Source organism: Pedococcus sp. P1_H8, from assembly GCF_056405175.1.
Map to the genome: position 1 here is coordinate 57,672 of NZ_JBFUCP010000002.1, position 111,001 is coordinate 168,672.

Sequence of the window (111,001 nt, forward strand, 5' to 3'; positions counted from 1 at the left end):
TTCGTCCAGAACTACCGCCCCGGCACCGCCGACGCCATGGGTCTCGGAGCGGAGAGCCTGCGGGCCCGCAACCCGAAGCTGATCTACGTGAACATCAGCGGGTTCGGGACGCGGCCGCCGGGCGACGCCCTGCCAGGGTTCGATCAGACGGCCCAGGCCATGTCCGGCCTGATGAGCGTCACCGGCACCGAGGAGACGGGTGCGCTGCGCGTCGGCATCGCCGTCAGCGACTCCTCGACCGGGGTCTTCGCCGCCGTCGGGGTGCTGGCGGCACTGCACGAACGCAACCGATCGGGCCACGGTGCAATCGTGGAGGCCTCCCTGATGGAGTCGACCCTCACCCTGATGTCTTACCAGGCGCAGAAGTACCTCAGCCTCGGGATCGTTCCCGGGCGCGACGGCAACGACCACCCGATCATGTTCCCGCAGGGCACGTTCAAGACCGGCGACGGCTCGATCACCTTGGCCTCGGGGAACGAGAAGATGTGGCGCCGGCTGTGCTCGGCGCTCGGCAAGGACGAGCTCGCCGAGGACCCCCGGTATGTCGACAACGCGGCTCGGATGGTCAACCGCGGGGGGCTGCGGCACGCCATCGAGGAGGTGCTCGCCGCGAAGTCCGCGGAAGAGTGGATCCCGGAGATCAACAACGCTGGCGTTCCGTGTGGCCCGGTGCTCGACCTCGAGCAGGCACTCAACCACCCCATCACCCAGGCCCTCGACATGGTCGAGACCATCGAGCACCGCGAGCTCGGCCCGATGAAGGTGCTCGGTCAGGCAGTCAAGGTCGAGGGCAGCGAGAAGGGCTGGCTGCGCCGTGCCGCCCCGATGCTGGGCGAGCACTCGATCGAGGTCGCCCGCGAGTCGGGCCTCGGCGAGGGTGTGATCCAGCAACTCCTGCAGGCCCGGGTGATCGCCGACCTGCAGCACGTCCAGCACGACCCGGACTCGACAATCGATGCTGCACAATGAGCCGCACCGGGGATACAGGGAGGACACGATGATGGCGGTTGAGGCGTTCCGAACCGAGCAGGGCAAGGTCGAGATCCCGTCGATGGTCGAGGCGGTCGTCCAGCGGCTGCGGGCGCTGATCGTCTCGGGTGACGTCCGGCCGGGCGACCGTCTGGTCGAGGAGCGGCTGACCGAGATGTTCGGCGTGAGCAGGCCGCCGCTGCGCGAGGCGCTGCGCATCCTGCAGCGTGATGGGCTCGTGCAGAGCCTGCCCCGGCGCGGCTACATCGTCACCCCGATCACGGCCGTGGACGTCCGCGAGATCTACTCGCTGCGCTTCGCCCTGGAGCGGCTCGCGATCGAGCTCGGCGTCCCCGTCCAGGACCCCACCCGCCTCGAGCCCATCCGCGCGGCTCTCGCCGACATGAAGGCCGCTGCTGACAGCGGCGACGACAACGCGGTCCTGGCAGCGAACAGCAGGTTCCATGTGGGGCTGGTCGCGCTGGCCGGCCACGGTCGTCTCATCGCGGCATACGAGGGGCTGCGTCTCCAGCTGGAGCTGTGCATGGCCTACAACCTCAAGTTCCGCGAGCGCCTCTATGGCGATCGGGGCGACGTGCACCCGCGCCACGCGCGGCTGTTGGAGAGTATCGAGCGTGGGGACAAGGCAGCAGTCCTGCACGAGATCGCCAACCATGGCAATTCGTCGATCCTCGACAACCTCGACGAGCTGATCGGGCAGGCCACGTGAGCTCTGCCACCTCGATCGTCAGCGCTGCGGACGAGGTCCGCGCCGGGTCGGTGGAACCGACCCAGCTGGTGCGCGCCGCGGTGGCGCGGATCGCCCAGGAGAACCCCCGTCTCAACGCGGTCGTCGCCGACCGCGCGGAGGCGGCGCTAGAGGAGGCCGCCGCGCTGCCGTCAACGCGCTCGGGTGGCGTCCTCGCCGGAATTCCCTTCACTGCCAAGGACATGCTCGCCACCGTCGACCTGCCCACGACCTGCGGGTCTCGTGCCCTCGAGGGCAACCTGACCGGTGAGGATGCGACCGCGGTCGCACGGATGCGGGCCGCCGGAGCAGTGCTGGTGGGCAAGACCAACTGTCCGGAGTTCGCCCTCGGCGTCGACACGGACAACGACCTGTTCGGTCCGACGCGGAACCCGTTGGGGCCCTGGACTGCAGGCGGGTCGAGCGGTGGCGAGGCGGCTGCCGTCGCCGCGGGGATGTCCTTGGTCGGGCTGGGCAGCGACTACGGCGGGTCACTGCGCTGGCCGGCCCAGTGCACCGGGCTGATCGGCCTGCGACCCACCGTGGGCAGGGTCTCGCGCAGCGGGGAGCAGCCTGTCGGGCCCGTCGACGAGTCCGTCCGTTCCTTCCAGGACACGGTGCAGGTCGTCGGCCCCATCGGCCGCACGGTCCACGACGTGTTCACCGTCCTGCAGGTCATCTCCGGCCCCGACGGGCGGGACGCGCTCGTCGCGGACGAGCCGCTCCACGACTACCGCGACGTGCGCGTTGACGACCTCGAACTGGCCTGGGCCCCTACGGTGGGCGACGTCGAGGTCGACGCGGAGGTCGCCGACGCGGTGGCCTCGGCCGCCGAGAGCCTCGCCGGCTTGGGGGTGCGGGTGACCAGGGGAGTGCCGTCCCAGGTGGACCGCGGGCTGGCCGTCTACGACCGGCTCCGGTCGGCCGAGCCCATGATCGCCGTGCAGCACCTGTTTGACGCCGACCCCGACCTGATCGGTGATCCCATCAAGGGGATGCTGCGGGCGCGAGTGAGCCTCACGGACTCCGAGCTCGCGGACCTGTGGGACGAGCGCGACGCCCTCATCGAGGGACTGGGCCAGTGGCTGATCGGTGAGCGCGCCCTGCTGCTGCCGGTCAGCACCGAGGCGCCCCACGACCTGACGGGTCGGGTCGCCGACTTCCACCTCCTCGCGCCCAGCCGAGCCATCAGCCTGTTCGGCGTGCCTGCGGTCTCGGTGCCGGTCGCCAGGTCCCGCCTGGGGTCGCCGATCTCCGTGCAGGTCGTGGCTCCCGCGTTCCGCGAGGACATCGCGCTGGCGGTGTGCGAGCGCCTCGGTCAGCTGCTTCCCCGCGTGAGCCATGACTCAGGGCAGGTGCTCGATGCGCGTTGACGTGCACGTCTGCCAGATGCGAACCCCTGGTGACGTCTCGGAGCTCGCGCGCCTCTTCGACGAGGGCACGGTCTCGCCCGAGAGCGTCATCGCGCTGGTCGGGAAGTCCGAGGGCACCGGCCTCGGCAAGGACACCGGCCGCGAGGCCGCCGACCGGGCGATCAAGGAGCTGCTGGCCGCACGGCTCGGCACCACCGCCGCCGACGTCGCCGACAAGCTCTGCATCGTGCTGTCTGGTGGCAGTCCCGGCGTCATCACTCCCCACATCGCCGTCTTCGCGCGCACGGACGACCCGGCGGAGCCGTCCTTCGGTGAGCCGCGACTCGTGGCAGGGCTGGCGCACTCCGCCGAGATCCCCCCGGAGGAGATCGGCCGGATGGGCCAGATCACCAAGGTGCGGGCCGCCGTCGAGCAGGCGCTGGCCGACGCCGGGATCCAGGACCCGGCTGACGTCCATGCTGTCCTCGTCAAGGCACCGTCCCTCAGCCCCGAGAGCATCGCGGAGGCCAAGCAGCGCGGCCACGACACGGTGACCCACGATGTCTCGATCGGCCCCGAGGGTGCCATCTGCTACTCGAACGACGCCTCCGCGCTGGGCGTGGCCCTTGCCTTGGGCGAAGCCGACGACCCGGACGTCCACGACGACATGGTCCGTCGCGACTACTCGGTCTTCTCCGACGTCGCCCTCACGTCCTCCGGTGGCGAGAAGACTCACGCCGAGGTGCTCCTCCTCGGCAACACGACCACGTCGTCGAGCAGCCTGCGGATCGGTCACCAGTCGATGCTCAGCATCATCGACGGATCGGCCGTTGCCGGTGCGTTGGAGTCGGCCGGTGTCGAGGTCGAGGACGGTGACACCCGCAAGGCGTCCGAGAGCCTCGTGTACGCCCTGGCCAAGATGATCATGCCGGGCACCAGCGAGCTGAACGGGCGCCGCATCACGCTGCTCGAGGACCAGGTCGGCTACCACGTCGCCAAGGCGATGGGCGGCTTCCTGCTCGCGTCGATGACCGGCCGCACTGAGGTCTTCGTCAGCGGGGGAGAGCAGAACTCCCACCAGGGCCCGCCCGATGGCAACCCCCTGGCAGTCATCGTCAGGCCGACGTCGTGAAGATCGCGCTCTTCGTGACCTGTCTGGCAGACGGACTCTTCCCTGAGGTAGGCCGGGCGACGGTGACGGTGCTCGAGCGGCTCGGTCACGAGGTCGTCTTCCCGAAGGCCCAGACCTGCTGCGGCCAGATGCACACCAACACGGGCTATGGACGCAAGGCGGTGCCCCTCGTCCGCCACCACGTTGAGACGTTCGAGGAGTATGACGCGATCGTCGCCCCCTCGGGGTCGTGCGTGGGCGCCGTGCGCCACCAGCACGCCATGCTCGCTCGCAAGGCCGGCGACGAGGCACTGGCTGTCCGAGCGGAGCGAGTCGCGAGCCACACCTACGAGCTCACGGAGTTCCTCGTCGACGTCCTCGGCGTCGAGGACGTCGGTGCCCACTACCCGCACCGCGTCACGTACCACCCCACGTGTCACTCGCTGCGGATGCTGCGGGTCGACGACAAGCCGTTGCGGCTGCTGAGTGCCGTCAAGGGCCTCGACCTGGTGGAGCTCCCGGACGCTGACCAGTGCTGCGGGTTCGGCGGCACCTTCGCCGTCAAGAACTCGGACACGTCCACCGCGATGCTCGCCGACAAGATGAAGAACGTCATGGCGACGAGGGCCGAGAGCGTGACTGCCGGTGACTCGTCCTGCCTCATGCACATCGGTGGTGGCCTGTCGCGGCTGCGCGTCGGCACGCGCACGGTCCACCTCGCGGAGATCCTGGCGTCGACGGAGAGCTCCGCCGCGACCGGGTCCACGGCGGTGGCGCGGTGAGCACCTTCCTGGGCATGCCCGCCATACACGCCCCTCGCGGGGTGGGCGGTCTGCGCGGCGACGAGTCCTTTCCCAAGGCCGCCAAGGCCGCCCTGGGCGACACCCAGCTGCGAGCCAACATCGGACGGGCGACGCGCACCATCCGGGAGAAGCGTGCCGCGGTGGTCGACGAGGTGCCCGACTGGGAGGAGCTGCGACTCGCGGGCGAGCAGATCAAGGCGGCCACCATGGCCAACCTCGACGAGCACCTGCGCACCCTCGAGGAGGCAGTCACGAGCCGCGGCGGAGTGGTCCACTGGGCCCGGGATGCCAACGAGGCCAACGCGATCATCGCCGAGCTCGTCCTGGCGACAGGGGAGCGAGAGGTGGTCAAGGTCAAGTCCATGGTCACCCAGGAGATCGGCCTCAACGAGGCCCTCGAGGCTCAGGGCATCACCACCACGGAGACCGACCTCGCCGAGCTGATCGTCCAGCTCGGCAAGGACAAGCCTTCCCACATCCTCGTGCCCGCCATCCACCGCAACCGTGCCGAGGTGCGCGAGATCTTCCTGCGGGAGATGCCCGGCGCACCGGCAGACCTGACCGACGACCCGCGCCAGCTGGCCATGGCCGCGCGCGCCCACCTGAGGCAGAAGTTCCTCACTGCCAGGGTCGCCGTCAGCGGCGCAAACTTCGCCGTCGCCGACTCCGGCACCCTCCTCGTGGTCGAGTCCGAGGGGAACGGCCGGATGTGCCTGACCCTGCCGGAGACGCTGATCACCGTGATGGGGATCGAGAAGGTCGTGCCGACGTGGCAGGACCTCGAGGTCTTCCTCCAGCTGCTGCCCCGGTCGTCCACGGGGGAGCGAATGAACCCGTACACCTCGGCGTGGACCGGGGTCACTCCCGGTGACGGGCCGCAGGCGTTCCACCTCGTGCTGCTCGACAACGGACGAACCGCGACGCTTGGGGACCACGTGGGCCGCGAGGTGCTGCACTGCATCAAGTGCAGTGCGTGCATGAACGTGTGCCCCGTGTACGAGCGCACCGGCGGCCACGCCTACGGATCGGTCTACCCGGGCCCGATCGGTGCGGTGCTCACCCCGCAGCTCACCGGGATCGAGGACAACTCGTCCCTGCCGTTCGCGTCAACCCTGTGTGGCGCCTGCTTCGACGCCTGCCCGGTGCGGATCGACATCCCGTCCCTGCTCGTTCACCTGCGAGAGCGACACACGGAGGAGCAGGCCAAGGCGCACCGCCTGCCGACGCCCGAGGCGGCGGCACTCTCCCTGGTGGGCTGGGTGATGCAGAGCCCGCGTCGCTTCCGCATGGCCGAGACCGCATCCCGTATGGCGCGTCCGTTCGCCCGAAGTGGACGCTTCCGGTCCCTGCCGTTCCCGCTCTCGGCCTGGACCACCAGCAGGGACGCGCCCGCGCCCCCGCCGGAGACCTTCCGCGAGTGGTGGGAAAGGACGAGGGACCAGTGATGGGCGCCCGCGAAGACATCCTCCAGCGCATCAAGGAAGCCAACGCCGGCATCGAGGTCCGTCCCGTGGAGCGCGCCTATCGCCGGGGGCCGTTGTCTGCTTCCGACGCCTCGGGCAGCCTGGTCGCCCTCCTCGAGGAACGGCTCGTGGACTACCGCGCCACGGTCGTGAGGTGCCGACCGGACGGCCTGGCCTCTGCGGTGCAGGGGCTGTTGGGCGCGGCCTCGCCGGTGCTGCGCGCACCGGGAGTGCCGTCGGAGTGGTGCCCAGGTGCCGAGCGCGACCACGAAGGCCTGGGGGCCCAGGATCTCGACTCGTATGCCGCGGTGCTCACCGCGTCCACGGTGGCGTGCGCCGAGACGGGCACCATCGCCCTAGACGCGTCTCCCGACCAGGGCCGCCGCGCGATCACGCTGATCCCCGACCTGCACGTCTGCATCGTGCGGGCCGACCAGGTCGTGGCGTCGGTGCCCGAGATGCTCTCGCGGTTGGCGGGGGAGCGGCCGATCACGTTCATCAGCGGGCCCTCGGCCACGAGCGACATCGAGCTCGACCGGGTCGAGGGCGTGCACGGGCCGCGCACCTTGTGCGTCGTGCTCGTCGAATCCGACCATCAGCCATGACGACGGAGCGAAGCATGTTGATCCCTCTCCAGGACCGGACGCCACAGATCCACGAGACCGCCTGGATCGCCCCGAACGCCACCGTCATCGGCGCGGCCGTCATGGAGCAGGGCAGCAGCCTGTGGTTCTCCGCGGTGATCCGCGCCGACGGTGACACGATCACCATCGGCCGCGGCAGCAACGTGCAGGACGGCTGCGTCCTGCACGCGGACCGAGGAGTTCGGCTGCGACTCGGCACGGGCGTCACTGTCGGCCACAACGCGGTGCTGCACGGCTGCACGGTCGACGACGACGTGCTGATCGGCATGGGCGCGATCGTCCTCAACGGGGCGAGCATCGGCTCGGGCTCGATCATCGGCGCTGGAGCGATGATTCCGGAGGGAACTCAGATCCCGCCGAATTCCATGGTGTTGGGACTGCCCGGCAAGGTCCGCCGGCAGACCACCGAGGCAGAGCGTGAACAGATCCGCGCCAACGCCCGCCTGTACGTTGAACGAGTCGCCGAGTACACGGCTGCCATCTCCTAGTCAGAGCAATGCACCGCTGGCATGGGTCTCGTTGCCAACGGTGAACCGATCGGCGCATCGTGCGCGACAGTACTTGTATGGCAACGGCCGTACTCTCGGACGTCGACCTCGTCGCAGCGATGTGCGAGCGGGACGAGGGGGCGCTGCGACTGCTGTATGAGCGACACGCGGGTTGGATCTCCAGTCGGTTGCGGCGGCGGTGCGCCGACCGGGAGGTCGTGGCTGATGCCCTCCAGGACACGTTCGTGGCGGCTTGGGACGGGGCTGGGAAATTCCGCGCCGACGGCGAGGTGGCGGCCTGGCTGTGGGGGATTGCGATTCACCGCCTGATCAGTCAGGTACGGACCCGCAGTGCCCGCGGGCCACGGCTGGGGCCGGCCCTGCTGCCCCACGATGCGGTGGACGACTCCGCTGAGGAGCGGGTTCTGTTGGCCATCGAGCACTCGGATGTGGGCATCGCTCTGGCCCGGATCTCGCCCGAGCTGCAGGTGGTCCTACAAGCCACGGTCCTTGACGGGCTGACGACACGGGAAGCCGCGCAGCTGCTGGGGATTCCGCAGGGGACTGTGAAGACGCGCCTCGCGAGGGCGCGGGCCAGGATGAGGGAGGAGCTGGGATGACGACCGAACGTGGCGGCTGGCATGCCGATGCCGACGCCTTGCGGGCGCTGGTGGAGGGTCGCTTGGGCCCGGTGCTCGCGGCCTCGATCGAGGCGCATGTGATGGGCTGCGGCGGCTGCCGCACCGCCGTGAATGCCCTGGAGTTCAGCCGGGGCGACGAAGACCTTGAGCGGGTCTGGCTTGGCGTCCGCGACAGCATCGAACCCGCTGCGCCCGGGGTGGTCGAGAAGGCGCTCAGACTGCTGGGCTTCCGTTCTGAGGATGTGCGGTTGCTTTCGGCCGTCCCCTCCCTGCGCGGGAGCTGGCTGCTCGGTGTCAGCGTGGTGCTCCTGTTCGCTGGTGTGGCCGCCTTCTTCGCCGGTGATCGAGGACTCGGCCTCTTCCTGCTCGTGGCACCCCTGGCTCCGGTGGCGGGTGTGGCGATGGCCTTTGGCGGCGAGGCCGATCCCAGCCAGGAGATCGTCGTCACGACGCCCTTCTCTTCGATCCGCCTGCTGCTCCTGCGCACCATTGCGGTGGTTGCCACCTGTGTGCCGATCGCCTCGCTCGTGGGTCTGCTGATCCCGGGCCCGGGCTGGCTGTTCCTCGCTTGGCTCACCCCTGCAGCCGCCTGCGTTGCAGTCACGCTGGCGCTCGCGCCGTACGTCGGCCTCACCAGCTCGGCCACGCTGGTCGGCGTGCTCTGGTCCATGACCAGCGTGGCCGCGACGTATGGCCGCGGGGATCCGCTGGCGCTGGTCGGCCCGACGAGTCAGTGGGTCTGCACGGCGCTCGTTCTCGTCTCTGTCTGGGTTGTCGTCACGAACTTCCAGGTCATCGACCTGCCGAGGAGGCAGTCATGAATGCACACACACAGACCGTCGAACTCGAGGGCGTCGGCAAGCGGTTCGGACGCACCGTGGCCCTCGACGGCATCAGTCTGGGCTTCGAGCCCGGCATCACTGGGCTGCTCGGCCCCAACGGCGCCGGCAAGACCACCCTCCTGCGGATCCTCGCCACCGCTCTTGCCGCCGACCGTGGACGGGTGATGGTGCTGGGCAACGATCCCGGGGCCACCTCCGGTCGCGTGGCGATTCGCCGCCACCTCGGCTACCTCCCTCAGGAGGCGGGCTTTCCCCGTGGCTTCACCGCCTTCGGCTTCGTCGACTACTTCGCCATCCTGAAGGAGTGGACCGATCGGGCGACCCGCCACGCGGAGGTGCGGCGGGTGCTGGGCCAAGCGGGGCTGGAGGACGTGGCAACCAAGCGCGTCCACGCGCTGTCCGGGGGTCAGCGCCGGCGGTTGCTGCTTGCTCAGGCACTTCTCGGCAAGCCCGCCTTCCTGGTGCTCGACGAACCCACCACCGGTCTCGACCCTGAGCAGCGGGCCAGGCTGCGCGACATCCTGTCGACGGCGGGGGAGACGGCCACCGTTGTCCTCTCGACCCACCAGACCGAGGACGTCGCGGCCGTGTGCGGACGGGTCGTGGTCATCGACACCGGCCGGGTGTACTTCGACGGTGCCGTGGCTGACCTGGTGTCACAAGCTGAAGGACGGGTCTGGTTGGCGGCGGCACGTGATCCCGGTGCGTCGCATTCCTGGCGAACCGGCACAGGCCGGTGGCGCAACGTGGGTGAACCGCCGCAGGGAGCGCCACAGGCGGAGCCGACGCTCGAGGACGCCTATCTGCTGCTCGTTGGCGAGCGTGCCCTCGACCCCGCACTGGAGGTCGCGTCATGACCACCGCGACGGCATACCCGGTCCGCAAACAGGCAGAGTCGCTGCTCACGCTCGCAGGCGCCGATGCACGTCGTTTCGCGCGGCACCCGCTCTACCTTCTCGCTGCCGGCGTGCTCCTGTTCTCGTTGGTCCAGGGTGTCGTAGCCAAGAAGCCGACGAAGATCGGGATCGAGGAGACTCTGGCCCCTGCCTTCCTGCTGGGTGTCTTCGGCTTCGTGGTGGCTCACCGGTTGACCACGTCGCTGCGCCGGACGGGCGACCTCGCCGAGACCGCGCCAATCAACGGCCAGCGGCGGACGGCGGCGCTCTGCCTGGCCTGTCTGGTGCCGATGACCACTGGCGCGCTGGTCGTCCTCGTCCAGGTCGTCGCCGCCGCTGTCTGGCCGCCCACCCTGCCCGGGGGCCACGTGGCCTGGTTCGGTGATGAGCCGAACACAGCAGTCTGGGGCGTGCTGATCGGTGATGTCGTGCTGGCTGCGCTCGGCGGCCCGCTGCTCGGGGTGGCGGTCGCCCGTTGGGCTCCGTTCCGCGGGTCGGCCTTGCTGGGCATGGTCGTGCTGACGTCGGTGGCGATCCTCGCGCAGGTGGTGCCGAGCCCGTGGTACGCCTTCTCGCCCTGGGTGATCTTCAGCGACGCGCACGTGGTGGGCGGGGAGTACCAGACCTCATCGATCCTCGACGCCGTGGCCCCGCTGTGGTGGTGTGGTTACGCCGCCTGCCTGTGCGGGTTGGCCGGCGTCGCCGCGCTCCTGCGGGACCCCGGGCACCGCGGACGGCTCATCGCGAGCGGTGCAGCCTTCGCCGCAGTCGGCGTCGGCTTCATCCTCGTGGCCGTGTCGTGACCAGCGGGTCGGCCAGGTGGCTCCTGCCCCTGGCCATGCCAGCCGCCAGCGGCGGGACGGCACTGGTCCTGGCGCTCACAGCGACGCTGCTCCTACGGGGTGGCGAGGTGCCCCTGTTTCTGGCCCACCTCACGGTCGTCCTGCTGGCCGCAGGTACGGCATACCTCCTCGACGACCCGGCAGCGGAGGCGACGGGCGTGGTGCCGACGCCCCTGCTGACCCGCCGGCTACGAACCCTCCTCCCCGGGATAGTGGTCACCGCGCTGGCCGCGACGGCGGTTGCGGCGGTGCTGAGCTCAGGGTCGCCTTCGCTTCCACTGAACCTGCTCGCCTGGGAGACACTCGGACTGGTCGCGCTCGCGCTGGCGCTCTCCTCCGCCTTCTTCAGACACGGCGAGCCCGAGCCCGGCAACCTCGTCGCGGCCCTGCTGGCCCTGGCCGTGCTCGGCACGTTGATCGCCCAGCCCGCCTTGCCCGTTGATCTGCTCGCGACTGGGTCCGACCGAACCATCGGCACCGGCTGGTGGGCCGTAGCGACGGCCGCATCTGCCGCGGTGCTGGTGTGGAGCTCGCTCGCCCGCACGGCCATGTCCTCCGCCTGAAATGCCGATGCACACGAAAGGCAAGACCATGAGAGACCTCAACCGAGGCGCAGGCCTGAGGCGCTCCGCGACCGCCACCCGTCGGGCTGGCATCGCCGTCGCGTCTGTGTTCGCGGTCGCGTGCGCCACGGGCGCCGCCTGGGCCGGTCAGCCGCCGATGCTGCACACGGTCGAGGTGTCGCCGTTCGAGGCCAGCTTCGTCTGCGGCGACCTGGTGTTGACCGCGGTTGGAGGGACCGAGATCGAGAAGGTGCATGCAGTTCTCGTCGGCGATCGGATTCACTACAACCTGGTTCGCAGCTACCAGAGTCTCGTCTTTGCGGGTTCAGACGGGGGCTCATACCGGGGAGCGGGTTCGGTCCACCTCACGGCGTTGCTCGACGCCTCCGGCGAACCAATCTCCACGCGTGAGGTGGTGCACGTGTCGTTGGGCGCGCAAGGCTTCTTCCACGAGGTGATCATGGACGACCTCGAAGCCATCGAGACTGGCTCGTGCGGGATCGCGGCGACATGACGCTCAGGGGGAGCGAGTCGGCCGCAGCAGAGACGCGGCCACCAGCCGCGGCTGCTCGGCGGACGTTGGGGGGAGCGGCCCGTGGTCAGAAGGACGCCCACGGACGTCCCGGACCGTGCGAAAGTCGTTGACACGGAAGAGGTCACGTGGCTGTGTTGGACGCTGGAGGACTGCGCTCGCAGCAACGTCGAAGTGGGCTGGTGCGGGCAGAGCTCGGCGCGGGGTGGTGCCTGTGGACCGCAAGACGACGTCGGCGCCACTCGGCGCGCGTAGCCTTGGGATATGTCGGGGCTGGTTCGGCAGTTGTCTTGGCGGGACTGGGGGGTGCCCGGGGTCCTTTGGGTCGCTGCGCAGCTTGAGCTGTGGGGGACAGGGGCCTTGACCGACCTGATCCATGGACCCAAACCCCTATTTGCCTTGGCCTACTCGGTGGCAGCGGCGGCTCTGTGTTTCAGGCGCACCATGCCCACTACGACGCTGTTTGCGGTCGTGGCGGTTCTGCTTGCTACTGGCACCCCGGCTATGTACATCTTCCTCACGTCTGCCATCTACATGCTGGTTGTCGCAATCTTCGCCTGCGGCAGGTATGGCCAGTCCTGGACCCGCTACCTGGCCCTCGTCCTGCCCGAGATCCCGGTCCTTGCGGAAGTCTGGGTCAGTCCTGCCGACCGCCTTGCCGAGGCATGGACGTGGGGGTTCAACGCCTGGTGGATCTTTGCCCTCGGTGCCGGCTTTCGTCATGAGCGGTCTCTGCGCGATCGGCTTGCGGCTGCGACCACGGCCGAAGCCGAGGTCCGGGCGGCGAACCAGCGGTTGGGTCTGGCTCGCGAGGTTCACGACGTCGTCTCCCACAGCCTGTCCGTCGTCGTGGTGCAGGCCGAGCTGGCCCAAATGCTTCTGGAATCCGACACGGCCGGGGCTCGGGAGGCGTTGGAGAGCGTGCAGAGCACCGGGCGCCAGGCACTTACGGAAACGCGACGCCTCCTGGAGGAGCTGCGCGAGCCGGGCCTCCCAGAGGGGGTTGCCCCAGCCCCGAACTGGTTGGACCTACCCGACTTGGTTGGCCGCATGCGGCATTCCGGGCTGCCCGTTGTCATGGAGACCCTCCCCGCAACGCCGTCTCTGAGCCCTCAGGTGTCGGCCGCGGCATACCGCATCGTGCAGGAGGCATTGACGAACGTGATGCGGCACGCCGGCAAATCCCCGACGCGGGTCCGCATCAGTCAGGACGACTCCCACCTGATCATCGAGGTCCGCGACCGGGGCGGCCCATCCGAAGGGCACGGCGGCGCGGGCTTCGGCCTCGCCGGGATGCGCGAGAGGGTCGTCGCCTGCGGTGGCGACCTCATCGCAGGCCCGGCCGCCGAAGGGGGCTATCGCGTCCGAGCGGTTCTCCCGCTGGGGGAGGGTCGGTGATCACCATCGTCGTGGTCGACGACCAGTCCCTGATCCGGGACGGGGTCGCCGCGCTGTTGCACGCCGAGCCGGACTTCACCGTCGTCGGGACAGCGGCCGACGGCGCTGAGGCCGTGGGGGTCATCGGCATGCTCGTGCCGGATGTGGCCTTGATGGATATCCGGATGCCGGATATGGACGGCATCGAGGCCACCCGGCGAATCGTCGAAGCGGGTTCACCAACACGGATCCTGATCCTGACGACGTTCGGTGCGGATGACTTGGTCCTCGCTGCGCTCCGGGCCGGGGCCAGTGGCTACCTGCTCAAGGACACGCCGCGGGAGTCGCTTGCCGCCGCCGTCCGGTCGGTTGCCAGGGGTGAGGCAACCTTGGAGAAGGAGGTGCTGACTCGGCTGGTGGGCAATCTGACGTACCGACCGGACGTGAGCGCGTCGATGGGTTTCGAACGGCTCTCACCGCGCGAGTCGGAAGTGATTCGCCTAGTCGCTTGCGGCGCGTCGAACGCCGAAATCGCTCATGGCCTGTTCATCGGTGAGACAACGGTGAAGACGCACGTCTCACGTATCCAGACCAAGCTCGGCGCCCGCGACCGGGTGCAGCTCGTCGTCTTCGCCCACCGGGCCGGCCTTGTCTGACGCACCAGTCCGGCATGGGAATCATCGCACTGACATGCTCGTGAGCTGTGCGGTGCTCGTCCCCCAACCCCTCAATCCGTGACACAGCGCGCCGTTTGGCGGCCCAGTGCCGCGGGCTCAGCGGGGGAGCTCGACGCTTCACGCCCCAGGGCGCGTGAGTGACTAGACGAGTGACAGCGACCGCGGACTCGAGCGGAGTCCCCCGGACACTGGGGTAGTGGTTCGTGCGCACAAGGGACGCCGACAGACGGCTACGGACAGTGTGAAAGTCGTTGACACGGATGAGGTCATTGGTTCAAACCCGGGATCGCCCACCATCGATGAACAGCCCCTGAACTGCGGAGACGCGGCTCAGGGGCTGTTTCGTTGTCTGCTGCGGCAGGCGAAATCTGACCTCTTCCGTTGCCGCGAGTTCGCCAGGATGACTTCCACCACGGGGCCGGCCTCCTCACCCCGGTCGCGCCACGCCTGTGCCTCGTCGGCGAGGGCTCGCCGCCAGAGGTCGGAGGACCTCACGCAGGTTGCCCCGACCCTCTTCCACACAAGTCAGCTGCGCTCACCGTCGCTTAGGACACCCCGAGGAGCCGCGACACCTGCGGCCACAGCACCTCGGCCAGCCGGGCGTGACCGGCGATGGACTGATGGCCCAGGTCGTTGCCGAGGTCCTCACGCCGGTCGCCGGCGGAGGCAGCAGCGCCGTTATCGGTGTGGCACTGCGGGATGCCCTTGCAGACTGCGACGAACTCGGCCTCGTAGGCGGCTATCAGCGAGGTCACGTGGGCCACGGCAGTTCGGTTGACGACGCGGTTCTTGCTGAACATGTCGCAAGGGCCGGTGCCGACGAGGTCGACGGGGGTTTGGGGCAGCGCCGCGATCGTCGCGGCGTAACCAGCCGGGCGGCCCTGGCCACCGACCAGCAGCACGACAACCTTCGGCGACGCGGCGACCACTTGTTGGACGGCTGCACGGACCTGCGCCCGGAACTCGGGGAGGTGCGCGGGATCGGTGCCGTCGCAGCGGATGTCGTTGTCCATGATCTGCACCAGCGCCAGCCGCGGGGTGGGAACGACCTTCAGCGCGGCCGGCACCTGGAACTCCAGGCCGTCGGCCTTCTCACCGTTGCGCGAGACGTTGGCCACGTGGTCCCTGGTCTCGGGCAACGCAGCGACCATCCGTTGGTAGATGCTCTGGACGGTCGGGTTCGTGCCGGTCGCCCAGGAGTTGGCGGGTGCGTTCTCGCCGGGCGAGTCGGGGTCGGACTGGAAACCGGTCATCGCCGAGTGGCCGATGGCGATGACTCCAACTGGGTGGCTGGGGTCCGCCACGGCGCTGGTGGCGCTCGGCGTCGTGCTGGCCACGGACGTCTGGGCGCCCGATGAGCCGTCGGGCGAGGCCGTGCCCGAGCAACCCGTGAGGGCGGCAAGGAGGGCCAGCACCAGCGCGGTGCGCGGGAGTGGTGCGGGAGGGGTCACTCCTTGATCATGACCACCCGGCCGGGGTCAGGGCATCGGGATTTTCGCGTAGTGCCCGAGTCCGCAAACCCAGTGTTGCCCACCAACGAGACAGCCCCCTTGCACAGCGGAAACGCAGATGAGGGGCTGTTTCACATGGTCGAGGAAGTCGTCAGGATTGACTGCTTCGATGGCGCCTGCCGCTACTGGGATGTGGCGGCGTTGCGACGCTTGGGTTGGAAGCGCACGTACCCCAGGACCGGTGAGTCCTCGGCACCGTCCGCGGTGATGACGATTCGGTCGATGCTTGGCGCGACGAGGCGGATGTTCTGGAAGTGCCGGGGGATGGTGTCCACCGTTGCCTCGCCGGTCTGCTTCGTCCCGGCGTAGGCCGTGATGCTCACCGTGCCGCCGAAGTGGGCCAGCCCGAGGTCGACGACTGATGCCTTGGCCCCGAGCCGGATCTCTGTCTCGCCGGCGGTGCTGAGCCCCGTGACTCCGTGCACCTCGGTGATGCTCGAGAGGTCCCGGTCCTTCACCTCGATCTCGATCCTGCCGAAGGTCCGGGTCCGAGGCCCGTCGCCGGGGCAGTGGTCGGTGAGGTCGACCGTGGGGGCGAGCTCGTCGGCTGCCACCGCCAGCTCGCGCCGCCAGCGCGGTTCGTCGAGGGTGATGTCGAGGCGGCGAGGATCGATCTGGATGACGATCTCAGGCCTTCCGCGGCCGTTGGTCTTGAAGTAGGTCATCGAGGGCCCGGGTCGTCCGATGAAGCACATCGAGTCGAACCGGTATTTGCGGATGAAGTGCAGAGCCGCGATGGCGTTGCCCTGCCCCGGGCCGAAGTCCATGAGCCAGTGGGTTCCCTCGACGATCTTCCAGCGATCGCCCACCTGGAGGACCTGGAGGTGGTCCCGGTCGAAGGGGATGCAGTCCTCGCCGGGCATGCTGCCACTGGGGGCCCGGCCGGAGTCGTTGAGCCAGTACATCATCGGCTCGACGTCTCCGCAGCGTGGCCTGCCCACGAAGCACATGGACGCGAGCTTGTAGTGGTTGATGACCTCCACGGCCCGTTGTGCCTCCCAGGGGGAGGTGCCGGTGTCGAGCATCCAGTGGCTGTTGTTCTCGACCACCTTCCAGCGTCCTCCGACCTGCTGTGCGCTGACCCGGCTTCGGTCGAAGGGAATGCGGTCCTCCGGGATGTAGGGCGGGTCGATGGTGGTCACGGTGTTGCCCGAGAGTCTCAACCCGGTCCAGATGGTGTTGTCGCCGAAGCAGTCCTCGCCGACCTTGTGCTTGGCGTTCGTCGTCGATTGGAGCGTGTAGTCCCCGTCGGCGATGCCGTCGATCACGATGAACTGGCAGGGGAGTCCGGAGCTGTACACGTCCGCCCACCCGGCCGAGATGCCCTGATCACTGTTGCAGTCGTGGAACCGCCCGGACGGCGAGGCGGTGGCAGAGATCCTCTCGATGTCGATGGCGCAGAACGCCTGTTTGTATCCGACAGTGGCCAGGCTGCCGTTGCTGCGGAACAGCAGGAACTCGTTGAAGTCCTTGAGGTGGTAGTGACCGTGACCTGCCGACCAGACGAAGAGGTCCGGCCGCGCAGCAGGACTTCCGACGACCAGGTCGGCGTTCCCGGCGTTGTGCGAGAGGAAGTCAAAGCGGAGGAGGCGATGTTGGCCGGGAGTGACGCAGCCGTCCTGGACATCGTGGTCGGATGCCGTGAACGTGCGGTTCTGGATGTAGAAGTTGCGAACCCGAGTAACAAGATTGACGCCCACGACAAACCCCTGTCCGATTCAAGTGACCGCAAGATGCGATCAACTACCCCAAGTCAAGGATGATCGAGACAGTCGCCCTCCACGTCCCACAGATGGATGAGAACCGCACAGTTGGGAGGCTTGGACTCGTGTGCGACCTCCGGAGGGTGAACGGCTCCGACGCGACAGCGGAAGGTAAGCGATTTGGTCCGCTTGGCAGGGGTTCCAGCAGGCGATTCGGGCGTAATCTCAGGGGAGACGTTGCACACGCTTGTCCGCCGCGTTGAGCGACGGGCCCTTGTGAAGGGAGCGGCTACGTCGCCGCAGGGAACCGATCAGGTCGACACCCCAGTGGAGGGTGGGGCTACCGGGCGCGGCCCAGCCGGAGCGCGTCGGACCCACGACGGCTACAGACACGAGGCATTCTTCTGGTCAGGTGACGACCAGTTCCTTGCTGGGACGGTCCCGTTCGTCACGCAAGGGCTCAGCGCAGGCCAGCCGGTCATGGTCGCGGTGGTCCCCTCGCACATCGACCTGCTGCGCGACGCCCTGGGTGGACACGCCGACCAGGTGGAGTTCTTCGACATGGTTCAGCTCGGGGCGAACCCGGCGCGGATCATTCCGGCGTGGCAGCGGTTCACGGACGCGCACCCCGGGCGACCGGTGAGGGGTATCGGTGAGCCCATCTGGCACGGCAGACGGCTCGCCGAGCTCGCCGAATGCCAGATGCACGAGGCGCTGCTCAACATGGCCGTCGACACCGACACCCCCCTCTGGCTGATGTGCCCCTATGACGTGGGCTCGCTTCCGCAGGACGTGGTGGCGGAGGCGCATCGCTCACACCCTGTGGTCGTCGACATCGAGACGCATCGTGGGAGCACCACCTACGGCGGAGCCCACCACGTGGTGACGATGTTCGAGACCGACCTTCGAGCGGTCGAGGTTGCCGTGTCCCACCGAGTCTTCGGTAGCGGTGACCTGGCCACGGTTCGCGCTGACGTCGGGGCGTGTGCCTCGTCGGTGGGCCTGACGCCTGAGCGCAGCGACGACCTGGCCCTCGCCGTCCACGAAGTCGCCCTCAACAGTGCGGTTTATGGCCATGGCGCAAGCGAGTTGCGCATCTGGGAGGAGGACGACGCGCTGGTCTGCGAGGTGCGCGGACGCGGCCACATCGCCGACCCGATGATCGGACGACGCCAGCCGCCGTGGCAGGAGCAGCACGGACGCGGCCTGTGGATGGCCAACCAGCTGTGCGACCTCGTCCAGGTCCGCTCCAGCGAGGCCGGCACGACGGTCCGCATCCACATGTGGCTCTAGGTGCGTTCGTGAGCTAGGCGGGAGCGTCGGGAAAGGTCAGCGTGACCCCGGTCCCGGGGCCGTCAGAGCGCGGGCCGATGGTGGTCGTCCCCCCGTGTGCGGTAACGATGACGTCCACGATGGCCAAGCCCAGGCCGTGCCCTCGGCCGGGCCGCGAGGCTGCGTCCCTGCTGAACGGGTCAAAGGCACGCCCATGCAGGTCCTCGGAAATTCCGGGGCCACGATCGCTGACCGTGATGGCCACCCGGTGGGGCTGGCGTGAGGCATCGAGGCATACGTCCGCGCCGCCGTGCCTGAGCGCGTTGTCCACGAGGTTGCCCAGCGCCTGCTCGAGTCGGACAACGTCACCACGGATCGTCAACGACTCATCAGCACGCACCTCGATGCGCTGGCCCTCTGCGGCGGCCCGAGTCGAGAAGCGCTGCGCCACACCGTGAACCAGCTGGCCGATGTCCACGGCGGCGTTCTCGAGGGGCAGTGGCGAGCTGTCTGTCGCCGCCACGGTGAGGAGACCCTCGGACAGTGCGGTGAGTCGCGACACCTCTTCGTTCGCCGACGTCAGCGCTGCGACGAGTTGGTCGCGGGAGCGCGGCCGGGACAGCGCGAGGTCGAGCTCGACGCGCAGGAGCGAGAGTGGTGTGCGCAGTTCGTGGCTGGCCTCCGCGACGAAGCGGCGCTGCTGCTGCGCCGCGGAGTCGAGCCGGTCGAGCATGTCGTTGAGAGTCGAGCCGAGTCGGTGGATCTCGTCACGGGCAGCCGGCAGCGGCAGCCTCGAGCCCGTCGAGGTCGAGGAGATCTCGGCTGCCCTCCGTCGCATGCGCTCGACCGGACGCAGGGCCGAACCAGCCACGAGGTACCCCAGGGCCGACGCGAGGATGAGCGCCAACGGACCACCCACGAGGAACTGCGACACGATCCCGCCCAAGGCGTCTTCGGTCTGGGCTTGCGAGGTGCCGACCACGAGGACCTGGTCTGAGACCCGGCGGACGAGGAGCAGGCCGCCTTCGGGCTCGTTCTCGCCGACGAGGCGGACCGGGCGGTCGATGGCCTGGTTCACGCGGGTCGAGCGGCCCGCATCGGCGGTGCCCAGCACCGCGCCCGTCACCTGCGGCGAGGAGGCCACCAATTGACCTTCCGGCGTCGTGATCTGGGCGAAGAACTCTCCCGTCATGGACGTGGTGGCGTCGGCGCGCGCTGGCCACGGGACCCGAGCGAGCGCGTCCAGCTGGGTGGCCATGGCCGCACGGCTCTGCTGCGTCAGCGTGGTGTCCACGCGCACGTAGACGAACGTGCCAAGAGCAGCGAGGGCGAGGGCGGTCGCCACGGCGAAGGAAGCCGCGACCCGGAGGCGGATCGGGAGTCGGCTCGCGGCCCTCATCGTCCGGTGCTGTCGAGTCGGTATCCGACACCGCGGACCGTCTGCAGCGACCTGCGGCCGAAGGGCCGGTCGACCTTCTCGCGCAAGTAGCGGACGTAGACATCCACGACGTTCGAGTGGCCGTCCTGCGCGACGTCCCAGACCAGATCACGAAGCTGGTCCCGCGTGAGCACGCGGCCCGGTCGGCGCATGAAGGCCTCGAGGAGGGCGAACTCGCGGGCGGAGAGGACGACGGACTCGACGCCACGGCATACCTGACGCATCGCCGGGTCCAGCGTGAGGTCACCCACGACCAAGAGGGCGGGCCGCGGCACCGGCCCTCGACGCGCAAGGGCACGCAACCTGGCCAGCAGCTCCACCATCGCGAACGGCTTGGTCAGGTAGTCGTCGGCGCCCACGTCCAGGCCCTGGATGCGGTCCCGCACCGCGGTGCGCGCGGTCAGCATCAGGACCGGGGCCCAGTTGTCGCTGCGGCGCAGGCGCCGACACACCTCGAAGCCGTCGATGTCAGGCAGCATCACGTCGAGCAGTACGGCGTCGAACTCGCCGGTCGTCGCAGCGTCGAGCGCTGCTTCCCCTGTGCGTGCCACCTCCACGACGTGGCCGTTCTCGCCCAGCCCGCGCCGGAGCAGCTGGGCCATCTTCGGCTCGTCCTCCACGAGCAGCAGGTGCACTCCTCCATGGTAGGCAGCCAGGTGAGATCCGGATGAGAGCTCATGGTCACCTCATCTCGCCGACCTAGTCTCTGGGTGAACCGGAAGGAGAACCGACATGGACACTCGGATGACGAAAGGGCGGGCGATCGCCCTCGTCGGAGCCCTTGGCCTGGTGGGCGCTCTCGGGGCCGGCGCGGCAGTCGCAACCGGCGCAGACGACGACTCCGCGGACCGGCCCATCACGGGGCCTGCCCTGCGGCAGGCCACCGAGGCCGCACTCGCCGAGACCGGTGGTGGCCGCGTGACCGAGACGGAGGTGGGCGATGAGGAGAGCCTGTATGAGGTGGAGGTCACCTTGGGCGATGGCAGCCAGGTGGACGTCCAGCTCGACGAGCAGTTCCACGTCGTGGGTAGCAAGACAGACCGCGAGAACGGGTAGCCAGGGCGCGGGCCCGACCATGCGGGCGGAGTCCGTGGCGGCTGCAGTCGCAATCGTCGCTGCGGTGTCGCTCGCCGCGGCAGGATGCTCAGGATCCACAGGGTCCAACGGGTCCAGCGGCTCCACCGCGTCCAGCAGGTCCACGGGCTCGGCCGGGTCCACGCGGTCCACCGAGCCGGGGCCGGTCGGTCTGCCCCAGGGTGGTCAGAGCGTCTCGATGCAGCCGACCGACTTCACCACAGTGATCGACAACCCCTACTGGCCGATGGAGGCGGGCACCCGGTGGACCTACTCCGAGGTCGACGACGAGGGTCGCGCCCTCACGGTCTTCGTGACCGTCACGAGTGGCACGCGCGTGATGGCCAACGGTGTCACCGCGCGGGTGGTGCGCGACACGGTCACCGCCAAGGAGGGGATCGTGGAGGACACGTTCGACTACTACGCGCAGCACAGCGACGGCACCATCTGGTATCTCGGTGAGGACACCGCAGAGTTCGAGGACGGCAAGGTCTCCTCGAGGGAGGGCTCCTTCGAGGCAGGGGTCGACGGTGCCCTTGCGGGGGTGGTCATGCCCGGCAGGCCGGAGGTCGGAATGAAGTACCGCCAGGAGTTCTACAAGGGGCAGGCCGAGGACAACGGCCAGATCCTCAGTGTCAGCGAGTTCGCCGAGGTGCCGGCCGGCAAGTTCGGTGACGTGCTGCTGACCCGCGACACCATCACCATCCAACCCGACGTCCTCGAGTACAAGTTCTACGCGAAGGGCGTCGGGCCGGTCATGACGCTCGGCGTTTCCGGCGGGGGAGGCCGAGAGGCCCTCACGAAGAGGTCCACGGTGTCGGCGCAGGTGGCCAAGGCGGCGGGAACGGTACCGCTCGGACAGCGCTACGGCTGACGCGGGTGCCTGCCGCGGGCCCGTTCGGCCTCTTAGTCACATGCCAGGCATCTCCATGAACTTCTGCGTCGAGATCGTCCCGCCCGCTGCGGTGTGCGGGTGTCCGTCGAGCAACCCGTCCAGTTGCTCCTGGGAGTCGGCGTCGATGACCGAGTAACCAGACACCTGTACGTCGGCGTCGCCCTCGTTCACCAGCGGCGACCCCATGTCGACGAGTCGCTCCCCGACCCGATCGCCCCAGCCCATCCACTCCTGCATCCCGGCCGCCGCCTGCTCGGGCGGGATCTCCGCGATCTGGGCACGCATGGCGCCGGTGGTGTTGTAGAAGACCATGTACTTCGACACGACTACTCCTTCGAGATTTCAGGCCGGCACCGGACGGCTCCGTCCACCTCGATCCTCCACCGGGCGCGCGTCGTCCGCAGCAGATTTCGATGGGAAGTTTCAGGGTCTGCTCAGCGGACCCCTGAGACCGTTCCCCCATGACGACGCTTGCAACAGACCAACGCCGCGCCATGCTCAACAAGGTCCCCGAGGTCACGGTGTACTTCTGGATCATCAAGATCCTGTGCACCACGGTCGGGGAGAGCTTCGCGGACTACATCAACGAGACCCTCGGCTTCGGCTTGGGCAAGACAACCTTGGTCTTCTCAGTCGCGCTGATCGCCGTACTCGTTGCGCAGTTCCGGCTCCGCCAGTACGTGCCTTCGGTGTACTGGCTGGCAGTGGTGCTCATCAGCGTCGTGGGGACACTCCTGACGGACAACCTCACCGACGGGATCGGCGTCCCACTGTGGATCAGCACAACGGTGTTCGCCGTGGTCCTCGCCGCCGTCTTCGCCGTCTGGTACGCCCGGGAGCGCACCATGTCGATCCACTCCATCGCCACGACGCTGCGCGAGGCCTTCTACTGGCTCACCGTCCTCGTGACCTTCGCGCTGGGAACCGCCGCCGGCGACTGGACGCTCGAGCTGACCGGCTGGTCGGCGGGCCCCTCGGTCCTGCTGCCGCTGGGTCTGATCGCGGCCGTGTTCGCAGCGTGGAAGCTGGGAACGGGACCTGTCCTGTGCTTCTGGTTGGCCTACATCCTCACCCGTCCACTGGGCGCCAACATCGGTGACTTCCTGGCGTCGGGGCGGGATGAGGGCGGAGCCGGGCTGGGCACCCTCGGCACCAGCGTTCTCTTTCTGGGGACCATCCTCTCCGTCGTGGTCTACCTGAGCGTCACCCACAAGGACCGGATCGAGCGAATGGCGGTGCCTGCCGAGCCGGTGGCCGAACCGGTGGGCGCCCGGCAGGGGTGACCGAAGACAACCGGCTGCCCCAGTCGTTCGTCTTCGAGGTATGGAACGCGGGCGACCGACAAGAACTGCTGCGGTGCTCGGGGCGTTGACGATCGCCCTGACGACCACCATGACGACCATGCTGACGACCGGGTCCAGCCCGGGCTTCGCCGCGACACCGGCCAGCCTCGCGCAGGCCGTGTTCACGAGGATGACCGAGGCGCAGCGCATCGGCCAGCTGTTCATGGTCGGGACCCCTGCGACGGGGTTGTCCGCCGCCGCGGCCTCGGCGATCTCCGCCCACCACGTCGGCAATGTTGTCCTCACAGGCCGGACGTATGCCGGGGCGGCACCGGTGCGGTACCTTGCCGCCAGCGCGGACCGGCTGACCACCGCCGCCGCGACGGCGGGGGTTCCGCTCTATGTCTCCGCGGACCAGGAGGGCGGGCAGGTCCAGGTGCTCCAGGGCGCCGGCTTCAGTCGCATCCCGTCGGCCCTGACCCAGGGCACCTGGACCGATGCGACCCTGACGGCGAACGCCAGGTCCTGGGGACGGCAGCTGTCGCGAGCGGGCGTTGACCTGAACCTGGCCCCGGTCGTGGACACGGTTCCCGCGAGCCTCGGCACCAAGAACACTCCCATCGGTCACTACTACCGCGAATACGGTTACACACCAACGGTGGTCGGCGCCAAGGGCAGCGACATCGTCCGGGGCGAACGCAGTGTCGGCCTGGCGGTGACGGCCAAGCACTTCCCGGGCCTCGGCCACGTGACGGCGAACACCGACACGACCGCCGGAGTCACCGACAGGGTGACGACCCGCACCTCGGGGGACGTCGCTCCGTTTCGCTCGGCGATCACCGCTGGTGCCCGCATGGTCATGGTGTCGCTCGCCGTGTACTCCAGGATCGACGCGGCCCGACCGGCTGCCTTCTCGCCGACGGTCATCGCGGGAATGCTCCGTGCAGACCTCGGCTTCACGGGTGTCGTCGTGAGTGACGACCTGGGTAACGCCAAGCAGGTCGCGGCGTGGTCGCCCGGCACACGGGCCACCAGCTTCATCGCGGCGGGTGGCGACATCGTCCTCACCGTGAACCCCGCTGTACTGCCGGCGATGGTCACTGCCGTGAGCGCGAAGGCGGCGAGCGACCCGGCGTTCCGGGCCAAGGTCAACGCGGCGGCATACCGGGTCCTGCTCGCGAAGGCCACCGACGGACTGCTCGGGACACGGCTGGTCGTCGACGGTGTGTTCAGGCCGTCGACCAGCTCCGCACTGCAGCGTTGGCTGGGAGTGACGGTCACCGGAACCTTTGGCTCCACGAGCATTCGGGCTCTCCAGGCTCGGGTCGGGACCACGGTCGACGGCCAGTGGGGCCCCCTCTCGATGGCTGCGATGCAGTCCTACCTCGGGATCGCACGCGACGGGGCTACGACCTGGAACGCACGGACCGTGAACGCCCTGCAGGCCTACCTCGACACCCAGCTCTGAGGGTCAGTGGAGCACCGCCCGGTGCCCGGCGCGTTAGCGTTGGCCGGGCAACGCCACGCACCCGTGGCGCACCGTCGAACGGGGATGCGTGTGGCACGTCCGCTGATCGGGACCAAGCTGTACGTTCCCAGGCTGCGACAGGGTCTGGTGGGACGCACCCGGCTGCACGAGCTCCTCGATGCGGGAGGACTCACGAGGCTCACGCTGGTCTCCGCGCCGGCCGGGTTCGGCAAGACGACGCTGCTGTCGGAGTGGGCGCTCGGGGCAGGAGCTGCCGGCCGACCGGTCGCCTGGGTCTCCCTCGACACCGCAGACAACGAGGCAGCGTCGTTCTGGAGCTACGTCGTGACGGCGTTGCAGACGGCGGTGACCGGCATCGGCGCCGGTGCGCTGGAACGCATCGCGTCCGCACCGATGTCGATCGGGGGCGTGCTGACCCCGCTGTTGAACGAGCTGGCCACGGCACCGGGGGAGGTCTGGCTGGTCCTGGACGACTACCACGTGGTGGTCGACCAGGACGTGCGAGAGGGCATGACGTTCTTCTTGGAGCACCTTCCTGCGAACATCCACGTACTGCTGAGCACCCGCGCCGACCCGGACCTACCGCTGCCCCGGTGGCGGGTGCGGGGAGAACTGGTCGAGATCCGTGCCGCAGATCTCCGCTTCACGCCCGAGGAGGCCACGGCATACCTCAACGCCTCCGCGGGACTGAACCTCACCGCACTGGAGGTCGCGGCGCTCGAGGAGCGCACGGAGGGATGGATAGCCGCTCTGCAGCTGGCAGCCCTGTCGCTCCGCGGGCGTTCCGACGTCAGCGGCTTCATCGCCCGGTTCGCCGGAGACGACCGCTACCTCGTCGACTACCTGGTCGAGGAGGTGTTGGCGCACCAACCCGAGCAGGTCCGTGAGTTCCTCCTGCAGACGGCCGTCCTGGACCGACTCGCCGGTCCGCTGTGCGACGCGCTGACCGGCCGCGACGACGGCGACCGGACCCTGGAAGCCCTGGAGCGGGCGAACCTGTTCCTCGTTCCCTTGGACGACCGGCGGCACTGGTACCGCTACCACCACCTCTTCGCCGACGTGCTGAGGGCGCGCCTGCTTGCCGAGCGGCCCCACCTGGTCGCGATGCTGCACCAGCGGGCCAGCGGCTGGTTCGAGCGCCAGGACCTCGTCGAGGACGCGGTCAGGCACGCCCTGGAGGCCGGGGACTTCGACCACGCGGCCTACCTGATGGAGCTGGCGGTTCCGTCGATCCGACGCCATCGGCGCGAAGCCGTGCTGCTCGGTTGGCTCAGGGCGCTCCCCGACTCCGCGGTCCGGCGCAGTCCCGTGCTGAGTGTCTTCTATGCCTACATGCTCATGGTCTCCGGTGACCTGGGTGGGGTTGAAGAGCGGTTCGACGACGCCGAAAGTGCGCTCGCCGCAGGGCAGGAAGCGTCGGCGCCGCCGTGGGCTGACACCGACGAGCTGCGCACCTTGCCGGCGACGATCGCCGTGCACCGGGCCTCACTGGCGCAGGCCCTTGGTGACGTGACCGGCACCGTGGCCCATGCGCGCCGTGCGCTCGAGCTGGCCGGCCCCGACGACCACCTTGCCCGTGGCGGCGCAGCCGGGTTCCTCGGGCTTGCTGCCTGGGCGAACGGTGACGTGGTGGGGGCACTGGACACGTTCACCGAGGCGGTGGCCAGTCTGCACGCGGCAGGGAACCTCGTCGACGAGCTCAGCAGCGCGGTGGTGCTCGCAGACCTGTCCCTCGCCGCCGGCCGACCGGGCAAGGCGCGCCGGCTCTACGCGCGGGCAATGCAGGTCGCCCAGGCGCATGGTGAACCGGTCGCCCGGGCAGCCGCTGACCTGCACGTCGGCCTCAGCGAGATCGACTACGAGGCAGGCGATCTCGACGGCGCCATCCGACACCTGGAGGCGGCCGCAGCCCTGGGCGAGCGTGCGCCCATGAACGAGAGCCTCTTCCGGTGGTCCGTGGCCAGGAGTCGGGTCGCCGCCGCCCAGGGCGACCCGCGCGAGGCCGTCGCCCTGCTCGACCGCGCGGCAGATCTCTATCGGCCGGGGTTCTTTCCAGAGGTACGTCCCATCGCGGCGCTCAGGGCGCGGGTCTGGGTCAGTCAGCGCGCCCTGTCACGGGCCGCCGAGTGGGCAGCTGAACGAGGCGTCACCGTCGACGACGAGGCCCGGTACCTCAGCGAGTTCGACCACCTCAGCCTGGTGCGGCTGTTGATCGCGCAGCACCGGACGCGTCCGGACACGGAGGCGCTCGACGGGGCGTTGGGCCTTCTGGCGCGACTGCACGAGGCCGCCCAGACCTCTGGTCGCCACGGAAGCCTCCTCGAGGCAGGCATGCTGACCGCCCTGGCACAGGACGCCTTGGGCCAGCGCGAACAGGCGGTGCAGTCGCTGGCCCAGGCCTGGGCCAGAGCGCCCGAACCCGAGGGCTGGGTACGGCTCTTCCTCGACGAAGGCCCGCCGATGGCGGAGTTGCTGCGCGCTGCGGAGATGGACGGCGACGCCGGTCACCACGCGCGTCGCGTGCTCGGGCACGGGGGAGCCCGTAGGGGTGGACTGGCCGAGGACGTCCAGCGACCGATGGGCAGTTCGGCCGACCTCCTGAGCGACCGCGAGCTCCAGGTGCTGCGACTGCTCGAGAGCGAGCTGACGGGACCTGAGATCGCCCGCGAGCTGTTCGTGTCCCACAACACGCTGCGCACCCATACGAAGCACATCTTCACGAAGCTCGACGTCACCAGCCGCCGCGCTGCGGTCCGCTCCGCCCGCGAGCGCGGCCTGCTGTAGCGCCCGAAGATCGGTAGCGCCCGAAGATCGGTAGCGCCCGAAGATCGGTGGCGCACGCAAAGTCACCCTGTCGGTCACATCGTTGGGTGACGCCCGCCCACCCTCCGGCTGCCTACCTTCGAGTCACCCTCGCGGCGCCTCGCCGAGGACCTCGAACCAGGAGTCCGTCATGACCATCACCACCACCAAGCTCACCCGCGCGGCCGGCCTGTGCGCCGTGGTCGCCGGGCTGCTGTTCATCGCCGTCCAGATCAAGCACCCTCCCTTGGACCTCGCCTTCGTCACGACCACCGAGTGGAAGGTCCGCCAGGGCACGAAGGTGGTCATGGCCGTCCTCTCGCTGGCTGGCATCACCGGTATGTACCTGCGCCAGGTGAGGCAGACGAGAGTGCTGGGGCTGCTCGGGTACGTCCTGTTCGCGGTCGGGTACCTCATCATGCTGAGCATCGAAGTGGTCGGTCTGGTCGTCGTCCCGTCCATCGCCGTCACCTCACCGGGCTACGTCACGGACGTCCTCGCCGTCGCGACGGCTGGCCACGCGACCGGCGACATCGGCCTCATGCAGCCCCTCAACCTGGTGAACGCCCTCACGTATCTGGGTGGCGGCTTCCTGTTCGGCGTCGCTCTCTTCCGGGCCAACGTCCTCGCCCGATGGGCGGCAGTGGTGCTCGCAGCCGGAACGGTCGCCACGATCGCCATCCCCTTGGTGCCGGACGTCAACTTCAGGCTCTTCGCCCTCCCGATCGGCGTCGCCATGGTCGGACTCGGCTACTCACTGTGGAGCGAGGGACGCCCCCGCACCGCGCAGCTCGCGCCCGGCTCCGCCAACGCCCAGCGCGACCTGGCCGGCGCCAAGTGACCGTCCACGCGCCTGCGGCACCCACCCGGTCGGCCAGGTCGACCGGGTGGGTGCCGTTCGCACTCGTCGCGCTGGTCGTCATCCCCGCCATCGCGGGCTCGCTGCGCCTGCTCGAGCTCGCGGGCGGCCCACACGTCCTGCCCGCCAATCCGCGCCTGAGCGCCTCGCCGGTGCCTGTCGTCGTGCACATCACCTGTGCCCTCACGTATGCCGTGCTCGGCGCCTTCCAGTTCTCCGCCTCCTTGCGGCGCCGCAGGCCCGGCTGGCACCGCGGCGCTGGACGAGCCCTCGTGGGCTTGGGGTTGGCCGTGGCGGGCTCGGCGCTGTGGATGACGCAGTTCTATCCCCGCCAGCCCGGCACGGGCGAGCTGGCCTACGTGTTCCGGCTCGCCTTCGGGTCGGGGATGGCCGCCTGCATCGCCCTCGGCTTTGCGGCAGTCCGCCGCGGCGACATCCAGCGTCATCGGGCCTGGATGACCCGCGCCTATGCCCTGGCGCTCGGTGCGGGGACCCAGGTTTTCACCTTGGGAGTGGGGGAGGGGGTCTTCGGGACCAGCGTCCTCACCAAGGACCTGAGCCTCGGTGCCGGCTGGGTCATCAACCTCGCGGTGGCGGAGCATGTCATCCGACGCAGCAGGAGACGGAGCCCCGAGCGCCTGCCCGGCAGGCTGACCACCAGGGTCGGTGCGCGATGACCTGGTCCGGCAGTCGACCGGTCCCCACCACCTACTGCCTACGGGTGGACGGACAGCTCGGACAGCACTGGTCGGCCTGGCTTGCAGGCCTCACCCTGGCCCACGAGCCTGACGGCACCACGACGTTGACGGGCGAGATTGCTGATCAGGCTCAGCTGCACGGACTGCTGGCCAGGATCCGGGACCTCGGCGTCACGCTGCTCTCCGTGCAGGTCCTTGACCCCACCCCTCCCGGCGAGGCCGTTCAGAGGTAGAAGGCGCGGACTGCGGCCTGGACGTCGTCGTCGACCAGGTCCGTGTTGATGGCGATCGCCGCTGCGGACCCTTCGCCGGCAGCGGTGATGACCTGCGCTCGCGGATTGGCGACGTTGCCCGCCACCCACACACCACGAACGCTGGTGGACCCGTAGGCGCCCGTGACGACCCACCCCTGGTCGTCGAGGTCGGCGCCCAGATGGGTGAGCAGGTCGTGGTTGGGGACGAACCGCGGCGGGACGAACACCGCGTCGCGCGCAACGGTTCGACCGTCGGTCATCCGCACTGCGCTGAGGCGGTCGTCCTCGACCACGAGCTCTGCCACGTCCCCTTCTACGATGCCAATCGCTCGCGAGACGAGCTGCGGACGATGGGCCTGGGTGAGGGTGTCTGCCGGCACGAAGAGGACGACGTCGCGGGCCCACTGCCGCACGACCTGGGCGTACCGAGTCGTCTCCGGGCCGTTCCACAGGACTCCGAGCCGTTGGTCGCGCACCTCCCAGCCGTGGCAGTAGGGGCAGTGCAGCACGTCGCGCGCCCACCGCTCGGCCAAGCCGGGTATCTCGGGAAGCTCGTCCCGCAGCCCAGTGGTGACCAGCAACCGCCGAGCTGACACGCGCGTGCCGTCCCCGAGCAGCACCCAGAATCCCTTGGTGCCGTCAGGCACGACGTCGGTGACGACACCGGTGCGCAGCTCAGCGCCGTACCCCGTCACCTCCTCGCGCCCGACCTGCAAGAGCCGGCCGGGCGGCATACCGTCACGGGAGAGGAAGCCCTGCATGTGGGCGGCGGGAGCGTTGCGAGGCAACCCGGAGTCGACCACCAGGACCGTGCGCCGAGCCCGGGACAGAACAAGGGCGGCCGACAGCCCGGCGGCGCCGCCGCCGATCACCACCACGTCGTAATCGCTCATGGCGCAAGGGTGGACCACTGCACCGCACCGTGACGGGAATCGTTGCTGATTCCGGGACAGACAGCCGACTCCCGGGGCGATACCGCCTCTTCTGTCCAGGCTTCATCCCGGTCATCACGCAGCCACATCACACTCTCATTCCCTCGAAGACGTCTGCCCACACAGGGGTTCCCGGGGGTCGCGGCGGCCAGGCCACCACGTGGAACTCGCGCTTGGCGTAGCGCCGCCACTCGAGATCGTCACCCTGCGGGTCGAAGAGGGCCGTTCGTTGTGTGGAGTGCTCCTTGAGGCCGGCCACGACGGCATCGGCGACGGATCGGGTGTCGACGAGCACTCCGATGTCTTCGTCGGGAACAGCACGAAGGTGGTAGGTGACATCGGGGTCCCAAGGGGGCAGCCCGCGAGCCGCGCGCGCCACTTGGTGAAGGGCGAACGGGGTGGCGGCGATGGCGGTGTGCAGCAGCCGGTGCAGACCAAGTCCCCCGTCTCGGCGGACCCTGTGAAAGGCCTCGCCGGTCGCGCGCCCGATGGCGAGGTGGTCGTGGTGGCCGGTGACGCCGTCGGGTCCAAACGTGACCACGACGTCAGGGCGCACGTCGTCGAGGAAGGCGGACACCTCCTCGACGAGTCGGTCATGCCCCACAGCGCTCACGTTTCCGTCGTCGTGGCCGAGCCAGATATCCCGGTCCGGAACCCGACCGACCGCGCGCCACGCCTTCTCGGCCTCTCCTCGCCGGTGCTGTCCAAGGGACGAGGAATCCACCGACATGCCCGGAGCGACATCGCCCGCTCCTCCATCGGTGGCGTGCAGGACATTGAGCCGGAAATTCTCGTCGGAGGCATGCAATGCAACGGTTCCGTACGTCGAGTAGCTCTCGTCATCAGGATGGGCAAAGCACAGCCCGAGGGAACCCGAAGCCGCGTGGTTCGACATGGCGCTCCTGTCTGTCATCATCGGCCGGCAGTCCGGACAAGTGGCCCCTTGGAGCATTCACTCCAGAGCAGCACTCCGGCAACGGGTTCAGGTGGGCCCATCGGCCGGTCTGGGAGGGCCACGGAGCAGATGCACGCTGAGCGCGACGACCAGGACCAGGAAAGCGATGGGCGCAGCGACCTCGAGCAGAGTCCGTCCGAACACGATCTCCAGCGACCGCAGCGCGCACAGCCCAGTCACTCCCAACGAGGTCCAACGCAGCCATCCCGGTCCCCGCCAAAGACGCCAGCAGGTCGCGGCGAACCAGGCGATGGTCAGGAACAGCAGCACGTCGACCCAGTCGGAAAGCTGAGCGAGGTTGTGCACCAGGGCGGACGACGCAGTGGGGGCGACGACGCACAGCCACAGTGGAGGCACCACGGTCAGGACGGCAGCGGTCGCCATGCCACCGCCGGCCACCAGAACGGGTCTGCTGGCCTCGACGGCGGTCGATCGAGCAAACCCCACCACGAACACGACCAACGGCGCTGTCGCGTCAAGTTCGACGACCTGGGCGATGGCGACCACCCCAGCGTGCTGCTCGTAGTACGTCCTCACGGCGGCGGTGGCGTCGTGCCCTCCAGGGACGCTCGCCATGCCGGCGCCGATCAGCAGCAGGAGCACGAAGCCGAGCCCTGAGGCACCTGCCGTTCGGGCGCCGTTGTCACGACCTGGGGAGCTGTTTGTCGGTCCCATGTGACCATCGTCGCGGCGGCTGACCTGCAGTCCACTGACGAATGGGTGACATGAGGCAGTGGCGGTGTAGCGTGCGAGACGTCCCGGTTCGCCCGTTCCTGCGTTGCCCTACGAGGCTGGAGGATGCCGATGGCATCGATCGACGACGTGAATCGCGACGTGAACATGCTGTTGGATGCGCTCGTCCGCACGCCGCCCGACTGCATCACTGGTGGCATGGGACAGGTCGGATCGTTTCCCGGCGTGGCGCCCAAGACCTACCACGCGGCGCTGAAGGCACGTGACGCCGCGGCAGAGATCCTGACGGTCGTCACGGAGACCGGTGGACTCCTCAAGGCAGTCAACGCGGAGACCCTCGGGAGGATCGAGGTACTGGGCAGCGGAGGCCAGCAAACGCTTGGCCGGGTGGAGGCCGTGGTCAACGACGGTCGCCTGGCCAACGACCAGACACAGGGTCGCATCGAGTCGGATCTCAAGCAGGTCGTGTCGTTCCTGCCCACGGTCCGTGCGGACCTGACGGATCTGAGCGCGAAGCTCGACTCGATCCTCGTGGAGCTCCGACAGGGCATGACAGACCTCAACGGCAAGATCGTCGCGCTCCAGGCCGACGTCAGCGCCCTGCCTGACTGACATCCAAGGAGACCGTCAACAGGATCAGGCAGTCGGTGAGGGCAGTCACCGCGTGCCGCTCGGGCGGGATCTCGACCAGGCAACCGGCCCCGACGACCCACTCGGCGTCCTCGCCGGCGCGCAGCCTCGCCCGGCCCTGGAGGACGTGGAAGGTCGCGGCAACGGGGGAGTCGTGCTCGCCCAGCTCGCCACCCTCGCCGAGGGCCATGAGAACGGCGCGCTGCCGCGACCCGGTGACCACCAGCCGCGACACCCTTTGGTGCGCGGAGGCTCTGGCCTCCGCGAGGAGCTGGGCTCCCAGCACTCCCAGGTGCGTGATCTCTGCGTTCCCTGCCATCAGCGTTCCCATCCTCGTCCAGGTGCCCGGGTGCCCCGGGTGGCTTCGTCGCGACTGCGGTAGACGATGTACGGCCGGGTCAGGTAGCCCAGCGGCGCACTGAACACGTGCACGAGCCGGGTGAACGGCCACAGCCCGAACAGGGCGAACGCGATGAGTGCGTGCAGCTGGAAGCCCAGTGGGGCGTCGGCCATCAGCTCGGTGCGCGGACGGAACAGGAAGATCCCGCGGAACCACGGGGAGACGCCCTCCCGGTAGTCGTAGTGCCCGAAGATGCTGCTGGCCACCGTGTTCCACAGCCCCAGGACGATGACGCTGGCGAGCAGTAGGTACATCAGCTTGTCCATCCTCGTGGTGGCGCTGAAGACCGGCCCGACGGTCCGCCGACGGTAGATCAGGATGGCCAGCCCCACGACGGTGGCCAGCCCGGCGAGACCTCCCAGGCCCACGGCGAGGAAGTGGTACAGCCCTTCGCCCACCCCGGCCGACTCCGTCCAGCCCTTGGGGATCACCAGACCCACCACGTGGCCACCGATGACCCCGAGCATGCCGAAGTGGAACAGCGGGCTGCCCCAGCGCAGCAGGCGGTTCTCGTAGAGCTGCGAGGAGCGCGTGGTCCATCCGAACTTGTCGTAGGTCCAGCGCCAGTAGTGTCCGACGACGAAGACGGTCAGGCACAGGTAGGGGACGATGAGGAAGAGGAAGACGTCCATCAGGGGGCTCCTACGGGGATGGTCGTCCCCAGGTCGACGGTCTCGCTGTCGGCGTCGGGATGCGGGTTGAGCCGCGGGTCGATGGCGTACGGCTGAAGGTCGAGCCCGACCTCCTCCTTGGGTGGGCCCTTGGCGATGAGGGCGACCATCTTCTGCTCGTCCTCGCCGCGCAGCTCGGGCAGCGTGGCGACCAGGGCGAGCACCACGTCGTGCCAGGGTGAGGAGCGTTCGGCCAGCGCGATGCGCAGCATCTCGATCCCGGCGCGGTGGTCGTTCAGCAGCCGCCAGGCGACGTCCACTGCGCACGTGGCCCCGAACTCGAGCACGACGCAGAGGTGGTCGGGCAGCTCGGGTGCGTCGAACTCGGCGCCTGCCCTCCGGTACGCCTGCTTGAACTGCACGAGGGCCAGGCCGCGCTTGCGGGTGTCGCCGTGGGCGAAGTAGGTGAGGTAGAGGCAGCAGCGCCGGGTGACGTCGAACGTCTCGACGTAGTCCCGCTGCAGCTGGCCAAGGGGCACCTCGTCGACCACGGTGAGGAACCGGCATACCGGATCACGCACCGACGCGGGGAGGTCGGCCACCGCCGCACGGAGCATCCGGCGCCGCTCGATGAGCTCCTCGCGGGGGTAGTCCAGGAGCAGCGAGACGACCTGCCATGCGGTGGCCGTGTCGACGTCTGCGAGTCGGAGTCCCGATCGGCGTTGGCGCCCGAGCATCATGACCGATCCCCCTTGCCGTGCTTGGGGAACATGCCGCGAGGGGACCCCTTGCCGTCCCAGTTGAGGAGGTTCACCCGGCCGCGGGTCGGGCTCTCCCCAGCGAGGTCGTCGGAGGTCTGGCGCTCCTTGAGCATGTGGAAGTTCTCCACGGCGACAGGGGTGAGCTCTCCGGATCCCTCGCCGAAAGGTCCCGAGCCACCGCCCATCCCGGGGCCACCGTCGTAGTTGAGCGAGCAGTCGGTGGCGAGCTCCTCGAGGGCGTGGGCCTGCTCCGCGTGCGCGGTGGGGATGACGTAGCGCTCGTCGTACTTGGCGATGGCCAGGAGACGGAACATGTCGTACATCGACTCGCCGTCCATCCCGACCGATGCGGGGATGGAGTCGTCGGGGTCCTTGCCGAGGTTGATGTCACGCATGTACGCGCGCATCGCGGCCAGCTTCTTCAGGACCGCATCGACGGGCGCGGTGTCACCGGCCGTGAACAGGTTCGCGAGGTACTCCACGGGGATCCGCAGCGTGTCGATCGCGGCGAAGAGGTTGGGCTGGCTCTCGGCGTCGAAACCCGAGTCCTTGACGACGTCGACGACAGGGGACAACGGCGGGATGTACCAGACCATCGGCATCGTGCGGTACTCCGGGTGCAGGGGGAGCGCCACCTTGTAGCGGTTGATCAGGGCGTGGATGGGAGAGCGCTTGGCGGCGTCCACCCAGTCGGTCGGTATGCCGGCCAGCTCGGCTTCGCGTTGTACCGCAGGGTCGTTCGGATCAAGGAAGACCGAGCGCTGCGCTTCGTAGAGGTCGTGGTCGTCCTCGACCGACGCGGCCTCGAGGACGCGGTCGGCGTCGTAGAGGATGAGCCCGATGTAGCGCAGTCGTCCCACGCAGGTCTCGGAGCAGACCGTCGGGATCCCGACCTCGATGCGGGGGTAGCAGAAGGTGCACTTCTCGGCCTTGCCGGTCTTGTGGTTGAAGTAGATCTTCTTATAAGGGCACCCGGAGACGCACATGCGCCAGCCCCGGCACTTGTCCTGGTCGACGAGGACGATGCCGTCCTCGGAGCGCTTGTAGATCGCGCCGCTGGGGCAGGACGCCGCGCACGACGGGTTGAGGCAGTGCTCGCAGATCCGCGGCAGGTAGAACATGAAGGTCTGTTCGAACTCGAGCTTCACCTTGTCGGAGATGCCCTGGAGCATCAGGTCCCGCGAGGCGTGCTCCTGGCTGCCGCCCAGGTTGTCGTCCCAGTTGGCCGACCAGGCGACGTTCATCGGCTTGCCGCTGATGAGGGAGTAGGGACGGGCGACGGGGAAGTGCTCCTGGGCGGGGGCGTTGATGAGAGTCTCGTAGTCGTAGGTCCAAGGCTCGTAGTAGTCCTGGATCGACGGCAGCTTGGGGTTGGAGAAGATCGTGGCGAGCTTGGTGAACCGCCCGCCGGCCCTGAGCTTGAGCCGCCCGTGAGAGGTGCGGATCCAGCCGCCCTTCCACTCCTGCTGGTCCTCGTACGTGCGGGGGTAGCCCAGGCCCGGACGGGTCTCGACGTTGTTGAACCAGACGTACTCGGTGCCCGGCCGGTTGGTCCACGCCTGCTTGCAGGTCACCGAGCAGGTGTGGCAACCGATGCACTTGTCGAGGTTCATGACCATGGCCATCTGCGCCATCACCCTCATCAGTACTGCACCTCCTGCGAGCGACGACGGATCACGGTGACTTCGTCCCGCTGGTTGCCGGTCGGCCCGAGATAGTTGAACGCGAAGCAGAGCTGGGCATAGCCGCCGACGAGGTGGCTGGGTTTCATCAGGATCCGGGTCAGCGAGTTGTGGATGCCGCCACGACGCCCCGTCTTCTCGGTCCGCGGCACGTCGATGAGGCGGTCCTGCGCGTGGTGCATGTAGACGGTCCCCTCCGGCATCCGGTGGCTCACGATGGCCCTGGCGTTCACGACGCCGTTGCGGTTGACCGCCTCGACCCAGTCGTTGTCCTTGATCCCGACCTTGGCGGCGTCCTGGTCGGAGATCCAGATCGCCTGGCCACCGCGGGACAGCGAGAGCATGAACAGGTTGTCCTGGTACTCGCTGTGGATCGACCACTTGTTGTGCGGCGTGAGGTAGCGGACGGTGACCCCGAGCTCGCTCACGGTGCCGACCTTCGGTTCCCCGAAGATGTCGGTCATGTCCAGAGGTGGTCGATAGATGGGCAGCCCCTCGCCGAGCTCCTGCATCCAGTCGTGGTCGAGGTAGAAGTGCTGGCGACCGGTCAGGGTGTGCCAGGGCTTGAGCCGTTCGACGTTGATCGTGAACGGGCTGTAGCGGCGCCCGCCGGCCTCCGAGCCCGACCACTCGGGCGAGGTGATGACGGGCACGGGTGCGGCCTGGGTGTCGGCGAAGGTGATCATCTTGCCCTCGTGCTCCGCGGCCAGGTCGTTCATGAGCTGGCCGGTGCGCTTCTCGAGCGTCTTGAATCCCTGGGTGGCCAGGTGTCCGTTGGTGGTGCCCGACAGCGCCATGATCGTCTCGGCCACGTGGACGTCACGCTTGAGCGAGGGACGCCCGTCCGCGACGCCACCGCGGACCGTGCCGTTCTTGCGCGCGAGGTAGTCGACCTCGCGCTTGACGTCGTAGGCCACGCCCTTGGTGACCGTGCCCAGCTCCTCCATGAGCGGCCCGAGCGCACCCATCTTGTCGAAGATGGCCCCGTAGTCCCTTTCGACCACGAGGAGTCGGGGCATGGTCTTGCCGGGGACCGGCTCGCACTCGCCCTTCTTCCAGTCCAGGACCCTCCCGTGGGGCGTCGCCATGGCGTCCGGGGTGTCGTGCAGGAGGGGAGCCGCGACCAGGTCCTCGCGCACGCCGAGGTGCTTGGCCCCCATCGGGGCGAAGGCCTCGGCGATGGTCTGGAAGATGTCCCAGTCGGTCTTGGTCTGCCACGGCGGGCTGATCGCCGGGTTGAACGAGTGGATGAACGGGTGCATGTCCGTGGTGTTGATGTCGTGCTTCTCGTACCACGTGGCGGCCGGTAGCACGACGTCGCTGAAGATCGTCGAGCTGGTCATCCGGAAGTCCAGGACGCACAGCAGGTCGAGCTTGCCCTCGGGGGCCTCGTCCCGCCACACGAGGTCGCGTGGCCGGGACTGCTCCGGCGACTCGGTGGCGAACACGGCACTGTCGGTTCCGAGCAGGTGCTTGAGGAAGTACTCGTTGCCCTTGGCCGAGGACCCGAACAGGTTGGCCCGCCACATCATCAGTACGCGCGGCCAGTTCTCGGGTGCGTCGGGATCCTCGCAGGCGAACCGGAGCTCACCGGACTTGAGCTGGTCGACGACGTACTCGTCGACCGGCTTGCCCGACGTCCGGGCATCGTCGGCCAGGTCGAGGGGGTTGCGGTTGAACGTGGGATGCGAAGGCATCCAGCCGAGCCGGGTGGACAGTGCCAGCGCGTCGGCGGTGCTCATGCCCTCGAACGCCCCGGACCCCGTGCCACCCGCAAGCCGGTCCGCGGTGTAGTGGTCGTAGCGGTACTGATCAGTGTGCAGGTACCAGTACGCCGTCTGGATCATCTGTCGAGGCGGACGTACCCAGTCCAGGCCGAAGGCCATCTGCGCCCAACCGGTGATGGGGCGCGCCTTCTCCTGGCCCACGTAGTGCGCCCACCCGCCCCCGTTGCGGCCCTGGCACCCGGTGATGGTGGTGAGCAGGATCATGCAGCGGTAGATCGCGTCGGAGTGGAACCAGTGGTTCGTGCCCGCGCCCATGATGATCATCGACCGGCCCTTGGTGTCGGCCGCGTTCTGCGCGAACTCCCGGGCGATGCGGGCCACTGCCGCGGCCGGCACGGAGGTGATCGGCTCCTGCCAGGCCGGGGTGTACAGCCCGTCCACGTCGTCGTAGCCGGAGGGCCACTCACCGGGAAGCCTGTCCCGGGACACGCCGTACTGGGCGAGCAGAAGATCGAAGACGGTGGTGACGAGGTGACCGTTGACCCGTCTGGTCGGCACCCCTCGTCGGAGGACGTCGGTCGTCGGGTCAGCGGTGTCGAAACGAGGCAGGTCCACGAGCACCGCTTCGGTGCTCGTGGAGAGCAGGCTCAGGGCCGGTGTGACGTCGCCGAGGTCGAGGTTCCACTTCCCCATGCCGGCGTCGCCGAAGCGGTCGCCGAGGGAGCCGTTGGGGACCACAGGCTCACCGGTGCGGGAGTCCAGGAGCACGGTACGAAAGTGCGCGTTCTCGGTGGTCGCCTCCGCGCCGCCGAGGTCTGCCGCCGTGAGGAACTTCCCCGGTCGGTATGCCGTGTGAGGGCCGGCTTCGTCGGCCGGCGCGGCGCCACTGCCCGCGGCCTTCGCGGCGTACGGCTCGAGCTGGATCAGGAAGGGCAGGTCGGTGAAGCGGCGGGTGTAGTCCTCGAAGTACTCGATGGTCCGGTCGACGAAGAACTCCTTGAGGACGACGTGGCCCATTGCCATCGCCAGCGCGCCGTCGGTGCCGGGTGCGGCAGCGAGCCACTCGTCGGCGAACTTGACGTTGTCCGCGTAGTCCGGGGACACGACGACGACCTTCTGACCGTTGTAGCGGGCTTCGGTCATCCAGTGCGCGTCCGGTGTGCGGGTGACGGGGACGTTGGAACCCCACATCATGAGGTAGCCGGCATCCCACCAGTCGCCGGACTCCGGGACGTCGGTCTGGTCGCCCCAGATCTGCGGCGAAGCCACGGGGAGGTCGGCGTACCAGTCGTAGAACGACAGCATCGCGCCGCCGATCAGCGACGTGAACCTGGCTCCGGAGGCATGGCTGACCATGGACATGGCCGGGATGGGGGAGAAGCCTGCCACGCGGTCGGGGCCCCAGGCCTTGATGGTGTGCACGTTCGCCGCCGCGACGATCTCGGCGGCCTCACCCCAGGAGGCGCGGACAAGTCCACCCTTGCCTCGGGCCGACTTGTAGCGCTTGGCCTTCTCGGGGTCACCCACGATGTCGGCCCAGGCAAGGACCGGGTCGCCCAGTCGGGCCTTGGCCTCGCGGTACATCTCCAGCAGGACACCACGGACATAGGGGTAGCGAACCCTGGTGGGGGAGTAGGTGTACCAGGAGAACGCCGCACCCCGCGGACAGCCGCGCGGCTCGTACTCGGGTCGGTCGGGTCCCGTCGTGGGGTAGTCGGTTTGCTGGGACTCCCAGGTGATGATCCCGTCCTTGACGTAGACCTTCCAGGAGCAGGAGCCGGTGCAGTTCACGCCATGGGTCGAGCGGACCACCTTGTCGTGCGCCCACCGGTCGCGATAGAACGAGTCACCCTCGCGGCCGCCCTTGGCGTACATGGTGCGGCGGTCCTCCGAGACCTCTGCCCGGGTGAAGAACCGCCGGGTGCCGACCAGTGCCTCGGACAGGGGTCCGTCGAGGCCGCCCGGGTCGCGTGAGGTCTTCTGGTGCGTGCTCATTCGTCCTCCTCTGGCGCGAGGCTTCCGGCCCCGACCATGGTCGTCAGTCCCGTGCCGACCCGGGCCCGGGTCGCCTCGACGCTCTGCCAGCCCTCGGTGTCGATCACGCTGAGGGTCGCCGGGAAGAGGCCGTCCTGCTCCTTGAGGATGTGCTCGCGCAGCAGCTCCACGACGTCGAGCATCCGAGCCGGCCAGGTGGCGTCGGTCGGGGTCCGCACGGACGCCTCGGCGAGCACGTCCTCGATCAGTCGATGGTCACCACGTAGTGCCGTGACGTGGTCGGGAAAGTCCCCGGCCATCAGGGGGAAGAGCCCGTGCTCCTCCACCTGCGTGTGCGGCCCGAGGATCTCCGTGAGCCGTCGGGCGGTCTGTGCCACCGCGTCCAGGTCTGCCTCGCCGAGCTGTCGCCGCACCTTGGCCAGCTCCGCCACCACGGCGTCGTGCTCGCGCGTCAGCTCGGCAATGACGGTGATGCTCTGGCAGCCGCAGTACTCGCACATCAGGCGACGGCTGCGGCCACGCGACGTCGGGCCGTCGAGCGCACGATCGTCGAGGTGAGAAGCAGGGCAGCGACTGCGACCAGGCTCAGCAGCGCCAAGCCGACCCCGTAGGAGCCATAGCGGCCGTACACGGCCCCCATGACCAGGGGCGGGACGAACCCGCCGAGGCCACCGGCGGCTCCGACCAGGCCGGTGACGGCTCCGACCTGCGCCGGGGGCGCCGCGAGCGCGACGAGGGCGAAGGTCGCGCCGCTGCCGGCGCCGAGGGCTGCGGCCATGCTCAGGAACGCGACGGTCCCCACGGGAGCCAGACCCGGGGTGAACGCCTGCACCGCAGCCCCGGCTGCCACCACGGCGTACACGACGGCGAGGACCGGGATCGGCCCGATCCGGTCGGAGAGCCAGCCGCCGACGGGGCGCATCACCACCGCGAGCAGGACGAAACCCGCCATCCGGTTGGCCGCGTCGGCCTGGTCCAGGCCGTAGGCCGTCTTGAGGTAGGCCGGCAGGTAGACCGAGAAGGCCACGTAGCCACCGAAGGCCACCGCGTAGAGGAGGCAGGCCTGCCAGGCGATCGGCAGTCGGGCCGCCGAGGTAAGGCGCGCGGTCACCGACGTCGTCGGGACGGTGCGTCCGGGGGCGTCGCGGAGCAGGACCCAGGCCACCACGGCATACGCCGCGAGGGCGGCCGCTGTGATCAGGAAGGGCGCCGACGTGCCGATGCCCTTGACGAGCTTGACAGTGGTCAGCGCGCTGATCGCGGTGCCGCCCATCCCCGCGCCGAACACCCCAATGGCGAAACCGCGCCTCTCCGGGGGAAACCAGGCGCTCACGAACGGAACCCCGATGGCGAAGGTGGTCCCACCGATGCCCAGGAAGAGCCCGCCGATCAGCAGCATCGTCAGCGACGAGTGGCCCACCAAGCCGATGAAGAGCACCGGGACGATGGTCGCCAGCGACACGATGGGGAACATCACCCGGCCTCCGAAGCGGTCCGTCAGGGCACCCACCGGGATCCGGCCGAGGGATCCCACCAGCACGGGGACCGCGACCAGTAGCGCCTGCTGCGAGCCCGACAGGGAGAGCAGCTCCTTGAACCGTGGGCCCAACGGGCTGAGCAACGCCCACGCCCAGAAGTTCAGTGCGAAGCCCACCGTCGCGAGGACGAGCATCAGTACGGCCCGTCCCGGGACGGCGTTGTCGGACGGGGTCGTGCTCTTCATGGTGGCCTCCACCAGCGCGCGGACGCTGCCGCGCACGTGTTGACGATAGTCCTGCAGCAGATGGCTGCGCGGCGCACGAGGCCTGCTCATCCGCCGCTCCGGTCGCGCCAAGTGTCTTGGCCGGGTGGTCTGCCGAACAGGGACCAAAGGCCCTGAGCGTGAGTCGGCGCGGGACATATCGGCAACTCGGGTCGATATCGGTTGCGCGCATGTCGGTGGAGGCGTTCGCGGCGTACCGTGGGGTTTGAGGCTACCCCGGACCCGGTGGCGCACTGCGAAGTCCGGAATCCTCAGATGCCACCGTCAGGCCAGGTTGGCCGCCCAGATCTGCAGCTGGTCCATGCCGTCGCCCGTGGTGGCGTAGGTGCTGTGGCGACGTCAGCTGCGACGGCGACGGTGACCGGACTGCGGGACCCCGGCTATCGGGTGCGCATCCGCAGGCGATCGAACGCCCTGGCAGCGGTCCACTACGACGACGGCGCCGTGTGGGTCGTCGAGCTGTTCGGAGAAGCCGACATCAACACCCGGCACACCTTGGAGGGCGCCCTGAGCGCGGGGCTCTCCAAGGGCCGCATGACAGTGGTCCTGGACGTCTCCAACCTGTCCTTCTGCGACTCCGCCTGCGTCGAGGCGGTGCTCGAGGCCAACGCCGATGGCTGCCTGGTGCTTGCGGGCGCGAGCGGAACCGTGGCCCGAGTCTTCGAGATCCTCGACCCCTTCCACACCGTTGCTCGATACCGCACGCCCCGGCCGCCGTTTCCGAGGTGAGGTCCCGTGGGTGCGCCCGCATGAGGCGCAACTGCCCGTCTGCACTCGCCGATGGCTGGTCCAGTCACCGGGCCCTCGTGACCGTGTCTAGGCACTGGGTGTGGCCACCAGATGGGCGACCGGCCGGGCGATGACCGCGAAGCGCACCAGACGTCCAGTCAGGCACGCCACGACGAAGAGCGACAGCCGGAGCCTTGCGGTGCCAGCCATCACGCTGACCAGGGCCGGCGGAGGGACCCCCAGCACGGCGCTGAGCGCAACCACCGAGGTGCCCGGCACCGTCGCCCCAAGCAGGCCCAGGAGCCGGTCCAGGAGCCGGTCCGGCCCACCTGAGTCGCGTGAGCCCGTCGCGGGCGGTCAGGTCAGTAGCGGCGTCCACGGTCCACCTCCAGCGCCTGGGCGCCGATCAACGTCCGCAGCCGCAGGCACGACCAGATCTTGGCGACCAGGACGACACCGGCGAACACCGTCGCCCAGCCGACCTGACCTACCAGGCACGCCAGCACGATGCACGACGTGTTGAGCGCCTTGGCCGGCCGCGACCAGTTCCACCGCCAGAGGACGAGGTCGACCCCATGGAAGTCGTTGGGGCCAGGACATCGAACGCGAGGGCGATCGAGAGAACGGTCCGAACGAGCGTGATGGCTTGGGCGCCGTGAGGATTGGCTCGCTGGTGACCTCGCGTAGTGAGGGTGGCACGGCCGTGGGCGTCAGCACCTCAGCCCAGCGCACGAGCCCACTCCCTCGCCTGGGCGTCCGGCAGGGAGGGCGCGGCAAACCGCACCACGGTGCCGGTCGCGTCGACGAACGCCACGACTCCGGAGTCCCAGGGGGATTCGGCCCCCGTGTTTCCGGCGGCGTCGAGGAACCACACCGCGGACAGGGGCACGGCGGCATACCCGACGGGCACGGGCAGTGCTCCCGCCTCCTGCTCGATGGCGGACACGGGGCGCGGGTTGAGCTTGTCGCCGGTGGGGTCGGTCACCAGCCCGAGCAGAGTGGGGTGCGAGGGAGTGTTCGCGAGCAGCGGCTGCAGGTGCCGCACCGTCGCCGACACCTGTGCGACGGACCCGACGGCGATCACCACGGGCTTGCCGCGGTAGTCCGCCCACGCCAGCTCTCCGCCACCTAGGCGTTCGACGGTGAAGTCAGGGACGTGGGCGTTGTCGAGGGGGTTCTGCTCGGCCTCGAAGTCATGTGCGGCCTCCAGGCCGGGTGTACTGCCGCACACCTCGTCCATCCATGCAGCCGCGGCCGCATCCGGCGGGGGCAGGGTGCCCACCGGCTGTGTCGTCCCCACAGCCTGCAGCTGGGGGAGGAGGCGCAGGGCGGGCTGGACGTCGTCGTCACTGCCGTCGCGGTCACGGAAGTCCGACACCGTGACCAGCAGCCCACCGCTGACCAGGGTCAGCTCGCCCATCAGGATCCCAGCGGGCACGCCGAGCTGAGGGTCCAGGCGGCGACAGTGCGTGCCCTGGACGTCGGGACGCCGATCATTGGTCGAGACGACCACCGGGGCCGAGCACCCGCCGTCACCGCCGGTGCAGGTCCCGTAGTCAGCCTGGACCTGGAAGGCCGGCGCGTTCTCCTCGACCAGGTCCAAGGCGGTCAAGGGGAGGTCGCCAACCCTGGAGCCGAGGTAGTAGGCCGGCTTGCCCGCTGCCTTCACCTCGCCCACCGCCGCACGCAACTCGTTGGCGGGCAGGGGAGTTCCCTTCGAGAACGAAACGGCCCCACAGGCGGAGGCCGCCAGGACGAGCGCGGCGGCGCCGATCGCGGTCGGCACGAGCTGGGTCTGTCTCATCAGCATTTTCCTTTGTCGTGAGCCCGCGGGGCAGGGGGTATCCCTGCAGGGTGGCCTTGGCGACGACCCGACCGCGTCCTCGTCAAGGTCCGACCTCGTCGTCCTGCGCGCTGACGGCGATGTGGACCTGAGGACGACGTCCGCCCACCTCGACCCGCGTAGCCTTGGGCCATGTCGGGGCTGCTGCACCGTCTGACCTGGCGGGACTGGGCGGTTCCCGCGGCACTGTGGGCCGCGGGGCAGGTCGAGCTGTGGGTCACCGGTCCACAGACCGTTGCGGTGCACGGCGCGAGGTGGCCCTTCGCTGTGGCACTGACCGCCTCCGCGGTCGCCCTGTGCCTGCGGCGGACCCATCCGGTTGCCGCGCTGGTCGTGGTGGTCGGCTCGCTCGTCGTGACGACGACGGCGCAGCTGCACGCGTTCCTGCTTGCCGGCCTCTACCTGCTCGTGGTCGCCGTGTTCGCCTGCGGTCGCTACGGCACAGGTGTGGCGAAGTACGCCGCCCTCTTCCTGCCAGAGGTCCCGGTCCTGCTGTGGACCAGCGTCATCCCTCAGATCAACGTCGACAACGCCTGGGCGTGGGGTTTGAACTCGTGGTGGATCTTTGCGCTGGGGGCTGCGTTCCGCCACGAGCGCACCCTGCGCGAGCAGGTTGCCCAGGTGGTCGCCGCCCAAGCCCAGGCGGAGGTGGCGGACCAGCGGGTGAGCCTTGCCCGCGAGGTCCACGACGTGGTCTCACACAGTCTCAGCGTCATCGTCGTGCAGTCGGAGCTGGCGCGGCTGTTCATGACGTCGGACCCGGCTCGAGCGGATGAGGCGATGCTCCGGGTGCAGGACACGGGGCGCGATGCACTGGGCGAGACCCGACGCCTGCTGGAGGCGTTGCGGGACCCCACACAGGGCAACAGCGCCGCCCACCCGCCGACCTGGCCCGACGTCCCCGAGCTGGTCCGCCGGATGCGGGAGTCGGGGCTGCAGATCACCCTGGACGCGCCCGACGGCGAACCCACGCTCACCCCCGAAGCCTCGGCCACGGCATACCGGGTGGTGCAGGAAGCCCTGACGAACGCACTCCGGCACGCGCAAGCGTCGCCCACCTCGGTGGCCGTGCGACAGCAGGCCGACCTGCTCGTCATCGACGTGCAGAACGACAGCGAGGCGACGGGTGAGGTGACCGGTGAGGTGCACGGCAGTACCCCGGCACAGGGGTACGGACTGTCAGGAATGCATGAACGGGTGGCTGCCTGTGGCGGCATGCTGACGACCGGACCGCGACCGGGCGGTGGCTACCGCGTGCGCGCGGTCCTGCCCCTCGGGGACGCGCCGTGACCACGCTGGTCGTCGTCGACGACCAGTTCCTCATCCGTGACGGGGTCGCGGCCATCCTCGATGCCGAAGAGGACTTCACTGTCCTGGGCACGGCCGCCGACGGTGCGGAGGCGATCGGCCTGATCACGACGCTGGCACCTGATGTGGCCCTCATGGACATTCGCATGCCCGAGGTTGACGGCATCGAGGCCACCCGCAGGATCGTCGAATCTGGTTCTGCCACAAAGATTCTCATCCTGACGACCTTCGGTGCGGACGACTATGTGCTCGCCGCGCTGCGGGCGGGCGCCAGCGGCTATCTCCTCAAGGACGCGCCCCGGGAGTCGCTTGTCGCCGCGATTCGCGCAGTGGCCGCCGGTGACGTCGCCGTGGAGAAGCAGGTGCTCGCCCAGCTGGTCCGTGGGCAACCCAGGCGAGAGCACCCCGAGGCGGTGGCAGCCCTGGGGCGCCTGTCGCCGAGGGAGTCGGAGGTGCTGCACCTCGTGGCCCAGGGAGCCAGCAACCCCGAGATCGCGCGGAGCCTGTTCATCGGCGAGACCACGGTGAAGACGCACGTTTCGCGGATCCAGACCAAGCTGGACGCTCGAGACCGCGTGCATCTGGTTGTCATTGCGCACCGGGCCGGCCTCGCCTGAGGCGTGGCGAGAATGACTTCGCGAGGGTCATCGCTTCCCCGGCCCGGAACGCCATCGGGGATATCCTTGACGAAGGCCGAGCAGCCAGCCCCCGGACGCCGACGACAGCGCCCTGACCGGGTCAGAGTCGATGACGGGTGGGCACATGTGCAGCTGGACGGTTCGTGCCGCTGACTCACGTCGGGATCCCGGTGGCCCGGGCCTGACGTGCGCCGTGGGGCGGTCCCGGTGAGCGGGGCCCAGGGGCGGCTCGCCCAGGCCAACCAGCTCATCGACGACGAGCCACCCCTTCGGCACACACCTCCCGGGACGATCGGCCGGTTGGAGCGACTGTGCTTCGCGCTGACCCGCGCCCTTCCCGCCACGGGTGTGGGTGTCAGCCTCCTGACCGACGACAACCGCGGCGGGGGGACCATCGCCGCCTCGAGCCTGGCCAGTCGAGCGCTCGAGGAGCTGCAGTTCACCCTCGGCGAGGGTCCGTGCATCGATGCCTACACGTCGCGGCGCCCGGTCCTGGAGCCAGACCTGGCCAGCCACGGCATGCGACGCTGGCCCGGGTATGCGCCCGCGGCGCACGGGCACGGCATCCAGGCCGTCTTCGCCTTTCCCCTTCAGGTGGGGGCCGCTCGGGCCGGCGCGCTCGATGTCTACCGCAACGAGTGCGGGTCGCTGACCACCGATGGCCTCGCCCAAGCCCTCACCTTCGCCGAGGTGGCGATGGGGCTGCTGGTCGACGGACAGGAGGGCGCCCAGGACGGCAAGACCACCCCGGACCTCGATGAGGTCATGGCCTATCGGCTGGAGGTCTACCAGGCGCAGGGCATGGTGATGGTCGACCTCGGCGTGGGAATCGACGAGGCGATGGCGCGCCTGCGAGGCCACGCGTACGCCCAGGGTCGTTACATCAGCGATGTCGCCAGGGACATCGTCGCCGGTAAACTGACGCTGAGCCGAGACGCGAAAAGACCGGGCACACGACGGGCCCGCCCGTGAAGGACGCGCCGGGGAAGGGGAGCACACGATGATTGCCGCTGACGTGCTCGCCGAGGTCTTCGTCGAGGTGGCGGACACCCTCGTCGACGACTTCGACGTGATCGAGTTCCTCGAGGCGGTGACCAAGCACACCGCGGCAGTGAGCGCCTCCGCCTCCGCAGGACTGCTGCTCGCCGACCCCCATGGCCAGTTGCAGTACATGGCCGCCTCGGCCGAGTCGGTCAAGCTGCTCGAGCTCTTCCAGCTGCAGTACCAGGAAGGTCCCTGCCTGGACTGCTTCCGCACCGGCACGGCGGTCGTCAACACCAACCTGCACCAGGCCGCCCAGCGGTGGCCGCTTTTCGCGCCCCGGGCGGTCGATGCCGGGTTCCAGTCGGTCCACGCCTTCCCGCTGCGCCACCGCCGGCAGGTCATCGGGGCACTGAACATGTTCAGCACGCACGCCGGTCAGCTGGAGCCGGCCGACGTCCGCATCCTTCAGTCCCTGGCCGACATCGCGACCATCGGTCTGCTGCAGGAGCGCAGCATCCGCAGCGCGGAGATCCTCACCGAGCAGCTCCAGGGTGCGCTCAACAGCCGGATCGCCATCGAGCAGGCCAAGGGTGTGCTTGCCAGGACGCACGGCATCGATGTCAATGCCGCCTTCGAACGCATGCGCCAGTACGCTCGCCGCAACCACCATCGGCTCACTGACATCGCCCAGGCGATCGTGACCGACCCCACGAGCCACCCGAGCCTGACCACGGCCGGAACCAACCCCACCCACACCCCACCACCTGACCAGTGACTGGGGCGGCGCCCCCGAGAGGCACACCATGAGGAGTCGCCTCGCCAGCCTGGTGCTCCGTGCCAGTGGCTGGACAGCCGTCGGTGAGGTCCCCAGGACCGGGGTGCTCGTCGGCGCGCCGCACACGTCCAACTGGGACTTCGTGATGATGCTGCTCGTCATGTGGCGGGGCGGGGTGACGCCGCGGGTGCTCATCAAGAAGGAGCTGTTCCGCGGGCCGCTGGGCTGGCTCCTGCACCGGCTCGGCGGCCTGCCGTTGGACCGTGAGAATCCTGGCGCCGTAGTCCGAGAGCTCGTGCGCGAGGCCCGCAGCGGGGAGCCCTTCCTGCTCATCCTCGCGGCAGAGGGGACCCGGAAGAAGGGCGAGTACTGGAAGTCCGGCTTCTGGCGGCTGGCGCGGTCGGCCAAGCTGCCGATCGCCCTTGCCTTCATCGACGGCCCCACGCGCACAGCCGGCTTCGGTCCCACGATCTCGGCCACGCCCGACGTGGTCGCAGACATGGACAAGGTCCGGGAGTTCTACCGTGACAAGCGCGGCATACACCCGGAGCGACGCACCGAGCCCCGCCTTCGCGAGGAGCAGCGAGCCGCCGCACGCGAGGAGGGCTGATGGTGACAGCGCCGGGCGATTCGGGAGACGTGGGCGAGCGCAACGTCCTCGGAGGCGTGCTGGAGGTCTGCGGCACCGAGCCGATGACGGGGTTCTTCCGCGACGGTTGCTGCAGCACCGGCCCGCAGGACCTGGGCAGCCACACCATCTGCGCGGTGGTCACGGCCGAGTTCCTCGAGCACCAGCGCGGGATCGGCAACGACCTGTCGACGCCGATGCCGGAGTACCGCTTTCCCGGACTGGTACCGGGGGACCGCTGGTGCGTGACGGCCCTGAACTGGGCACGGGCGCACCGTGACGGGGCAGCCGCCCACGTGGTCCTGGCGTCCACCAACGCGGCAGTGCTCGAGGTCGTGCCGCTGGAGGTCCTGCGTGAGCATGCCGTCGACGTCCCGCCCGACCTCAGCTCGATGGGGAGCTAGCCGCGGCCGGACGCCAACCTCGAGCCCAGGCCGAGAGCAGCGCGGGCGTCAGGGCTTCTTCAGCCTGCGCCACCCACCGGCCCGGTTGTTGGCGACGATCTGGCGCAGGAAACCCAACAGGGCAGGCTCGTTGACCGGATCGCCCTCCCAGAACGCGATCGTGCGCGCGGTGGCGTTGTCATGGCCGGCGGTCACCAGGCCGTGCGGATCGTCCACGATCGCGCCGTCGTAGACGAACAGGTTGACGTGGTCCTTCGTGGCGAGCAGCGCGCAGACATTGCCGTCGAGCACGAAGTAGGGCTGGACCCGCCGCTTGATCGTCTCCTGCACCTCGGGGTCGGCGGCGTGCACGATCTCGCGCAGCCGTTGGCACAGCGCACGTTGCCATGCGGGCAGCGCCGCGATGTAGGCGTCCACCAGGGGATCGAGCTCGTAGGGCGGCGAGTCCGCCCCGGTGGGCGCTCCCGGATGCGTCCTGGCGGGCCTCTCGTCGTTGGTGTCCATGCCAGGTAGACCGCCCGCGAGCCGCCGACTCATCGGCGACTCGTCAGCGGGCCCTGCCGTTCGACCTGGAGACGGGGGCCAAGGGCAGCAGGACGGTGAAGGCCGACCCCTTGCCGACGCTCGACGTCACATGGATCGTGCCGTCGTGGCCGTCCACGATGGCACGCACGATGGACAGCCCGAGGCCGGTGCCCTGGACCGCCCGCTCGTTGGCGTCCGAGGAGCGGAAGAAACGGCGGAAGACCTGACCCTGGTCGCTCTCGGTGATGCCGTAGCCCGTGTCGGCCACGACCAGCCTCGCCCTGCCCGCACCGGAGCTGTCATGCGTGGTGTCGAGTCTGAGCACCACGCTGCCTCCGTCGGGGGTGAACTTGACGGCGTTGGACAGGAGGTTCGTGACGACCCGCTCGAGGGCGGCCGGGTCGCCGTGCAACGGGACCGGGCGGTCAGTGACGTCGCGGGACAGCTGGAGGTCTCGCCGTTGGGTGAGTGCACCCACGGACTCCCAGGCGTGGTCGACGACCTCCACCAGGTCACAACGCTGGCGGGCGAGGTGGAGCTGCCCTGACTCGATGCGCGAGTTGAGCAGCAGGTCCTCGATGAGGGCGAGCAGCCGTCGTCCGTTGCGGTCGATCCGCGAGATGAGGTCCAGCTGTTTCGGGGCAAGCGGCCCCACCGCGCCGTCCTCGAGCATCTCGGTGTAGCCGAGCACGCTGGCCAGCGGAGTCCGCAGCTCGTGGCTGACCGAGGAGAGGAAGTCCGTCTTGGCCCGGTCCAGGGCGGTGAGCTCCTCGACCGCGCGGCGCTCGCGCCGGAGCGCGGTCTGCACCGCGTCGGCCGACAGGCGTCGCTCGGTGACGTCTTCCGCGACACCGAGGTAGCCCGTGGCCGTTCCGGCCTGGTCGACGATCGCACTGGTGGTCAGGTCGACCACGATGCGCCGCCCACCCTGGGTGATCCAGGTCCAGTCGCGCGTCTCCGTGCGGTCGGCACCCTCGAGCAGGTGGACGAGGACGGCCGGACCAGGCGTCAGGCCGAGCTCGGCCGCACGCCTGCTCACTTCTGCCGGGTCGTGCAGATCCACCCAGTTGAGCGAACCGACGACGTCTTCCGGTCGGTAGCCGAGCAAGTTGGTCGCACCACGGTTGAACAACGTGATGGTGCCCGAGGTGTCGGTCCCGATGATGGCCGTCGCGACGGCGGAGTTGAGCACGGTCTGGGTGAACGTCGCCTCGCTGTGCAGGTCGACGAGGGCGTCCCGGCGCTGGGTCGACGCCACCGCCAGCGCGAGTCCGGTGATCGCCGCGGTGATCAGGAACGCCTGGGTCAGCGCGCCGACCGTCTCCGGATCGGCCACCCCCGAGCGCCCCGCGGCGGCGAACGGTCCGCCACCCACGCTGGTGAGGAAGACGACCATGACACCGACAGCAACCAGCTGAGCGGCGAGGCTCCGCAGGTGCAGCCTCGTCGCGCCCCAGACCAGCACGGGGAGGGGGAGGAAGGCCAGCGGGAGCCCGTCCCTGGAACCGAACACCCACAGGACAACAGCCAGGAGGGTGAGCGCCTGGACCAGGTCCTCCATACGGCGGGGCTGGGACCGGCTGGTGGAGACGGCCACCCCCAGCGGCGCCATGATGAGGACGGCAGCCGCGTGCGACGCCGCGACGGCGTACGCCGTGGGCAGGAAGGTGCCGTCAAGCGCGAACGTCACGGTGAGGCCGGCCAGGACGCCGAAGACGATGGCTCCTGTGAGCGTGGCGACCAGGAGTCGCCCAAGGTCATCGAGGGAGGCAAGGCGTGGTTGACGCCGGCCGCGGGTCATCACCCACCAGACCACCGCGGCCTCGGTGGCGTTGGCGGCGCCGAAGCACGCGGCCGCCAGCAGGGGTCGGCCGCCGTACAGGTTAGCCGCGCCGCTGAACACCACCATGCCGACGACGACGATGGCTGCGCGCCGCCAGTTCGGGCCGGTTGCGAGCAGGAAGGCCACAGCGAGTCCGGCGGCCGGCCACCACACGGCCACCGACGAGCCCGGCGGGGCGAACCGGACGGCGGTCGCGCCCAGCACGAAGACGCCGAGCAGTACCACTGTGGCGGCGACATCCCACCGGCGCAGGAACGAGGACGAGGTGATCACCCAGCCTCGCCGGGCTCGGGCGCGGCGAGGCAAGGACCCAGGATGTGCTCGTGGCGCCGGTCGTCCGGCCATGAGGGCATGGCCCATTCTTGCGCAGTCGGCGTGCTCAGGTGGGGAACCGCGCCCGGTCCCGGCTGGAAACACGTCGGCGCGCTCCACCCGGATCTCCCCGCGCGTCCGTCCTTGAGAGTGTGGACTGGCGTGACTAGCAGGGGCGACGACTGCAGAGGCGACGACTGCAGGGGCGGCGACTGCACGACCGAAGATGGTGGGGGAGGTGGACCACGTGGAGGCGCGTGAGGACTTCGAGGCGTTCGTGCGCGCTCGGTGGGTGCCTCTCCTGCGCACGGCGACGCTGCTCACCGGTGACACGCATGCTGCCGAGGACCTGGTGCAGGAGACGCTGGCCAGGGCGGCGCAGCGCTGGTCCGTCGTGTCGGCTGCCGGCTCGCCGGAGGCGTACGTCCGACGCATCCTGTACACGCGGTCGGTCGATGCCTGGCGGTGGCGTCGCCACCAACCCGACCCCGTGGAGGTCACCGACCGGCTTGCCTCGTGGCCGCCCGACGCGCTCGCCGGCGCCGATTCGCGGCTCACGCTCGCCGAGGCGCTGTCCCGGCTGACCCCGCGGCAGCGTGCCGTCCTGGTGCTGCGCTTCTACGAAGACCGCACCGAACGCGAGGCGGCCGAGGTGCTCGGCTGCTCGGTCAACACCGTGAAGTCCCAGACGCGCCACGCGCTGGAACGCCTCCGCATCCTCGCTCCCGAGCTCGCAATCACCTTTGGCAGGACGGAGGTTCGTCGATGAACACCCCACTCGGCACCGCGCTCGCGGACCTGGTTCGTGACGTCGAGTCGGCAGGAGGTCCTCCCGTCGACGAGCTCTGGACCCAGGGTGCCCGGCGCAGGGCGAGGCTGCGTGTCGCCGGCGCCGCGGCCGTGACCGTCCTGGTCGCCCTCCTGGCCTTCGTCGCCTGGCCCTCGCTGTCCACCCCTCCGGTACCGGCCTCGCCGCGGCCTGTGCAGACCAAGGCTCCGGACACGTACCCCTCGATCCTGGCCCACCCCTACTTCGCCCCGGACATCCTCACAGCCCATCGCCCGATGACCGCGGTCGTCTTCGACGGATCCACCGCCTTCGGCATCGACTCGCGGGGCGCGTCGTGGAAGGTGCCCGGCGCCGGGCCGAGCCGCATGTATGCCGCGTTGTCACCCAACGGTCGCTGGATGGTCGACGGGCACGCCGTCTACGACTTCGTGACCGGCTCGAGCCGCCCGGTGCCCCATCCCGGTGCCCCTGACGACGTCCAGGTGTGGGCGGCGTGGTCACCGGACTCGGGCCACTACGCGCGGGCCTACGACCCGTCGTCGACCATCGTCGTCGCCACCCCCGACGGTTCCCAGGTCTCGGTGCCCCCCTATACGCCCTTGGAGCAGGTCACGCTCGGCCTCCCCGTTGCCGGTGGCTGGCTGGATGACCGGACCCTCATGGTGACCTACAGCTCGCAGACCGAGCCGTCGCTCGACGTGTACACCTGGACCATCGGCGACTCCTCGTGGCGGGCCGTCGGTCGGCTGACCTACCCGTCCGACGCGACCCTCGAGCCGCAGGCGATGTCGGTGTCGCCGGACGGCCGGACGCTGGCTGTCGGCGCGTCGCTGATGAACGCCTCCTACGACTCCTCGGTGATCACCTGGGACCTGGCCGGAGTCCACGAGCCAGGGTTCGCCGCGAGTGGCACCCTCCTGCCGCTGCACTCCCGCTACTCGGTAGACGGGCTCACCTGGCGAGGCGGCGAGCTCCTCGTCACCTCGAGCGGTCGCACCGGTCCGGTTGGGGGACGGGCCGTCGTGGAGAGCACAGCCGGCTTCGCCGGGCTGACGTCCTGGCGGGTCGACGCCTTCGCCGGCTCGCCCTACGTGAACGAGGCGGCGGTCTGGCGGGCCCGGCTGGTCGTGTGGATCACGATCCCGCTGGCGTTCCTGGGGGTCTGGCTGCTGTGGCGCCTGAGCCTCTGGGCGGCTCGGCGACTCGGCATCATCGACGGGCCGCTGCCCCTTCGGTTCAACCCGACGTGGTGGCGCCGCTGAGGACTCGCCCAGCCACCGGCGGGGCCGCCCGGGCTGGGTTAGTCTCCGGACAAGGAAGGGAGACGCCAGTGCCAGTGCAGCCCCGCACCACCCCGCAGTTCCGCTTCACCCTCAACGGAGCACCGACCGAGGTCGAGGTGGACGCAGGAGTCAGTCTGCTGGATCTCCTCCGCGAACGACTCGATCTCCCGGGGACCAAGAAGGGCTGCAACCAGGGCGCCTGCGGTGTCTGCACCGTGCTCGTCGACGGCCGACGCGTGTTGAGCTGCCTCACCCTGGCGGTCCAGGTCGAGGGCCGAGAGGTCACCACCATCGAGGGCGTGGGGACGCCCGAGGACCCCCACGACCTGCAACGCGCGTTCGTCGGCGCGGACGGGTTCCAGTGCGGCTACTGCACTTCCGGGCAGATCTGTTCAGCCCTCGGCATGCTGCGCGAGCTCGACGAAGGTGTGCCGAGCGCGGTCTCCGATCACCTCGCCGCAGCACCCGAACGCTCGAACCTCGAAGTGCGGGAACGGATGAGCGGCAACCTGTGCCGCTGCGGCGCCTACAACGGCATCGCGGAGGCCATCGAGTCCTATGCCGACGCTGCAGGTGGTCACCGATGAAACCGGTGTCGTATGCCGTCCCGGCCAGCATCGACGAGGCGCTGGCGGCCATCGTGGACCTGCCGGGTGCGAAGTTTCTCGGCGGTGGCACCAACCTGGTCGACTTGATGCGTGAGGGCATCGAGACGCCGGCCGTGCTCGTCGACGTGACCCGGCTCCCCTTGGCCGAGATCACGCAGTCAGCGGACGGTGGTCTGCGGATCGGTGCCGGGGTCAGGAACACCGACCTTGCCGCCAACCTCGCTGTGCGCCAACGCTATCCGGTGCTCGCCCAGGCGATTCTCATGGGCGCCTCGGGTCAGATCCGCAACATGGCGACGGTCGGCGGCAACCTCCTGCAGCGCACGCGGTGCCTCTACTTCTACGACGACGCCGCCGCCTGCAACAAGCGCGAGCGTGGTGCCGGCTGCGATGCTGCCGGGGGGCACAACAGGATGGGAGCCGTCCTCGGGGCCAGCGAGCACTGCGTCGCGGTGCATCCCTCCGACCTCGCTGTGGCGCTCGTGCTGCTCGACGCGGAGGTCGAGGTCGCCAACCGCTCCGGTATCCGGACGATCCCGATCCAAGACCTCCACCGACTCCCCGGGGAGACGCCAGACGTGGACACCACCCTCGCGGCGGACGAGCTCATCACGGCGGTCACCCTCCCCGCCCAGGCACTGGCGGCCCGGTCCCGCTACCGCAAGGTCCGCGACCGTGCCTCGTACGCGTTCGCGCTGGTCTCCGTCGCCGCCGCCCTCGAGGTCACTGACAACACTGTCTCCCAGGTGCGGGTCGCGCTCGGGGGAGTGGCCCACAAGCCTTGGCGGGCAACGACTCTCGAAGAGCACCTGACCGGGCGGCCTGCCACGGACGAGGAGTTCGCCGCCGCGGCCAGGGCGGAGCTGTCACAGGCTGTGGGCACGCCCAGCACCGAGTTCAAGATCGAGCTCGCAGTTCGCACGATCACCGCAACCCTGAGGCGACTCCGCGACGAAGGAGGTGCGTCATGACGCTGGCGCCCGAGCGGACCACCCGGTCCACTGCGCCGACGGAGACCGACAGGCAGAGCGGTCCCGCCATCGGCAGGGCAGTCGACCGGGTGGACGGCCTCGCCAAAGCCACTGGCACCGCACGGTTCTCGGCGGAGTACCCCCTTCCTGGGATGACTCACGCCGTGCTCGTCCACGCGCCCATCGCCCGAGGCCGGATCACGTCCATGGATGTCGCCCAGGCCGAAGCCCATCCGGGAGTGGTGCTGGTCCTCACCCATCACAACGCCCCGCGCCTCACGCCGGCACCGAGCCGGATGAACCCGATGGACCTCTCGACGATGGCCGCTGGGAGCTCCATCGCCTTCCTCAACACGGACGAGGTGCACGTCGACGGGCAGCCCGTCGCCGCCGTCGTTGCGGAGACCCTCGAAGCCGCCCAGTACGCCGCCTCCCTCGTGCGCGTGGAATACCAAACCATCACTGCGACAGCCGACTTCGACGCCGAGATCCCCACCGCGACACGGGTCCGGTCGATGCCGGTCATGCCCGCGACGGGAGGCAAGCGCGGTGACGCCCACGCGGCATACAAGATCTCGCCGGTGAAGGTGGACCTGACCTTCACCACGCCGCAGCACAACCACAACGCCCTCGAACCGCACGCGACGACGGCCGTCTGGGACGGCAAGCGGCTCACCGTCTACGAGGGCTGCCAGAACATCGACTGGACCCAGAAGTTCCTGGCCAAGAGGTTCGACATGCCGGCCAGCGACGTCCACGTCGTCTCGAAGTTCGTCGGCGGGGGTTTCGGCGGCAAGTCGAAGGTGTGGGCCGCGACCTTGATCGCCTGCATGGCTGCCAAGGTCGCCGGGCGGCCGGTGCGGCTGGCCCTCACCCGTGAGGGCGTCTACCGGACGGTGGGTGGTCGGACCCCCACCCGGCAGCGCGTGGCGATCGGTGCGTCTCGAGCTGGTCAGATGGAGGCCCTCATCCACTCGGCCACATCGCGCAAGGGTCGTGTCGGGGGTGAGGCAGACCAGATCGTCGCGTGCAGCCTGGACCTCTATGACGCCTCGACGATCCTGGCCGAGCAGAAGGTCGTCGAGCTCGACCTGATGCCGAACACCGCGATGCGTGCTCCCGGCGAGGCGCAGGGCAGCTTTGCCGTGGAGTCAGCGGTGGACGAACTCGCCATCGAGCTCGGAATGGACCCGGTCGCGCTGCGCCTGCTCAACCAGCCCGGCGAGAAGAGCCCGGTCCACGGCACGCGCTACTCCCACCGCAGGCTCGCCCAGACCCTGGAACAGGGACGCGACCTGTTCGGTTGGGCCGATCGGCCGGCGCCGGGCACACGCGACGGCAAGGACCTCGTCGGTTGGGGGGTGGCGGCCGCGATCCACCCGTCCTGGGAGTTCGTCGCCAACGTGCAGCTCACCGTGGACGCCACCGGCAGCGCCACGCTCGCCAGCGCCTTCCACGAGATGGGCATGGGCACGGCCACCGTCGTGGGCCAGATGTTGGCCGACTGCCTGGGTGTGCCCCTCGATCGGGTGAACACGCTCTATGGCGACTCCGACCTGCCCATGGGGCCGGGGGCCGGTGGCTCGGGCCAGACCGCGAGCCTGGCCGGCTCGATCGAGAAGGCCTGCCACGCCATGCGCAAGCGGCTGGACACCTTGGCGTCCAAGGCAGGTATGCCGGACGGTTCCGACCCCGCCGAGGTCCTGACCCGCTCGGGGGAGCGTTCGCTCACCGTTGAGGTCGGCGCCGACACCGGACCGAGGGCCATGTGGGGCCAGGTGCGGTTCCTGTCCAAGCTCGTGATGGACAGCAGGCGATGGATGAAGGCGGCCACGGGTGCGCACTTCTGCGAGGTGCGGGTCGACGCCGACACCGGCGAGCTGCGAATCCGTCGGTGGGTCAGCGTCTTCGACGTGGGTCGGGTGGTCAACCCCAAGACGACCCACAGCCAGCTGCGCGGCGGCATCGTCATGGGTCTGGGCCTCGCGATGGGGGAGGAGACCCTGATCGACACTCGGAGCGCGCGGATCATGAACCCCAGCCTGGCCGAGTACCACGTGCCCGTGCATGCGGACGTCCCGCATCTGGAGGTGCACACCCTCGACGACCCGGACCCCCAGATGCCGCTGGGCATCCTCGGAGCGGGGGAGGTGGGCATCGTCGGGGTGGGCGCCGCTGTCGCCAACGCCGTCCGTCACGCCACGGGTCGACGCGTGACCGACCTGCCGTTGACTCTGGACCGCATCGTCGGCTGAAGGGGAGTCGCGAGGCGGTGTGGGCAGCGACCTTGCCGTCTGTCAGTCAGATGAGAGTGACGGCGGTCGGTACAGCTCTTCCACGGCCGCCTCGATGTCCTGGTCCGTGCGCTCCACGGGCTCCATGTACAGCCTGGCCCCGGCGATCAGGTCGTCACGCACGGTCACGATGATGACTCCGCGCATCGCAAAAGGGGAGCCGTCGGCGTGCTGACCCTGCCAGTCGAACTCACCCCACTCCGTGTCCCCGTCCACTGACGAGGCCAGCAGCTCGGCGCGGAAGTCGGGGACCCCCTCGAAGACGGAGGTCCAGTTGGCCAGCACCTGGGCGCTGCCGCTGAAGGCGCGGCCGGGATGGACGGGCTGGGAGCTGACGTAGTCCTCGGCGAAGTGAGAGGCCATGAGTTGGGCGTCGTGCGCGTTCTGTGCCTCGGCGAGGCGCTCCAGGATCCTCATGATGTCGAAGGTAGCCCCGTTGCTCCGGCATCGACAGGGTCGATGCCGAGGAACCACAGGCCGCCCGAGACGGCGAGGTGCTGCCACTGCGGGGCCGTGAGCGTGCCGTCGAAGAGCGGGGTCCTCGAGTAGTTGTAGTCGACCCACGGCTGCAGGTCGGCGAACCACTTCTGGTTCGCGGCCAGCAGGCCGAGCAGGGGAGGCAACACCAGCGTGTACACGAAGTAGGTGACGATCGCGCCGGCCGAGTTGCGAATCACCAGGCCCAACATGAAGCCGAACAACATGCCCAGGACGCTGCCCAGGACGATCAGCGAGAAGTGAGCGGCTGAGAGGTTCCAGACCGGATCCACGCCGGCGATGGCGCTGCCGACGAGGGTGCCGAGCACACCGACGACGAGGGCGATGAACATCGACACGACACCCACGGTGGTGGCCGCCAGGAACTTGGCGCCGAGCACCCGGCCACGGTGTGGCACGAGGGTGAAGGTGGTCAGTCCGCTGCGCTGGCTCCACTCGCTGGTCACTGCGAGGATCCCGATCATCGGCAGGATCACGGTCATCGGTGCCCCGATGGCAGCCGCGAAGTTGTCGAACGTGAGCTGGTCATCGGGAGCGAACACGATGATGGCGGCAGTGGCTAGCAGGTTCGTGATGACCAGGCTGGCCATCAGCCAGAAGCCCGAGCGGGTGTCGAACATCTTGCGCAGCTCCACCCCGATGATGCGAGTCAGCGGAATCCGCGCGGCTGCCTGATGAGTGCGGCCGACGGCCGTGGCCGACTCGGAGGTCGGGGTCCTGAGGACGGTGGTGGTCATGCTGCTGCTCCTTCGCGCTGGGTGTCTGCGGTGAGCTCGAGGAACATCTCCTCGAGCCCGGCTCCGTCTGCAGTGCGGAGCTCGGTGAGGACCACGTGGGCAGCGAGGGCGATCTCGCCGACCTGGTCGGGTGCTGCGTCGGTGTGCACGCTGCCGTCCGCGTGGGGCGTGATGGTCAGGCCGGCGTGCTTCATGGCCTGGGCAAGGGCCGCACCGTCGCGGGCACGAACCACGGTGCCCGCCGATGCGAGCAGGTCGGACTTGGGTCCCTGCGCCACGATGCGTCCGTTGCCGATGACCACGAGGTCGTCGGCGATGACCTCGATCTCGTGAAGGAGGTGGGACGAGAGCAGGACGGTCCCGCCCTGGTCGGCGAATCCGCGCAGCAGGTCGCGCATCCAGCGGATCCCAGCCGGATCCAGGCCGTTCGCCGGCTCGTCGAGGATGAGCACGCGGGGGTCCCCGAGGAGGGCAGTCCCGATCCCGAGGCGCTGGCGCATCCCCAGGGAGTAGTCACGGACTCGCCGATCGGCCTCGTCGGCGGTCAGGCTGACCAGGTCGAGCATCTCCTGGACCCGGGTGCGGGGCAGGCCCATCGTGCGCTGGGCGAGAGTGAGGATCTCGCGTCCGGTGCGTCCGGCGTGCTGGGCGGAGGCGTCCAGCAGGACGCCCACCTCGGTGCCCGGGTTGGGAAGGTCGGTGAACCGGTGCCCGTCGATGGTGGCGGTCCCGGAGGTGGCCGGGGTGAGTCCGACGATGATGCGCATCGTCGTCGACTTGCCGGCGCCGTTGGGGCCGAGGAAGCCGGTGACCCGACCGGTGGCCGCGGTGAACGAGACATCGTTGACGGCGGTCATCGCGCGTCCGTAGCTCTTCGTGAGTGATTCGACAGTGATCATGTCGAGCATCGTGGCTCGGGCAGCAGGTCCGCCACATCGGGGAGAGACCCGATCCTGACCCTGAGGTGACCCTGAAGCCACCTCGGGGTGGGGGTGGGTCCGTTAGCGTGCGGGGCGTGTCCGACCAGCAGGTGGTCAGCGGCTCTCGGCCCTGCGCAGGACGGACTGGAACTGCTTTCCGAGGGCGTGGGGCCCCGCGACGGGGATCAGGGCGGCCACGAGCCTTCCCTTGAGGGAGTTCGGTACCCGAGTGAGCGAGACGTGCAGGTCAGTGCCCTGGGCCGCCGGGACGATCTCGTAGCGCCAGCCGCTGCCCGGTCCCCACAGGTTCGACTCGAGCGTGTCGATCGTGACGGTGCCTGCGGCGGCATTCCACGAGTAGCGCTCCCGCTCCCAGCCCATGCCGGTGCCTTCAGTGACCTCGGCCCAGTCCGGACCCTGCGCGTGGACCGTGAAGTGGGCCTCGTCGACGTTCGGCCACCACCGGGACCGTTCCGGACCGAAGTCGGTGATCACGGCCAGGACCTCGCTCGGCGACAAGCTCGTGTGGACGGTGAACTTCGCGGTCGCCATGCGGGTGTCCTCTCTTTCCTTGCTGGAGTCTCGCCTGTCTGGGCACCATCATCCGCCATCGACACACACGCTCCCGGGTGGTCCCGACTTGTTGCCACCCGGTGGTCACGAACCCCCGATTTCGGGCTCTGGTGACGATCTGCGCGCAACAAGTCGCGGCGCGCGGGGTGCGGTCAGGGGCGGTCGATCTCGGCGAAGACGGGCCGTCCGAGCGTCGGGTCCTCGAGCAGCCGCCCGAAGTCGGTGGTGTTGCGTGAGATCGAGATCAGCAGCCGGCCGTCGGCCAGCGCGATCCCGGGGTGGGCGAGGGGTGCGTACTTGAGCTGTCCTGACGGGTCCTGGAAGTCCGCCCTCGTCCCGCGCTGCGCAGACCAGGGGCCGACCGGTGAGTCCGACGACCACGCGTAGACCGCGTTGCCGAGGTCGCCGTCCCGCTTGGAGACGATGACGAAGTGGCCGTCCACGGCGTCGACCGACAGGGTCTGGGAGACGCCACCCCGGGCAGCCAGGATCACCGCCGCGCTACCTTGCTCCGACACCCAGGCGGCGCCGTCCCAGAACTGCCACGTGGAGCGGTCTCTCGCTTCCGCCACCGGTGCGCGGGCGGCATACAGGGCTCGTCCGAAGGAGTCGCGAGTCGGCAACCTGGTGCCGTAGACGTAGAGCCAGTCACCGCTCACCGTCATCGCCGAGCCCCAGTTGACCTGGTCGGCCGCGGGGCTGTCTGGGGTGATGTCCAGCTGGTGGCGCAGCCGCGGAGCGCCACCAGGCGGCATCTCGAAAACCGTTGCGCTGCTGCCGAGGTACGTGAAGTCGAAGTTCCCCGCCACGCCCCGACGGATGCGTGCGGTGATCACGACGAGGAAGTCGCCGTCAGGCCTCGACACGGACGCCACCGACATGGGCCAGTGGACGACGCCGTCGGCTCGATCGGGGATCACCGGCCCTCGGGCCGACGTCTCGACCTGCGACGTGCACAGCCCGCTCGTGACCAGCATCGAGTTCGCCACGATGCGTGGCGAGATCCCCACACCCCGCACCGTGTCGCCGAAGACCCACACGATCCGCTCATCGGGGAGTCGAGCGCTGGCGCCGATGTCACCGGCCTGCCACAGGGGCAGGTCCAGGCCCGCGACGATCCGGTTGAGCTGGGCGACCGTCACCGTGGGCGGTCTGCCCGTGGACGAAGCCGTCGGGCAGGCCGGGGTGAGTCGGGGGTATGCCGGGGCGCTGGCGGGAGGGGTCGACGCATCGGTGCGTGGGGGTGCGGAGCACCCCACCAGGGCAAGGAGGACGAGCGCTGCGCCCGCGACGAAGGGGGTGGCGCGCCGCATGAACGCAATCCTAGGGACGCGACACGCGGACCCAACATGTGGTGCCGCACTTTGCACCCACCACCCGCATATGGTGTCTCTTGCTGGTCCGAAGGCCGCGCAATCGGTCTTCGGGGCAAGAGGGAACCCGGTGAGATTCCGGGACTGCCCCGCAGCGGTAAGCGGAAACGACCGCCGTCATCAAGCACTGCTCGCACACGCGGGTGGGAAGCGACGGCCAGTAGGAACCGAGTCGGCAACCGACCAGATCACGGTCGCCGGCACGACACGTCCGCGAGTCCGAAGACCTGCCAGCGACCGCGCACACCGTGCGTGGTGAGTCGTGGCCTCGAGGGTGGGTCACACGGCATGCGCAGCACCACATCGCACCGCCTTCGGGGATGCGTGGCTGCGTCGTCGTCTCCTCCTCGCGTCCGCGGCACCGATTCGCTCGCGAGGAGAGAGCAGTGACCGACACCAGCACCGAAGTCATCGACAGTGAAGTCGTCGAACCCAGTGAGGTCGTCCAGACCCCGACCGCAGCGCGGCGCACGTCCATGGCGGTGCGCAAGCGCAACGGGGACGCCGAACCCGTCGACGTGATGAAGATCGTCCGCGCCGTCGAGCGCTGGTGCGACGACCTCGCCGAGGTCGACCCCATGGCGATCGCCACGCGCACCATCAGCGGTCTCTACGACGGGGCCACGACCGCCGAGCTCGACCGGCTGTCCATCCAGACCGCGGCGGAGATGACCGCGGCGGAGCCCGAGTACTCCCGGCTCGCGGCCCGGTTGCTGTCGAACTACATCGACAAGGAGGTCCGCGGACAGCAGATCGCGTCGTTCAGCCAGGCCGTCCGTCTCGGGCACCTCGAAGGGCTGATCGGCGACGAGACGGCAGCCTTCGTCGAGGCGAATGCGCGCAAGCTCGACCACGCGGTCGACGTCGCCAACGACCGCCGGTTCGAGTACTTCGGCCTCCGGACGGTCTACGACCGCTACCTCCTGCGCCACCCGGACACCCGGATGGTCATCGAGACCCCGCAGTACTTCCTGCTCCGGGTTGCCTGCGGCCTGTCGCACACCCCGCAGGAGGCGATCGCCTTCTACCAGCTGATGGCCTCGCTGGCCTACCTGCCGAGCTCGCCCACCCTGTTCAACTCCGGCACCCGGCACACCCAGATGTCGTCGTGCTACCTCGTGGACTCGCCCCAGGACGAGCTGGAGTCGATCTACGACCGCTACACGCAGGTGGCCAAGCTGTCGAAGTTCGCTGGTGGCATTGGGATCTCGTGGTCGCGGGTGCGATCCCGCGGGGCGCTGATTCGCGGCACCAATGGTCACTCCAACGGCATCGTCCCGTGGCTGCGCACCCTCGACTCGTCCGTGTCGGCGGTCAACCAGGGTGGCCGTCGCAAGGGCGCCGCGTGCGTCTACCTCGAGCCGTGGCACCCCGACGTCGAGGAGTTCCTCGAGTTGCGCGACAACACGGGGGAGGACGCGCGTCGCGCGCACAACCTCAACCTGGCCAACTGGATCCCCGACGAGTTCATGCGTCGGGTCGAGGCCGACGAGCAGTGGAGCCTGATCGACCCGAACGAGGTGCCCGAGCTCCCCGACCTGTGGGGCCCCGCCTTCGAGGCCGCGTATGCCGCCGCGGAGCGCGATGGGCGCCACGTGCGCCAGGTCAGTGCGCGCGAGCTCTACGGCAAGATGATGCGGACCCTGGCGCAGACCGGAAATGGCTGGATGACGTTCAAGGACGCCAGCAACCGGACCTGCAACCAGACCAACGACGAGCAGGGGCCCGGTGCACCGGTCGTCCACCTGTCCAACCTCTGCACCGAGATCATCGAGGTCTCGAGCAACGACGAGACGGCCGTGTGCAATCTCGGCTCGGTCAACCTGGCGCAGCACCTGACCGCCGGTCGTGACGGCATGGACTGGCACAAGCTCCGGGCGACGGTGCGGACGGCCGTGACCTACCTCGACCGGGTCATCGACATCAACTACTACCCGTCCGCCGAGTCCGCGGCGTCCAACCCGAGGTGGCGGCCGGTGGGCCTGGGCGTGATGGGGCTGCAGGACGTGATGTTCGCGCTCCGGCTGCCGTTCGACTCGGCTGAGGCGCAGGAGCTGTCCACCCGCATCGCGGAGGAGGTCTACCTGTCAGCACTGGAGCAGTCCACGGAGCTGGCGGGAGAGCACGGTTCGCACCCGGCATACGAGCAGACGCGCGCAGCACGTGGTGACCTGCAACCCGACCTCTGGGCGGTCACGCCGACCCAGACGCAGCGCTGGGAGGCGGTGCGCAAAGCCATCAAGGAGAACGGACTTCGCAACTCGCTTCTCATTGCGATCGCCCCCACGGCGACGATCGCCTCGATCGCCGGCGCCTACGAGTGCATCGAGCCGCAGGTGTCCAACCTGTTCAAGCGCGAGACGCTCTCGGGGGAGTTCCTCCAGGTCAACACCGCCCTGGTGCGCGAGCTGAAGGCCCGTGGGCTGTGGACGCCCGAAGTCCGGGAGGCCATCAAGCGCAGTGACGGCTCGGTCCAGGGCATCACGTCGATTCCCGAGGAGGTGCGGCTGCTGTTCCGCACCGCGTGGGAGCTGCCGCAGAAGTCCCTCATCGACATCGCCGCTGCCCGCCAGCCCTACATCGACCAGAGCCAGTCCCTCAACCTGTTCCTCGCCTCGCCGACGATCGGGAAGCTCAGCTCGATGTACCTCTACGCGTGGAAGGCCGGCCTGAAGACGACGTACTACCTGCGGTCCCGTCCGGCCACCCGCATCCAGCAGGCGACCATCTCGATGGCCGCTCCCGTCCCGACCGTCACCGACGAGGAGGCCGTCGTGTGCTCCCTCGAGAACCCCGAGAGCTGCGAGGCCTGCCAGTGAGCATCGACCAGACCACCACCGACACCGAGACCACCACCGACACCGAGACCACCGTCGCGACCGACCACTCGGCACCACAGATGCTGCTCGACCCGGGCATGAACCTGACCCTGAGGCCGATGCGCTACCCGCACTTCTACGAGCGGTACCGCGACGCCATCAAGAACACCTGGACCGTCGAGGAGGTCGACCTGCACACCGACCTCAAGGACCTCCAGCGGCTCACCGAGGCCGAGCGACACCTCGTGGGCAGACTCGTGGCCTTCTTCGCCACCGGCGACACGATCGTGGCCAACAACCTCGTGCTCAACCTCTACCAGCACATCAACTCACCGGAGGGGCGGCTCTACCTCAGCCGTCAGCTGTTCGAGGAAGCCGTGCACGTGCAGTTCTACCTCACCCTGCTCGACACCTACGTCCCCGACGAGAAGGACCGGCACGAGGCCTTCGCGGCGGTCGACAACATCCCGTCGATCAAGACCAAGGCCGACTTCTGCTTCCGGTGGATCGACTCGGTGTTCGACCTCGACAAGCTGGAGACCAAGGCGCACCGAAGAGCGTTCCTGCTCAACGTGATCTGCTTCGCGGCCTGCATCGAGGGCCTGTTCTTCTACGGCGCGTTCGCCTACGTCTACTTCCTGCGATCGCGCGGTCTGCTCAACGGCCTGGCGAGTGGCACCAACTGGGTGTTCCGCGACGAGTCGATGCACATGGCCTTCGCGTTCGACGTCGTCGAGACGGTGCGACGCGAGGAGCCCGACCTCTTCGACGACGAGCTCGCCGACCAGGTGCGGGCGATGATGCGCGACGCGGTCGACGCCGAGGCGCAGTTCGCGGAAGACCTGTTGGGCGGGGGAGTGGCGGGGCTCTCGACGACCGACATGCGCACCTACCTCGAGTCGGTGGCGGACCGGCGGCTCGAACAGCTCGGGCTCGAGCCGGAGTACGGCTCGAAGAACCCGCTGGCGTTCATGGAGCTGCAGGACGTCCAGGAGCTGTCGAACTTCTTCGAGCGCCGCGTCTCGGCCTATCAGGTCGGGGTGTCCGGCTCGGTCGCCTTCAACGAGGAGTTCTAGGCACCACGCACGTATGCCGGGTGGTCACCATGGGGGGCGGCCACCCGGCATACCCCTTGGGCGTCAGCCCCCCAGTGGGGAGCCCAACTCACCACCAGCCCTGTCGGCGGGCCCATCGCAGCAGCCAGAGGCTGATCGAGGCCATCACGACGAGGACGGTGACCAGCTGCACCCAGTGGGTCTGGTCGTTGACGATGACGTTCATGCCGTAGATCGACGCGATGGCGGTGACGGGCAAGGTGATCGCGGCGATGACGGCGAGACGTTCCATCGCGACGGTCATCTTGGTGGTGACACGGGTCTGATAGAGCTCGATCACGCCGAACAGGAACTGGCTCTCGCCGTCGGCGAGGCTGCGGACCCGGTCGAACTGCTCGGACAGGTCACGGGCGTGCCGCCTCGACTCGTCGCTGGCGAAGCGCTCGAGCGAGGCGAGTCGTCCGTAGACCTCGTGCGCCTGCCCGGCCTGGGTCCGCGAGATGAGCAGCTCGTGGCGCAGCAGGAACAGCTCCTCGAGCAGCTCCTCGGGCTGGTGGAAGTCCGAGCCCATCACGCGCATCTCCAGCGCGGGCAGGCGGCCCGCGACCGACTTCACCGCGGCGCTCTGGCGTCGAGCCACCGCTGACCCGATGGCGTAGGAGAGCTCGCTCGGGCTCTTGGGGCGGAAGCGTCCGGCCTCGATGCGTTCGCGGACGGTCCTGGTCTCCTCGGTGGCGTCGAACAGCGAGACGGCCGGGTTGCGCGGGCCGTGCACCGTGACGAGGTAGCGGGTGCCGACGAGCTGGTCGAGCTCGAGCATGTGGACGTGGCCACCCTCGCCGGCCAGGGGCGTGTGCACGATGACGAAGGTGTGCTCCTCGTAGCCGTGCACGGAGGGGACGAAGTTCCGCTCGCGACAGGCCTTCACGACCATCGGGTGAGCGTGGAACCGCTCGCGCAGGACTGCCTCTGCGGCGTCGTCGAACTCGGGGACGTCCACCCAGACGAACCCGTTGTCGCGCTGCAGGAGGGCGTCGACCTGTGCGACGTCGTGCTCCTCGAGCCCGTCGTCCGACACCCACCAGGTGCCGATCATGGCTGTGTGTTCCGACCGCGGTTCTGGTCGAGCCTCCCGGCCTCAGCCGGTGAAGCTCGTCTCCAGCGTGATCGGGATCTTGAGGGCCTGGCTCACCGGGCAGTTGGCCTTCGCGTCCTGGGCCGCCTCCTCGAACTGCTCGGCGGTGATGCCCGGGACGGTGCCGACGACCGACAGCGCACTCCCGGTGATGCCGGTGCCCGGCTCGAAGGTGACCTTGGCGGTCGTGTCCAGCGACGTCGGGGGGTTGCCACCCTTGGCGAGCACGTTGGACAGGGCCATCGAGAAGCAGCTCGAGTGCGCTGCCGCGATGAGCTCCTCGGGGCTCGTCTTGCCGTTCGGCTCCTCGGCGCGCGCGGCCCACGACACGTCATACGTCCCGATCCCGGAGGACTGGAGGTCGACCTGGCCGGCGCCCTCGAACAGGGAGCCCTCCCAGTGGGTGACGGCGGTGCGGGTGGTGGCCATGTCTTCTCCTTCGAGGGGGACGTCGTCGACATGCCCAATCTAGGCGCTGCACCAACATCCGCAACGGGCAGGGACGAAGGACCCTGTGGTGACGAGGCTGGGGGAGCCACGCTGGAGGAACCAAGGGGATGCAGACAGTGATGCACCCTGTCGTCGATGGAAGGGAGCGAACGATGCTGGTCCGTGAGCTGGTGACACGTGAAGTGGTCTCGGTCAGGGACGTCTCGGCACTCGACGCGGCCGTGCGCGTCCTCGCCGAGCACCACGTCTCCGCCCTGCCCGTCGTCGACGCCGACGCACGGGTCGTCGGCATCCTCAGCGAGGCGGACGTCCTCCGGCTCCACGTCGCGGCAGACCCTCGAGCCCACCTGCGGCCGGTCGACGACGGCCCGGCACAACCGTGGCCCGCCACGGTCCGCGAGGTCATGAGTGCGGATCCCGTGGTTGCCCATGAGGCGGCCGACGTGGCGGACGTGGCGCGCATCCTCGCCGACACCGGGTGGAAGAGCCTCCCGGTGGTCGGTGAGCGCGGCGAACTCACCGGCATGGTCAGCCGAAGCGACGTCATCCGGGCCCTGTCCACGCGTGACGCCGACATCTGGTTGCGGGTGGTCCGCGACTTCGCGGAGCTGGACCGGCCGACCTGGCATGCAGCTGTGGCTCGTGGAGTGGTGACCGTCACCGGGGTGCTGAGCGGGAGGGACGCGCGGCTCGCGGCGGCCGTCGTGGCGACCGGCCAGGGGGTCCGGGACGTGGTCGTGGAGACCCAGGTGGACTCAGGAGATGCGATGGGCTGACGAACCCCGGTTGGCCTAGGGCCTGCCACCCTACGATGGGCGCGTGGCAGACCACGAGACACCGCGGGAGCAGGGGCCTGGCACCATCGCGCGGCTCTCCGGGCTCGACCTCGACGACCTCATCGAGGAACTGAGGTCCCGGGCGGGAAGCGCGCGAACGGCACAGACCCGGCTCGAGGCCCTGCTCGACGCCGTCGTGGCGGTGACCTCGGACCTGGAGCTCGCAGCGGTCCTGCGGCGGATCGTCGAGTCCGCCTGCCAGCTGGTCGACGCCACCTACGGCGCACTGGGGGTGCTCGGGCCCAACGGGGAAGAGCTCATCGAGTTCGTCACCCACGGCATCTCGGATGAGGACCGTGCCGCCATCGGTCCTCTGCCGCACGGCCGGGGTCTCCTAGGGATGATCATCACGAGCCCCCACCCCCAGCGGGTAGACCGCATCAGTGACCACCCGGACTCCTACGGCTTCCCCGCCAACCATCCTGAGATGACGAGCTTCCTCGGGGCGCCGGTGCGGATCCGCAACGAGGTCTTCGGCAACCTCTACCTCACCGACAAGCGCAACGCGGAGCGCTTCAGCGAGGACGACGAGACGATCCTGACCGCCCTCGCGGCAGCAGCCGGCGTGGCGATCGACAATGCACGGCTGTACCACCGCAGCGTCACGCAGCAACACTGGGGCGAGGCCACTCGTGACCTCGTGTCAGCGCTGCTGGCCGGGGGGTCGGAGGCCGATGTCCTCGCGGACGCCGTCGATCGCGTCCTCGTCCTCACCGGTGCCGAGGGCGCGCTGATCGCCCAGCCCACCGGTCGCGACCTGGTTGTCGTGGCCTCGGCTGGACCCAAGGCGGCCGGGGTGGGCACGATCCTGGATGACGCGGAGACCCGCGCCACCCTGAACGCGGCGCCCACCGAGCCCGACCCAGCTGCGGACCACGTCGTCGTGCCCCTCTCAGCGGGTGGACCACACGCCTTGGGGGTGATGGTCATCCACGGGTTGCCTGTCGAGCTCGGTGGCATCTCGGCACCCCTGCTCGACTTCGCCCAGCGACTGGCCGTGGGCCTCACAGCAGCCAGTGCGCAGCGCGAGAAGGCGCGCATCGACCTCCTCGAGGACCGCGACCGGATCGCCAGGGACATGCACGACCACGTCATCCAACGGCTGTTCGCCACAGGGATGTCGTTGCAGTCCGCGAGTCGCCTGACCAGCGAACCAACCGCGCGCGAACGCATCGAGACGGCAGTGGACGAGGTCGACGCCGTCATCAAGGACATCAGGCACACGATCTTCGCGCTCAACCGCGCCCCTGACGCCCGCAGCCTGGGGGCCGAGATCACCACGATCTGCGAAGGCGCGGTCGTAAGCCTGGGGTTCGCGCCGTCCCTCACCATGCGTGGGAGCGTCGCGGACGTTCCTGAGCACATTGCGGCCGACCTGTTGGCGGTCGTGAGGGAGGGGCTCAGCAACGTCGCGCGGCATGCCCGGGCCAGCCACGCCGAGGTCGTCATCGAGGTGTCTGACACGGTGCTGGCGAGGGTCCGGGATGACGGCGTCGGGCTGCCGTCCGACGCCACCCGGTCCGGGCTCGACAACCTCGCGCGCCGGGCGAACGGCCGCGGGGGCCGCTTCGAGCTCGCAGCAGTCGCGACCGGCGGCACGGTGCTCGACTGGGAGGTCCCGCTCCTGTCGGAGGGCTGAACGGACGCAGGGACCTTTGCCCCTGTTGGCGCTGGTGCGCCCGGCGCATTGTCGGTCCATGACGTCTCACCTCGACACCCCAGCCAGGCCCGGCCGCGCCCTTCCGTCGACCGGACTCGTCGGTGCCCCGGTCATCGTGGGGTTCGACGAGAGCGCCGCGTCCGTGGCGGCGGTCCAATGGGCTTCCGCGGAAGCCGCGCGACTCGGGTCCGAGCTCATCGTCCTCAGCGCCTCCGATCCACCAGTCCGGGCGCCGGTCGGCGCCGGTGTGATCCGCCCGGTCCCCGAGCTGTGGAGCGGCAGTCGGGCGGCGGCCGGTCGCGGCGCAGACCTGGCCCGAACGTGCAACCCCGACGGTGTCATCGCGGCGGTGGGGGTCGTCGGCGGTCCTGCCGGCGAGCTGGTCGCGCGCTCCAGCGAGACCGGACTCGTGGTGGTCGGTCGAAACCGGCGAAGCGCCCTGCAGGCAGCCGTTCTCGGGTCAGTCTCCTTCGCCGTGGCCTTGCACGCCCGGTGCCCAGTGGCCGTGGTGGGCGAGGGTGCGGAGAGACACCCTGGCCCATCCTGGCCGGTTGTCGTCGGGATCGACGGGTCCCGTTCCGCGCTGGCCGCGGTTGCCCTCGGCGTCGAGTTCGCCCGCAGGTGGCAGGCACCGCTGCACGTCGTGACCGCCTGCCGCGCGCAGTCGGTCACGATCTGGCCAGACGGACCGGACGACGAGTCAGTCACGTCATTGGCGCAGCCCTGGATGTCGGTGGCCCACGCAGCCGTCGACGAGGCCATCGCGCAGGTGCGCTCCGTCGACCCCGACCTGACGGTCACGGGGTCCGTCATCGAGGGGCGCGCCGACGACGTCCTCGTCGAGCAGTCCCGTCGCTCGGGCCTGGTGGTCATCGGGAGTCGCGGAAACGGCGGTTTCGCGGGCCTCATGGTGGGCTCGGTGAGCCACGGGGTGATGCGTCGGTCCGCCAGCCCGGTGGTTGTCGTGCGTCGGGGTGCCTTGTGATCCGGACCCACGGCCCGAGCGGTTCCCTGTGATCCGGGCCGATGGCCCGAGCGCCGCCACCCCGTGGGTGTGGTGGCCCCGTCGGTCGACTGCGGGCCTCGGTAGGCTCGCTGTCGAGAGGGAGTGATCAGTGGTGGGCATCACCGTGTTCCTGCTGGACGACCACGAAGTTGTGCGACGTGGCCTGCGTGAGCTGATCGAGGTGGAGGACGACCTGGAGATCGTGGGGGAGTCCGGGTCGGCGCACGAGGCAAGCCGCCGCATACCCGCCCTCCGACCCGATGTCATGGTTCTCGACGGACGACTCCCCGACGGGTCGGGGATCGACGTGTGCCGCGCCGTCAGGTCCGTCGACCCGAGCATCCGCGCGATCATCCTCACGTCCTACGACGACGAGCAGGCGCTCACCGCCGCGGTGGCGGCCGGAGCGGCCGGCTACGTGCTCAAGGACGTCCGGGGAGCCGACCTGGTCACGTCCATCCGGCGGGTCGCCGCGGGGGAGTCCCTCCTGGCCCCGGACGTCGTGGAGCGGCTCCGTCGGGCCTGGGGACACGAGCAGCCGACCGACCCGCGCCTCGCGGCACTGACGCCCCAGGAACGACGGATCCTCGACTGCATCGCACAAGGCATGACCAACCGGCAGATCGGTGACTCGTTGTCACTGGCCGAGAAGACCGTGAAGAACTACGTCACCTCGGTGCTTGCCAAGCTCGGGATGGAGCGCCGCACGCAGGCCGCGGTCTACATCGCCGGGCAGGGAGTCAGACCAGAGCGCGACCGGTGATGCTCTGGGTGCGGACACGCACCCAGGTGCTCGGTCCCGGGTGGGGTGGCACCCACGGCGCGCGTGCTTGCCGGTCGAGCCGGCGGACGTCCGGCTCCTCGTCGACGACCATGGCCGTCCCTTGGACGACGACACTCCAGCCCGTCCGAGTGGAGGCATCGAACTCGTCCACCTCGAAGGCGACCGGGTCGCGGTCCATGGCAGCCTGGATCTTGGAGTCACCGGTGGTCCGGAAGCAGACGTCGACCCCGTCGACGGTGTGCACGACGGGCAGGATCGTCAGCTCCCCGTCGAGGCGGAAGGCAATCCGGCCCACGGGCGATGCAACCAGCCGCGCGAGGCATTCGTCGAGGTCGAGGACCCGCAGGCCCGTGTGGTCGGTGGGGCTGGGGACGATGTCGGCCATCACAGGTCCCCGCCCGCCCTGACCACCAGCACGGGGCAGTGGGCGTGGTGAAGGACTCCCTGGCTGACGGACCCCAGGAGCAGGCCGGTGAAACCACCGCGGCCCCGGCTGCCGACCACCACCAGCTCGGCTCCGCGGGATTGGTCGACCAGGGCCTCGACAGGGTGCGCGCGCAGGTTGCGCTGCCGGACCGGGACGTCGGGATACTTCTCCGACCAACCGGCCACCGCCTCGGATGCGACCGCGTCTTCCTCCTGTGCCACGACCAGCCGCGCCTCGTCTGTCTCGAGCGCCGCCAGGCCAGTGCCTTCGGCGTCCAGGTACCACGCGTGGACTACGGTCAACGGGACACCGAGCCGGTCAGCGTGCGCGAACCCCGCAGCTATCGCAGCCTCGGAGAGCTCGGACCCGTCCGACCCGACGACCACTCCGGGACGGTCCGGGAGCTGCTGCGGGAGCTCGCGCACCACCACGACCGGGCAGGCGGCGTGCGCTGCGACGTCGAGCGAGGTCGATCCGAGCAGGACACTTCCCAGCGCACTCCTGCCTCGGGCGCCCACGATCAGGCAGGTCGCCCCACGTGACTCGTCGACCAGCAGGACAGCGGCGTTGCCGTACGCGCTCGCGGTGGTCACATGCGCGCCAGGCGCAAGGGCGCGGACCCGGTCGGTGGCGGCGCCGAGGATCTCGTGGGACTCGGTCGTGTGAACGGAGAAGCTCGTCTCGACCGTCGGGCCACGCAGGGGCATCATCCGCGCATGGACGAGGTGCAGCGGCGCCCGAACGCGCTGCGCCTCCGCGATCGCCCAGTCAAGGGCTCGGTCAGCCTGCGGTTGACCGTCTACCCCGACCACGACAGGTCTGGTGGTGGTGGTCGTCATGGCTCCTCCTTGACTCCTGCCGGGCCGGTGCGGCCGGGCCTGTCATCAGGGTCGGCCGCCCATCCGGGACAGGACAGGGACCTTCGACCCTGAACCGCGGCCGCGCCGCAGGGTGATCGTGGAACCATGGAATCGCAGACAGAGCTCACCGTCGCCCAGTGTTGGCAGGCCCTCAGGGAAGGCGTGGTCGGTCGCATCGCTGTCGTGCACGACCGGCGGCCGGACATCTTCCCGGTCAACTACGCCGTCGACCACGGGACATTGGTCTTCCGCACCGGGACGGGCGCCCTGTTCCAGTCCGCCGACGGGACCTTCGTCGCGTTCGAGGTCGACGGGTACGACGTCGAGCGGGCCGAGGCCTGGAGTGTCGTGGCCCGTGGGGTGGCGCACGAGGTGTACGAGCTCGACGACGCGCTGGCCGCGATGCACCTGCCGCTGTACCCCTGGCACGACGCCCCCAAACCACGCATCGTCCGCATCCACCCGGACTCGGTGTCCGGTCGCCGGTTCGTCGTCCGGGGCGGGCACCGGGTCGGCGCCTCGGTCCCCGAAGCACGGGACTGAACGTCGCGGCCGGGAACACAGGACCTATGGCCCTGAACGCACAGCCCGCGAAGCACGAAAGTTGAAGTGTCAGAACGCAACACGATACGGGTGCCAAGCGCCCGAAGGAGGAACCACCATCATGCGACGACGCACCCTGGATGCCCTGCTCACGACCGGTGGCCTCATCGTCGCCGCAGTCCTCCTCGTTGTCGGGGGACTGATGACCTGGGCGAGCAGCTTCGTGGACAACGAGGTCCACTCCCAGCTGTCGGCCCAGCACATCACCTTCCCCGCCAAGGGCAGCGACCAGCTCAACGACCCGCTGGTCAAGCCCTACCTCGAGCAGTACGCCGGCCAGCAGCTCACGACGGGCGCGCAGGCCAAGGCCTGGGCCGACCACTACATCAAGGTGCACCTCGACGAGGCGACCGGTGGGAAGACCTACTCGGAACTGAGCGCCGCGGCCCGCGCCAACCCTGACGACCCGAAGGCCAAGGCCATGGTGGACCTCGCCTTCAAGGGCGAGACCCTGCGGGGCCTGCTGCTCAACGCCTACGCGTTCGGCACGATGGGCAAGATCGCGATGTATGCCGCGTGGGCCGCCTTCATCGGCGCGGCGGCGATGATCGTCCTGGCCCTGCTCGGCTTCAGGCACCTGCGCCGGGTGCCGGTCGAGGAAGAGGTCGGCATCGGCTCCCGCCACACCGCGGTGAAGCCGGCCATCGCCTGACCCAGCCCGACCCCTGGACCAGAGCCCTCGCCCCCGCGGCGGGGGCTCTGCCACGTCTTGCCTCAGAACGCGGTGTAGCCGCCGTCGGCCACGAGCACCGAGCCGGTGACGAACGAGGACGCGTCGCTGGCCAGGAAGATGACCGCTGGGGCGAGTTCCTCGACGGTGCCATAGCGCTGCATGGGCGCGTCGTCGATCCAGTGCTGGCGGAAGCTCGGGTCGTCGACGGGGGACATGTCCGTCTTGATGTAGCCGGGGGCCAGCGCGTTGACGCGCACCCCGTGCGGGGCCCACTCGGCGGCCAGGCTGCGGGTCAGGTGGTGCACGGCCGCCTTGGACGCGTTGTACGCCGGTTGCCACTGGGGCCGGTTGACGATGAAGCCGGACATCGAGCCGATGTTGACGATCGACCCGGCGCCCTGGTCGACGAAGTGCCGACCGAAGGTCTGCGAGCAGGTCCACACCGCGTCGAGGTTGACGGCCATGACTGCGCGCCAGTCGTCCGGGGTCACGTCGAGGGCCGGCGCGTGGACGCAGGCACCGGCGTTGTTGACCAGCACGTCGACCCGACCGTGGAGGGAGAGTGCCGTGTCGAGCACCCGTTGCACGTCCTCGGCGACCGTGACGTCGGCAGCCACGAAGTCGGCCCGGATGTCGTTGTCGCGCAACGATCCCAGCACACCTTGCGCCGCCTCCGCATCGCGCCCCACAAGGACGACCGACGCCCCTGCATCACCGAGGGCGCGGGCGAAACCGGCGCCCAGCCCCCGTGTCCCGCCGGTGACGACGGCGACGCGGCCAGCCAGGGAGAAGCGGTCCAGTGCGTTCATCCGACCAATCTAGGGCTCGAGAAGCCCGCACGACACTGGTGACGGCGCGGCATACCCTGCTGCGCATGGCAGGGCGACCGGAAGGTTTCGAGTTCGAGGAGCAGGGGGGCGAGGTCGTGGTGTTCCACCACGGGCGGCGCGCCACCGTGCTGCGTGGGGCGCGGGCTCAGGGGTTCCTCGAGGACGTCGACCGCGGTGACCCCCAGGAGCTGATGGCCCGGGTGACCGGCAACTACCGGCGCGGCAACGAGCGCCAGGCCCGCCAGCACCCCCGCAACCGCAACCGCTGACTCCTGACCGCTGACCGCGGGAGGGGCTGACCAGCTCGCGCTGTCAGGGCGCGAGGAACTGCACCCGGGTGCTGTCGGAGAACCGCACGACGAGCGTGGCGCTCCCCTGGTGGTATGGACACGGGGTGACCCGTTCGGTGCAGGGCACGAGGAACATCCTGTCGCCGTTCTGCACCAGCAGCCGCAGGCCGCGGTATCGGTACCTGAACGTCTGTCCCTCTTCGGTCTGCAGGACCCCCTCGGAGACGTCGGCATTGCGCAGATACAGCCGCTCACGGGTGTCGAGGACGACGCGCGGCAGCTCGTTGAGCCGACCGGCCTGCTCCTGGCCCAGCCCAGTGCCTGACCACTGGGCCAGCGTCGCATTGGTCCAGAAGACCGCCGCAGCGACGGTGAGCCACAACGCGACGCGCAGGCGGATCGGGCCGTGCCGTTGCCCCATGGCGTATGCCGTGATGCCGGCTCCCAGCGCGAGGAGGACGGGCGCGACGAGGGGGAAGTAGGTCCACCGCCCGGTGGCAGGGTAGGAGAACAGCACCACCAGACCGGCGCCGAGGATGGTCGTGCCCACCACGAGCGTCGCCCCGGTGTGTGCCGTCAGCCGGGGCCCGAGCCACCGGTTGACCGCGATGCCGCCCGCGACGAGGAGGAACAGGACGAGCACCGGCACGAGCAGCGGCTGCGGGCTTCGCATGACGAAGGCCTGCGTGGACAGGCCGATGGTGTCGACGTCGAGCCCGAAGTAGAGGTACTGCGCCCGCGTCGAGACGTAGCCGAAGTAGAAGAGCAAGGTGCTGAGCGCGGTCGCCGGGGCAACGATGTTGCCGGCGAAGCTGTAGACCCGGTCCCACGACAGCTTGCTCGGGCTGTCGGAGGGGTCGGGGTCCTTGGCCTCCGGGTGGCTCGGGTCCGGGGTCATCCGTCAGGTCGTCCCGGGCTCTGGGGCTGGCGGCACGGTGAGCTGGACGGAGATCTGCTGCTGGTCGCCGAGCGCCGCCACGAACTGCCGGCACGCAGCGGAGTCGTTGCGCGGGCAGTAGACGAGTCCCGAGAAACCCACGGACGGACTGGTTTCCTCAGGGATCGTCCCGACCAGCCGGACGAGCAGGTCGCAGCGCTGTGCGGTGGACCGGAAGATGTACCCGACGCAGTTGGGCTGGGAGGAGCCGCACCCTCCCCGCACGACCTCGAAGACCTTCGGGGTGAACCGGACGCCAGTGATCTCGACCGCGGTGCCACGGGGGATCTCGCCGTTGTTGTCGACGATCCAGGACACCTCGGCGCACTGCAGCGCGGGGTCGTCCTCGCTCAGTTCGGAACCACCGCCGACCGGCAGTCGGGCGACGGAGATCGCCGGGTTGCCGTTGCTGCTGCTCGATGAAGCAGGCGTGGTGGGATCGGGGTCCTCGGGGGTGGGTTCCGGCTCGGGGCCGGGCTCGGACGTCGACTGGTCCGACGACGAACCGTCGGACGTCGACCCCCCACCGCCGCCGGACGCAGCGCAGGCGACCAGAGTGAACGCCAGCACCAGGGCGAGCAGTGCCGTCAGTGGTCGACGCCAGGCGGATTCCATGTCGCTCACCTCCGGGTTCAGGAGCTGCCGAGGACTGCGGTGGTTCGCAGCCCCCTGCGTTCAGGACAGGGCGTCGGCGATCGGACCGGCGACGTCGGGGTCGGACAGGTAGTCCTGGATCGAGTGGGGGTCGGACGGGTTCTGGGTCCGTTCGTCGCGCATCGCGTCGCTGCCCGTCGCGAACAGCGGGGTCAGGGGGTGGACCAGCGCGACGACGTCGTGTTCGTCGTAGACGTTGAGCCAGCGCAGGGAGCCGCTCACCGGGTTGACGACCGACGGTATGCCGCGTTCGGACGCCCCTTCAGGGCCGCCCCACAGGTTGCGCTTCACCACGGCGTAGCCGTCGGGGGAACCTGCGGTCACCAGGAGCCGGACGCGCGCGGAACCGGTGTAGCGCTGCAGGGCGTCGTAGGCGACGCAGCTGCCCAGGCTGTGCCCGACGACGACGACGTCGCTGTGACCGTCAGCCGTGATCCTGGCCAGTGACTCGGTGACGACCGCCTGCACGTCGTCGCGCATGACGTCGTCCTCGAGGTAGTAGGCCACGTCGCTGAGGAACTGGGTGATGATGAGCTGCGGCGCACCCGTCTTGTCGCTGAGGAACCGGAGCGCCTCGCGGACCACCTTGGGCTTGAGCAGGTCACCCCAGGACGCCTCCTCACCGGCAGCGCGGGACTTCTCCACGTCTCGGGCGGCATCGGAGAGCTCTGGTTCGCTCTGCTCCAGCCGCCGCGAGGCGACGAAACCGAGCTCTGCGGCGGCGTCGAGCACCATGTCGTCCGACGTGGTCTCAGCCTGCGACGCGATCGTCGTCTCCTCGAGCTCGGGCGTCCGACCGCCGGCCTTGATGTGCTTGGCGATCGCGTCGGCGAGCACGTTGCCGTAGTAGGGAAAGTAGACCGCGTCGGGGGTGACGCCCGGGCGGCCGGCCAGGGTCATCCCCTTGGCGAGACCGGCCAGCCACTCCCGCTTCTTGGCGGCGACGAAGTCCCCGACGGACGACTCGGTGCGTACCGCCCCGGCAGGCATCTGTTGGCTTCGCCCGTGGACCAGCAGCAGTGCGGTGCTCATATGTTTCCTCCCAGTCCGAGCAAGTGGCTGACCAGTTCCGCTGCGTCAGTGCCGTTGCTCGTGTCGATGGTTCGTGCGGACAGGTCCTTGACGATCGCGGAGATGCGGATTCCACGGTTGGCGACCCAGACCCGTTTGCTCTCAGGGGTGTTGGCGTCGGCGAGGTTGCCGTCGAGGTCGACGAACTGACCTTCGGTGTTGCGCTGCTGCTCGCTTGCGTGGTGGAGGCCGATCAGCTCCCAGCTGTCACTGAGCAGGGGAGCCCCGGACGACCCGGGTTCGGTGTCCGCGTCGTAGAGCAGGTACTTGGGGTTCTCCGCCCCCTGTGCGTCGACGAGGGGGCCGCTGAAGGTGTTGTTGCGGAGGGTGACCTCGCGGTGCCGCCCCTGGGGGTGCTGGATGACGTTGACCGGCTGGCCCTTCACGATCTTGCCCACCCCGCCGTGCATGGCGATGTACCCGAACGTCTCGCCCGGGGGCTTGTCCGCGACCGGGGCCACTGCGACCAGGGTGAAGTCCAGGTCGTCCGCCGGGCTCGTCACAAAGCACCGCTCGGGCTGGAGGGCCACCTTGGTGGGCTGGCTCGCGCCGTCCTCGTCCTCGACGTACCGGAACCAGGCGATGGTGTCCGCGGCCGTCTCCGCCGAGTCGAGGACGTGGTGGTTCGTCATCAGCACCCACGGTGAGATGAGGAAGCCGGTGCCCATCTCCACCGCGGTCGTCAGCTTCGCCACCGCGTCGGCCCGCTTCGCCCCGGCGCCGAGCCACCACCCGGGCAGGAAGTCGGCGTTCTTGAAGATCCGCTCCAGCGTCTCGTCGACGACGGCCGGCGACGCGTTGCCGGGCACCGGTGCGCCCTGGCGCCTGGCATAGGCGACCTTGCGGGCCAACGGCTCGGTCCGCCACGCATCCTGTTTCGCCAACCGCACCGCCTCGATCTGCTCGACCGCTGCCGGACCTGGCGTGAACGTGGGTTCAGGCAAGGCGGCCGGGGGGTTTGCCCCCGGTCGGGGATCGGGAAGTGCACTCATGATCGCCATTGCGGCACGCCTCCGTGGTCGTCCTTGCTGCTGGTCGGAGGGGCTTTCCTGCAGATGCCTCAGTATGGGCGCGATGTCGCCCGGTGGGCATCGGCAAGATGACGTAGAGGCGATGCGGTGGGCGCTTGAGCGCGCGGATCGTGCGGACAGGTCGGGTCAGTCCGCAGGGACGGCGCGCAGATGGGTTCGTGGCGGCAGGTCGCGGTCGGGTGGGATCTCGATGTCGGCCCAGCGGGCGCGCTCGCCGGTCGGTGGTTGGTAGGCCGGCTGAGCGACCGGGTGCCCCCGTCTTGTGCCCGGTGGGTCCCCACCGCGGGGTGGGGCGAGCTCCGCTGGGGTGGGTGGCCGCATGGGTAGTCCGTACCGGTTGGTCACGACGAGGCCGTCGGGTCGGGTGGGGTCGCCGCTGATCGCGTAGTCGCCGCGGTCGATGGCGTCGTGGTGGAACGGGCAGAGGCTGACCTGGTTAGCCTCATCGGTCCCGCCGCCGCGTGCCCACTCCTCGAGGTGGTGGATCTCGACGAACCGGGTGGTGGCCGTGCAGCCCGGGAAGCGGCAGCCGCGGTCGCGGTCCTCGATCAGCCGACGGGACCGACCCGGCAGGATCCGCATGGCGCGGCCCACGCTGACCGGTCGGCCGTCGGTCTCCCAGACCGGCTGGAGCAACCCGTCGGAGAGGAAGCGCCCGAGAAGTCGTCGCGGGATTGCTCCACCGCTGTTGATCCAAGCGCCGTCGGTCGACAGGTGCAGATAGACCCGGTAGTGGCTGGACCGGCTGGTCGACGTCATGCTCGACAGCGCCCGGTGGGCGATCTCCTCGAGGGCATCGGCGTAGGTGGCACGGTCACCGGTCGCGCGGAGGTCCGGCGCGCCGCTCACCGCACCTGCGGAGACGACAGGCTCTTCGGAGGCGACAACCTCTGGGGAGATGGTTGCCTGTGGGGAGGCGGCTTCCTTTGGGGAGGTGGGGTCTGCACCGGACTGGGCGAGGAAGAGGGAGTCCTTGGCTTCCTTGAGCGCCTGCTCGACCAGCGCGCCGACCGTGGCGGGTGCGCTGTAACGCAGTTGGAACCGGCCGTCGCGGTCGTAGTGCATGGACAGCTCGGGACGCGCGCAGGCTCGACGCTCCGCGTGGTCCTGGGAGTCGGCGGTGTCTGTCGGCGACCTCACCACGCCGGGTTCCGCAGGGTCACTGTCGTCACGCGGGACGCTGAACGCGTGTCGCGAGACTGCTCGCCGCAGCTGCGGCACCGTCATGTGCACAGCCAGTTCGCCGACCGAACGCTGGTGCGAAGCCGGCACGTGGTGGGCAACGACCGCGGCCTGGTCGAGCGACAGTGCACCGGCCGCGACGGACTCGGCCACTGTCGACAGCTCGCCTCGCCGGCGCGCCACTGCGACGACGTCTCGGGCGTGTGCGGGCGACAGCCCTGCCCGCACGACGAAGTAGTGCTCGGGCGAGCGGAACCCGCCGTCGCCCCAGTGGTCGCCCTCGATGAGCTCGGCCGCGATGTCGACCAGCTCCGCGTGGGCGCGGTTCAACCGGCCAGCGACGGTCGCGGTGCGCACCCAGAGGTCGCGCTGGACCTCGTCACGCTCCTGGGCAACCGGGCTGATCGACATGCGGCAATCGTACACCTGTTCGAATCAATTGCCAAGGAAGTCAGCGGGGAAATGGGTTGCAGCGCAACGGAATTCATTGCAACTGCACTGTCAGTGCCACGTGATAGGGGACGTTGGCGCAGTAGGACGAGAGCCTGCGGGCACCGACGGTGCGAGTTCCCAGCCGCACGCCTAGGAGCGCTCGTCCGCGGGCGAGGAGCTCCTCGAAGGGCACCGGGTCGGCGAACTCGTCGACCCGGGCAGCCCTCGACGTCGCGGACCGATGCGCCGCGCTTCCGGTGACGAGGTCGGCGAGCTCGGTTGCCGCAACGGTGATCCGGCTCGACAGCCCTGCGTCCACGGTGACGCCCGTGCCGCCCGTGCCCCAGTCCTCAGCGGCCGCGAAGACGCCGGTCGGCACCGTCACGGCCTTCAGGTAGGCGAACATCGGGCGCATCGCGTGCTCGAGGACCAGTGAGTGGCGCGCCGTGCCGGCCGTGGCCGCCATGAGCACCGGGGTGCCGCGCAGGGCCGAGTCGTCGAGGACGTCCATGAAGGTCTTGAACAGTCCGCTGTAGGACGCCTGGAACACCGGCGTCACGGCGATGACCGCATCGGCGTCGCGGACGGCGTCCAGGGCCAGCCGCAGCTCGCCGGTGGCGAAGCCGGTCAGCAGGGTGTTGGCGAGATCGTGGGCGTGCTCGCGCAGGTCCACGAAGGTCACCTCCGACTCGTCGCCGCGTTCGAGCAGGGCGTCCTGGGTAGCGGTGGCCAGCCGCTCGGCGAGCAGCCTCGTGGTGCTGGGCTGGCCCAGGCCGGCCTGCACGACGACGATGCGGCCTGTACTCGACGGGCGGGGTGCCGTGGGGAGGGTGCTCATCGGGTGACCTCGAGGTCCTTGGTGGCGTGGGCCGAGGCGCCGTTGGTGGCGTGGGCGGAAGCCGCGGCCAGCCGGCTGGCGTGGGTGGGGGCGTCCGGCACGTGGGCCGGCTTGCGGGCAGCGGCGATCTTCCGCAGCTCGGGCACGACCTGCGTGCCCAGGATCTCGACCTGCTCCATCACGACCTGGTGGGGGAGTCCTGCGTGGTCGAGCAGGAACAGCTGGCGCTGGTAGTCGCCGACGGAGTCGGCCATCGCGGCATACCGCTCGATGACCTGCTCGGGTGAACCCACGGTGAGGGGCGTCTCGCGGCTGAACTCCTCCAGCGACGGGCCGTGGCCGTAGACGGGCGCGTTGTCGAAGTAGGGGCGGAACTCGCGCACCGCGTCCTGGCTGTTGGCTCGCATGAACACCTGCCCGCCGAGTCCGACGATGGCCTGGTCGGCGGAGCCGTGACCGTAGTGCTCGAACCGGCGCCGGTAGAGCGCCACCATCTGCCGGGTGTGGCTCGTCGGCCAGAAGATGTTGTTGTGGAAGAAGCCGTCGCCGTAGTAGGCGGCCTGCTCGGCGATCTCCGTGCTGCGGATCGAGCCGTGCCAGACGAACGGGGGGATGCCGTCCAGCGGGCGTGGCGTGGCCGTGAAGGACTGCAGGGGAGTGCGGTACTTGCCCTCCCAGGTCACGACGTCCTCGGTCCACAGGCGTCGCAGCAACGCGTAGTTCTCGATGGCGAGAGGGATCCCGTCGCGGATGTCCTTGCCGAACCACGGATAGACGGGACCGGTGTTGCCGCGTCCCATCATCAGGTCGACGCGGCCGTCCGCGAGGTGCTGCAGGGTCGCGTAGTCCTCGGCGATCTTCACCGGGTCGTTGGTCGTGATGAGCGTGGTCGAGGTCGACAGCAGGAGCTTGTCGGTCTGCGCGGCGATGAAGCCGAGCGTGGTGGTGGGGGAGCTGGGCACGAACGGAGGGTTGTGGTGTTCGCCGGTGGCAAAGACATCCAGCCCCACCTGCTCGACCTGGCGCGCCAGCTCGACGGTGTTCTTGATCCGCTGGTGCTCGCTGACGGTCGTGCCGGTGGTCGGGTCCATGGTCACGTCACCGACGGTGAAGATTCCGAACTGCATCGGGCTCGCGCTCCTCGTGAGGTAGGTCGTGCAAAGTAGTTGCGAATTCAACTACAGGAACCGCGAAAGCCCGGTTTTCATTCCGGGCCCCAGCCCGCGGGTCACTCTGGCGTGGCGTCCAGACCGGCACACGCGCTGGCCTGTTGCCAGAGACCGAGCAACCGCGCGCTGTTCGGAGCGTCGGGCTTGCGCGGGATGCCGTCCGCGCCGATCAGCATGGGCGTCCAGACCGCTGTGCGGACCGCGCTCGTCGCGGCCCGCTTGGTGCCGCGGGCGGCGTCGACGTCGATCGACAGCGTCAGGACCCCCGAGCGGGAGTCCGGCTCGCGGCTGCGCCACCAGACGAAGTTCCCGAACCCGTAGTCGACGTAGGCACGTCCCAGCCAGCCCGCGCCGTTGACGCGGTGCGAGTGTCCGCCCACGACGATGTCTGCCCCAGCACCCTCGAGGGCCTCTGCGGTCTGCACGGACAGGCGGTCCGGACACGCCTGGTAGTCCAGGCCCCAGTGCAGGAAGACGACGACGAGGTCGTACTTCGCAGCCGCGGCGGCCACGGCCGACCGGATCCGGCCGACGGGGCTGGCGCTGGCGATGCCGCCCTTGTCCGGACCGGCTGAGTACCGCGCGAGCGTCATCTCGAAGACCTCGGACGCACCGAACACCGCGACCCTCAGTCCCTTCGCCTGCAGGATCGCGGGTGCGAAGGCCTCGTCCTCGTCCTTGCCGATCCCCACGATCGGGATGGGGCTCGCCCTCTTGGCGGCGAGGGTGTCCACCAGGCCCACGGGCCCGTAGTCGACGCCGTGGTTGTTGGCCATGCTCACTGCGTCGATCCCGGCGCTCTTGATCGTGTCGAGGACGGATGCAGGCGCGCGGAAGTGGAACTCCTTGCCGATCTTGGTGCCACGCTCCGTGATCGCCGTCTCGAGGTTGACCATGGCCAGGTCGGCCGCGCCGAGGGAGGACTGCAGCTCGTCCAGTCCGTGCGGGTCGCGGGCGAGCGGTGCCAGGTAGTCCTCGAAGTGGACGTCCCCGGCGAAGGCCATCGTCAGGGTGGCCGGGTCCGACGCGGGAGTGGTCGTCGTGGTCGTGGACCCGGCCGTTGTCGTCGCGGGCACTCTCACGCCAGTCGTCGACGCACCCAGGGGTGGCTGTGTGCTCACAGGATTAGGTGGTGGAGCACTCTGGCAGGCGGCCACGGCCAGGGCCACGGCCAGGGCCACGGCCAGGGCCGCGACAGGGGCGGCCGCGGCTGTGGCGAGAGGGCGCATGATCCGTGAGTCTAGGTCGGCCTAGGATCGCCATCGTGGAGGCGGCGACGGGGCACGCACGGTTCGGCGGCCTGTACGCCACGCGCCCGGTCGAGGTGCGTCACGACGTGGCGTCCCTGGAGTCGGGGTTCTGGGCCGTCGTTGCCGAGTTCGAGGGCGAGGTCACGGCTGTCCGCTTCGCCGACGTCATCCGGTATGCCGCGCCCCCACCGCCCACCCCGTGGTCACCACTGGCAGGTGAGTGGGGGAGCAGCCTGGACCGCGCGGCATACCTCGCCGGGGTGGCAGAGATCCGCGAACGGATCGCCGCGGGCACGGTCTACCAGGTGAACCTCTGCCGGGTGCTGTCGCACGAGCTCCCCGAAGGGGCCGACCTCGACGGACTGGCGCAACTCCTGGAACGGGGCAACCCCGCTCCGCACGCGGGTCGGATCACGGTGCCGTCCGCCGGGCTCGACGTCGTCTGCGCGAGTCCGGAAGCCTTCCTGCTGCGCGACGGCGACCGGCTCGAGTCCCGTCCGATCAAGGGGACGGCGACGAGCATCGAGGAGATGCTGCCCAAGGACTACGCCGAGAACGTCATGATCGTCGACCTCGTGCGCAACGACCTGTCGCACGTCTGCCGAGAGGGGACGGTGCGGGTCGACCACCTCTGTCGCCCCGAGGAGCACCCCGGCCTGGTCCACCTCGTGTCCGCGGTGTCGGGCGAGCTGCGCCCTGGGGTGGGGTGGCCCGAGGTGATGGCGGCGACGTTCCCCCCGGGGTCGGTGTCGGGGGCGCCAAAACACACCGCCCTGCAGGCCATCTCGGACCTGGAGACGGTGGCCCGGGGGCCCTACTGCGGCGCCATCGGCTGGATCGACGTCGACCGGGGCGCCGCGGAACTCGCTGTGGGCATCCGCTCGTTCTGGGCAGAGCGGGACGAGGACGGACGGCGCTGGCTGCGGTTCGGCACCGGGGCGGGCATCACGTGGGGCTCGGACCCCGTCGGCGAGTGGGAGGAGACACGGGTGAAAGCCGCGCGACTCATCGGGTTGGCATCTGGGAGGGTGGAGGCGTGAGCGAGTCATGAGCGACGTCAGGGTGTGGGTCAACGGTCGACTGACCGGAGTGGACGAGCCGTCCATCTCCGCTCTCGACCACGGAGTGACGGTCGGCGACGGGGCCTTCGAGACGGCCAAGGTCGACCGCGGCCGGGTGTTCGCCGCGACCCGGCACGCCCGGCGGCTTGACCGGACGCTCGCCGGCCTGGGACTTCCCGCCGCCGACCACGACTACATCGCCCAGGGAGCCAAGGCCGTCCTGGAGGCCGGCGACGAGATCGAGTTCGGCCGGTTGCGCTACTCGGTGACGGGCGGTGCCGGGCCGCTCGGTTCGGACCGGGACGACAGCCCGCTCACCTACATCGTGACTGCCGGCGCACAGCCGCGACCGCCCGTCAGTGCCTCGGTGGCCGTCGTGCCCTGGACCCGCAACGAACGCTCCGCCGTGGCCGGCCTCAAGACCACGTCGTATGCCGAGAACGTCGTCGCGCTCGCCTATGCCAAGGAGCGGGGTGGGATCGAGGCGGTGTTCGCCAACACGCGGGGCGAGCTGTGCGAGTGCACGGGTTCGAACATCTTCGTCGTGGTGGACGGGGCCATCCTGACCCCGCCACTGGACTCGGGCTGCCTCGCGGGAATCACGCGCGAGGTCACCATCGAGTGGTGCCGGGAGGACGGCATGGAGGTGCGGGAGCAGGCCCTGCCACTGGACGTGCTGGGCGAGGCCGACGAGGTGTTCATCACCAGCAGCACCAAGGACGTGCTGGCGGTCCACGGCGTCGACGACCGGGCGCTCCAGCCCGGTCCGGTGACGGCCAGGGCGGCCGCCGTGTTCGCCCGCCTTTGTGCCGAGCGGATGGACCCGTGACCGACGGCTCCGACCCGGTGACGGCGGGGGAGGTCGTCGTCGAGGAGGAGCAGTCGGACTGGGAGTGGCGGCGCAAGATCCGGTCCAACCAGCACACTCACCGGATCTACAAGTGGGTCGTCGGGATCCTCGGCCTGTTGATCGTGGTGGGTGGCATCGTCCTGCTCCCGCTGCCAGGTCCGGGTTGGGTGATCATCTTCGTCGGGCTGGCCGTCTGGGCATCGGAGTTCGACTGGGCGCAACGCCTGCTGAAGTTCGCCCGAGCCAAGGTGCGGGCGTGGGCCGACTGGCTCGAGCCGAAGGCGATCTGGGTCAAGGCCCTCGTTGCCCTCGGGACAGCGGTGCTGGTCGGTCTGGTCTTCTACGCCATGTTCCTGGTGTCCGGGGTCCCCGGTCTCCTCCCCGACTTCGCGGAGGACTGGATCAAGGGCCTTCCGGGGCTCTGACCAGGCGGCACGGCGGCCGGTGACAGCCCGGCATACCCCGGATTTCACCTGATCCGCCCGATCCGGCTATTCTTCGGCAGGCCCGATCGTCACTGTGGTGACCAGGGCGCTGGACGTGTAGCTCAGTTGGTTAGAGCGTTCGCTTCACACGCGAGAGGCCATGGGTTCGAGTCCCTTCACGTCCACCAGCACGTCCCTCACGACAGACAGCAGTCACGACGCCGCCGCATCCGGGATCCGGGTGCGGCTTCGTCGTCCGGGCATAGCATCGCGAGGTGAGCGACTCCCTCAACGCAACGACCGTTTCCCTGACCGGTGCCGACGGGGCGCTGGTCGAGGCCTACCTCGCCCGGCCGGACGGTCAGCACACGCGTGGCGGCGTGGTGGTCATCCACCACATGCCGGGCTACGACAGGGCCACCAAGGAGATGGTGCGCCGCTTCGCCGAGCTCGGCTACGACGCGGTCTGCCCCAACCTGTACTCCCGTGAGGCGCCGGGAGCCGACCCCGCCGACGCGGCAGCCACGGCCAGGGCGCAGGGCGGCGTGCCTGACGCGCGGCTCGTCGGCGACGTCGGTGCGGCGGCGGCATACCTGCGCGCACTGTCGACGAGCGACGGCAAGGTGGGCGTCATCGGGCACTGTTCCGGTGGCCGCCAGGCGGTGCTCGCGGCCTGCCACCTCGACCTGGATGCCGCGGTCGACTGCTACGGCGCCTTCGTCACGGGGGAGCCGCCGGCGGGCTACCCCCTGAAGGTCACCAACCTCGTCGACCTGCTCCCGTCGTTGCGGGCGCCCCTGCTGGGGCTGTTCGGCGTCGAGGACAAGGCACCGAGCCCGGCACAGGTCGCTGAGCTCGACCGTCGCCTCACCGACCTGGACAAACCGCACGACTTCCACTCCTACGAGGGCGCCGGGCACGCGTTCTTCGCCGTGGACCGACCCAGCTACCGCGTCGAAGCCGCCAACGACGGCTGGGAGCGGATCACCGGCTTCTTCGAGACCCACCTGAGCCCTCAGGAAGGCTGACATGTGCACCTACGCCACGGTTTCCGAGCAGGTCGACGGCAGCGCCAAGGGACCTGGCGGCCAGTGGTTCCACGTCACCGATGCCACGGTCTACTACGACCACCCGGTGCATGCGATGGCCGAGCACACCCTCAACATCGACCTGGCCGACCCGTCACGCGGCCCCGGAGCGCGCGTCGCCGTCGAGCTGACGCGTGACTCTGCCGTCCAGCTGGTCCGCGCGATCGAGACTGCCCTGGCCTCCGCACCCGAAGGAGTCTGACGAATGTCCGCGCAGGTCAACGAGATCCACATCTTCCCGGTGCACGGCGAGCCCGGCCTGGACCTGCCCGGCTCGGTCGTGGAGCCCGAGGGACTGACCGGTGACCGGCGCAAGAAGGCCGCGGTCCAGGTGGTCGCCGCCGAAGACGTCCGGTCCGACACCCGCGCCAACCTCGTCGTGTCCCTGGGCTCGGCCGAGCTGGCCGCGAGCATCGGCAAGGTGCTGCGCGTGGGCTCGGTCGAGCTCGACGTCACGGGCACGGCACGCAACTGCCCGGGCGTGTATGCCGCGGTGCGGCGACCCGGTGAGCTACGGGTCGGCGACGCGGTGGAGGTTGTCGCCTGAGCAACACGGATGTCCGTGGGGTGGTAGGTGCGTGACGTCGGTCGGTGTCACGGCATAAGGTCGAATCGTGCTGGGGCAGCTCGAAACGGGGACGCACGACCGCGCCGTGCAACGGCTCGCGGCCAGCTATCGCGCCATCCCCACGGACGCGCCGGTCAGGTTGGCCAAGAAGACCTCCAACCTGTTCCGGGCGAGGGACGCCTCGCAGGCTCCCGGCCTGGACGTGTCGGGACTCGGGGGCGTGATCGCGGTCGACGTGCAGGCGCGCACGGCGGACGTGCAGGGCATGTGCACCTACGAGCACCTGGTCGACGCGACCTTGGCGCACGGTCTGGCGCCACTGGTCGTGCCGCAGCTCAAGACGATCACGCTGGGCGGCGCCGTCACCGGACTGGGCATCGAGTCCACGTCCTTCCGCAGCGGCTTGCCCCATGAGTCGGTGCTGGAGATAGACATCCTCACCGGCTCCGGCGAGATCGTCACCGCGCGGCCCGAGGGGGAGCACGCCGACCTCTTCCACGGGTTCCCGAACTCCTACGGCACCCTCGGCTACGCCACCCGGCTGCGGATCGCCCTCGAACCCGTCGAGCCGTTCGTGGCCCTGCGGCACCTGCGTTTCCACGACGTCGAGTCCCTCGTCAGCGCACTGGGCACGATCAGCGACGCGGCTGAGCACCAAGGGGTGCGGGTGGACTACCTCGACGGCGTCGTCTTCTCCGCCACGGAGTCCTACCTCACGCTGGGGACCAAGACGGCCCAGCCGGGGCCGGTCAGCGACTACACCGGTCAGCAGATCTACTACCGCTCGATCCAGCACGACTCTCTCCAGCCCAAGGTCGACCGGCTGACCATCCACGACTACCTCTGGCGCTGGGACACCGACTGGTTCTGGTGCAGCCGGGCGTTCGGGGCCCAGAACCCACGATTGCGCCGGGTCTGGCCGCGCCGCTACCGACGCAGCTCGTTCTACTGGAAGCTCATCGCGCTCGACCACCGGTACGACATCGCCGACCGGCTCGAGGCGCGCAAGGGACAACCGCCCCGCGAGCGGGTGGTCCAGGACATCGAGGTGCCACTGGGGCGCACGGCTGAGTTCGTCCACTGGTTCCTGCGCGAGATCCCGATCGAGCCGATCTGGCTGTGTCCGGTGCGCAGCAAGGGATCCTGGCCCCTCTACCCCCTTCGGCCGGGCGAGACGTATGTCAATGTCGGCTTCTGGTCCAGCGTCCCGCGCGACCCCGACGGGGCGGAGGGTGCCGCCAACCGCCTCATCGAGGAGGAGGTCACTGCGCTCGACGGCCACAAGTCCCTGTATTCCGACGCCTACTACGAGGAGACTCGGTTCTGGAGGCTCTACGGCGGCGAGACGTACGCCGCTCTCAAGCGACGCTACGACCCTGACGCACGACTGCTCGATCTCTACTCCAAGGCGGTGCAACGCAAGTGACGATCCTCAGGACGAACCGGTCGGACTCCCACCACGGTTCGCAGCCTCCCCCACGACTGTCGATGGCCCAGATCCTCGACGCGTTGTCCGCCGACGGGGTGCCGTTGCGCTTCACGGCGTTCGACGGGTCGGCCACGGGCCCGGCCGACGCGGCATACGGGCTCGACCTCAAGACCCCGCGGGGGGCGAGCTACCTCGCGACGGCTCCGGGCGACCTGGGCATGGCCCGGGCCTACGTCGCGGGAGACCTCGACCTGGTGGGCGTCCACCCGGGCGACCCCTATGAGCTGCTCAACGCGATGGGGGACCTGCACTTCAGGATGCCTCCGCCCAAGACCGCTGCGGCCATTGCCCGCTCGCTCGGTGTCGAGCTGCTCAAGCCACCGCCGCCCCCGCCGCAGGAGGCGCTGCCGCGGTGGCGTCGCGTGGCCGAGGGACTGCGGCACAGCAAGGTTCGCGATGCCGAGGCCATCCACCACCACTACGACGTGTCCAACACGTTCTACGAGCACGTCCTCGGCCCGTCGATGACCTACACGTGCGCGTGCTACCCGCATGACGGGGCCACCCTCGAGGAGGCTCAGGAGAACAAGTACCGCCTCGTCTTCGACAAGCTGCGGCTCACCGAGGGTGACCGACTCCTCGACATCGGTTGCGGTTGGGGAGGCATGGTCCGGTATGCCGCGCGGCGGGGAGTGCGTGTCATCGGGGCGACCTTGTCGGCGGAACAGGCGTCCTGGGCGCAGGAGGCGATCCGTCGTGAGGGTCTGCAGGACCTCGCCGAGGTGCGTCACAGCGACTACCGCGACGTGGCCGAGACCGGGTTCGACGCCGTGTCGTCCATCGGGCTGACCGAGCACATCGGGGTGCGCAACTACCCGGCCTACTTCGACTTCATCAAGGGTCGGCTGCGCACCGGCGGACTGCTGCTCAACCACTCCATCACGCGTCCCGACAACCGGCGTACCTCGACCGGTCACTTCATCGACCGCTATGTCTTCCCCGATGGGGAGCTCATCGGTTCGGGGACGATCATCGCGGCGGCGCAGGACGCCGGTCTGGAAGTGCGCCACGAGGAGAACCTCCGCGAGCACTACGCGCGCACTCTGGCCGGCTGGTGCGCCAACCTCCGCGACAACTGGGACGCCTGCGTCGACGAGGTCGGGGAGTCCACGGCGCGGGTCTGGGGCCTCTACATGGCTGGGTCGCGGGTGGGCTTCGAGCGCAACATCGTCCAGCTCCACCAGGTCCTCGCCGTCAAGCTCGACGACCGTGGCGGAGCGGGACTGCCGCTGCGACCCTGGTGGAACGCCTAGTGGAGCAAAGGGTCTCGCTCGTCACGCTCGGGGTCGAGGACCTCGAGAGGGCCGAACGCTTCTACACCGACCTCGGGTGGGAGCGGGGCAACGACGACACCGAGGTGGTCTTCTTCCAGTGCGGCAGTCTGGTGGTGGCCCTCTGGGACCGCGGCGCACTCGCCGAGGACTCCGCCGTCGAGGACAGCGGTGGATGGGGCGGGGTGACGCTCGCCCTCAACGTCCGCAGCGCCGACGAGGTCGACGAGGTGCTCGGTGAGGCCGCCGCGGCAGGGGCCGTCATCGGGCGCCCCGGCGCCGAGACGTTCTGGGGCGGCTACTCCGGGATCTTCGTGGACCCCGACGGACACCCGTGGGAGGTCGCGCACAACCCGTTCTGGACGGTCACCGACGACGGTCGCACCCTGCTGCGCGGGTGAGCCCACCTGCGTCCGGAGACGGCGCACCAGCCGTGTGGGCGTCGCCCGCGGGCTCTACGGTAGGAGCATGTACCTCGAGAACCTCGTCTTCGACGCCCTCGATCCGCACCGTCTGGGGCGGTTCTGGGAGGCGGTCGTCGGCGGCGAGCAGCTGACCGACGAGCCGGAGGGGTACGAGACGCGACTAACCATCGACGGCGGCCCGGTGCTCGACCTGTGCTTCCAACGCGTTCCCGAGCAGCCCTCCGAACCGCTCAGGCTCCACCTGGACCTCTTGGGTGGGCCCCGCCAGACCCAGGAGGTGGAGCGGTTGCTGGGGCTGGGTGCACGACACCTCGACATCGGTCAGCACGACGTGCCCTGGGTCGTGCTCGCCGACCCGGAGGGCAATCCCTGCTGCGTCATGGAGGATCGCGCCGCGTACGCCGACACGGGACCCATCGCGGCACTCCCGCTCGACTCTGCCGACCCGGATCGCGATGCGCAGTTCTGGTCCTGGCTGACCGGCTGGGTCGACGCGGTCGGGGTCGCACCCCGGTCCCTGCGCCACCCGTCGCTTCGTGGCCCGCTCCTCGAGCTGTGCCCTGAGGCAGCCCCGAAGAGCAAGGCCAAGAACCGGGTGCACCTCGACGTCCGGCTCGAGTCCGGTGAGGACCCGGACGACGTCGCCGCAGCGATCGCCGAGCGCGGGGGCGCTCCGCTCGACACGGACTGGGGTGACCTGCCGTGGCGTTCCTACACCGACCCGTCCGGCAACGAGTTCTGCGTGCTTCCAGCGCGGTCGTGAGGAACGGTCAGCGGTAGTGGCCTAGGCGGGGGCGTGGCTGCGAGAGCAGTCGTCGGGGTCGGCTGCACGTCCTCGACCAGCGGCGACAACAGCTCGGTGCCGAGCCACGCTCGCGGGATGCCGAACGCGTCGACGAGCTCCTGCGCGTGCGGTCGCAGGCCTGCGCAGAGGTCGTTGACCGCTGCGGTCACCTGCTTGCTGCGCGCCGGTGTGATGCGACCATGCTCGAGGAACCAGCCCTTGTCTGCCTCGATGGTGCTGAGGGCATAGAGGTCGCACACCCGGTCCAGCGTCTGCGCAGCCGCGGCGTCGTCACAGGCGTCGATCGCCGCGACGAACGACTCGAGGATGGTCCGCTCGACATGGGCACGAGCCGCCTCGATGACGTGGTCCTGGGCCTGGTTGAAGACGTCGAAGAGGTCTGCCCCAGGCTTCCCGGCCGCGCGCAGCCGCAGGGCCAGCGTCTCGAGCAGGTGCTTCTCCCGGTCCTCGAACAGGTCGAGCTGCCACCCGCGGTCGGTCGGCCCCTTCTCGCTGTCGCGGCCGGGTGCGGTGGCGATGAGGCGTTGGATGAGCCCTCGGGCCGACGTCCGCTCGATCACCGCCCCGGCGAACTGCCGGGCGCCGAACTTGACCATGCCGAACGTGTCGAGGTCGCCGAACGCGTCGCGGTAGTCGGTGAGCAGGCCCTTGGCGACCAGCTGCAGCAGCACCGTGTTGTCACCCTCGAACGTCGTGAACACGTCGGTGTCGGCCTTGAGGGCCGGGAGCCGGTTGACCGCGAGGTAGCCAGCGCCTCCGCACGCCTCTCGGCAGGTCTGGATCGTCGCGGTGGCGTGGGCCGTGGCGACGGCCTTGATGCCGGCCGCCCGGGCCTCGAGCTCGCGTTGCTGGTGCTCCTCGGGGGTCTCACCGGAAGTCAGCACGTCGTGCATGAGCGACACCAGCTCGTTCTGGGCGATCTGCAGGGCGTAGGACTTGGCCAACGCTGGGAGCAGCTTGCGCTGGTGTACCCGGTAGTCGAGCAGGATCACCTCGCCGTCCCCGCCGGGAGGCGCGAACTGGCGCCGGTGACCGGCATACGTGATGGCCAGGGTGAGCGCACTGCGCGTGGCCGCGCCCGCACCGCCCGCCACGCTGATCCGGCCGCGGACGAGGGTGCCGAGCATGGTGAAGAACCGGCGGGTCTGGTTCTCGATGGGGGAGGTGTAGGTGCCGTGCTCGTCGATGTCGCCGTAGCGATTGAGGAGGTTGGTGCGTGGGACCCGGACCTGGTCGAAGGTGAGCCGGCCGTTGTCCACGCCGGGCAGGCCAGCCTTGGCGCCGCAGTCACCGATGGTCACGCCGGGCATCGGCGCCCCGGAGTCGTTCCTGATGGGCACCAGCACGCAGTGGACGCCGTGGCTCTCGCCACCGGTGACCAGCTGGGCGAAGACCGCGGCCATCCGTCCGTCGCGGGCGGCGCCGCCGATGTAGTCCTTGCGGGACCGCAGGTCCGGCGTGTGGACCACGAGCTCGTCGGTGTCCGGGTCGTAGGTCGCCGTGGTGCCGAGCGACTGCACGTCGGAGCCGTGTCCCGTCTCCGTCATCGCGAAGCACCCAGGGAGCGTCGCGTCGATGATCGACGGCAGGTATGCCGCGTGGTGCCGCTGGGTGCCGAGGCTCGCCACCGCGCCGCCGAACAGGCCCCAGTGCACGCCCGCCTTGACCATGAGGGACAGGTCGGCGTGGCCCAGCAGCTCGAACGCCGTGACCGAGCCGCCGAGGTCGCCGTTGCCGCCCATCGAGATCGGGAAGCCGCGCTTGGCGTGCCCGGTGGCGGCCAGGGCCTGCACCTGGTCGGCGATCCTGGCGCGGTAGGACTCCAGGTCCAGGGGCTCGGTCGGTGGGGCGAACCGCTCGGGGTCTAGGTCGGTGCGGGCCTCCTCGCGGATCGCCGCCCAGCGACCGTCGAGGCTCTTCTGCAGTGCCGTGGCGAGAGTGGTCATGAGTCCTCCTGCGGGTCGGGCGCGAGGTCGGCCGGCCACGCGGCGGACAAACCGCCCCAGGCCAGGTCGGTGAGGTGTTCGGTGAGCTCCTGGCGGTTCATCGCCGAGTCGGTGAGCCACCGGTCGGCGGCGGCACGGACCATGCCGACCAACCCAGCGCCCCAGACGGGAGCGGGCGCCGTGCTGCGCCCGGCCCGGGCGAGGGCCTCGGCGATGACTTCGGTCATCTGCGCGGCGATGTGGTCGGTCACCATCGCAGCCGGGTCGCCCGACGTCTGGTCCAGCAGGGGGGCGGTGACGACGAACCGGTAGACCTCGGGATCCTTCTCGACGAGGGTGAGGTAGGCGTCGACCGCTCCGGCGACCAGGGCTCGGGGGGAGAGCTCCACGGTGGTCAGGTCTCCACCGGCGACGCCGCCCTCGCCGTCGCGGGCCAGGGCGAGGTTGCGCAGGATCAGCGCGTCGACGCTCTCGCACACGGCGGCATACAGGCCCTGGCGGTCGCTGAAGTGGCGGTAGATCACGGTCTTGGAGGTGCCGGCGACGGCGGCGATGTCGTCCATCCCGACCCCGGCGCCGTGCTGGCGGATCGCGCGCAGGGTCGCGTCGACGAGCTCACGCCGACGGATGGCCCGGTGCTGGTCCCAGCGGGTGCTGCGGCCGTCGGGGCTCGGCGTCGATGCTTCCGTGGTCGTGGTCACAGGTCAGGACGGTAGCAGGTACTCGGTGTACCTGCTACTGTCCGTATCAGTTACCTGCCCCACAGTCGGACCCACCCCAGGAGTACTCGTGGCCCCCTCGTCCAAGCCCGCCCGCTCGGCCGGCCAGCCCCGCCGCGCTGCCGTCATCGGTGGCAACCGCATCCCCTTCGCGCGGCAGAACGCCGCCTACGCCAAGGCCACCAACCAGGACATGCTGACCGCAGCCATCGAGGGTCTGGTGGCCAGGCACGGCCTGGCGGGGGAGCAGGTGGGCGAGGTCGCTGCTGGAGCCGTGCTCAAGCATTCGCGCGACTTCAACCTGACCCGCGAGTCGGTCCTCGGGTCCAGCCTCTCGGCCCGGACGCCCGCCTACGACGTGCAACAGGCCTGTGGCACCGGACTGGAGGCGGCGATCCTGGTGGCCAACAAGATCGCCCTCGGCCAGATCGACTCGGGCATCGCCGGCGGCACCGACACCGCGTCCGATGCCCCCATCGCCGTCAACGAAGGACTGCGCGAGACGCTGCTCACGCTCAACCGGGCCAAGACGCCCGCCCAGCGGGCCAAGGCCCTCACGGGCCTGCGCCCCGGCCAGCTGGTCCCCGAGATCCCGCGCAACGTCGAGCCGCGCACCGGCCTGTCGATGGGCGAGCACATGGCGCAGACGGCCAGGCAGTGGGGGATCACCCGCGAGTCACAGGACGAGATTGCCGCGGCGTCGCACCAGAACCTCGCCGCCGCCTACGAGCGTGGCTTCTTCGACGACCTCGTGACGCCGTTCCTCGGGCAGACCCGTGACCAGAACCTGCGCGCCGACTCGACCGTCGAGAAGCTCGCCAAGCTCCCGCCGGTGTTCGGCAGGGGCGAGGGCGCCACCATGACGGCGGGCAACTCCACGCCGCTCACGGACGGAGCGTCCGCGGTGCTGCTCGGCTCCGACGAGTGGGCCGCCGAGCACGGGCTCCCGGTCCTCGCGCACCTGGTGGACGCACAGACCGCAGCCGTCGACTACGTCACGGGCAACGAGGGGCTCCTGATGGCCCCGGCCTACGCCCTGCCGCACCTGCTCGAGCGCCAGGGGATGAAGCTGCAGGACTTCGACCTGGTCGAGATCCACGAGGCCTTCGCCGCGACGGTGCTCACTACCCTGGCCGCCTGGGAGAGCGAGCAGTTCTGCCGCGACCGGCTCGGTCTGGACGCGCCGATCGGCGCGCTGGACCGCACCAAGCTCAACGTCAACGGTTCGTCCCTCGCGGCCGGACACCCCTTCGCGGCGACCGGTGGGCGCATCGTCGCCTCGCTCGCCAAGATGTTGCACGAGAAGGGATCTGGCGCGCGCGGCCTCATCTCGATCTGCGCCGCGGGTGGCCAGGGCGTCATGGCGATCCTCGAGGCCGCCTGATGACCGGCACCTATGCCGGCATCGTCAACAGCCGCGTCGGCGCCAGGCTTGCTGCCCAGCTCGGCCTGCCCCGCCCCGCCAGGTTGCGCAGGTATGCCGTGGGCGCGCCACTCATCGACGGTCCCGTCCTCGTCGGCGGTCTCGGAGCGGCGCCCGTCGCGGCGCGAGTCCGCGACCTGCTGAAGCTCGAGGGTGTCGACGCCGTGGACGAGTGCGCGCCCGGCGACCGGGTTGCGGCGGTCGTCGCCGACCTCACGGAGGCGCAGGAACCGGCAGACCTCGAGGTGCTGCGGGCGCTCGTTGCCCCTGCCCTCAAGGATCTGCTGCCCAGCGGCCGGGTCATCGTCGTGGGTCGGAATCCCCGCGGCGCCAGCAGTTTTGCGCAAGCGGCGACGCGACGTGCCCTGGAAGGCATCTCCCGGTCGATCGGCAAGGAGCTGCGGGCCGGCGCCACCGCCAACCTGGTCCTCGTCGACGACGGCGCCGACGCCAACGCCGACGCGGCGGTGCGCTTCCTGCTGTCCGGCCGCGCGGCATACGTCGACGGTCAGGTCGTTCGGGTCGGCGGCGGGACGCCGACGGAACCTGAGGACTGGGCGAAGCCGCTGGCGGGCAAGGTGGCCGTGGTCACCGGTGCAGCCCGGGGGATCGGTGCGTCGATCGCCGACGTTCTCGCGCGGGACGGCGCCACCGTGGTGTGCGTCGACGTGCCGGGTGCGGGGGACTCGCTGGCCAGGACTGCCAACCGGATCGGGGGCACCGCCCTCCAGCTCGACGTGACCGCCACTGACGCGGGACAGCGGATCCTCGACCATGCCACGAACCGTCACGGTGGTCTCGACATCGTGGTCCACAACGCGGGCATCACCCGGGACAAGCTGCTCGCCAACATGGACCAAGCGCTCTGGGCCTCGGTCCTGGACGTCAACCTCGACTCGATCCTGCGGATGAACGACGTCCTGCTCGGTGACGGAGGTGTGCGCGAGGGCGGCCACGTCGTGCTCGTCTCCTCGATCGCGGGCATCGCCGGCAATCGCGGACAGACCAACTACGGGGCCTCCAAGGCGGGGGTCATCGGACTCGTCGACGCGTTGTCGGCGGACGATGCCCTGCGGGCGCGAGGCATCACCGTCAACGCGGTGGCGCCCGGCTTCATCGAGACGGAGATGACGGCCAAGGTGCCGTTCGCGACGCGCGAGGTCGGGCGCTTGCTCAACTCGCTGAGCCAGGGTGGGCTGCCGGTGGACGTCGCCGAGACGATCGCGTGGTTCAGCCAGGACGCCAACGCCGGGGTCACTGGCAACGTCGTCCGGGTCTGTGGCCAGAGCCTGCTGGGTGCCTGACATGACGATCCGGACGGTGACCGAATCCCCTTCACTGGCAACACTGTTCGCCAAGGCGGCGCTCACGCAGCGAGGCCGGGGCGGTGAGCTGTCAGACACCGTCTGGCGCCGGGAGGGAGTGGTCGTGGACCGCGACCATCTCCTTGCCTACGACAGGGTGTGCGGGTTCACGGGGGGCGACGTCCTGCCGCACACCTATCCGCATGTCCTCGGCTTTCCCCTCCAGGTGGCGCTGATGGCAGACCGGTCCTTCCCCCTGCCGTTGCCGGGCCTGGTGCACCTCGAGAACCAGATCACTGCCCACCGTCGCCTCACGGCCGACAGCCGCCTCACCATCTCGGTGCACGCGGAGGGCCTGCGACCGCACGCCAAGGGTCAGCTCGTGGACCTGGTGACGGAGGTGGACGTCGACGGCGCGCGAGCCTGGGATGGCCGCAGCACCTACCTGCGCCGCGGCCGTGGGGACGCCGACGCGCGCCGCAGCCAGCAAGCGCCGAGCCTGCCGGAGGGCGGGCCCGCCGGCATCATCCGCGTCCCCGAGGGACAGGGTCGCGCGTATGCCGCGGTGTCCGGCGACGTGAACCCGATCCACCTGCACGCCTTGAGCGCCAAGGCGATGGGCTTTCCCCGCGCCATCGCGCACGGCATGTGGACGGCGGCCCGCACCCTGGCCGTCCTCGGCCAGCGGTCGGCCGAGCCCTCGACGACCCACGTCTGGTTCGCCAAGCCGGTGCTGCTGCCGAGCACCGTCGAGGTGGTGGTCGATGATGCCGGCTCCTCCGTCGTCGCCGGGCTTCGGTCGACCAGCGACCCGTCGAAGACGCACCTGACGATGACCTACCGGTCCGGCGACAGGGCGGACTGAGGTCCGCTCAGGCTCAGGCCGGGCAGCGCGTGCCGTCAGCCGGCAGGGTCAGTGAGAGCAGGTACTCGTCGACCAGCGCATCCACGCACGGGCTGCGCGTGAAGGCGGTGTGACCCGAGCCCTCCCAGGTCACCAGGGACGAGCCGTTGCCCAGGACCTTTGCCATGCTCACGGCGCCGGCATAGGGAGTGGCGGGGTCGTGCACCGTCCCGACCACGACGAGGGGCGGCGCGCTGGGGGTCAGCGGGGGAGTCAGGGTGTGCCGCGGCGCCGTCCAGAAGGAGCAGCCGAAGAGCTGCCACGACCCCCACACGCCGAGCGTCGGGAACTGCCCCCGGAACCGGGCGGCGGCGGTGCGGATCTCGGCCTCCGTGGGACCGGGCGCGCTGTCGCTGCAGTTGATGACGAACCGGGCGTCGTTCTCGTCGCTGGCTTCTGGTGTGCCCCCCGAGGCCTCCACGAGGCTCCAGAGGGTGCCCGAGTCCCCCTCGTCCGCCTCGACGAGGCCGTCGGCAAGGTCTGGCCACCGCACGGCGTCGTACATCGCCGAGACCACCGCGTCCAGGACCTGGCTGCCTCGTAGCGGCTCGTCCCCGCCCGGCCGCCCACTGGGGATGGGTGCCCGATCGGCCTTGGCCACGAGCGCGGCCACGAACCCGCGCAGGTCCTCGAGTCCCGGGCACCGTCGCTGGCTGGTGCACCAGGCGTGGAACTCTTCGATGGAGTCCTCGAAGCCCTGCACCTGGTGGTCGGCGGTGGTCACATATGAGGTCTGCGGGTCGGTGGGGGCGTCGAGGACGCCGGCTCGGATGTTTCCGGGGTAGCGCCTGGCGTACTCAGCGCCGAGCTTGGCGCCGTAGGAGCCGCCGACGTAGGTCAGCTTCGCCTCACCCAACGCGGCGCGGATGGCGTCGATGTCTGCGGCTGCAGCGGTGGTGCTGAAGAGCGAGGCCCGAGCCCCCAGCGAGCGCAGGCACTCCTCCGTTCCGGTGCGGGCCTCGGTGGCGGACCGCGCATATCCCGCGTCGGTTGCCAGGTCGGGGAGCGTCGGGGGAGTCTTCACGTGCTCGCAGTGGATGGGGCTCGAGTGCCGCGTTCCGCGCGGGTCGAACCCCACGACGTCAAAGGTCTCCAGGAGCCGGTTCGACATCCCGCCGACGAGGAAGGCGTGGTTGTCGACCCCCGACTGTCCCGGTCCGCCGGGGACCAGCAGCACCGTCTGACGGTGCTTCGCCCCCCGTTCGGTCGTGGCCCTGATCAGCTGGATGGTCAGCTGGCCCGCCTGGGCATCGGCCTCGTCGGCGGCGACGCGGACCGTGCCACACGTGAAGGTGAGCCGAGCCAGCCGCTCGGCGGGAACCGGCGGGTTCGAGAGGTCGGTCACCCCCTGGCAGCTGCCCCACCTGATCCTCGTCGCGGCGGACTCGCCCGGCCCCGCGCACGAGGTCAGGCTCAGGGCAACCACCGCCACCGCGGCCCAGGCGCATCGCCGCACCGGCCCAGTACAGCAGTGCGCGGCAGGCCTCCGCGATGGCCTGCCCGGGCCATTTCTGGGCGGGCAGGTCAGGCGGGGGAGAGCGGCGTTGACGACGCCCCTAGGGTCGGTGAGATGGAGACCTCTGCAGACCGGCGGCCGCCAGCGTCGTGGCTGCACTCGGTCCGCGAGGACGCAGCCGGGTGGGTCCGAGCGGCTCACGAGGCCGTGCGGCACGCAGGCCCCGAGCGCGACGCGGCCCTGCTGATGGGCAAGGCCGCTCTGGCGACGGTGCTCGCGTGGCAGTTCGCGGTGCGAGTGCTCCACAGCCCGGCGCCGTTCTACGCGCCCATGGCTGCGCTGCTCGTCGTCGACCGCACCATGGTGCGGTCGCTGTGGGCAAGTGGTCAGCGAGTCCTGGCGGTCGTCGTGGGGATGAGCACCGCCTGGCTCGTGGGATCGCTGGTCGGGGTGCACTGGTGGACGATGTTGCCGGTCCTCTACCTGGGCCTGCTCATCGCGCGATGGCGTCGTCTCGGGGACCACGGCATCCAGGTCCCGACCATGGTGCTGTTGTCCCTGCTGACCGTCGGCGGCACGGATGCAGAGTTCACCTACCTCACCATCGTCGAGACGCTGGCGGGTGGCGTCATCGGCGTGCTCACCAACGCGATCGTCCTGGCTCCCTTGCACATCCAGCAACCGCGGGACCAGATCCGTGCCCTCACTGGACGAGTGTGCCAGCTGCTCAACGACATCGCCGCAGGGATGCGCGACGGTTGGGACAGCGATGCGGCCCATCGGTGGTACGACACGAGCACGGACATCATCCAGCTCGCCCCCACCATCCAGACCGAGATCGAGACCGGGCGGGAGAGCACCAGGTTCAACCCCCGGGACAACCTGCGCCGGGTCGAGGTCGACTGGGCGGGCTACTCCCACACCGTCGAGGCGATCCGGCGCAGTCAGTGGCAGGTGTCCGGGATCGCCCGCACGTTGGTCGACGCCGCCGACGAGGAGGAGAGCCAGCCGGCACCCACGCAGAGGTTCCTCGAGAGCTACGCCGAGGCCCTCGACGAGATCGCCGGCGCGATCGGCCACTTCGGACTTCCCGACGACGCCGAGCAGGAGGCCGTCGCCACCTACCTGCGCTCGGCGGAGGAGATCCTCGCCCGACTGGGCCACGAGGTCCGGACGACCGACCTCGAGAATCCCCACGCGTGGCCGGCGTACGGCGCCATGCTGCTCGACGCGCAGCGGCTGATCCGCGAGCTCGAGGTGCGAAGTCACCAGGCCGTGATGCCGACCGACAGCGGTCCGATCCGCAAGCCTGCGCGCCGCATCGTCGGGATCTGACTCAGGCGCTGACTCAGGCGCCCGAGTCCAGTCGCTTGGCGAAGTATCGGGCCAGGTCGGAGTCGGCGTAGTGCCCGAACCGCACGGTCGGCCGGTAACCGCTGGCCTCGTAGAGCGCGATGGCGCCGGGCTGCATGGTGCCGGTCTCGAGGACGAGCACGCCTGCCCCCGCCCGGCGGGCGGTGTCCTCGAGGAAGGCGAGCACCTGGCGAGCGAAGCCTCGACGACGACCCGACGGGGCGACATACATCCGCTTGATCTCCGCCACGTCCGCACCGTCGAACACCGTGGACAGGTCGGGCCGCCGTCGCCAGCCACCCATCGCGACGCTGCTTCCCTCCAGCGTGCCGAGAGCGAACAGCCCGCTCGGGGGTTCGAACTCGGTGGGGTCCACCGGGGAGTCGTCAGGCCCGCCGTAGATGACGACGTAGTGGGCCTGCACCTCGTCGACGAGTCGCTGGACACGCGGGTCCGCGAACGGCACGGGGCCGACCAGCAGCGCCTCGGAACCTGCCGGTGGCTGAGGCGCTGCTGGCACGGTCAAGTCCTCAGCGGACGTCGAACCGGTCGAGGTCCATGACCTTGGCCCAGGCCGCCACGAAGTCCCGCACGAAGCGGTCCTTGGCGTCGTCGCTGGCGTAGACCTCGGCGAGGGCGCGCAGCTCGGAGTTGGAACCGAACACGAGGTCGGCCCTGGTCCCGGTCCAGCGGACCTGACCCGAGGCGTCGCGGGCCTCGAAGGTCGAGGCATCCTCGGACGTCGAGGTCCACTGCGTCCCGAGGTCCAGCAGGTTGACGAAGAAGTCGTTCGTCAGAGTGCCGGGGACGTCGGTCAGGACGCCGTGCCGCGAGCCGTCGTAGTTCGCTCCGAGGACCCGCAGTCCACCGACGAGGACGGTCATCTCCGGGGCGCTCAGGGTGAGCAGGTTGGCGCGGTCGACGAGCTGGTACTCGGCACCGAGTCGGGTGCCTTTGCCCGCGTAGTTGCGGAAGCCGTCGGCCCGCGGCTCGAGGTAGGCGAACGACTCGACGTCGGTCTGCTCCTGGGTCGCATCGACGCGGCCCGGCGTGAAGGGCACCTCGACCGGGTGGCCGGCCGCCCGGGCAGCGTGCTCGACGCCGACGCCGCCCGCGAGGACGATGAGGTCGGCGAGCGAGACCTGGCGCCCGTTACGCGAGTTGAACGACTCCTGGATGCCTTCGAGGGTGCGCAGGACGGTTGCGAGCTCGGCGGGGTTGTTGACCTCCCAGCCGTTCTGCGGGGCGAGCCGGATCCGCGCGCCGTTGGCGCCACCGCGCTTGTCACTGCCACGGAAGGACGACGCAGCGGCCCACGCCGTGGACACCAGCTGGGTCACCGTGAGGCCGGCGCCGGCGACGAGTCCCTTCAGCTCGGTGACGTCGTCAGCCGTGACGACGTCCCCGGTGGGGGCCGGGAGCGGGTCCTGCCACAGCAGCTCCTCGGTGGGCACCTCGGGGCCGAGGTAGCGCGCGAGCGGTCCCATGTCGCGGTGTGTCAGCTTGAACCACGCACGCGCGAACGCGTCGGCGAACTCCTGCGGGTTCTCGAGGAAGCGGCGCGAGATCTTCTCGTAGACAGGGTCGAGGCGCAGCGCGAGGTCGGTGGTGAGCATGTTGGGCGCGATGCGCCTGGACGCGTCGTGGGCATGGGGCGTCGTGCCCTCGCCGGCGCCGTCCTTGGGCTTCCACTGGTTGGCGCCCGCGGGACTCTTGGTCAGCTCCCACTCGAAACCGAACAGGTTCTCGAAGAAGTTGTTGTCCCACTGCGTCGGGGTCATCGTCCAGGTGACCTCGATGCCACTGGTGATCGCGTCGGGGCCTGCGCCGGTGCCAAAGCTGTTCTTCCAGCCCAGGCCCATCTGCTCGAGTCCGGCACCCTCCGGCTCGTCGGACACGTGCGCGTCAGGGTCGGCCGCACCGTGGGTCTTGCCGAACGTGTGGCCACCGGCGATGAGGGCGACGGTCTCCTCGTCGTTCATCGCCATCCGCTTGAACGTCTCGCGGATGTCCCGGGCGGAGGCGAGCGGGTCGGGGTCTGCGTTGGGGCCCTCGGGGTTGACGTAGATCAGCCCCATCTGGACGGCGGCGAGGGGGCTCTCCAGCTCGCGGTCACCGGTGTAGCGCTCGTCGCCGAGCCACTCGGTCTCCGGACCCCAGTAGACGTCCTCGTCGGGCTCCCAGACGTCGGGCCGACCACCGGCGTAGCCGAACGTGGTGAAGCCCATCGACTCCAGGCTGACGTTGCCGGCGAGCACCATGAGGTCGGCCCACGAGAGGTTGCGGCCGTACTTCTTCTTGACCGGCCACAGCAGTCGGCGGGCCTTGTCGAGGTTGGCATTGTCCGGCCAGCTGTTGAGCGGGGCGAACCGCTGCTGACCCGCACCGGCTCCGCCACGGCCGTCCTGCACACGGTAGGTGCCCGCGCTGTGCCAGGCCATCCGGATCATGAGGGGGCCGTAGTGGCCGAAGTCGGCCGGCCACCATTCCTGGGACGTGGTGAGGAGCTCGGCGATGTCACGCTTGACCTCGGCGAGGTCGAGGGAGCCGAACGCCTCGGCGTAGTCGAAGTCGTCGCCGTAGGGGTTCGCGACGGCGGGGTTCTTGGCCAGGATCTTGAGGTTGAGGCGCTCTGGCCACCAGCCGCGGGTGCCGCCGCCCTGGACGGGCTCAGGGGCCCGTCCGTGCGCGACGGGACACTGCTGCTCGCTCTCGTTCATCTCGGCGAGCTGGGTCTCGTGGTCCCCGGTGTGGGTTTCGCCGTGGGTTTCGTTGTCGGACATGACTTCCTTCCGGACGTGGTGTCGAGGGTTCGGGCGGTTTGGTGGTCAGATGTCTCGGGTGCTCGGGCTGGAACACGCGGCGCACAGGCCGCGGTAGACGACCTCGGCCTCGTCGATGGTGAAGCCGTGGTCGTCCGAGGGGGCAAGGCACGGGGCGGCGCCGACGGCGCAGTCGACGTCGGCGATGGCGCCGCAGGACCGGCACACGACGTGGTGGTGGTTGTCGCCCACGCGGGACTCGTACCTCGCCACCGAGCCCGGCGGCTGGATGCGGCGCACGAGGCCGGAGCGGGTCAGGGCGTGCAGGCAGTCGTAGACCGCCTGGTGGGAGACGTCCGGCACGTCTCGTCGCGCGGCGGCGATGAGCGAGTCGGTGTCCGAGTGGGGGTGCGCATGGACAGCGCCGAGGACCGCGATCCGGGGCCGCGTGACCCGCAGGCCCACGTCCCGCAGCATCTGCGGGAGGTCGCCTGCGTGGACGACGGACGGGAAGGTCACGTCCCGCAGTCTGGTCCCTCTTCTGGAACGAGTCAAGAATTCAGGACGGGTGTCCCGGCCCCCGAGAACAACTCCCGCGCGGGTGCCCGCGCCCGGCCGATAGCATCGGTATGCCGCGTGCGGACGTCCGCACGCGGCATACCCAGTCATCCACCCCAGGAGTGAGCACCGTGTCTGCCGAGATCACCGTCACCGTCGCCGGAAGCGAGCGATCGGTGCCGGAGCAGACGACGGCCGCCGAGCTCTTCGAGGGTGACCGCGCGGTCCTCGTGGCCCGCGTCAACGGTGAGCTGCGCGACCTCGCCCACGTCCTCGCCGACGGCGACGCCGTCGAGCCCGTGACCGCGCAGGAGCAGGACGGGCTGGACGTGCTGCGGCACAGCGCCGCCCACGTCCTGGCCCAGGCCGTCCAGGAGGTCAACCCCAAGGCCAGGCTCGGCATCGGGCCACCGGTGCGTGACGGGTTCTACTACGACTTCGACGTGGCCGAGCCGTTCCAGCCCGACGACCTCAAGGCCCTCGAGAAGGTCATGCAGCGCATCGTCAACGAGGGCCAGACCTTCGTGCGCCGCGAGATCAGCGACGCCGACGCCGCCGTCGAGCTGGCCGACGAGCCCTACAAGGTCGAGCTGATCGGTCTCAAGGGTGGCGCGGCCGGCGAGCAGGCCGAGGGCGCGGACGTCGAGGTGGGCGGCGCCCAGCTGACCATCTACGACAACGTCAAGCGTGACGGTTCACGTGCGTGGGGCGACCTGTGTCGCGGGCCGCACGTGCCCTCGACCAAGGTGCTCGGCAACGCCTTCAAGCTGATGCGCAGCGGTGGCGCGTACTGGCGCGGGAGCGAGAAGAACCCCCAGCTGCAGCGCGTCTACGGCACCGCATGGCCCACCAAGGACGAGCTCAAGGCCTACCTCGACCGGCTCGCCGAGGCCGAGCGTCGGGACCACCGCAAGATCGGGGCCGAGCAGGACCTGTTCAGCTTCCCCGACGAGCTCGGGTCGGGCCTGGCCGTCTTCCACCCCAAGGGCGGGGTGATCAAGCGGGAGATGGAGGACTACGTCCGCCGCCGGCACATCGAGGAGGGTTTCCAGTACGTCGGCACCCCCCACATCAGCAAGGACGGGCTGTTCCACACCTCGGGGCACCTGCCCTACTACGCGGACACCATGTTCCCGCCGATGGAGTTCGAGGGCACCGAGTACCGCCTCAAGGCGATGAACTGCCCGATGCACAACCTCATCTTCCGCTCGCGGGGTCGCTCCTACCGCGAGCTGCCGTTGCGGCTGTTCGAGTTCGGGTCGGTCTACCGGTTCGAGAAGTCCGGCGTGGTGCACGGCCTGACTCGTGTGCGTGGCATGACCCAGGACGACTCGCACTCCTACGTCACCGCCGAGCAGGCGCCGGGCGAGATCAAGCACCTGCTGAACTTCGTGCTGTCGCTGCTGCGCGACTTCGGCATGGACGACTACTACCTCGAGCTGTCCACCCGCGAGACCGAGGGCGACAAGGCCGCCAAGTTCATCGGCTCCGACGACCAGTGGGAGCACGCGACCGACGTGCTGCGTGACGTCGCCACCGAGTCCGGCCTCGAGCTCGTCCTCGACCCGGGTGGCGCGGCCTACTACGGTCCGAAGATCTCCGTGCAGGCCCGCGACGCGATCGGCCGCACCTGGCAGATGTCCACCATCCAGTACGACTTCAACCAGCCGGAGCGGTTCGGGCTGGAGTACCAGGCGGCCGACGGCTCGCGACAGCAACCGGTGATGATCCACTCGGCGAAGTTCGGTTCCATCGAGCGGTTCCTCGGGGTGCTCGTCGAGCACTACGCCGGTGCGTTCCCGCCCTGGCTCTCGCCCGTGCAGGTGCTCGGGGTGCCGGTGGCCGAGGAGTTCTCCGCCTACCTACACGACGTGGCGGACCAGCTGCGGCGCAAGGGGATCCGCGTCGAGATCGACGACACCGACGACCGGTTCCCCAAGAAGATCCGCAACGCGTCGAAGTCCAAGGTCCCGTTCGTCCTGATCGCTGGCGACGAGGACCGCAGTGCCGGGGCCGTGTCGTTCCGCTACCGCAACGGCGACCAGAAGAACGGCGTGCCCATCGAGGACGCGATCGCCGAGATCGTCGCCGCGGTCGAGGCACGCGTCCAGGTCTGACCGACGATGACCGACGACCTCGAGCCGGACACCGACTTCGCCGCAGTGCAGGACGGCTTCCAGCGACTCTGGACGCCGCACCGCCTCGCCTACGTCACGGGGGAGCGGCCGAGCGAGGACGCGGGTGACGGCTGCCCGTTCTGTGCCGCCCCGGCCAAGGACGACCAGGCGGGGCTCATCGTGCACCGGGGTCAGACCTGCTACGTCGTCATGAACCTGTTCCCCTACAACCCCGGTCACGTGCTCGTGTGTCCCTACCGCCACGCCTCGCTCTACGTCGACCTGACGGACGAGGAGACCAGCGAATTCGCGCTGCTGACCAAGCAGGTCATCGCAGCGATCGACACGGCCTCAGGCCCGCACGGCTACAACATCGGCATGAACCAGGGCGCGGTCGCGGGAGCGGGCGTCCAGGCCCACCTGCACCAGCACATCGTGCCGAGGTGGGGCGGCGACTCGAACTTCCTGCCCGTCATCGGACAGACGAAGGCTCTTCCGATGCTGCTCGAGGACGTGCGCTCACGACTCGTCGCAGCGTGGCCGGGTGCGGCAGGCGCTCCAGCGGCAGGAAGCTGAGCAGGCACACCACGAGCGGCAGGAAGTGGATCTTCAGCATCACGTAGGTGCTGAGGTGGAACCCCGCCCAGAAGAGCAGCGCGGCATAGAGCGCTCTGCCCCGCAGCCACAACAGGATCGGTGAGCTGAACTCGGCCACGAGCACGATCCACTGCAGCGCGTGGGTGAGCGCCGGGTGCGACCCGACCCAGGGCCCGATGCCGTTCGGGCGCCGGGTCAGGGCCCAGATCAGGGTGGCGCCGTTGGCCCAGCCCCAGCCGCCGAAACGCATCTTCGCGCTGGCCGACAGGAAGTAGATCGACACGGCCCCGATCTGCACCATGCGGATCGCCCACCCGGCTGACTGGGACCTGACGTCGACGTCGCGCAGGCGTGCCCGCCCGACTGAGGGCAGCACGAACAGCGCAACGACGAGGGCGAAGTGGTCGTGGTCGACCTTGGAGTAGGCAAAGGCGTTGCTCACCCAGTCGAGCATCCCGACCGCGCAGACCCATCCCGCCAGCCGTGGCAACCGACCCGTGAACGCGACCGCGGAGCTCACCAGGATCATCGCCAGGAGCACCCTGACGTACGCGTGCGACGGCGCGGGCAGGTGCAGCAGTGACCGCACCTCCAGGCCGCGGTAGAGGCTCGACGGGACGTCGCCGTGGGGGATGGGGTCGGTCACGATCCACAGCACGTCGAGCCACACGAAGGCGTAGACCGCGAGCCGCAGCCAGGCGACCCGCGCGAGCGAGATCTCCGGCGCGAGAAAGCGTTCAATGACAGAGGTTTCGATGACAGAGGGTTCGGCGACAGAGGGTTCGACGACAGAGTGGTCACGGCGGCTCACGGCGCACCACCGGGTAGGCCGCTCGGCCGGGGGCGCAGCGGGTCGCGGACCTGCCACGTGGCCAGGGTGCGGATGGTGGCCGAGCCCGTGCCGATCTGGGTGCTCGTGTTGCGCAGGTAGAGGACCGCGTAGGCAGCCTCGCGCGGAAGCCTGCGCGCATGCAGCACGGCGATGTCCTGGAGGAGCTCGGGGCGCGCGATGATGCGGGGAGCCTGTCCTTCGATCTCGGCGCGCTCGATGCCGATCTTCTCCTTGGACAGCGGCACGCGCACGACCTCGCCGTCCACGGTGAGCGCGTCCAGCGTCAACGAGTTGATGACCCCGTCGTTCCGCACCGAGAACGCGTACTGGGACATGGGCGCGAAGGGCCACCAGCTGTCGTTGCCCACCCAGGTGCCCAGGCAGACCGTCGTCACGACGGCGGCGGTCACGGCCAACCGCCACAACACGGCATACGGGCCCAACCGCGGGGTCGGCCCCCTCATGCTCCCCTCACGCGGTCATGCTCCCATGCGGGTGACAGACTGGAGACATGGACATGGTGACAGGGAGCGAGCGTGGCCTGCTCATCTTCGACGGCGACTGCGGGTTCTGCACGACCAGCGCCCGGTTCGCCACGCGCTGGGTGGACCGCCGCGACCGCTACGACGTCCAGCCGTGGCAGCAGGTGGACCTCGGTCTCATCGGGCTCACCGAGCAGGCCTGCATCGAGGCGGCCCAGTTCGTGCGTCCGGACGGGACCGTCCTGGCCGCCCACCTCGCCATCGCCGAGGGCCTCAAGCAAGGAGCCCCGCTGTGGCGGCCGCTCGGCCACCTGCTCACGCTGCCGGGGATCAGCTGGCTGGCCGGTCGGGTCTACACGTGGGTGGCCGACCACCGCTACGCCCTCCCGGGCGGCACTCCCGCCTGCGCACCCACGCACGTGTCCGACAGCGGTGTTGCGGGGACGGCGGCCAGGTCTCAGTAGGCTGACCCCACCATGCTCAACAAGTACGCACGCGCCCTCTTCACGAAGATCTTCACCCCGGTCGCCCGGCTGTTCCTCAAGCTGGGCATCAGCCCGGACGTCGTGACGATCGTCGGCACGCTCGGCGTGTGTGTCGGCGCGCTGGCGTTCTATCCCCGGCACGAGTTCTTCTGGGGCACCATCGTCATCACGCTCTTCGTCTTCTCCGACACCGTCGACGGCGTGATGGCGCGGATGTCCGGGCGCTCTGGCAAGTGGGGCGCCTACCTCGACTCCACTCTCGACCGCGTCGGCGACTCGGCCATCTTCGGAGGCCTCGTGCTCTGGTACGCAGGCCGCGGCGACGACTTCCTGATGGCCGGGCTGGCGTTGGCCTGCCTCATCCTCGGCAGCGTGGTGTCCTATGCCAAGGCCCGGGCCGAGGGGCTGGGCTTCAGCGCGAACGTCGGGATCGCGGAGCGCGCCGACCGGCTGGTCGCCGTGCTGGTGGTGACCGGGCTGGTGGGTCTGGGGCTGCCCGAGGTCGTTCTCACCGTGGTGCTCGCCCTGCTTGCCGTCGCCAGCCTCGTCACGGTGTTCCAGCGCATGCTGCTCGTGCGTCGGCAGGCCCTGGTCGAAGCCTCCTGAGCGGCGACGCGACGTGACCGGCTTCGGCGACCTCCTCGCCGTCAGCGGCTACCGCCTCGGGTGGGGCACCGTGCGACGGCTGCCGGAGCGCACGGCATACACGGTCTTCGAGCAGATCGCCGACCTGACGGTGGCCCGCGGCGGCAAGGGCGTGCAACGCCTGCGCAGCAACTACGCGAGGGTGCGCCCCGAGCTCGACGAGGCCGCGCTGGACGCCCTCGTGCGGGCGGGGATGCGCTCGTACCTGCGGTACTACTGCGAGGCCTTCCGGCTGCCCGACCGCACTCCTGAGCAGATCGCGGCATCGGTGCGCGTCGAGGGTGACGGGCCCGTGCGGGCCGAGCTCGCTGCGGGCCGACCGGTCGTGTGCTTCCTGGGCCACCTCGGCAACTGGGACCTTGCCGGCGCCTGGGGCACCAAGGAGATCGGTCCCGTCGTCACCGTCGCCGAGAGGCTCAAGCCCGAGGAGGTGTATGCCGAGTTCCTCGCCTTCCGGGAGTCGCTCGGCATGACGATCCTGCCGTTGACCGGTGGTGGGGACGTCTTCGCACAGCTCCGTGGACACCTGACCCAGCCGGTGCTCATGCCGCTCCTGGCCGACCGCGACCTCACGGACCGGGGCGTCGAGGTGGACCTGGTGGGTCACCGCACGAAGATGGCCGCCGGTCCGGCCGCCCTGTCGCTGGCCACTGGTGCCGCGCTGCACCCCGTCTCGATCCACTACGAGCGGGTCGAGGGGTCGAGCTGGAAGCACCGCATCGTGATCACCTGGCACGACCGGGTCCAGGTGCCGCCGTCCGGCACGACCCGCACCAAGGCCGTGGCGATGACCCAGCAGTGTGCGGACGCGCTGGGCTCCACGATCGTGGAGCACACCGCCGACTGGCACATGCTGCAACGGGTCTTCCTGGACGACCTCGAACCGCCGGCCGAGCAGTCACTGCGACCCGGCCAGGCGCAGGGGAGCTGGCCGTGAGGATCGGCATCGTGTGTCCCTACTCCTTCGACGTGCCCGGGGGAGTGCAGTTCCACGTCCGCGACCTGGCCGAGCACCTCCTCGGTCAGGGGCACCACGCCTCGGTCCTCGCGCCGGCCGACGAGGACACCCCGCTGCCCGACTACGTCGAGTCCGTCGGCCGCGCCGTTCCGGTGCGCTACAACGGGTCGGTGGCCAGGCTGAACTTCGGACCGCTGACCGCCGCACGGGTCGGACGCTGGCTTGAGGCAGGCGACTTCGACGTCGTCCACATCCACGAGCCGGTGACGCCCAGCATCGCGCTGCTCGCGCTGTGGTCGGCGGAGGGCCCGGTGGTGGCCACGTTCCACACCTCCAACCTGCGGTCGCGAGCGATGCAGGCTGCCTACCCGCTGCTGCGCCCGAGCCTGGAGAAGATCAACGGGCGGATCGCCGTGTCGGAGGACGCGCGGCGCACCGTCACGACCCACCTGGGCGGCGACGCGGTCGTCATCCCGAACGGCGTCAACGTGTCGCGGTTCGCCGACGCCGTGCCCGCCACCCGGTGGACCGGCACCGAGTCCGCGCCGACCATCGCCTTCCTCGGGCGGATCGACGAGCCCCGCAAGGGCCTGCCCGTGCTGGCCGCCGCCATGCCGGCCGTCCTCGCGAAGCACCCCGGGACACGGGTCCTCGTCGCGGGACCGGGTGACGTGCAGGCCGCTCGCGAACGCCTCGATCCGGCCGTGGCCGCTGCCACCGACTTCCTGGGCCTGGTCAGCGACGAGGACAAGGCCGTGCTGCTGTCGTCGGTCGACCTCTATGTCGCTCCGCACACCGGGGGAGAGAGCTTCGGGATCGTGCTCGTCGAGGCGATGAGCGCCGGGGCGCCCGTCGTGGCGAGCAACCTGCCTGCCTTCGTCCGGGTCCTCGACGGGGGACAGGCCGGTGCAACGTTCACCAACGAGGACAGTGCAGACCTGGCTCGGCAGCTGCTGCGCCTGCTCGGCGACCCCGCGGAGCGCGAGCGGCTCGGCGAGGCGGGGCACCGCCGCGCCTGGGTCTTCGACTGGTCGGTCGTGGCCGAGGACGTCATGGCGGTCTACGACACGGTCACC

The 111,001-nt window shown here is 69.6% G+C and carries 113 protein-coding genes, 1 tRNA gene and 1 riboswitch (2 of these 115 only partly in view); of the genes, 68 read left to right on the plus strand and 46 right to left on the minus strand.

Going from position 1 to position 111,001, the window contains the following annotated elements:
- From AC1DYG_RS02260 to AC1DYG_RS02335, 16 genes are all read left to right on the plus strand, one after another.
- Positions 1-969, plus strand: the 3' portion of a protein-coding gene (locus AC1DYG_RS02260; RefSeq protein ID WP_477638273.1) for a CaiB/BaiF CoA transferase family protein. Its footprint begins 270 nt before the window's first position; 969 of the gene's 1,239 nt are visible here — the last part of the coding sequence; its start codon lies off the left edge, out of view; its stop codon occupies positions 967-969.
- A gap of 28 nt (positions 970-997) precedes the next feature.
- Positions 998-1,699 (plus strand): GntR family transcriptional regulator, encoded by a 702-nt coding sequence (locus tag AC1DYG_RS02265; protein WP_477638274.1) that lies wholly within the window; start codon positions 998-1,000, stop codon positions 1,697-1,699.
- A complete protein-coding gene (locus AC1DYG_RS02270; RefSeq protein WP_477638275.1) occupies positions 1,696-3,090 on the plus strand; it encodes an amidase in 1,395 nt (464 codons plus the stop codon). The genes AC1DYG_RS02265 and AC1DYG_RS02270 overlap by 4 nt, the downstream gene beginning before the upstream one ends.
- Before the next feature lie 16 nt (positions 3,091-3,106).
- On the plus strand, positions 3,107-4,201 hold the full coding sequence (locus AC1DYG_RS02275) for a ring-opening amidohydrolase (RefSeq protein WP_477638276.1): 1,095 nt from the start codon (positions 3,107-3,109) through the stop codon (positions 4,199-4,201).
- Complete coding sequence (locus tag AC1DYG_RS02280) at positions 4,198-4,962, plus strand: (Fe-S)-binding protein (protein WP_477638277.1); 765 nt, start codon at positions 4,198-4,200, stop codon at positions 4,960-4,962. The genes AC1DYG_RS02275 and AC1DYG_RS02280 overlap by 4 nt, the downstream gene beginning before the upstream one ends.
- Positions 4,963-4,976: 14 nt before the next feature.
- Positions 4,977-6,428, plus strand: a complete 1,452-nt coding sequence (locus AC1DYG_RS02285; protein ID WP_477638278.1) for a LutB/LldF family L-lactate oxidation iron-sulfur protein — start codon at positions 4,977-4,979, stop codon at positions 6,426-6,428.
- Entirely contained in the window at positions 6,428-7,051 is a 624-nt protein-coding gene (locus tag AC1DYG_RS02290; protein WP_477638279.1) for a LutC/YkgG family protein, read from the plus strand. The genes AC1DYG_RS02285 and AC1DYG_RS02290 overlap by 1 nt, the downstream gene beginning before the upstream one ends.
- A 14-nt stretch (positions 7,052-7,065) precedes the next feature.
- A complete protein-coding gene (locus tag AC1DYG_RS02295) occupies positions 7,066-7,578 on the plus strand; it encodes a gamma carbonic anhydrase family protein (protein WP_477638280.1) in 513 nt (170 codons plus the stop codon).
- Between the two features lie 77 nt (positions 7,579-7,655).
- Entirely contained in the window at positions 7,656-8,198 is a 543-nt protein-coding gene (locus AC1DYG_RS02300) for an RNA polymerase sigma factor (RefSeq protein WP_477638281.1), read from the plus strand.
- The gene (locus AC1DYG_RS02305; RefSeq protein WP_477638282.1) at positions 8,195-9,040 is read left to right on the plus strand and encodes a zf-HC2 domain-containing protein; all 846 of its coding nucleotides are present in this window, start codon (positions 8,195-8,197) and stop codon (positions 9,038-9,040) included. Before AC1DYG_RS02300 ends, AC1DYG_RS02305 begins: the two co-directional genes overlap by 4 nt.
- Positions 9,037-9,918, plus strand: a complete 882-nt coding sequence (locus AC1DYG_RS02310; RefSeq protein WP_477638283.1) for an ATP-binding cassette domain-containing protein — start codon at positions 9,037-9,039, stop codon at positions 9,916-9,918. Before AC1DYG_RS02305 ends, AC1DYG_RS02310 begins: the two co-directional genes overlap by 4 nt.
- Positions 9,915-10,760, plus strand: a complete 846-nt coding sequence (locus AC1DYG_RS02315; RefSeq protein WP_477638284.1) for a hypothetical protein — start codon at positions 9,915-9,917, stop codon at positions 10,758-10,760. Before AC1DYG_RS02310 ends, AC1DYG_RS02315 begins: the two co-directional genes overlap by 4 nt.
- A gap of 35 nt (positions 10,761-10,795) precedes the next feature.
- Complete coding sequence (locus tag AC1DYG_RS02320) at positions 10,796-11,362, plus strand: hypothetical protein (RefSeq protein ID WP_477638285.1); 567 nt, start codon at positions 10,796-10,798, stop codon at positions 11,360-11,362.
- A 28-nt stretch (positions 11,363-11,390) separates the two neighbouring features.
- Positions 11,391-11,876 (plus strand): hypothetical protein, encoded by a 486-nt coding sequence (locus tag AC1DYG_RS02325; RefSeq protein WP_477638286.1) that lies wholly within the window; start codon positions 11,391-11,393, stop codon positions 11,874-11,876.
- 378 nt (positions 11,877-12,254) lie between these two features.
- Positions 12,255-13,292, plus strand: coding sequence for a sensor histidine kinase (locus AC1DYG_RS02330; RefSeq protein WP_477638287.1), 1,038 nt, complete (start codon positions 12,255-12,257; stop codon positions 13,290-13,292).
- Positions 13,289-13,927: a response regulator gene (locus AC1DYG_RS02335; protein WP_477638288.1), complete on the plus strand. Its 639-nt coding sequence runs from the start codon at positions 13,289-13,291 to the stop codon at positions 13,925-13,927. The genes AC1DYG_RS02330 and AC1DYG_RS02335 overlap by 4 nt, the downstream gene beginning before the upstream one ends.
- Positions 13,928-14,493: 566 nt before the next feature.
- Here AC1DYG_RS02335 and AC1DYG_RS02340 read toward each other — a convergent pair.
- Both AC1DYG_RS02340 and AC1DYG_RS02345 read right to left on the minus strand, forming a co-directional pair.
- Entirely contained in the window at positions 14,494-15,399 is a 906-nt protein-coding gene (locus AC1DYG_RS02340) for an SGNH/GDSL hydrolase family protein (RefSeq protein ID WP_477638289.1), read from the minus strand.
- 182 nt (positions 15,400-15,581) lie between these two features.
- Complete coding sequence (locus tag AC1DYG_RS02345; RefSeq protein WP_477638290.1) at positions 15,582-17,159, minus strand: lysyl oxidase family protein; 1,578 nt, start codon at positions 17,157-17,159, stop codon at positions 15,582-15,584.
- 330 nt (positions 17,160-17,489) lie between these two features.
- Here AC1DYG_RS02345 and AC1DYG_RS02350 point away from each other — a divergent pair, with 330 nt between their 5' ends.
- On the plus strand, positions 17,490-18,455 hold the full coding sequence (locus tag AC1DYG_RS02350) for an anti-sigma factor RsbA family regulatory protein (protein WP_477638291.1): 966 nt from the start codon (positions 17,490-17,492) through the stop codon (positions 18,453-18,455).
- Positions 18,456-18,468: 13 nt separating this feature from the next.
- Here the strand turns inward: AC1DYG_RS02350 and AC1DYG_RS02355 are convergent, their stop codons facing one another.
- Together AC1DYG_RS02355 and AC1DYG_RS02360 are read right to left on the minus strand one after the other, a co-directional pair.
- Positions 18,469-19,833, minus strand: coding sequence for a HAMP domain-containing sensor histidine kinase (locus AC1DYG_RS02355; protein WP_477638292.1), 1,365 nt, complete (start codon positions 19,831-19,833; stop codon positions 18,469-18,471).
- Positions 19,830-20,507 carry a response regulator transcription factor gene (locus tag AC1DYG_RS02360; RefSeq protein ID WP_477638293.1) on the minus strand — a complete coding sequence of 226 codons (678 nt, stop codon included), beginning with the start codon at positions 20,505-20,507 and terminating at the stop codon, positions 19,830-19,832. Before AC1DYG_RS02360 ends, AC1DYG_RS02355 begins: the two co-directional genes overlap by 4 nt.
- Positions 20,508-20,604: 97 nt before the next feature.
- On the opposite strand from AC1DYG_RS02360, the gene AC1DYG_RS02365 reads away from it, so the two are divergent.
- Entirely contained in the window at positions 20,605-20,928 is a 324-nt protein-coding gene (locus AC1DYG_RS02365; RefSeq protein ID WP_477638294.1) for a PepSY domain-containing protein, read from the plus strand.
- A 34-nt stretch (positions 20,929-20,962) separates the two neighbouring features.
- Positions 20,963-21,820 carry a hypothetical protein gene (locus AC1DYG_RS02370; RefSeq protein WP_477638295.1) on the plus strand — a complete coding sequence of 286 codons (858 nt, stop codon included), beginning with the start codon at positions 20,963-20,965 and terminating at the stop codon, positions 21,818-21,820.
- 36 nt (positions 21,821-21,856) lie between these two features.
- Here AC1DYG_RS02370 and AC1DYG_RS02375 read toward each other — a convergent pair whose 3' ends face one another.
- Positions 21,857-22,165: a hypothetical protein gene (locus AC1DYG_RS02375; RefSeq protein WP_477638296.1), complete on the minus strand. Its 309-nt coding sequence runs from the start codon at positions 22,163-22,165 to the stop codon at positions 21,857-21,859.
- 137 nt (positions 22,166-22,302) lie between these two features.
- On the opposite strand from AC1DYG_RS02375, the gene AC1DYG_RS02380 reads away from it, so the two are divergent.
- The 6 genes from AC1DYG_RS02380 to AC1DYG_RS02405 all read left to right on the plus strand — a co-directional run bounded on the left by AC1DYG_RS02380 (position 22,303) and on the right by AC1DYG_RS02405 (position 29,205).
- The gene (locus AC1DYG_RS02380) at positions 22,303-23,124 is read left to right on the plus strand and encodes a COG4705 family protein (RefSeq protein WP_477638297.1); all 822 of its coding nucleotides are present in this window, start codon (positions 22,303-22,305) and stop codon (positions 23,122-23,124) included.
- Between the two features lie 40 nt (positions 23,125-23,164).
- Complete coding sequence (locus tag AC1DYG_RS02385) at positions 23,165-24,592, plus strand: glycoside hydrolase family 3 N-terminal domain-containing protein (protein ID WP_477638298.1); 1,428 nt, start codon at positions 23,165-23,167, stop codon at positions 24,590-24,592.
- Between the two features lie 90 nt (positions 24,593-24,682).
- Entirely contained in the window at positions 24,683-27,397 is a 2,715-nt protein-coding gene (locus AC1DYG_RS02390) for a winged helix-turn-helix domain-containing protein (protein WP_477638299.1), read from the plus strand.
- A gap of 169 nt (positions 27,398-27,566) precedes the next feature.
- Complete coding sequence (locus tag AC1DYG_RS02395) at positions 27,567-28,256, plus strand: hypothetical protein (protein WP_477638300.1); 690 nt, start codon at positions 27,567-27,569, stop codon at positions 28,254-28,256.
- Positions 28,257-28,306: 50 nt separating this feature from the next.
- Positions 28,307-28,951: a DUF2306 domain-containing protein gene (locus AC1DYG_RS02400; RefSeq protein ID WP_477638301.1), complete on the plus strand. Its 645-nt coding sequence runs from the start codon at positions 28,307-28,309 to the stop codon at positions 28,949-28,951.
- Positions 28,948-29,205 (plus strand): hypothetical protein, encoded by a 258-nt coding sequence (locus AC1DYG_RS02405; protein ID WP_477638302.1) that lies wholly within the window; start codon positions 28,948-28,950, stop codon positions 29,203-29,205. Before AC1DYG_RS02400 ends, AC1DYG_RS02405 begins: the two co-directional genes overlap by 4 nt.
- On the opposite strand, the gene AC1DYG_RS02410 is transcribed toward AC1DYG_RS02405, so the two are convergent.
- From AC1DYG_RS02410 to AC1DYG_RS02420, 3 genes are all read right to left on the minus strand, one after another.
- Entirely contained in the window at positions 29,196-30,119 is a 924-nt protein-coding gene (locus AC1DYG_RS02410) for an NAD(P)/FAD-dependent oxidoreductase (RefSeq protein ID WP_477638303.1), read from the minus strand. The genes AC1DYG_RS02405 and AC1DYG_RS02410 overlap by 10 nt on opposite strands.
- Positions 30,120-30,246: 127 nt before the next feature.
- The gene (locus AC1DYG_RS02415) at positions 30,247-31,053 is read right to left on the minus strand and encodes a PIG-L deacetylase family protein (RefSeq protein WP_477638304.1); all 807 of its coding nucleotides are present in this window, start codon (positions 31,051-31,053) and stop codon (positions 30,247-30,249) included.
- Positions 31,054-31,140: 87 nt separating this feature from the next.
- Complete coding sequence (locus tag AC1DYG_RS02420; protein WP_477638305.1) at positions 31,141-31,788, minus strand: hypothetical protein; 648 nt, start codon at positions 31,786-31,788, stop codon at positions 31,141-31,143.
- 129 nt (positions 31,789-31,917) lie between these two features.
- Between AC1DYG_RS02420 and AC1DYG_RS02425 the strand changes: the two genes are divergently transcribed.
- Positions 31,918-32,418, plus strand: coding sequence for a hypothetical protein (locus tag AC1DYG_RS02425; protein WP_477638306.1), 501 nt, complete (start codon positions 31,918-31,920; stop codon positions 32,416-32,418).
- On the opposite strand, the gene AC1DYG_RS02430 is transcribed toward AC1DYG_RS02425, so the two are convergent.
- From AC1DYG_RS02430 to AC1DYG_RS02460, 7 genes are read right to left on the minus strand one after another with little or no spacing between them, the layout of a single operon-like run.
- Entirely contained in the window at positions 32,399-32,755 is a 357-nt protein-coding gene (locus AC1DYG_RS02430; RefSeq protein ID WP_477638307.1) for a cupin domain-containing protein, read from the minus strand. The genes AC1DYG_RS02425 and AC1DYG_RS02430 overlap by 20 nt on opposite strands.
- Entirely contained in the window at positions 32,755-33,468 is a 714-nt protein-coding gene (gene narI / locus AC1DYG_RS02435; RefSeq protein ID WP_477638308.1) for a respiratory nitrate reductase subunit gamma, read from the minus strand. The genes AC1DYG_RS02430 and narI overlap by 1 nt, the downstream gene beginning before the upstream one ends.
- Entirely contained in the window at positions 33,468-34,187 is a 720-nt protein-coding gene (gene narJ, locus AC1DYG_RS02440) for a nitrate reductase molybdenum cofactor assembly chaperone (RefSeq protein WP_477638309.1), read from the minus strand. The genes narI and narJ overlap by 1 nt, the downstream gene beginning before the upstream one ends.
- The gene (gene narH, locus AC1DYG_RS02445) at positions 34,184-35,851 is read right to left on the minus strand and encodes a nitrate reductase subunit beta (protein ID WP_477638310.1); all 1,668 of its coding nucleotides are present in this window, start codon (positions 35,849-35,851) and stop codon (positions 34,184-34,186) included. Before narH ends, narJ begins: the two co-directional genes overlap by 4 nt.
- Positions 35,851-39,612 (minus strand): nitrate reductase subunit alpha, encoded by a 3,762-nt coding sequence (locus AC1DYG_RS02450; protein ID WP_477638311.1) that lies wholly within the window; start codon positions 39,610-39,612, stop codon positions 35,851-35,853. Before AC1DYG_RS02450 ends, narH begins: the two co-directional genes overlap by 1 nt.
- On the minus strand, positions 39,609-40,112 hold the full coding sequence (locus AC1DYG_RS02455) for a hemerythrin domain-containing protein (protein WP_477638312.1): 504 nt from the start codon (positions 40,110-40,112) through the stop codon (positions 39,609-39,611). Before AC1DYG_RS02455 ends, AC1DYG_RS02450 begins: the two co-directional genes overlap by 4 nt.
- Positions 40,112-41,371, minus strand: coding sequence for an MFS transporter (locus AC1DYG_RS02460; RefSeq protein WP_477638313.1), 1,260 nt, complete (start codon positions 41,369-41,371; stop codon positions 40,112-40,114). Before AC1DYG_RS02460 ends, AC1DYG_RS02455 begins: the two co-directional genes overlap by 1 nt.
- Positions 41,372-41,704: 333 nt before the next feature.
- Here AC1DYG_RS02460 and AC1DYG_RS02465 point away from each other — a divergent pair, with 333 nt between their 5' ends.
- Entirely contained in the window at positions 41,705-42,103 is a 399-nt protein-coding gene (locus tag AC1DYG_RS02465) for an STAS domain-containing protein (protein ID WP_477638314.1), read from the plus strand.
- Between the two features lie 87 nt (positions 42,104-42,190).
- Here AC1DYG_RS02465 and AC1DYG_RS02470 read toward each other — a convergent pair whose 3' ends face one another.
- The 3 genes from AC1DYG_RS02470 to AC1DYG_RS02480 form a co-directional block, all read right to left on the minus strand.
- Entirely contained in the window at positions 42,191-42,382 is a 192-nt protein-coding gene (locus AC1DYG_RS02470) for a hypothetical protein (protein WP_477638315.1), read from the minus strand.
- Between the two features lie 83 nt (positions 42,383-42,465).
- Positions 42,466-42,609 carry a hypothetical protein gene (locus tag AC1DYG_RS02475; protein ID WP_477638316.1) on the minus strand — a complete coding sequence of 48 codons (144 nt, stop codon included), beginning with the start codon at positions 42,607-42,609 and terminating at the stop codon, positions 42,466-42,468.
- 212 nt (positions 42,610-42,821) lie between these two features.
- Complete coding sequence (locus AC1DYG_RS02480; RefSeq protein ID WP_477638317.1) at positions 42,822-43,907, minus strand: hypothetical protein; 1,086 nt, start codon at positions 43,905-43,907, stop codon at positions 42,822-42,824.
- Positions 43,908-44,078: 171 nt separating this feature from the next.
- Between AC1DYG_RS02480 and AC1DYG_RS02485 the strand changes: the two genes are divergently transcribed.
- The 6 genes from AC1DYG_RS02485 to AC1DYG_RS02510 all read left to right on the plus strand — a co-directional run bounded on the left by AC1DYG_RS02485 (position 44,079) and on the right by AC1DYG_RS02510 (position 48,683).
- Complete coding sequence (locus tag AC1DYG_RS02485) at positions 44,079-45,236, plus strand: sensor histidine kinase (RefSeq protein ID WP_477638318.1); 1,158 nt, start codon at positions 44,079-44,081, stop codon at positions 45,234-45,236.
- A complete protein-coding gene (locus AC1DYG_RS02490) occupies positions 45,233-45,871 on the plus strand; it encodes a response regulator (RefSeq protein ID WP_477638319.1) in 639 nt (212 codons plus the stop codon). Before AC1DYG_RS02485 ends, AC1DYG_RS02490 begins: the two co-directional genes overlap by 4 nt.
- Positions 45,872-46,099: 228 nt before the next feature.
- A complete protein-coding gene (locus tag AC1DYG_RS02495) occupies positions 46,100-46,864 on the plus strand; it encodes a GAF and ANTAR domain-containing protein (protein ID WP_477638320.1) in 765 nt (254 codons plus the stop codon).
- A gap of 28 nt (positions 46,865-46,892) precedes the next feature.
- Positions 46,893-47,651: an ANTAR domain-containing protein gene (locus tag AC1DYG_RS02500; protein ID WP_477638321.1), complete on the plus strand. Its 759-nt coding sequence runs from the start codon at positions 46,893-46,895 to the stop codon at positions 47,649-47,651.
- A gap of 28 nt (positions 47,652-47,679) precedes the next feature.
- Positions 47,680-48,261 carry a 1-acyl-sn-glycerol-3-phosphate acyltransferase gene (locus AC1DYG_RS02505; RefSeq protein WP_477638322.1) on the plus strand — a complete coding sequence of 194 codons (582 nt, stop codon included), beginning with the start codon at positions 47,680-47,682 and terminating at the stop codon, positions 48,259-48,261.
- Positions 48,261-48,683, plus strand: coding sequence for a DUF2237 family protein (locus tag AC1DYG_RS02510; RefSeq protein WP_477638323.1), 423 nt, complete (start codon positions 48,261-48,263; stop codon positions 48,681-48,683). Before AC1DYG_RS02505 ends, AC1DYG_RS02510 begins: the two co-directional genes overlap by 1 nt.
- A 48-nt stretch (positions 48,684-48,731) precedes the next feature.
- Here AC1DYG_RS02510 and AC1DYG_RS02515 read toward each other — a convergent pair whose 3' ends face one another.
- Together AC1DYG_RS02515 and AC1DYG_RS02520 are read right to left on the minus strand one after the other, a co-directional pair.
- Positions 48,732-49,187 carry a DUF1801 domain-containing protein gene (locus tag AC1DYG_RS02515; protein ID WP_477638324.1) on the minus strand — a complete coding sequence of 152 codons (456 nt, stop codon included), beginning with the start codon at positions 49,185-49,187 and terminating at the stop codon, positions 48,732-48,734.
- 43 nt (positions 49,188-49,230) lie between these two features.
- Positions 49,231-51,324, minus strand: a complete 2,094-nt coding sequence (locus AC1DYG_RS02520) for a sensor histidine kinase (RefSeq protein WP_477638325.1) — start codon at positions 51,322-51,324, stop codon at positions 49,231-49,233.
- 265 nt (positions 51,325-51,589) lie between these two features.
- Here AC1DYG_RS02520 and AC1DYG_RS02525 point away from each other — a divergent pair, with 265 nt between their 5' ends.
- From AC1DYG_RS02525 to AC1DYG_RS02545, 5 genes are all read left to right on the plus strand, one after another.
- Positions 51,590-52,132 carry a SigE family RNA polymerase sigma factor gene (locus AC1DYG_RS02525; RefSeq protein ID WP_477638326.1) on the plus strand — a complete coding sequence of 181 codons (543 nt, stop codon included), beginning with the start codon at positions 51,590-51,592 and terminating at the stop codon, positions 52,130-52,132.
- Positions 52,129-53,415 carry a TolB-like translocation protein gene (locus AC1DYG_RS02530; protein WP_477638327.1) on the plus strand — a complete coding sequence of 429 codons (1,287 nt, stop codon included), beginning with the start codon at positions 52,129-52,131 and terminating at the stop codon, positions 53,413-53,415. Before AC1DYG_RS02525 ends, AC1DYG_RS02530 begins: the two co-directional genes overlap by 4 nt.
- Positions 53,416-53,483: 68 nt before the next feature.
- The gene (locus AC1DYG_RS02535; protein ID WP_477638328.1) at positions 53,484-54,023 is read left to right on the plus strand and encodes a 2Fe-2S iron-sulfur cluster-binding protein; all 540 of its coding nucleotides are present in this window, start codon (positions 53,484-53,486) and stop codon (positions 54,021-54,023) included.
- On the plus strand, positions 54,020-55,015 hold the full coding sequence (locus AC1DYG_RS02540) for an FAD binding domain-containing protein (RefSeq protein ID WP_477638329.1): 996 nt from the start codon (positions 54,020-54,022) through the stop codon (positions 55,013-55,015). Before AC1DYG_RS02535 ends, AC1DYG_RS02540 begins: the two co-directional genes overlap by 4 nt.
- Complete coding sequence (locus tag AC1DYG_RS02545) at positions 55,012-57,270, plus strand: xanthine dehydrogenase family protein molybdopterin-binding subunit (protein ID WP_477638330.1); 2,259 nt, start codon at positions 55,012-55,014, stop codon at positions 57,268-57,270. The genes AC1DYG_RS02540 and AC1DYG_RS02545 overlap by 4 nt, the downstream gene beginning before the upstream one ends.
- Positions 57,271-57,312: 42 nt before the next feature.
- Here the strand turns inward: AC1DYG_RS02545 and AC1DYG_RS02550 are convergent, their stop codons facing one another.
- The 5 genes from AC1DYG_RS02550 to AC1DYG_RS02570 all read right to left on the minus strand — a co-directional run bounded on the left by AC1DYG_RS02550 (position 57,313) and on the right by AC1DYG_RS02570 (position 61,350).
- A complete protein-coding gene (locus AC1DYG_RS02550) occupies positions 57,313-57,726 on the minus strand; it encodes a nuclear transport factor 2 family protein (RefSeq protein ID WP_477638331.1) in 414 nt (137 codons plus the stop codon).
- Complete coding sequence (locus AC1DYG_RS02555) at positions 57,723-58,544, minus strand: ABC transporter permease (protein ID WP_477638332.1); 822 nt, start codon at positions 58,542-58,544, stop codon at positions 57,723-57,725. Before AC1DYG_RS02555 ends, AC1DYG_RS02550 begins: the two co-directional genes overlap by 4 nt.
- Positions 58,541-59,443, minus strand: a complete 903-nt coding sequence (locus AC1DYG_RS02560; RefSeq protein ID WP_477638333.1) for an ABC transporter ATP-binding protein — start codon at positions 59,441-59,443, stop codon at positions 58,541-58,543. Before AC1DYG_RS02560 ends, AC1DYG_RS02555 begins: the two co-directional genes overlap by 4 nt.
- Positions 59,444-59,578: 135 nt before the next feature.
- Positions 59,579-60,016 carry an SRPBCC family protein gene (locus AC1DYG_RS02565; protein ID WP_477638334.1) on the minus strand — a complete coding sequence of 146 codons (438 nt, stop codon included), beginning with the start codon at positions 60,014-60,016 and terminating at the stop codon, positions 59,579-59,581.
- A gap of 173 nt (positions 60,017-60,189) precedes the next feature.
- Positions 60,190-61,350: a DUF4185 domain-containing protein gene (locus tag AC1DYG_RS02570; RefSeq protein ID WP_477638335.1), complete on the minus strand. Its 1,161-nt coding sequence runs from the start codon at positions 61,348-61,350 to the stop codon at positions 60,190-60,192.
- Positions 61,351-61,417: 67 nt separating this feature from the next.
- Positions 61,418-61,659: riboswitch (cobalamin riboswitch) on the plus strand.
- 137 nt (positions 61,660-61,796) lie between these two features.
- Here AC1DYG_RS02570 and AC1DYG_RS02575 point away from each other — a divergent pair.
- On the plus strand, positions 61,797-64,229 hold the full coding sequence (locus tag AC1DYG_RS02575; RefSeq protein WP_477638336.1) for a ribonucleoside-diphosphate reductase subunit alpha: 2,433 nt from the start codon (positions 61,797-61,799) through the stop codon (positions 64,227-64,229).
- Positions 64,226-65,305: a ribonucleotide-diphosphate reductase subunit beta gene (locus tag AC1DYG_RS02580; protein WP_477638337.1), complete on the plus strand. Its 1,080-nt coding sequence runs from the start codon at positions 64,226-64,228 to the stop codon at positions 65,303-65,305. The genes AC1DYG_RS02575 and AC1DYG_RS02580 overlap by 4 nt, the downstream gene beginning before the upstream one ends.
- Before the next feature lie 88 nt (positions 65,306-65,393).
- Here the strand turns inward: AC1DYG_RS02580 and AC1DYG_RS02585 are convergent, their stop codons facing one another.
- A complete protein-coding gene (locus tag AC1DYG_RS02585) occupies positions 65,394-66,380 on the minus strand; it encodes a magnesium transporter CorA family protein (protein ID WP_477638338.1) in 987 nt (328 codons plus the stop codon).
- A gap of 42 nt (positions 66,381-66,422) precedes the next feature.
- Positions 66,423-66,848, minus strand: a complete 426-nt coding sequence (locus AC1DYG_RS02590; RefSeq protein WP_477638339.1) for an OsmC family protein — start codon at positions 66,846-66,848, stop codon at positions 66,423-66,425.
- A 173-nt stretch (positions 66,849-67,021) separates the two neighbouring features.
- Here AC1DYG_RS02590 and AC1DYG_RS02595 point away from each other — a divergent pair, with 173 nt between their 5' ends.
- From AC1DYG_RS02595 to AC1DYG_RS02610, 4 genes are all read left to right on the plus strand, one after another.
- Positions 67,022-67,645 (plus strand): CBS domain-containing protein, encoded by a 624-nt coding sequence (locus AC1DYG_RS02595; RefSeq protein WP_477638340.1) that lies wholly within the window; start codon positions 67,022-67,024, stop codon positions 67,643-67,645.
- Positions 67,646-67,688: 43 nt separating this feature from the next.
- On the plus strand, positions 67,689-69,344 hold the full coding sequence (locus AC1DYG_RS02600; protein ID WP_477638341.1) for a GAF domain-containing sensor histidine kinase: 1,656 nt from the start codon (positions 67,689-67,691) through the stop codon (positions 69,342-69,344).
- A 58-nt stretch (positions 69,345-69,402) separates the two neighbouring features.
- Entirely contained in the window at positions 69,403-70,350 is a 948-nt protein-coding gene (locus tag AC1DYG_RS02605) for a universal stress protein (protein ID WP_477638342.1), read from the plus strand.
- A 130-nt stretch (positions 70,351-70,480) separates the two neighbouring features.
- The gene (locus AC1DYG_RS02610; protein WP_477638343.1) at positions 70,481-71,134 is read left to right on the plus strand and encodes a response regulator; all 654 of its coding nucleotides are present in this window, start codon (positions 70,481-70,483) and stop codon (positions 71,132-71,134) included.
- Here the strand turns inward: AC1DYG_RS02610 and AC1DYG_RS02615 are convergent.
- Entirely contained in the window at positions 71,112-71,540 is a 429-nt protein-coding gene (locus tag AC1DYG_RS02615; RefSeq protein WP_477638344.1) for a pyridoxamine 5'-phosphate oxidase family protein, read from the minus strand. The two genes, AC1DYG_RS02610 and AC1DYG_RS02615, sit on opposite strands and share 23 nt — an antisense overlap.
- On the minus strand, positions 71,540-72,421 hold the full coding sequence (locus tag AC1DYG_RS02620) for a universal stress protein (protein WP_477638345.1): 882 nt from the start codon (positions 72,419-72,421) through the stop codon (positions 71,540-71,542). Before AC1DYG_RS02620 ends, AC1DYG_RS02615 begins: the two co-directional genes overlap by 1 nt.
- Before the next feature lie 126 nt (positions 72,422-72,547).
- Here AC1DYG_RS02620 and AC1DYG_RS02625 point away from each other — a divergent pair, with 126 nt between their 5' ends.
- Positions 72,548-72,985 (plus strand): pyridoxamine 5'-phosphate oxidase family protein, encoded by a 438-nt coding sequence (locus tag AC1DYG_RS02625; RefSeq protein WP_477638346.1) that lies wholly within the window; start codon positions 72,548-72,550, stop codon positions 72,983-72,985.
- A 121-nt stretch (positions 72,986-73,106) separates the two neighbouring features.
- Entirely contained in the window at positions 73,107-73,697 is a 591-nt protein-coding gene (locus AC1DYG_RS02630; RefSeq protein WP_477638347.1) for a hypothetical protein, read from the plus strand.
- A gap of 62 nt (positions 73,698-73,759) precedes the next feature.
- On the opposite strand, the gene AC1DYG_RS02635 is transcribed toward AC1DYG_RS02630, so the two are convergent.
- Positions 73,760-74,527, minus strand: coding sequence for an SDR family NAD(P)-dependent oxidoreductase (locus AC1DYG_RS02635; RefSeq protein WP_477638348.1), 768 nt, complete (start codon positions 74,525-74,527; stop codon positions 73,760-73,762).
- A gap of 65 nt (positions 74,528-74,592) precedes the next feature.
- On the opposite strand from AC1DYG_RS02635, the gene AC1DYG_RS02640 reads away from it, so the two are divergent.
- On the plus strand, positions 74,593-74,817 hold the full coding sequence (locus AC1DYG_RS02640) for a hypothetical protein (protein ID WP_477638349.1): 225 nt from the start codon (positions 74,593-74,595) through the stop codon (positions 74,815-74,817).
- A gap of 43 nt (positions 74,818-74,860) precedes the next feature.
- Here the strand turns inward: AC1DYG_RS02640 and AC1DYG_RS02645 are convergent, their stop codons facing one another.
- The 8 genes from AC1DYG_RS02645 to AC1DYG_RS02680 all read right to left on the minus strand — a co-directional run bounded on the left by AC1DYG_RS02645 (position 74,861) and on the right by AC1DYG_RS02680 (position 83,381).
- A complete protein-coding gene (locus tag AC1DYG_RS02645) occupies positions 74,861-75,736 on the minus strand; it encodes a hypothetical protein (protein WP_477638350.1) in 876 nt (291 codons plus the stop codon).
- A gap of 3 nt (positions 75,737-75,739) precedes the next feature.
- Positions 75,740-76,390 (minus strand): hypothetical protein, encoded by a 651-nt coding sequence (locus AC1DYG_RS02650; protein WP_477638351.1) that lies wholly within the window; start codon positions 76,388-76,390, stop codon positions 75,740-75,742.
- Between the two features lie 60 nt (positions 76,391-76,450).
- A complete protein-coding gene (locus AC1DYG_RS02655) occupies positions 76,451-77,461 on the minus strand; it encodes a lipase family protein (protein WP_477638352.1) in 1,011 nt (336 codons plus the stop codon).
- Complete coding sequence (locus AC1DYG_RS02660; RefSeq protein ID WP_477638353.1) at positions 77,458-78,492, minus strand: trypsin-like serine peptidase; 1,035 nt, start codon at positions 78,490-78,492, stop codon at positions 77,458-77,460. The genes AC1DYG_RS02655 and AC1DYG_RS02660 overlap by 4 nt, the downstream gene beginning before the upstream one ends.
- A 165-nt stretch (positions 78,493-78,657) precedes the next feature.
- Entirely contained in the window at positions 78,658-80,124 is a 1,467-nt protein-coding gene (locus AC1DYG_RS02665; RefSeq protein WP_477638354.1) for an HNH endonuclease signature motif containing protein, read from the minus strand.
- A 73-nt stretch (positions 80,125-80,197) separates the two neighbouring features.
- Positions 80,198-80,983 (minus strand): FMN reductase, encoded by a 786-nt coding sequence (locus tag AC1DYG_RS02670; RefSeq protein ID WP_477638355.1) that lies wholly within the window; start codon positions 80,981-80,983, stop codon positions 80,198-80,200.
- Positions 80,980-82,110: an LLM class flavin-dependent oxidoreductase gene (locus AC1DYG_RS02675; RefSeq protein WP_477638356.1), complete on the minus strand. Its 1,131-nt coding sequence runs from the start codon at positions 82,108-82,110 to the stop codon at positions 80,980-80,982. Before AC1DYG_RS02675 ends, AC1DYG_RS02670 begins: the two co-directional genes overlap by 4 nt.
- Before the next feature lie 101 nt (positions 82,111-82,211).
- Positions 82,212-83,381, minus strand: coding sequence for a CapA family protein (locus AC1DYG_RS02680; protein ID WP_477638357.1), 1,170 nt, complete (start codon positions 83,379-83,381; stop codon positions 82,212-82,214).
- A 35-nt stretch (positions 83,382-83,416) separates the two neighbouring features.
- On the opposite strand from AC1DYG_RS02680, the gene AC1DYG_RS02685 reads away from it, so the two are divergent.
- The 11 genes from AC1DYG_RS02685 (at position 83,417) to AC1DYG_RS02735 (ending at position 91,342) form a co-directional block, all read left to right on the plus strand.
- Positions 83,417-84,442, plus strand: a complete 1,026-nt coding sequence (locus AC1DYG_RS02685) for a chorismate-binding protein (RefSeq protein ID WP_477638358.1) — start codon at positions 83,417-83,419, stop codon at positions 84,440-84,442.
- 7 nt (positions 84,443-84,449) lie between these two features.
- The gene (locus AC1DYG_RS02690; RefSeq protein ID WP_477638359.1) at positions 84,450-85,292 is read left to right on the plus strand and encodes an aminotransferase class IV; all 843 of its coding nucleotides are present in this window, start codon (positions 84,450-84,452) and stop codon (positions 85,290-85,292) included.
- Positions 85,289-85,738, plus strand: a complete 450-nt coding sequence (locus AC1DYG_RS02695) for a TIGR02611 family protein (RefSeq protein WP_477638360.1) — start codon at positions 85,289-85,291, stop codon at positions 85,736-85,738. The genes AC1DYG_RS02690 and AC1DYG_RS02695 overlap by 4 nt, the downstream gene beginning before the upstream one ends.
- A 111-nt stretch (positions 85,739-85,849) precedes the next feature.
- A tRNA-Val gene (locus AC1DYG_RS02700) sits at positions 85,850-85,926 on the plus strand.
- Positions 85,927-86,013: 87 nt separating this feature from the next.
- On the plus strand, positions 86,014-86,766 hold the full coding sequence (locus tag AC1DYG_RS02705; RefSeq protein ID WP_477638361.1) for a dienelactone hydrolase family protein: 753 nt from the start codon (positions 86,014-86,016) through the stop codon (positions 86,764-86,766).
- A 1-nt stretch (position 86,767) separates the two neighbouring features.
- Positions 86,768-87,028: a DUF6295 family protein gene (locus AC1DYG_RS02710; RefSeq protein WP_477638362.1), complete on the plus strand. Its 261-nt coding sequence runs from the start codon at positions 86,768-86,770 to the stop codon at positions 87,026-87,028.
- A 3-nt stretch (positions 87,029-87,031) separates the two neighbouring features.
- The gene (locus AC1DYG_RS02715) at positions 87,032-87,373 is read left to right on the plus strand and encodes a hypothetical protein (protein ID WP_477638363.1); all 342 of its coding nucleotides are present in this window, start codon (positions 87,032-87,034) and stop codon (positions 87,371-87,373) included.
- Between the two features lie 67 nt (positions 87,374-87,440).
- Positions 87,441-88,820 (plus strand): FAD-binding oxidoreductase, encoded by a 1,380-nt coding sequence (locus AC1DYG_RS02720; protein ID WP_477638364.1) that lies wholly within the window; start codon positions 87,441-87,443, stop codon positions 88,818-88,820.
- A gap of 62 nt (positions 88,821-88,882) precedes the next feature.
- Positions 88,883-90,136, plus strand: coding sequence for a class I SAM-dependent methyltransferase (locus tag AC1DYG_RS02725; RefSeq protein WP_477638365.1), 1,254 nt, complete (start codon positions 88,883-88,885; stop codon positions 90,134-90,136).
- A complete protein-coding gene (locus tag AC1DYG_RS02730; RefSeq protein WP_477638366.1) occupies positions 90,136-90,555 on the plus strand; it encodes a VOC family protein in 420 nt (139 codons plus the stop codon). The genes AC1DYG_RS02725 and AC1DYG_RS02730 overlap by 1 nt, the downstream gene beginning before the upstream one ends.
- A gap of 67 nt (positions 90,556-90,622) precedes the next feature.
- The gene (locus AC1DYG_RS02735) at positions 90,623-91,342 is read left to right on the plus strand and encodes a VOC family protein (RefSeq protein WP_477638367.1); all 720 of its coding nucleotides are present in this window, start codon (positions 90,623-90,625) and stop codon (positions 91,340-91,342) included.
- Here the strand turns inward: AC1DYG_RS02735 and AC1DYG_RS02740 are convergent.
- Both AC1DYG_RS02740 and AC1DYG_RS02745 read right to left on the minus strand, forming a co-directional pair.
- Positions 91,291-93,330: an acyl-CoA dehydrogenase family protein gene (locus tag AC1DYG_RS02740; RefSeq protein WP_477638368.1), complete on the minus strand. Its 2,040-nt coding sequence runs from the start codon at positions 93,328-93,330 to the stop codon at positions 91,291-91,293. The two genes, AC1DYG_RS02735 and AC1DYG_RS02740, sit on opposite strands and share 52 nt — an antisense overlap.
- The gene (locus tag AC1DYG_RS02745) at positions 93,327-94,031 is read right to left on the minus strand and encodes a TetR family transcriptional regulator (RefSeq protein ID WP_477638369.1); all 705 of its coding nucleotides are present in this window, start codon (positions 94,029-94,031) and stop codon (positions 93,327-93,329) included. The genes AC1DYG_RS02740 and AC1DYG_RS02745 overlap by 4 nt, the downstream gene beginning before the upstream one ends.
- Positions 94,032-94,119: 88 nt before the next feature.
- On the opposite strand from AC1DYG_RS02745, the gene AC1DYG_RS02750 reads away from it, so the two are divergent.
- The 3 genes from AC1DYG_RS02750 to AC1DYG_RS02760 are packed head-to-tail and all read left to right on the plus strand — an operon-like array spanning position 94,120 to position 97,641.
- Positions 94,120-95,433, plus strand: coding sequence for an acetyl-CoA C-acetyltransferase (locus AC1DYG_RS02750; protein ID WP_477638370.1), 1,314 nt, complete (start codon positions 94,120-94,122; stop codon positions 95,431-95,433).
- Positions 95,433-96,776 carry a 3-oxoacyl-ACP reductase gene (locus AC1DYG_RS02755; RefSeq protein WP_477638371.1) on the plus strand — a complete coding sequence of 448 codons (1,344 nt, stop codon included), beginning with the start codon at positions 95,433-95,435 and terminating at the stop codon, positions 96,774-96,776. The genes AC1DYG_RS02750 and AC1DYG_RS02755 overlap by 1 nt, the downstream gene beginning before the upstream one ends.
- A 16-nt stretch (positions 96,777-96,792) precedes the next feature.
- A complete protein-coding gene (locus AC1DYG_RS02760; protein ID WP_477638372.1) occupies positions 96,793-97,641 on the plus strand; it encodes a MaoC/PaaZ C-terminal domain-containing protein in 849 nt (282 codons plus the stop codon).
- 13 nt (positions 97,642-97,654) lie between these two features.
- Here AC1DYG_RS02760 and AC1DYG_RS02765 read toward each other — a convergent pair whose 3' ends face one another.
- Positions 97,655-99,025 carry an alpha/beta hydrolase gene (locus tag AC1DYG_RS02765; RefSeq protein ID WP_477638373.1) on the minus strand — a complete coding sequence of 457 codons (1,371 nt, stop codon included), beginning with the start codon at positions 99,023-99,025 and terminating at the stop codon, positions 97,655-97,657.
- A 225-nt stretch (positions 99,026-99,250) separates the two neighbouring features.
- On the opposite strand from AC1DYG_RS02765, the gene AC1DYG_RS02770 reads away from it, so the two are divergent.
- Positions 99,251-100,471 (plus strand): FUSC family protein, encoded by a 1,221-nt coding sequence (locus AC1DYG_RS02770; RefSeq protein ID WP_477638374.1) that lies wholly within the window; start codon positions 99,251-99,253, stop codon positions 100,469-100,471.
- A gap of 13 nt (positions 100,472-100,484) precedes the next feature.
- Here AC1DYG_RS02770 and AC1DYG_RS02775 read toward each other — a convergent pair whose 3' ends face one another.
- From AC1DYG_RS02775 to AC1DYG_RS02785, 3 genes are read right to left on the minus strand one after another with little or no spacing between them, the layout of a single operon-like run.
- A complete protein-coding gene (locus AC1DYG_RS02775; protein ID WP_477638375.1) occupies positions 100,485-101,009 on the minus strand; it encodes a GNAT family N-acetyltransferase in 525 nt (174 codons plus the stop codon).
- A gap of 10 nt (positions 101,010-101,019) precedes the next feature.
- Positions 101,020-103,272: a catalase/peroxidase HPI gene (katG, locus tag AC1DYG_RS02780; protein ID WP_477638376.1), complete on the minus strand. Its 2,253-nt coding sequence runs from the start codon at positions 103,270-103,272 to the stop codon at positions 101,020-101,022.
- A 45-nt stretch (positions 103,273-103,317) separates the two neighbouring features.
- Positions 103,318-103,728, minus strand: coding sequence for a Fur family transcriptional regulator (locus AC1DYG_RS02785; RefSeq protein WP_477638494.1), 411 nt, complete (start codon positions 103,726-103,728; stop codon positions 103,318-103,320).
- Positions 103,729-103,940: 212 nt separating this feature from the next.
- On the opposite strand from AC1DYG_RS02785, the gene thrS reads away from it, so the two are divergent.
- Together thrS and AC1DYG_RS02795 are read left to right on the plus strand one after the other, a co-directional pair.
- Positions 103,941-105,926: a threonine--tRNA ligase gene (gene thrS, locus AC1DYG_RS02790; protein ID WP_477638377.1), complete on the plus strand. Its 1,986-nt coding sequence runs from the start codon at positions 103,941-103,943 to the stop codon at positions 105,924-105,926.
- Positions 105,927-105,932: 6 nt separating this feature from the next.
- Complete coding sequence (locus AC1DYG_RS02795; RefSeq protein ID WP_477638378.1) at positions 105,933-106,502, plus strand: HIT family protein; 570 nt, start codon at positions 105,933-105,935, stop codon at positions 106,500-106,502.
- Here the strand turns inward: AC1DYG_RS02795 and AC1DYG_RS02800 are convergent.
- Both AC1DYG_RS02800 and AC1DYG_RS02805 read right to left on the minus strand, forming a co-directional pair.
- Positions 106,399-107,334 (minus strand): hypothetical protein, encoded by a 936-nt coding sequence (locus tag AC1DYG_RS02800; RefSeq protein WP_477638379.1) that lies wholly within the window; start codon positions 107,332-107,334, stop codon positions 106,399-106,401. The genes AC1DYG_RS02795 and AC1DYG_RS02800 overlap by 104 nt on opposite strands.
- On the minus strand, positions 107,331-107,819 hold the full coding sequence (locus tag AC1DYG_RS02805) for a hypothetical protein (protein WP_477638380.1): 489 nt from the start codon (positions 107,817-107,819) through the stop codon (positions 107,331-107,333). The genes AC1DYG_RS02800 and AC1DYG_RS02805 overlap by 4 nt, the downstream gene beginning before the upstream one ends.
- A gap of 47 nt (positions 107,820-107,866) precedes the next feature.
- Here AC1DYG_RS02805 and AC1DYG_RS02810 point away from each other — a divergent pair, with 47 nt between their 5' ends.
- The 4 genes in view from AC1DYG_RS02810 to AC1DYG_RS02825 are tightly spaced (at most 13 nt apart) and all read left to right on the plus strand, a layout consistent with a single transcriptional unit that may run on beyond the window.
- Complete coding sequence (locus tag AC1DYG_RS02810; RefSeq protein ID WP_477638381.1) at positions 107,867-108,301, plus strand: thiol-disulfide oxidoreductase DCC family protein; 435 nt, start codon at positions 107,867-107,869, stop codon at positions 108,299-108,301.
- Between the two features lie 12 nt (positions 108,302-108,313).
- Complete coding sequence (pgsA, locus tag AC1DYG_RS02815; RefSeq protein ID WP_477638382.1) at positions 108,314-108,928, plus strand: phosphatidylinositol phosphate synthase; 615 nt, start codon at positions 108,314-108,316, stop codon at positions 108,926-108,928.
- Between the two features lie 13 nt (positions 108,929-108,941).
- On the plus strand, positions 108,942-109,904 hold the full coding sequence (locus tag AC1DYG_RS02820) for a phosphatidylinositol mannoside acyltransferase (RefSeq protein WP_477638383.1): 963 nt from the start codon (positions 108,942-108,944) through the stop codon (positions 109,902-109,904).
- Positions 109,901-111,001, plus strand: the 5' portion of a protein-coding gene (locus tag AC1DYG_RS02825) for a glycosyltransferase family 4 protein (RefSeq protein WP_477638384.1). Its footprint extends 87 nt past the window's final position; the window shows 1,101 of its 1,188 coding nt (coding positions 1-1,101); its start codon is at positions 109,901-109,903; its stop codon lies off the right edge, out of view. The genes AC1DYG_RS02820 and AC1DYG_RS02825 overlap by 4 nt, the downstream gene beginning before the upstream one ends.

Coding starts and splice junctions, on each gene's coding strand:
- AC1DYG_RS02265 (WP_477638274.1), top strand. CDS start 998: ATGATGGCGGTTGAGGCGTTCCGAACCGAGCAGGGCAAGGTCGAGATC.
- AC1DYG_RS02275 (WP_477638276.1), top strand. CDS start 3,107: ATGCGAACCCCTGGTGACGTCTCGGAGCTCGCGCGCCTCTTCGACGAG.
- AC1DYG_RS02285 (WP_477638278.1), top strand. CDS start 4,977: ATGCCCGCCATACACGCCCCTCGCGGGGTGGGCGGTCTGCGCGGCGAC.
- AC1DYG_RS02290 (WP_477638279.1), top strand. CDS start 6,428: ATGGGCGCCCGCGAAGACATCCTCCAGCGCATCAAGGAAGCCAACGCC.
- AC1DYG_RS02295 (WP_477638280.1), top strand. CDS start 7,066: ATGTTGATCCCTCTCCAGGACCGGACGCCACAGATCCACGAGACCGCC.
- AC1DYG_RS02300 (WP_477638281.1), top strand. CDS start 7,656: ATGGCAACGGCCGTACTCTCGGACGTCGACCTCGTCGCAGCGATGTGC.
- AC1DYG_RS02305 (WP_477638282.1), top strand. CDS start 8,195: ATGACGACCGAACGTGGCGGCTGGCATGCCGATGCCGACGCCTTGCGG.
- AC1DYG_RS02310 (WP_477638283.1), top strand. CDS start 9,037: ATGAATGCACACACACAGACCGTCGAACTCGAGGGCGTCGGCAAGCGG.
- AC1DYG_RS02315 (WP_477638284.1), top strand. CDS start 9,915: ATGACCACCGCGACGGCATACCCGGTCCGCAAACAGGCAGAGTCGCTG.
- AC1DYG_RS02320 (WP_477638285.1), top strand. CDS start 10,796: ATGCCAGCCGCCAGCGGCGGGACGGCACTGGTCCTGGCGCTCACAGCG.
- AC1DYG_RS02325 (WP_477638286.1), top strand. CDS start 11,391: ATGAGAGACCTCAACCGAGGCGCAGGCCTGAGGCGCTCCGCGACCGCC.
- AC1DYG_RS02355 (WP_477638292.1), bottom strand. CDS start 19,833: ATGAGGGCCGCGAGCCGACTCCCGATCCGCCTCCGGGTCGCGGCTTCC.
- AC1DYG_RS02365 (WP_477638294.1), top strand. CDS start 20,605: ATGGACACTCGGATGACGAAAGGGCGGGCGATCGCCCTCGTCGGAGCC.
- AC1DYG_RS02380 (WP_477638297.1), top strand. CDS start 22,303: ATGACGACGCTTGCAACAGACCAACGCCGCGCCATGCTCAACAAGGTC.
- AC1DYG_RS02385 (WP_477638298.1), top strand. CDS start 23,165: ATGGAACGCGGGCGACCGACAAGAACTGCTGCGGTGCTCGGGGCGTTG.
- AC1DYG_RS02395 (WP_477638300.1), top strand. CDS start 27,567: ATGACCATCACCACCACCAAGCTCACCCGCGCGGCCGGCCTGTGCGCC.
- AC1DYG_RS02405 (WP_477638302.1), top strand. CDS start 28,948: ATGACCTGGTCCGGCAGTCGACCGGTCCCCACCACCTACTGCCTACGG.
- AC1DYG_RS02410 (WP_477638303.1), bottom strand. CDS start 30,119: ATGAGCGATTACGACGTGGTGGTGATCGGCGGCGGCGCCGCCGGGCTG.
- AC1DYG_RS02415 (WP_477638304.1), bottom strand. CDS start 31,053: ATGTCGAACCACGCGGCTTCGGGTTCCCTCGGGCTGTGCTTTGCCCAT.
- AC1DYG_RS02420 (WP_477638305.1), bottom strand. CDS start 31,788: ATGGGACCGACAAACAGCTCCCCAGGTCGTGACAACGGCGCCCGAACG.
- AC1DYG_RS02425 (WP_477638306.1), top strand. CDS start 31,918: ATGGCATCGATCGACGACGTGAATCGCGACGTGAACATGCTGTTGGAT.
- AC1DYG_RS02430 (WP_477638307.1), bottom strand. CDS start 32,755: ATGGCAGGGAACGCAGAGATCACGCACCTGGGAGTGCTGGGAGCCCAG.
- narI (WP_477638308.1), bottom strand. CDS start 33,468: ATGGACGTCTTCCTCTTCCTCATCGTCCCCTACCTGTGCCTGACCGTC.
- narJ (WP_477638309.1), bottom strand. CDS start 34,187: ATGATGCTCGGGCGCCAACGCCGATCGGGACTCCGACTCGCAGACGTC.
- narH (WP_477638310.1), bottom strand. CDS start 35,851: ATGAGGGTGATGGCGCAGATGGCCATGGTCATGAACCTCGACAAGTGC.
- AC1DYG_RS02450 (WP_477638311.1), bottom strand. CDS start 39,612: ATGAGCACGCACCAGAAGACCTCACGCGACCCGGGCGGCCTCGACGGA.
- AC1DYG_RS02455 (WP_477638312.1), bottom strand. CDS start 40,112: ATGTGCGAGTACTGCGGCTGCCAGAGCATCACCGTCATTGCCGAGCTG.
- AC1DYG_RS02480 (WP_477638317.1), bottom strand. CDS start 43,907: ATGAGACAGACCCAGCTCGTGCCGACCGCGATCGGCGCCGCCGCGCTC.
- AC1DYG_RS02485 (WP_477638318.1), top strand. CDS start 44,079: ATGTCGGGGCTGCTGCACCGTCTGACCTGGCGGGACTGGGCGGTTCCC.
- AC1DYG_RS02500 (WP_477638321.1), top strand. CDS start 46,893: ATGATTGCCGCTGACGTGCTCGCCGAGGTCTTCGTCGAGGTGGCGGAC.
- AC1DYG_RS02505 (WP_477638322.1), top strand. CDS start 47,680: ATGAGGAGTCGCCTCGCCAGCCTGGTGCTCCGTGCCAGTGGCTGGACA.
- AC1DYG_RS02510 (WP_477638323.1), top strand. CDS start 48,261: ATGGTGACAGCGCCGGGCGATTCGGGAGACGTGGGCGAGCGCAACGTC.
- AC1DYG_RS02515 (WP_477638324.1), bottom strand. CDS start 49,187: ATGGACACCAACGACGAGAGGCCCGCCAGGACGCATCCGGGAGCGCCC.
- AC1DYG_RS02525 (WP_477638326.1), top strand. CDS start 51,590: ATGGTGGGGGAGGTGGACCACGTGGAGGCGCGTGAGGACTTCGAGGCG.
- AC1DYG_RS02530 (WP_477638327.1), top strand. CDS start 52,129: ATGAACACCCCACTCGGCACCGCGCTCGCGGACCTGGTTCGTGACGTC.
- AC1DYG_RS02540 (WP_477638329.1), top strand. CDS start 54,020: ATGAAACCGGTGTCGTATGCCGTCCCGGCCAGCATCGACGAGGCGCTG.
- AC1DYG_RS02545 (WP_477638330.1), top strand. CDS start 55,012: ATGACGCTGGCGCCCGAGCGGACCACCCGGTCCACTGCGCCGACGGAG.
- AC1DYG_RS02550 (WP_477638331.1), bottom strand. CDS start 57,726: ATGAGGATCCTGGAGCGCCTCGCCGAGGCACAGAACGCGCACGACGCC.
- AC1DYG_RS02555 (WP_477638332.1), bottom strand. CDS start 58,544: ATGACCACCACCGTCCTCAGGACCCCGACCTCCGAGTCGGCCACGGCC.
- AC1DYG_RS02560 (WP_477638333.1), bottom strand. CDS start 59,443: ATGATCACTGTCGAATCACTCACGAAGAGCTACGGACGCGCGATGACC.
- AC1DYG_RS02565 (WP_477638334.1), bottom strand. CDS start 60,016: ATGGCGACCGCGAAGTTCACCGTCCACACGAGCTTGTCGCCGAGCGAG.
- AC1DYG_RS02570 (WP_477638335.1), bottom strand. CDS start 61,350: ATGCGGCGCGCCACCCCCTTCGTCGCGGGCGCAGCGCTCGTCCTCCTT.
- AC1DYG_RS02585 (WP_477638338.1), bottom strand. CDS start 66,380: ATGATCGGCACCTGGTGGGTGTCGGACGACGGGCTCGAGGAGCACGAC.
- AC1DYG_RS02590 (WP_477638339.1), bottom strand. CDS start 66,848: ATGGCCACCACCCGCACCGCCGTCACCCACTGGGAGGGCTCCCTGTTC.
- AC1DYG_RS02595 (WP_477638340.1), top strand. CDS start 67,022: ATGCTGGTCCGTGAGCTGGTGACACGTGAAGTGGTCTCGGTCAGGGAC.
- AC1DYG_RS02605 (WP_477638342.1), top strand. CDS start 69,403: ATGACGTCTCACCTCGACACCCCAGCCAGGCCCGGCCGCGCCCTTCCG.
- AC1DYG_RS02615 (WP_477638344.1), bottom strand. CDS start 71,540: ATGGCCGACATCGTCCCCAGCCCCACCGACCACACGGGCCTGCGGGTC.
- AC1DYG_RS02620 (WP_477638345.1), bottom strand. CDS start 72,421: ATGACGACCACCACCACCAGACCTGTCGTGGTCGGGGTAGACGGTCAA.
- AC1DYG_RS02625 (WP_477638346.1), top strand. CDS start 72,548: ATGGAATCGCAGACAGAGCTCACCGTCGCCCAGTGTTGGCAGGCCCTC.
- AC1DYG_RS02630 (WP_477638347.1), top strand. CDS start 73,107: ATGCGACGACGCACCCTGGATGCCCTGCTCACGACCGGTGGCCTCATC.
- AC1DYG_RS02635 (WP_477638348.1), bottom strand. CDS start 74,527: ATGAACGCACTGGACCGCTTCTCCCTGGCTGGCCGCGTCGCCGTCGTC.
- AC1DYG_RS02640 (WP_477638349.1), top strand. CDS start 74,593: ATGGCAGGGCGACCGGAAGGTTTCGAGTTCGAGGAGCAGGGGGGCGAG.
- AC1DYG_RS02645 (WP_477638350.1), bottom strand. CDS start 75,736: ATGACCCCGGACCCGAGCCACCCGGAGGCCAAGGACCCCGACCCCTCC.
- AC1DYG_RS02650 (WP_477638351.1), bottom strand. CDS start 76,390: ATGGAATCCGCCTGGCGTCGACCACTGACGGCACTGCTCGCCCTGGTG.
- AC1DYG_RS02655 (WP_477638352.1), bottom strand. CDS start 77,461: ATGAGCACCGCACTGCTGCTGGTCCACGGGCGAAGCCAACAGATGCCT.
- AC1DYG_RS02660 (WP_477638353.1), bottom strand. CDS start 78,492: ATGAGTGCACTTCCCGATCCCCGACCGGGGGCAAACCCCCCGGCCGCC.
- AC1DYG_RS02665 (WP_477638354.1), bottom strand. CDS start 80,124: ATGTCGATCAGCCCGGTTGCCCAGGAGCGTGACGAGGTCCAGCGCGAC.
- AC1DYG_RS02670 (WP_477638355.1), bottom strand. CDS start 80,983: ATGAGCACCCTCCCCACGGCACCCCGCCCGTCGAGTACAGGCCGCATC.
- AC1DYG_RS02675 (WP_477638356.1), bottom strand. CDS start 82,110: ATGCAGTTCGGAATCTTCACCGTCGGTGACGTGACCATGGACCCGACC.
- AC1DYG_RS02680 (WP_477638357.1), bottom strand. CDS start 83,381: ATGCGCCCTCTCGCCACAGCCGCGGCCGCCCCTGTCGCGGCCCTGGCC.
- AC1DYG_RS02690 (WP_477638359.1), top strand. CDS start 84,450: ATGAGCGACGTCAGGGTGTGGGTCAACGGTCGACTGACCGGAGTGGAC.
- AC1DYG_RS02710 (WP_477638362.1), top strand. CDS start 86,768: ATGTGCACCTACGCCACGGTTTCCGAGCAGGTCGACGGCAGCGCCAAG.
- AC1DYG_RS02715 (WP_477638363.1), top strand. CDS start 87,032: ATGTCCGCGCAGGTCAACGAGATCCACATCTTCCCGGTGCACGGCGAG.
- AC1DYG_RS02725 (WP_477638365.1), top strand. CDS start 88,883: ATGGCCCAGATCCTCGACGCGTTGTCCGCCGACGGGGTGCCGTTGCGC.
- AC1DYG_RS02735 (WP_477638367.1), top strand. CDS start 90,623: ATGTACCTCGAGAACCTCGTCTTCGACGCCCTCGATCCGCACCGTCTG.
- AC1DYG_RS02740 (WP_477638368.1), bottom strand. CDS start 93,330: ATGACCACTCTCGCCACGGCACTGCAGAAGAGCCTCGACGGTCGCTGG.
- AC1DYG_RS02755 (WP_477638371.1), top strand. CDS start 95,433: ATGACCGGCACCTATGCCGGCATCGTCAACAGCCGCGTCGGCGCCAGG.
- AC1DYG_RS02770 (WP_477638374.1), top strand. CDS start 99,251: ATGGAGACCTCTGCAGACCGGCGGCCGCCAGCGTCGTGGCTGCACTCG.
- katG (WP_477638376.1), bottom strand. CDS start 103,272: ATGTCCGACAACGAAACCCACGGCGAAACCCACACCGGGGACCACGAG.
- AC1DYG_RS02785 (WP_477638494.1), bottom strand. CDS start 103,728: ATGCTGCGGGACGTGGGCCTGCGGGTCACGCGGCCCCGGATCGCGGTC.
- AC1DYG_RS02795 (WP_477638378.1), top strand. CDS start 105,933: ATGACCGACGACCTCGAGCCGGACACCGACTTCGCCGCAGTGCAGGAC.
- AC1DYG_RS02805 (WP_477638380.1), bottom strand. CDS start 107,819: ATGAGGGGGCCGACCCCGCGGTTGGGCCCGTATGCCGTGTTGTGGCGG.
- AC1DYG_RS02810 (WP_477638381.1), top strand. CDS start 107,867: ATGGACATGGTGACAGGGAGCGAGCGTGGCCTGCTCATCTTCGACGGC.
- pgsA (WP_477638382.1), top strand. CDS start 108,314: ATGCTCAACAAGTACGCACGCGCCCTCTTCACGAAGATCTTCACCCCG.